Genomic DNA, 110,559 nt, shown 5'->3' with positions numbered 1-110,559 from the left:
TGTTCCAGACGGCGCTCCACCAGACCGGATCGGCCAGCACGCCATCATAGAGCACCCGGCCGCTCGGCATGCGCAGCACCGAGAAGTAATTGGCTAAACCTGCCCACTGGCGGGCGTCGAGATCGGCCAGCGAAGCGTCGGTGAAACTGAAATAGACCGTGCGGGCGAGCGGCCAGCCGGCAGCGGCGGCGAGCACCAGGAGCATCGGCGCCAGGAACAGCCAGGCCGAACGCACGCGCTGTCGCATCAGCCGCGAGCGCGGGCGGTGGGTCGCCACGGCTTCAGGCATCGGCTCCGCTTCTTTCATCCCTCCTGCTGGGCGGGACATGGAGGCGCGTTGTGGCGTCACCAGCCACGCCCCTTCAGCCTTGTCAGCATGGCTTCGAGGTCGGCCAGATTGTCGCCGGCGGTGCCATCGCCCGACAGCGTCTTGTGGACGGCGTTCCAGAACTGGCTCGACGCCTCGTTGTACTTGATCTTGGCCGCGGCCGAGGGACGCGGCACCGCATTGAGGAATATCTGCTTCCAGCGCGGGACGATCGGCTGTTGCCTGGCGATGTCGGCATCGTCATAGAGCGCCTGGATGGTCGGCAGGCTGGAGTTCCTCAGCGCGCGGTATTTCTGCATCGCGGGCGAGGCGATGAATTTGACGAGCCCGATCGCCGCGTCCGGGTGCTTGGAATATTTGGACACGGCAAGATTCCAGCCACCCAGCACCGCCGCCGGACGCGCGCCTTCGCCGGTGCCGGCCGGCAGCGGCGCGACGTCGAACTTGCCCTTGATCGGCGAGCCTTCGGAATTGCCGAGCGCATAGGCGTAGGGCCAGTTGCGCATGAAGACCGCATTGCCGGTCTGCCACACGCCGCGCGATTCCTCTTCCTGATAGGCGAGCACACCGGGTGGCGCGATGGTCCCGATCCAGCTTTTGGCCATGTCGAGCGCGGCGGCCGCTTTTGGATTGTTGATCGAGATGGTGCCGTCCGGCTCGATGATCTGGCCGCCGCCATTCGACATCACCCATTCGAGCGCGTCGCAGGTCAGCCCCTCATAGGCATTGCCCTGGAAGACGAAGCCCCAGATGTCTTTGTTGCCGGCCGCCCGCTCCTTGTCCATGACCAGCCTGGCGGTGTCGGCCAGCTCCTTCCAAGTGGCAGGCACCTGGGCGCCGTATTTGTCGAGCAGGTCCTTGCGGTAATAGAGCGCCGGCGCATCGGTGAAGATCGGCAGCGCCACCAGCCTCCCGTTGACGGTCTGCGACTGGATGATCGAGGGGAAATGGGCGCCGACGACATCCTTGGTCGCCGCAGTCAGGTCGACGAGCTGGCTGGCGAGCTGCGGCGCCCAGATCACATCGGTCTGGTAGACGTCGACATCGCTGTTGCCGACGGCAAGCCATAGCCGGTACTGGCCGAACTGGTCGGTCCCGGATGCCGGCATGACGACGATGCTGACCTTGTTGCCGCTGGCCTTCTCATAGCGGTCGAGGATTTCACGCAGCACCTTGATGCCGATGCCGGTATCGCCCGAGACGATCGACAATTCGACGGCCTGCGCAGGGACGGTCGCAATCATCGCGGCAGCGACCAACGCGGCAAATGCGTGCAAGAGCCTCATGGCGGCGGAGGATCTCCTTTCGGAACAGCGACGCAAGCCTTCCAGGCGTCGGAAGCTCGTCGGACCCCTCCACCACTCATTGAATGCGAAGCGGCGCTCTGGGTTCCCGAGCGATGCCCGCGAGCGGCGGTGGGCCGGGCCGCGGCTTCAGCCTTCCCAGGCGACAGGGCTCATCCCAAGCCGCTGATAGAGCCTGACAGCGGCGGCGTTTTCCACCGTGTTGGTCTTGAGGTCGACATGGTCTGCGCCGCGTTCGCGAAAGACGGCGAAGGCGTGCCACATCAGCGCCTCGCCGATGCCCCTGCCGCGCGCCTGCGGATGCACGGCGAGATCCCTGACGAAGGCGCTCGTCCAGCACAGCGCCGCCGCCACCAGCAGGCCCTTGGTGTCGATGACGAGGAAACAGAGCGCAGGGTCGAATTCGGGGTCGCCTGAGATGCGTGGCCACCATTCGTCGAACGGGCCGTCGGCGCCATCATCGAACACCTCGCTCAGCAGCGCATGCAAGGCCGGCGCATCGCCGTGCTCGAGGGTGCGCATGACAAAGCCATCCGGCCAGTGCGCGGGAACCAGCGTCTCGTCGAGGATCTTGCGCAGCCGGATGTCGTTCGGAGCCGGCGGGCGCGGTTCGGGCATTTCGCTCAGGCGTCGGGCAGCAGGCGGCGCCGCTTGCGGTCGACGCCGAGGCCGGTCGCCTCGAGCAGGCCCTTGCGCTTGGCGTCGAAATAGTAGCCGGTCTGGTAGAGCCAGTCGGCGCGCTTGGCGTTGCCGTCCGACACCAGCCAGGCGCCACGCAGGTATTTGACGGCGTATTTCAGGTTGGTTTCGGCATCGAACAGGCCCCTGGCCGGTCCGTCATAGCCCATGCCGCGCGCCGTCGCGTGCTTGATCTGCATCAGCCCCCAATGGCCGTTGTTGTAGGCTTTGGGATTGAAGGTGCTTTCGCGGTTGACGACATGGCGCACAAGGTCGACCGGCACCTGATAAAACGCGGCGTATTTTACGATCAGCCGGTCGATATCGCCGCGCACGCCGGTCGCATGCTCTTCCTGCACCGGAGCGGCAGGAAACTGGACGAGGGCAGCCGGATTCTGCGGCACAACATAGGCCGCCTGCTGCACGCCGGGCATGGCTTTCTGATCGTTCCTGGCGATCGCCGGCACGATGAGCCCGGCGGTGGCGTAGGTGGCTGCCGCCTTGATTGGTGCGCCGGCGCCAGCCGGCGGCGGCGCCTGCCAGGCATTGGCGGTCATCACCGCCGGCACGGCCGGTGCGGTTGGGGTCGCTCCGGCAAAGGCCGCGGTTGCCGCGGCCGCCTGTGTGGTCGGGCCGGCGGACAACTCAGCGGTTTGAACGGGCGTAATCCCCGACGATTCCGGCAGCACCGAAACCGTCTCCGGCAACGGTATGGTGAAGCCGGCATCGGTGCCGGCGACGGTCGCTGTTTCGGTCAGGGAAGACGCGGATTTCATCTGCGATGTCGACGTGCAACCGCTGACGCAGGCCATGGCCGCGATCACGCCGAGCGCGATAAGGGTTTGTTTTGCTGGCAAGCCGCGTTCGGGTCCGGTTCGTCGGATGTTAAGAAATCCCTTACACCAGCGATTCCTGGCGAGCAATCGGGGCGCTCAGGTGGTTTTCGGGTGGCGAGACTCGGGCCGAAATGCCATATTGTTCCTGATATGTACCGGCATGAATGCCGGTTTCTGGCCATTTTGCGAAAGGAGCACGCCATGCAAACGCCGTCGCAGATCACAGCCGGCCACGCAGTGTTAGAAACAGTGATCGGCTTCATGGGGATTGCCTGGAGCGAAAAGGGCCTGATCCGGCTCTGCCTGCCCGAACGCAGCCGCGAGGCGGTCGAGCGGCGGCTGATGCGCCACGCCGGCGTTTCGGCCGCTACCGTGCAGCCGCCGTGGGTGGTCGAGCTGATCGCCTCGATCAAGGCCTATGCGGCGGGCGAGGATATCGATTTCTCCGGCGTGCCGGTCGATCTCGACGGCATCGACGATTTCCGCCTCGCCATCTATGGCGCGGCGCGAAAGCTAGCCTATGGCGAAACCACCACCTATGGAGAACTGGCCAAGCGCGCCGGCCATGCCGGCCTGCCGCGCGAAACCGGTGCCGCGCTTGGCGCCAATCCGGTGCCGCTGGTCATTCCCTGCCACCGTATCCTCGCGGCCGGCGGCAAGATCGGCGCCTTTTCGGCGCCCGGCGGTTCGACCACCAAGGAAAAGATGCTGGCCATGGAAGGCGTGCGCGTCGGCCCGCCGCCGCCCGCGCAGGTCTCATTCGGATTTTGAAGCGATAGCGGCCGCGCCGAGCGACTACCTAGTCGCTGTGAAAGAAACGCCGGCGGAAACGCCGGTCGTTGTCCGGTCGCTTGCAATTGTAGACCGGGCAGGATTTCGTATCGGCGCTCGGCACATAGGCGCGTGTCCTCACCTCGCCCATGGTGCAGAATTGCTGGCTCTGCACATAGCGGTCGTAGAGTGGCAGTCCCGGTACCCGCCTCGACTGGTAACGCAGGATGACGGCGCCCTGCCGCGCGATCGTCGCCTGCACGCGGCCACACCCCATCCGCGTCGGATCGTAGCGCGAGATCGCCTGCGCCTCGGCGGCAATCAGCGTCAGGCATGCTGCCAGCAGAATGGTCTTCATGGTCCTCTCCCCTGATGCGCGGCCCACGGACAGCGCCATCTGACGCAACGGTTTCACCGGATTGGGGCGGCCGTTGGGCGGTCCCTCGATCACGGCTTTCTCACGCAGTCTTGTATTTCGTGCGAAAGCAGCCTATATCAGCCCCATTGATATTTCGGCCGATCGATCCGGGCCTCGCGATCTTCGCGTTTGCTGACGTCTATCTCCAAAATCTCGATGCACACCGGCTGGACCTCGGTTCGGTCAAACCAAAGCAAATGTGAAGGACTATTTTTATGGCAACTGGAACGGTCAAGTGGTTCAACGCCACCAAGGGCTTCGGCTTCATCCAGCCTGACGCGGGCGGCGCGGACGTTTTCGTCCACATCTCCGCTGTCGAGCGCGCTGGGCTGTCGACCCTGGTCGAAGGCCAGAAGATCAACTTCGAGATCGAGCAGGACCGCCGCACTGGCAAGTCGTCCGCTGGATCTCTGAGCAAGGCAGCCTGATTTTGAAAATGGCGCGCGCCGGGCGACAGCCCGGGGCGCGCGGCAAGTCACGGATGTACTGACGGTCGCGCGAGAAGCGCGCCGGAGCGGAAAGACCCGACAAGCCGGATCAGCAGATAGCTGCCAGCCCGGACCGGACGCTCCCGATCAGGCTACCGAAATGGGAAGGCGGGCATTGTCCCGCCTTTTTATTTGCCTGGATTCCAGGCATGTAAAGCCGAACCTGGAGTCCCACCTGTGGTACCACTAGAGTGGTATTATCCGGCCATGACCAAGCTTGAGCAAATCGAAAAGTCCATCACCGAACTGAGCCCCGAGGAGCTGAAGGCGTTTGCCGCATGGTTCGAGGCGCTCCAGGCGGACCTGTGGGATCGGCAGATCGAGACCGACGTGAGGGCGGGGCGATTGGACAAGCTTGCCGAACAGGCATTGGCTGACCATCGCGCCGGCCGGACTCGCCCTCTGTGAATCACGGCGCCTCTCCATCATTCTGGAAGGCTTATGAAAAACTGTCATCGTCGATCAAAGCAAAGGCGGACAGGGAGTTTTCTCAGACTGCGTTCCGATCCTTTTCATCCCTCCTTACATTTCAAGCAGGTCGGTTGCTATTGGTCGGCGCGGGTCGACGAAACTACCGGCTGTTGCCATACGCAACAATGAAGATGTGATCTGGTTCTGGATCGGCACCCTATGCCGACTACGACCATCTGTTGAAATAGCTCCCGCGCAGCTTCCCGGACGATGGGCGGCCGGGCCTCGCGCCTGTTGACGCGTGCCCCGCCCCCAAAGAGCCGCGAGGCGGCGACGAGGTTGAGGATAAAGCTACCCCACCCACTCCATCGGCACATGCCCCGGATCCGCTTCCACTCGTTTCAGCCACGCAGCCACCGCCGGGTAGGCGTCGAGCTGGAAGCCGCCCTGCTCCGCCGTATGCGTATAAGCGTAGAGCGCGATGTCGGCGACGCTGTAGGCGCTTCCGGCGAAGAACGCGTTGTTCTCCAGGTATTTATTCATGACACCGAGCGCCTTGTTGCCGCGCTCCAGTGTCACCGCCAGCCGCTCCGGCGTCGCGTCCTTGGCCCTTTCGGGAAAGGTCAGCAGCGCCTTGCGCACGGCGATATAGGGCTCGTGGCTGTACTGTTCGAAGAACAGCCATTGATAGGCGAGCCCGCGCTCATACTTGTCCGCGGGCAGGAAGCGCGTGCCCTCCGCGAGGTAGAGCAGGATGGCGTTGGATTCAGCGATCCGCTTTCCGTCGTCGAGTTCCAGCAGCGGCACCATGGCATTCGGATTCTTGGCGACGAAATCCGCTTTTCGCGTATCGCCCGTGTGCGAACTCACCTCGACAGTGGTGAAAGGGAGGCCGAGCTTGGCCATCAGCAGGCGCGGCTTGTAGCAGTTGCCGCTGTCGATCATGCTGTAAAGTATCATCGCTGGTCCCCCGAGCGCTGCCATGTGCAGACGCGATTATCGTAGCCGCGCCGTCCTCACCAATGATTAGTTTTGGCGCGACGATCAGCGCCGCTGATGTGTAGCACACGGCGCTACCCGAACAGCGGCACCACCTTGCTGTCCCTGCCCAGCAGCGCGTCGATGGCGAGCGGTCGCTCGTCGAAGATCACCCCGGCCAGCGCCGGCCGGGCGAGTAGAAAACCTTGCAGCAGGTCGACGCCGCCATCGAGCGCGACGCGCAGATGGGTGGGCTGTTCGATGCCCTCGACCAGGACCTTGGCGCCGCGGTCGTGCAGGCTGGAGACCAGCGGGCGGAAGAACCGCTCGGCGGCGGCGTGGCGGCAGAATTGCGCGAACCAGCCACCGTCGATCTTGACGATATCGGGCTTGAGCAGGCTGACCCGCTCCTCGGTCGAGTGGCCGGTGCCGAAATCGTCGATGGCGATGCGGATGCCGTCGCGGCGCATCTCGCGCACCAGCCTGGCCAGCAGCGTGTCGTCGGCCGCCTGTTCGGTGATTTCGCAGACCAGCATGCCGGGGGCCAGGCCGAGCTCGCCGAGATGCCTGCTCATCAGCCGGATTTCGGCCAAGGCCCGGCCCCGATGGGCGTTGACCAATGGATTGTAGTTGAAGAACAGATCGAGCCCGTCGACGCCGATGTTGCGGAAGTTCCTGAGATGCAGCACGCGGCACATGGTTTCGACGAACAGCCGGTCCTCGGCCGCGACGCCTTCGAAGAACGCCCGTGCGGCGCCCGGCCGGCCGGCGCGATGCGGCTCTATCAGGCCCTCGACCGCGATTGCGTGCAGGAAGCGGCCGCGCGGCGCGAAGATCGGCTGGTAGGCGCTGCGCAGGCGGAAGTCGCCATAAACGCCATATTCGATACCGACCTCGTCCACGAAGATCGCATCGCCGACATCGCGCCGCCGTTCGGGCCTCATCGTGTGCCCCTGCGCCCAAAGGCTTTCGCCGCCCGCGCGGTATGCGGCGCGGCTGCCGGGACGGAAGATGCACTGTCGGCGGCAGGCGATGGCCCGTCCTCGCCGAAGACGCGGAAGCTGGTCGGCGCCAGTTCCGGCCGTGCCAGCACGAAACCCTGGACCATCGAAGCCCCGGATTTCTCGGCCAGCTCCAGCTGCCAGCCTTCCTCGATGCCCTCGAACACGGTGCGGATGCCTTGTGCCTCGAAGCTTTTCACCATGGACGTCAGCAGCGCGAAGCCGGCGCCGGACTCCATCAACTGCGTGATCCAGTGGGCATCGAACTTGACGATGTCGGGTTTCAACTCCTTGATGCGGTTGATGTCGGAATCGTCGGCGCCATAGTCATCGACGGCAATGCGAAAGCCGTTGCCCTTCAACGCCGCGACGAAACCGTGCAGGGTCTCCTGCGAGGCTGGACGCTGCTCGGTCACCTCGCACACGACACGGCCCGGATCGATGCCGGCCTCGTGCAGCACCAGGCGCATTTCGCGCAAGGCATTGTCGGCAACGGCGCGCTCGGTGAACACCGACGGATCGAAATTGACAAAGATCGACGCTTCCTGCGGCAGGCAGGCGCCGGCATTCAGCAGATGCAGCGTCCTGGTCAGCGCCTCGACATGAAGCCGGTCGGCGGCCGGGCAGGTGCTGAAGAAGCTCATTGGCGATTGCGGTTCGCCGTCGCGGAACGGCCGGATCAAGCCCTCGAAGGCGGCAACCGACAGCTTGCCTTCCCTGAAGGCGAAGATCGGCTGGAAGGCGCTTTGCAACGTATAAATGCCCCAGACACCTGACGAGGTGCCGTCATCATGACGGATGATATGGGCAAGCCCGATGCTGCGCGACAAGGTTCCTCGCTCCGCGAACTGGCGCAATTGGGTTACGATCCTGCCACGCAAGCCTCTACCGCCCGTTAATGAACTTTCTGTTGCCGATCACGGCTCGTTGACCTCCTTGCGGCACTGGCCCAGCCGACAATGCTTGCACTCACGGGAATGATGCGACATGAGAAGCGCCGCGGCCGCTCCTGGCCGCGCTGATCCTTTCTGGAGAGAAAAAAGGTCATGGCCTTCCTTGCCGACACCCTTTCCCGCGTGAAGCCTTCCGCCACCATCGCAGTGACGCAGAAAGCCCGCGAGCTGAAAAATGCCGGCCGCGACGTCATTGGCTTGGGTGCCGGCGAACCGGATTTCGATACGCCCGACAACATCAAGAATGCGGCGATCGAGGCCATCCGCCGTGGTGAGACCAAATATCCGCCGGTGTCGGGCATCGCGCCGCTGCGCCAAGCGATCGCGAAGAAATTCAAGCGCGAGAACAATCTCGACTACAAGCCGGAGCAGACCATCGTCGGCACTGGCGGCAAGCAGATCCTGTTCAACGCCTTCATGGCGACGCTGAATCCCGGCGACGAGGTCATCATCCCACGCCCCTATTGGGTCAGCTATCCCGAGATGGTGGCGATCTGCGGCGGCACCTCGGTGTTTGCCGACACTTCGATCGACAACGGCTTCAAGCTGACGGCAGAAGTACTGGAAAAGGCCATCACGCCGCGCACAAAGTGGCTGCTGATGAACTCGCCGTCGAACCCGTCGGGTGCCGCCTACACCGAGGCCGAGCTTCGGTCGCTCGCCGACGTGCTGCTCAGGCATCCGCATGTCTGGACGCTGACCGACGACATGTACGAGCATCTGACCTACGGCGACTTCGTCTTCAAGACCATCGCCGAGGTCGAGCCGAAGCTCTATGAGCGCACGCTGACCATGAACGGCGTGTCGAAAGCCTATGCGATGACCGGCTGGCGCATTGGCTACGCCGCGGGTCCCGTCCAGCTGATCAAGGCGATGGACATGATCCAGGGCCAGCAGACGTCGGGCGCCTGCACCATCGCGCAATGGGCCTCGGTCGAAGCGCTGAACGGCCCGCAGGACTTCATCGCCAAGAACAAGGCGATCTTCCAGGGGCGCCGCGATCTCGTCGTCTCGATGCTCAACCAGGCGCGCGGCATCTCTTGTCCGTCGCCGGAAGGCGCCTTCTACGTCTATCCGTCCTGCGCCCAGCTGATCGGCAAGAAGACCAAGGCCGGCAAGGTGATCGACACTGACGAGGCCTTCTGCTCGGAGCTGCTCGAGGCCGAGGGCGTGGCGGTGGTATTCGGTTCGGCCTTCGGCCTCGGTCCGAACTTCCGCATCTCCTACGCCACGTCGGAGACGCTGCTGGAGGAGGCGTGCACGCGCATCCAGCGCTTTACGGCATCACTGACCTGATCGTGAAAACAAAACCCGGCCAAACGCCGGGTTTTTAGATCGGCTCGACACGGTACTCAGCCGCCATATTGGGCCGGCGTCACCGCTTCCAGCCAGTCGGCATGCACGCCCTCGAGCGCTTCCTGCATGGCTATATGCGTCATGGCCGTTTTCGGCCCGGCGCCATGCCAGTGCTTTTCGCCTGGCGCGAACGAGATGACGTCCCCTGCCCTGATCTCCTGGATGAGACCGCCCCAGGTCTGGGCGAGGCCGGCGCCCGACGTGACGTACAGCGTCTGGCCAAGCGGATGCGTGTGCCAGTGGGTCCGCGCGCCCGGTTCGAAGCTGACCAATGTCGCCCGCAGCCGTGCCGGAGCCTCCTTCTCGATGATCGGCGTCTGCAGCACCCGGCCGGTGAAGTACTTTTCCGGCGCGATGACGGTCGGCGTGCTGCCGCAAGCAATGATCTTCATCGTTCGATCCCTGGAACTGGTGGCGATGCGGGCGGCGGCGACGCCGCTCTTCTTTCGAGACCCTAGTTTCGGCCGATATGGCCGTCGACGCAACCGGTCTGTTCGGCTTGCAAATCAGCGGCAACCGCACCGCGCGCTCGGCCCTTGAGGCTACCTATTTTCCTTGCCCTGCCGGCAAACAAGTGGGACGATACCTTTGGGCCGGTTGAAGACAAGCCCGCCCGCGACGGTCGAACAGGCCGGCCGCCGCTCAGGACCGACTGACCTTGGCCTGAACCATGAATGCCAGTCGGTCTCCAGGGAAACGCCTGAGTGGAGGTCAGTCATGGGTAATCGCGCCGGAGGACGACGCACGGGACCGAAATGCATTGCCATAGTCGGTCCCTTCGCAAGCGGTAAGACGACACTTCTCGAAGCCCTATTGGCCCGCACGGGCGCCATTCCCCGCCAGAACCCGGTTTCCTCGGGAAACACCGTTTCAGATCATTCGCCCGAGGCGCGCGCGCACGCCATGAGCGTCGAGGCGACCTTCGCCACCACAGAATTCATGGGCGAGCAGTTCACCTTCGTCGACTGTCCCGGATCGATCGAATTCTCCTTCGAGGCCGAACCGGTGCTGGCCGCCTGCGACCTCGCGGTGGTCGTCGCCGAGGCCGACGAGAAGAAGATCCCCGCCCTCCAGCTCATCATGCGCAAGCTCGACGATCTCGGCGTGCCGCGCATCCTGTTTCTCAACAAGGTCGACAAGGCGATTGCCGGCGTGCGCGACACGTTGAAGATGCTGCAGCCTGCAAGTGCGGTGCCGTTGCTTCTGCGCCAGATACCGCTGCGCAAGGACGGCGTCGTCATTGGCTCGATCGACCTGGCGCTGGAACGCGCCTACATCTACCGCGAATATGCCGAGAGCGAGGTGGCCCAGATACCTGGCGACGAAAAGGCGCGTGAGCTGGAAGCCCGTTTTTCGATGCTGGAACGGCTGGCCGACCATGACGACCAGTTGATGGAACAGCTGCTCGAGGAGATCGAGCCGCCCAAGGACGCGGTCTTCGACGATCTTGCCGCGGATCTGCGCGACGGCGCCGTCACGCCGGTGCTGATCGGCACCGCAGAGAAAGGCAATGGCGTGCTGCGTCTCCTGAAGGCGATCCGCCATGATGCGCCCGACATCGACGCGACCCGCAAACGGCTCGGCGCCCCCGAAGGCAACGCGACCGTGGTTCAGGTGATGAAGACCATCCATACACCGCATGGAGGCAAATTGTCGGTGTCGCGCATCCTTTCGGGACAGGTCGCCGATGGCTCCGAGCTCTGGCTGCCCGGCGGCGACATGGCAAAGGTGTCCGGCATCTACAGGATGCTTGGCAAGGACCAGTCGAAGCTCACCGCGGCGAAGACCGGCGACACGGTCGCGCTCGGCAAGCTGGACGCGGTCAAGACCGGCCAGACGCTGACCTCGGCCAAGGGCGGCATGAAGCCGCTGCTCCAGTTCGAGCCGCCGCAGCCTGTCTTCGCTTTCGCCTTGCGGCCGAAGGAGCGCAAGGACGAGGTGAAGATGTCAGCCGCCATCCAACGGCTGGCCGAAGAAGATCCCTCGCTCAGCCTGCATCATAACCAGGACTCGGCCGAGACCGTGCTGTCGGGCCATGGAGAAATGCACCTGCGCGTCGTACGCGAACGGCTCGAGGGCAAGAACCAGATTCCGGTCGAAGGCCATCCGCCGGCGGTGCCCTACCGCGAGACTATCCGCAAATCGGCGCAGCAGCGCGGCCGCCACAAGAAGCAGTCCGGCGGCCACGGCCAGTTCGGCGATGTGGTGATCGAGATAAAGCCGCTGCCGCGCGGCGCAGGTTTCCAGTTCACCGATACCATCACCGGCGGCGTGGTGCCCAAGACCTACATCCAGTCGGTCGAAAGCGGCATACGCGATTACCTGAAGTCGGGCCCGCTCGGCTTTCCCGTCGTCGACGTCGCCGTCAACCTGTCGGACGGCTCCTACCACGCGGTCGATTCCTCCGACATGGCCTTTCAGATGGCGGCCAAGCTTGCCATGAAGGAAGGCATGGCGGGCTGTTCGCCCGTGCTCCTGGAGCCAGTGATGAAGGTCGAGATCGTGACGCCCTCCGATGCGACCTCGAAGATCATCGCGCTAATCCCGCAGCGGCGCGGCCAGATCCTCGGCTACGACGCGCGACCCGGCTGGCCAGGATGGGATGTCGTCGAGGCGACCATGCCGCAATCCGAGATCGGGGATCTGATCATCGAGCTGCGCTCGGCCACCTCAGGCGTCGCCAGCTACCGCGCCGTCTTCGACCACATGGCCGAACTCACCGGCCGGCTCGCCGACGAAGCGATGAATGCCAACGGCAAGGCAGCCTGATTCTGATGCATGTCGTCTAAAGTGATCTCCGCTTTGGGACATCGACATCCACAAAGATTTGGGTGAGTGCCCTCTCGAACCTTGTTCGAGGGGGCGCAAACAAAAAACGACGCCCGGGGGGGCCGGACGCCGTTTTGTTTGCGGACCGTTTTCTTGGGAGGAGAAACGGCAGGTCCGCCGCACCTTGAAGTCGCCGCTTCGGCGGAAGAAGGTTCGGACGCGGTAGCCGCCTGAGCCCGGATCGTCCGAGTGATGCCCCCATCTCCCGTCCGACCACACCGCGTCCTATGGTCTGCTTAGCAGGAGCCGAACGCCTTTGACATGTTACCAGAGGTTACATGTCACTGTTACGTGGCTATTTCGGTGGATTTTCCCGCCCTTCCGGCAGCCTCCGGGCAACAAAAAAGCCGGATCAATGAAGATCCGGCTGAGTTTGATTGGAAGTGCCTGTTAAGGCTAACCTCCAGAGGGGAACACTCGAGGGCGCTAATGGGAGGAGAACGCGCCCAGGAGATGAACTATATATGTGCTCATCATGCCCAAGAAACAAGCATCTATTTTGCAACACACGCATGCAAAAAGACGCAGGCTGTGGTCTAAGCCATTTCTGGACCCAATAGGACCAGCAGAATCACCGAAGCGGAACCCGCAATGAGACAATTGTCACGGCGGAATCGCGAATCACGCTCGGTTTTCATCCCGAAATGTCAAAAATGCGCAATGGCGTGGAATGAGGCAGCAGGCGTTTATTTCCGAGGCAACTAATGCATGTCGCGCAAAGTGTGCTCGGTTCAGCAGCGACGTGAACAACAAAGACGTGAGCGCGTCGCGGGAATCGGTTTGGGCGTGACATGCTTCAGGCGGGAGACAAGCAATGCGGACCTTTTCGGCGATCGCCGGCAGTGCTGCGTTCTTCATCGCGGCACCCTGTATCGTCGCCGGCCTCGTGCCGTGGCTGCTGACGGATCGCTGGGACCGGCCATGGTCGAGCCTGCCGGGTCTTGCCCCGCTCGGCTGGATCCTCATCGCGGTCGCCGTGGCGGCGCTGCTGCATGCATTCGCCTGCTTTGCGCTTGAAGGCCTCGGCACGCCTGCTCCGGTCGCTCCGACCGAGAGACTGGTGGTCGGCGGACTCTACCGCCATGTCCGCAATCCGATGTATGTGGCGGTGCTGTCGATCATCATCGGCCAGGCACTGCTGTTTTCAAGCTGGACGCTTGTCGCCTACGCCGCCATGGCAGCCGCGGCCATGGCCACCTTCGTCAAGCTGTACGAGGAGCCGACGCTCGCACGCCGCTATGGCGATGAATACGAAACCTACCGCCGCAACGTGCCCGCCTGGCTGCCCCGCCTGACGCGCTGGCGGGGGTGAGAGTCTGCGCGATCTCCGGGGTCAATACGACCAGCTCCGCGCCTTGGCGATGATGAAGTCGCGAAACACGTGCAGCTTCGCCTGGTTCTTCATCGCGTCGGGGTAGGCGAAATAGGTGTCGAAGGAAGGCACCTCCGTTTCCGGCAGGAGCTGCACCAGGCCGGAATCCTTGGAGATGACATAGTCGGGCAGCATGGCGATGCCGGCGCCGCCCTGCACCGCGCGCTTGATCGACAATATATCGTTGATCTGCAGCGTCGGCACGCGCTGGCCGCCCTCGAAATCGCCGACCGTCTCCAGCCAGTTCAGCTCCGACAGATGCGCCGGCACCGGCACGCCGAAAGTGACGATGCGGTGCGCCTTGAGCTCGGCCACCGAAGCCGGCCTGCCATGCTTGGCGATATAGCCTGGCGACGCATAGAGGTGGAAATGCACCGTGAACAGGCGGCGCTGGATAAGGTCCGGCTGCTGCGGCTGGCGCAGCCGGATGGCGCAATCGGCCTGGCGCATGGTCAGGTCGAGCTCCTCGTTGGCGAGGATCAGTTGCAGGCTGATTTCAGGATAGAGCTCGATGAACTCCTGCACGCGTTCGGTCAGCCAGCCGGCGCCGAGCCCGACCGTGGTCGTGACCCTGAGCACGCCGGAGGGGCGGTCCTTGGTCTCGGTCAGCCGCGATTTGATGGTCTCGAGCTTCATCAGCACGTCATGCGCCGTGCGGAACAGCATCTCGCCCTGTTCGGTCAGCACCAGGCCGCGGGCGTGGCGGTTGAACAGCGGCACGCCGACATCATGCTCGAGCGCGCTGACCTGGCGCGAAATCGCCGATTGCGACAGGTGCAGCGTCTCGGCCGCATGTGTAAACGACCCTGCTTCCGCCGCAGCGTGAAACACGCGTAGCTTGTCCCAGTCCAACGCCATGATTCCCCTCGTTCCTGTTTGGCGTCTGAATGAAAAATCAGGCTTTTACACGGCGTTTCTAAGCCGTTCTTTCAACAGTTTGCGAACCGCTATTCGGCCGCCTCGCGATGCACCTCGATGCCGGCCAGGTACTTCTCCGCCTCGAGCGCCGCCATGCAGCCCAGCCCCGCCGCAGTCACCGCCTGGCGATAGATATCGTCGGTCACGTCGCCGGCGGCGAACACGCCGGGCACGTCGGTGCGGGTCGAATCCGGCGCCGTCCACAGATAGCCGTTCGGCTTCTGCTTCAGCTTGCCGACGAACAGCTCGACCGCCGGCGCATGGCCGATCGCGACGAACACGCCGTCGACCTCGAGCTGCGTCTCGACACCCGTCACCACGTTGCGCAGCTTCAACCCTTCGACCGAAGGCGGCAGTGGCGTCTTGCCCGGACGGCCGGTGATCTCGTCGACAACCGTGTCCCAGATGACGCGGACATTGTCCTTCTTCAAGAGCCGCTCGCGCAGGATGCGTTCGGCGCGGAAGTCCGAGCGCCTGTGGATGACCGTCACGCTCTTGGCGAGGTTCGACAGATAGAGTGCTTCTTCCACCGCCGAATTGCCGCCGCCGACCACCGCGACATCCTTGCCGCGGTAGAAGAAGCCGTCGCATGTGGCGCAAGCCGATACGCCGAAGCCCATGAACGTCTGTTCGGTCGGAATGCCAAGCCATTTGGCCTGCGCGCCGGTGGCGATGATCAGGGCATCGGCCGTGTAGACGGTGCCGGAATCGCCCGTTGCGCGGAACGGCCGCACGTTGAGATCGACCTCGGTGATGATGTCGGCGATGATGTCGGTGCCGACATGTTCTGCCTGCCTGAGCATCTCGCTCATCAACCACGGACCCTGGATGGGTTCGCCGAAACCGGGATAGTTCTCGACGTCGGTGGTGATCATCAGCTGGCCCCCCTGCTGCAGGCCGGCGACCAGCATCGGCTTCAGCATGGCGCGGGCGGCATAGATCGCCGCGGTATAACCGGCCGGGCCGGAACCGATGATGAGGACAGGCGCGTGCTTGGTGGTCATGAAAAGCCTCTGCGGAGGGCTGCCGGCGTTTGCGGCATGGAAAACTCGTCGATGTCGCGCGTAATGTAAGTGTTGCCCACGACGCCAGCAAGGCAAGTTGGCGCTCGTCCCCGGAAAGCTTTGTCGCACCGGGCGAACCGCTCTGGTGCTGCGTGGATTTCCGCGTGGGGGATGGCGTGGACAGCAAAGTCGTTTAATTACAAAATCCCGCAAGATTCTTTCGCCACCCGCAATCATCGAAAGCCCCGAAATGCCGCTCAAGGCCGACCTCGACGCAATCGACTGGAAGATCCTGCGCGAATTGCAGGCAGATGGACGCATGACCAATGTCGAACTGTCGAACCGCGTCGGCATTTCGGCACCACCTTGCCTGCGCCGCGTCAAGCGACTGGAGGAAGCCGGCATCATTCGCGGCTATCGGGCGCTGCTCAACGCGCCGGCGCTCGGTCTCGACGTGGTCGCCTTCTGCCTGGTCGGCCTGCACCATCAGGCCGATGCCGAGCTTCGCATCTTCGCTGAGCGCACGCGCGGCTGGCCGGTCGTACGCGATGCCTGGATGGTGTCGGGCGAATCCGATTTCCTCCTGCACTGCGTGGCAAGCGACCTCGGCGCCTTCCAGACCTTTGTCATCGAGGAACTGACCTCCACGCCGAACGTCGACACGGTGCGCACAGCCCTCACCATCCGCCGGGTCAAGGATGAAGGGTTGGTCTCGTTCGAGCGGCCGTGACGCCGATCGATTGCGGCGCCCGGCCAAAGCGAATTCCGGAATTTCGCCACATCGCCGCCGCGTTGATAACGGACAGGCGCAGGCAGCCGGATCGTCCTGTGCGATTTGGCGCCTGATTGGTTTCCTTGCCCAAGCAGCGTAAGTTCCAAGGACGATCCGCCGTGGAAGGGACCATGACCAGGTTTGCAAGCCCGATTTCGGCGCTCATCATCTGCATGAACGAGGCCGATATGATCGGCCCGTGCCTCGAAAGCATCGATTTTTGCGCCGAGATCGTCATCGTCGATTCAGGCTCCACCGACGCCACGTTGGACATCGTTCGGCAGTTTGTCGCTGAGGGCTATCCGATAAAGCTGCTGCACAATGGCTGGCCGGGTTTTCCGCATCAGCGGCAATTCGCGCTCGACCACGCCACGCAGCCCTGGTGTCTTTCGATCGACCCGGACGAACGCGTCGACGACCGGCTGCGGCAGTCGATCGTGGCGGCAGTCGAGACGGCGAACGCCAGTATCAGCGGATGGTACATCCGCCGCCGCGACTGGCTGAAGGGCTACGGCTATGCCCATCGCTGGGTGCTGCACAACAGGCTGTTGCGGCTTTTCCGCCGGGAAGGCGCAACCATGGACGTGACCGCGCGGGTCCATGAATCCTTCGGCGTTTCCGGCGAGACCAGCACGATCGAAAACGGCGTGCTGCTGCATCGCCGCGAAATATCGGTCGAGGAGGATCTGGCCCGGGCAAATGCCTATTCCAGCCTCAAGGCGGCCACCCTGGTCGAGAAAGGCAAGAAGCCGGGCCTGGTGCGGCTGGTGCTTTCGCCGCTCGGCAACTTCCTGAAATTCTATCTGGCCAAGCGCTACTTCCTGTGCGGCCGGCACGGCTTCGTCTATTCGATGTCGGTGATGATCTATTCCTTCGCCACCGAGGCCAAACTGTATGAGGCCTCGCAAGGCAGCGAACCGGCGTGAGCGGTCAGGTCCGGATCAAGACCGCTTATCCCGGCCATCGAGCCGCCCTATGGCGGCGATGAGACCGTCGAGGTCGCTGCTGTCCCGCAAGGGCCTGATGACGAAGCCGGAGCGAAGCTGCGCCTCGCCGCCGACGAGCCAACCCTGCGGCAGGCCGGCGCCCAGGCCTGCCTCCATGTCGGCCAGCTTGTCGCCGACGATCACCGACCGCCGGAGATCGAGATCGAGGCGTTTCGCCGCCTCGAAGAGCATGCCGGGATTGGGTTTGCGCATCGGGTGATCCGATATGCCCAGCGGCCCCACGCCGGCCTCGTGGTAGGCGCAGGCCAGCACCATGTCCACGACAACGCCCTGATCGCGCAACAGGTCGAGCACGCGGCGGTTCACATCGGCGAAGGCACTCCAGCCGAAATAGCCGCGCGCGATGCCGGACTGGTTGGTCACCACCACGACCGGGATGCCGGCATTGTTGGCGGCGGCGATCGCCGGCAGCATCTGCGGCCGGAGCTCGATCTCGGCCGGATCGCTGGGATAGTCGGTATCGACATTGATGGTGCCGTCGCGATCGAGGAACAGCGCCGGCTGGCCGGCGGGAAAAACCCTGCCGCCGATCCGCTCCACCCACAGGCCCGGCTCGGCCAACGGGTGCGGCGCCTTGTCAGCCATTGCTGAGGCGCGCTTCCACCACCTCGCACAGGTGATGGTAGAGGCACAGATGCCCTTGCTGGATGATCGGCGTCGAGGTCGAGGGCACGTTGAGCAGGATGTCGGTGAGCGGCGCGAGCTTGCCGCCTGTGTCGCCTGTCAGGCCGATCACCGTCATGCCCATGGTCCGCGCCTGTTCGGCGGCCGCCAGGATGCTCGGCGAATTGCCGCTGGTCGAGATCGCCAGAAGCACGCCGCCGGCCGCGCCATGCGCCTCGACCTGGCGCGAAAAAACGGTGTCGAAGCCGTAATCATTACCCCAGGCGGTCAGCACCGCGGCATTGGCCGGCAGCGCGATGACATTGTAGCCCTTGCGCTCCTTGAGAAAGCGGCCGACCAGTTCGCCGGCGATGTGAATGGCGTCGCTGGCCGAACCGCCATTGCCGCAGATCAGCAGCGCCTTGCCCGACGAAAGGGCGGCGACGATCGCGCTCGCCGCACGTTCCATCGCGCCTGTTAGATCGCGCTCGACCAGCGCCGTGATCGCGGCCGCCGAGCGGACCAGGTAATCGTTCAGTTCGGACATGAAACCCTCAATTCTTGTTGCCGGCCGAGCGCAGCCTGCCGATGGTGCCGGTCGTGCTCTTGCCGGCGACGAGATCGACCAGGACCACGCGCCCGCCCGCTTTCTGCACCACGTCCGCGCCGACCACGGTGTCGACCGTGTAGTCGGCGCCCTTGACGAGTATGTCGGGCAGAAGCGCCTCGATCAGCGCCAGCGGCGTGTCCTCGTCGAAGACCACCACCGCGTCGACCGACGCGAGCGCCGCCAGCACGCAGGCGCGGTCGTGCTGGTCGTTGACGGGCCGTTCCGGCCCCTTCAGCCGGCGCACCGAGGCATCGCTGTTGAGGCCGAGCACCAGCCGGTCGCACTGGCTGCGCGCCGCGTGCAGCAGGCTGACATGGCCGGCATGAAGGATGTCGAAACAGCCATTGGTGAAGCCGACGCTGAGGCCTTCCTCCTTCCACGCCGCCACCAGCCGTGCGGCCGATTTGGCGTCGAGGATAGCATCCCTGTGGACGCTCGGACCGTGCGATCGAAACAGCGCGCCGTTGAGTTCCTCGACCGTCAGCCGCGCCGTGCCTCGCTTGCCCACCACAACGCCGCCGGCTGCATTGGCGATCGAGGCGGCCGCGGCCGGATCGGCGCCGGCGGCAAGCGCCAGCGCGAAGGTCGCGATCACCGTATCGCCGGCGCCCGACACATCGAACACTTCGCGCGCCTGCGTGGCGATGTGGCGCGCCTCCGTCGGACCGACGACGCTCATGCCCTTTTCGCTGCGCGTGGCGACGACGAAGTCGAAGCCATGCGCCGCAAGCAGCTCGCGCGCCGCGGCCACGATCTCGTCATCGCTGAACACCGGCCGTTCGACCGCTTCGCCGAGTTCCTTGCGGTTGGGCGTGATGGCGGTCGCGCCGGCATAGCGTGCATAATCCCGGCCCTTCGGATCGACCAGCACCGGCTTTCCCGCCTCGCGGCAGATCGCGATCAATTCGCCGGCGACGCCGTCGAGCAGGATGCCCTTGCCGTAATCCGACAGGATGACGATGTCGGCGTGCGCCAGCGCGGCGCGGAAATGCCGGACCAGCGCCGCGCGCTCCGCCGCGCCGAGCGGCTTGATCTCTTCCTCGTCGAAGCGCAGCACCTGCTGGTTGAGCGCGCTGAAGCGGCTCTTGGACGACGTCATGCGGCCGCGCTCCCGCGCCAGGCCTGTCGTGTCGGCGCCAAGCTCGCCGAGCATGCGCACCAGGCTGTCGCCTGCCGTATCAGAGCCGATCACCGAGACCGGAATGGCGGCGGCGCCGAGCGAGATGATGTTGGCCACGACATTGCCGGCGCCGCCCATCGCCAGGCTCTCGCCGCGCCCATGGAGCACCGGGATCGGCGCTTCAGGCGAAATCCGCTCGATGATGCCGTTGACGAACCGGTCAAGGATGAGATCGCCGACCACCAGCACGGTGGCCTGGCCGAAGTGCGCGATGGCGCGGTGCAAGGGCTCGGGGGAAAGTGGGTCGTGCTTGGTCATGTCACTGGCAACGCGCAAAAACCGGTTTTGAAGATGCATGGAGGACAAATTGGCCGGGATCGGTCGTTCATGGCGATGCCGATATACCGCAATTCGAGCCAGCGCAACGCCGGCTGGCCTCGTCAACTCTTCTGCAAGGCGACATGGACGCCAAGCCCGACCAGCACCGCGCCGCCGGCTCGCTGCATCATGCGCTGGGCGCTGCTGGAGCGGCGCAGCCTGCCGATCACGGCACCAGCCAGGAACACGCAGACGATATCGGCCGAGGAGAACATCAGGTTGACTGTCGTGCCCAGCACGACGAATTGCAGCCAGACCGGGAATGCGGCAGAGGCATCGATGAACTGGGGCAGGAAGGCCATGAAGAAGATCGCGGTCTTCGGATTGAGCACCTCGACGGCGATGCTCTCGAAAAAGGCGCGGCAAGCCGATTTCCGCTCTATCGCCGGCAGTGCCATGTCGCCTTCCGCGCGCTTGCGGAACAGCGCCACACCGAGCCAGATCAGGTAGAGCGCGCCGACGAGCTTGACCGCCATGTAGAGCGGCGGCACGGCGTGGAAAAGCACGGACAGGCCGGCGGCAGCGGCAAAGACGTGAACATAGCCGCCCAGATGAATGCCGAGCGCCGCAGTCAGGCCGGACCAGCGGCCGCGCGCCATCGTCTGCGCGGCGGCATAGAGCATGGCCGGGCCTGGAATATAGGCGAAGATCGCCGTGGTGGCGAAAAACGCGACGAGCAGCTCTGTCGACGGCATTCCTGGTCCCTCATGATCGCGCCCGGCGGCGCGAGCCGACTGAAGCGGCAGCTTTGCGGCGCCACTGTGGCGCGCTGCCCCGCGCAGGGCAATCGCGGACGGGTCCACCCCTCGATTGTTCTTGCGGATCCCAGTGCCGCCCGGCAACGCTGCTTTGTCGACAGCTTCGCAAGCCTCCCTTATAAGGGCCGGAATCGCAAGCAACCAGAGGCGTTCATGATCATCGTCACGGGCGGCGCCGGCATGATCGGCTCCAACATCGTCGCCGCGCTCAATTCGGAGGGCCACGACGACATTTTGGTCGTCGACGACCTGAGCGATGGCCACAAGATCGCCAACCTTGCTGACTTGCGGATCGCCGACTATCTCGACAAGGACGATTTCCTGGCCCGCCTCGAGGACGGCGGGCTCGGCCGCATCGAGGCCGTCTTCCATCAGGGCGCCTGCTCGACCACCACCGAATGGAACGGCAAGTTCATGATGGAGGTGAACTACGCCTATTCGAAGCGGCTGCTGCATGCCTGCTTGGCGCTGCGCGTGCCCTTCCTCTACGCCTCCTCGGCATCGGTCTATGGCGGCGGCTCCGAGTTCCGCGAGGACGCGGAGCTTGAGCGGCCGCTCAACGTCTACGCCTATTCAAAAAAGCTGTTCGATGACTATGTCAGGCGCAATGTCTTCGATACCGATCATTCGCAGGTCGCGGGCCTGCGCTACTTCAACGTCTATGGGCCGCGCGAGGCGCACAAGGACGCCATGGCCTCGGTCGCCTTTCATCTGTTCAACCAGGTCGGGCGTGGCGAGAATCCAAAGCTGTTCGGCGCCCATGACGGCTTTGGCCCCGGCGAGCAGAGCCGCGACTTCATCCATGTCGGCGACGTCGCCGATGTCAATCTGTGGCTGTGGAAGCGCGGCGCGAGCGGCATCTTCAACTGCGGCACCGGCCGGGCGCAACCCTTCCGCGCCATTGCCGAAACCGTCATCGACACGCTGGGCAAGGGCGAGATCGAGTACATCCCCTTTCCCGACCACCTCAAGGGCAGCTACCAGAGCTTCACGCAAGCTGATATGTCGCGTCTGCGCGCCGCCGGTTACAATGGGCAATTCCGCAGCGTCGAAACCGGCGTCAGAGACTATGTCGAATGGCTGAAAGCCCAGCGATCCTCGTGATCGGCCCACGCTGGGTGGGCGATATGGTGATGGCGCAGTGCCTGTTCTCGGCGCTGAAGGGGCTTCATCCAAATGCAGCCATCGACGTGCTGGCGCCGGCCTGGGCGGCCCCTTTGGTCAAGCGCATGCCTGAGGTCCGCCAGCAGATCGATTTCCCGCTGAAACCCGGCGCGCTCGAATTCGCACACCGCCGCCGCTTCGGCCGCCTGCTGCGCGGCCGTTATGACAGCGCCTATATCCTGCCAGGCAGTTGGAAGTCGGCGCTGATCCCGTTCTTTGCCCGCATTCCACGCCGTTTCGGCCATCTCAGGGAAATGCGCTACGGCCTGTTGACCGATATTGTTCCGCTGCCGGAGGCCGTAAAACGGCGCACGGCGCAGGCCTATTTCGGCCTTGCACAGGGTGGCGGTTTCCGGGCGCCTCATCTGACGATGGACGCCAACAACCAGGCCACCCTGCTCGACCGTTTCGGCCTGGGGTCGCAGAAATTCGTGGCGCTGATGCCAGGTGCCGAGTTCGGCCCGGCCAAGCGTTGGCCGAGCGAACACTATGCCGGCCTTGCCCGGGAGTTCATGGCCAGAAGGTTCAAGGTCGCGCTGTTCGGGTCGAAGAACGACCGCGACGTGACCGCGGAGATCGCAGCCCTCGCTCCTGGCGTGGTCGACCTGGCCGGCCAGACGCGGCTGGAGGACGCCATCGACCTGATCGCGGCCGCCGGGCTGGCGGTCTCCAACGACAGCGGGCTGATGCATGTCGCGGCGGCGGTCGGCACGCCGGTTGTCGCGGTCTATGGTTCGACCTCGCCACAGAACACGCCACCGCTGGCCGAACGGCGCGAACTGGTCTGGCTCGGCCTGCCCTGCTCGCCCTGCCACCGCAAGATCTGTCCGCTCGGCCACCTCAATTGCCTGAAGACGCTCGAGGTCGCACGGGTCATGGCGGCGGCGGACCGGCTGCTGGACATCCCGACCGCCGCATGAAGGTGCTGATCGTCAAGACATCGTCGATGGGCGACGTCATCCACACCTTTCCGGCGCTCCAGGATGCGCGCCGCGCACGGCCCGATATTGCTTTCGACTGGTGCGTCGAGGAGGCTTTCGCCGGCATCGTCGCGCTGCACCCCGCAGTCGGAACCATCCACACGGTCGCCATCCGGCGTTGGCGAAAACATCTCTTCGACAAGGCCACCTGGCGCGAGGCGACCGACTTGCGACGCGCCTTGCGTGCGTGCCGCTATGATCTGGTCATCGATGCGCAAGGCCTGTTGAAGTCGGCGCTGGTGGCCAGGCAGGCGAAAGCGCCGATCGCCGGCTTCGACCGCTCAAGCGCGCGCGAGCCTTCGGCAACGCTGCTTTACGACGTCGGCCACGCCGTCCCCCGCAACCTGCACGCCATCGAGCGGACGCGACGGCTTTTCGGGCAGGCGTTGGGTTACCGGCCCGATCTTTCGATACTGGATTCGGGCATTGTGCCGCCGCCCGGCAATCTGACCGGCATAGCCGGCAACACGGCCTTCCTGCTGCACGGCACCAGCCGCGAGGACAAGAAGTGGCCTGTTGAAGACTGGATCGAAACCGGCCGCCTGCTGGTTGAGCGCGGCATGACGCCGGTCACGACCTGGTCGGACGAGCGCGAACAGGCGGTGGCCGAAGCGATCGCCCGGGCAGTTCCATCGACGAGCATCGTGCCAAAATCACCATTGGCCGACATCGCGGCGATCCTGGGCAGCTCGAGGCTGGTAATCGGCGCCGATACGGGGCTCACGCATCTCGCCAGCGCCTTCGGCCTGCCGACGGTCGCGGTGTTTTTGGCCACGGAGCCGGGTTTGACCGGTCCGCGCGGCCCCTATGCATCGACGCTGCAGGCCGCGCCCGGTGAGCGAGTGTCGCCCGCGAGGGTGGTGGCTGAGGCTGAGAGGCTGCTGGAGCACCAGACGCATGGTCAGGCCGGCGCTGGCAAGAACTGATCTGTTCAATCGGAAAGCTGGCGCTGCCCCTCATCGCCCTGCCGGGGAGAAGGACACCTTCACCGATGACTGCGCCAATTTTAAGCGTTTGCAGAATAGACGCCGACTTCGCGTTCAGCCGTCTTCTCCCCGTCACTATACGGGGAGAAGGTGCCGGCAGGCGGATGAGGGGCGGCGCCAACCTTGGCTAAAAACGCGCAGATCAGCGCCCCTCGAACCCCTTAGATAAACTGCACCTGGACGATCTCGTATCCCCTTGCACCACCCGGCGCGTTGACCTCGATGGCGTCGCCGACTTCCTTGCCGATGAGCGCCCGCGCGATCGGCGAGGAGATCGAGATGCGGCCGGACTTCACGTCCGCCTCCTGATCGCCGACGATCTGGTAGGTCTTCTTCTCCTCGGTGTCCTCGTCGACCAGCACCACGGTGGCGCCGAACTTGACCTTGTCGCCGCTGAGCTTGGTGACATCGATGACTTCGGCCCGGGCGATGAGATCCTCGAGCTCGTTGACACGGCCCTCATTGAGGCTCTGCGCCTCTTTGGCGGCATGGTATTCGGCATTTTCGGATAGGTCGCCGTGCGAGCGCGCTTCGGAGATCGCCTCGATGATGCGCGGCCGCTCCTCCTGCTGGCGCCAGCGCAGTTCTTCCTTCAATGACGCGAACCCCTCGCCTGTCATCGGGACCTTGTTCATGATACCTGACCTTTCCTGCCGCCACCCCCGCATTTCGGGGAAAGCCTTATCGATGGTGCAAAAAGAAAACGGTCCGGCAGCCTCGGGCTAACGGAACCGTTCACCGCAATTTCCCTGAATATAGCAATCTTTGCGGGCTTTTCACGCCCAAAAATCGGTTTCTGAAGAAATCATCACCGTTTTCGCGCGCGCCGTCGCAGGAGCCGGCATGGCAACAAAAAACCGGCCGTGATTGCTCGCGGCCGGTTCGAAAAGGCATCGAGGGGGGTCAGCTCCTCATGAAATGGTCGATCTGTTCGGCCAGCATGCCGTATTCGCGTGAACCCTTGCCGGTTCGCTTTTCGATCTCCATCAGCTGTTGCTGGGCGCCGGCCAGGTCGCCGATCTGGAGATGGGCTTCGCCGAGATATTCGCGCACCAGCGTGTAGTTGGGATCGATGCGCAGCGCTTCCTCGTAATAGCCGAGGCCAACGGCGACGCGGCCGGAATGGCGGTGCGAATAGCCGAGATAGTTGAGGATGCGCGGGTCCTGCTTGTTGGCGGCGAGGCTGAGCACGGCGATCGCCTCGTCATAGCGGCCGGCCATCGCCAGGTCATGCCCGGCATCATAGATGCTGTCGTCGTCCAGCATGCCTTCCTGGGGTGCGACGCACTTGTTCTTCTTCTTGTCCCAGACCATGCCTTTCTTGCATTTGGTGGTCGTACTGGTGTCGTCACCGCTGCCTGCGGCAAACACCGGAACGGCAAGGAACTGCAGAGCGAGAAGCGCGCTCGCCGCCTGGATCAGCACTCTTTTATGCATCGGAGCCTCCTGGAGGGGTGAGAATGCAACACTAACGCAGCGTGTCGGCGGTTTCATCCCGGAAAAAAGCAAGGGGCTAACATGAGGTGACGGATGCTCGAAATCCGCTATCATCGGCGGCGATGAAAGCTGAGCCAGCGGAGACCGCCAGTGCAGCGACGGCTTGAAAAGAACTGGGATTTGACGATCGGGCCCGACACCGTGCGGCTGTTCATCCTCAAATGCAAGGCGTTGAGCGCCGCGATCAATGAAGACTATGCCGACGGCGCCGAACACGAAATCGAGTTCGATGGAAACACCCGTGACAATCATCATCATGACGGACTCGCCGAGGAAAGCTCGGAAAACCTGACCGAAGAGGAACTGCGCGAGCTGATCAACGACCTCAATGTCGACGAGGCGGCCGAGCTCGTCGCGCTCGCTTGGGTCGGCCGTGGCGACTACGATGCTTCGGAATGGGCCGACGCCGTCGCCGCCGCGCGCGAGCGCGCCAACAAGCACACGGCCAAATACCTGCTCGGCTTGCCGTTGCTCGCCGATTGGCTGGAGGAAGGGCTGGAAGCGATCGGTGCGTAACGCGCCGGTAATCGATTGTGATCGGGCCTAAGCGCCTTCCAGGCAACTTCGAGCATCCCGGCACCGTTTCGAGGCGATGGCAACACTGAGCTTTTCCCGAAAATACAGGATTGCATTGGTCATGGTCGTGACAGCACTGCTGGTGACGCCGGCCGATGCCAGGCATCGTCACAGGCATCACGAGCCGCTTTCACCACGGGTGGAACAGCCACTGACGCCGCGGGTTGACCGGCCGCTGAAGCCGCGCGGCGAAAGGCATCGCAAGCCGAAGCCGGCACGGCAGAGGACGCAAAATCCGAAGCCGGTACGTGCGGATGTCCCAGTGCCTGAACCGCGCCCCGCTGACGCGCCAGAGGCGACAGAACCGAACACGCAAAATCCAGCCGCAACATCCGACCGGTTTCAGGAGGAAGGATCCCCTCGGAAGCAACAAGCCCGGCCCGAGCCGCCAGCCGATGCGAAAGGCGAACCGGAGCCGCCAGCCGTGGCGCCGACGCCGACACAAAGGCCTGAGACTGCGGAACCGGAGGTTGAGCCGCCGGCCCTCGCCCCGCCACCGCCGCCAAAGCCGGCGGACGCGGACAAAAAGGAGATGCTTCCCGATCCGCGTTCGGCTGACCTGCCAGACGCGAAAATGCCTGCCGAGGAAGTCGCCTGCCGCGAGCGGCTGAGGGGTCTCGGTGTCGAATTCGAGGAGCACAAGGCTGAAAGCGATCGCGATATCGGCTGTTCGATCCCCTATCCCCTGGTGCTGAAGAGCCTTGGCAAGTCGATCGCCATTGCCCCGGGCGCCGAGCTCAATTGCGCAATGGCCGAGGCGGCGGCACGCTTTGCCGGCAACGTCATCCAGCCGGCGGCGAAAGCCGAATTCGGCACCGACCTGAAATCGATCGGCCAGGCATCGGCCTTTGTGTGCCGGCCACGCAACGGCACGCGCAAACTGTCCGAACATGCCTTCGGCAATGCGCTCGATATTGCCAGCTTCACACTTGCGGACGGCAGGACGATCGAGGTCGGCCCGGCGCCACCGGACAAGGACGCCAAATTCCTCGACGCGGTGCGCAAGGCCGCCTGCGGGCCGTTCAAGACCGTGCTGGGCCCGGGCAGCGATGCCGATCATTCGCTGCATTTGCACCTCGACCTCGAGCCGCGCCGCCACGGCGGTACCTTCTGCCAGTAGGGCCGGCTCAGAAGCGATGCCGCAATTCGGCCGCAGGCATGAACGCCGGCGCTGATTTTTCCTTTACCGTTGATCGTTAAAATCCCGCCTATCGGGAAAGGGACTGCCGATGGACGGGATATTTCGTGCCGCGCTGGCGCTTGCGCGGCAATCGAAACGCGCGCGCGCCGCGGCCGGCGGGCTGGCCGCCCTGCTTGCGCTGGCCGCGGTGTCGGCCTGCAACACCGGCAACGTGCTGGCACTGGAGCCAGCCGTCGATGTCGGCGCGCAGACCGCGGCCGTGCCGCAATATTCAGGCATGCAGCGGCTGGTTCCTTCCAATCCCTACATGACGCAGGCCGCCTATCCACGCATGGACGAGCCGATGTCGCCGGTCGAGCAGATGCCGGCCAGCGAGACCGACTGCCGTCAGCAGCTGAGGCGCCTCGGCGTCACCTTCACCGACCTGGCGCCGATCCATGAAGGCCAGTGCGGCATTGACTATCCGGTCAAGGTCACTGCCATCGGCAGCGTCGAGATGAAGCCCGCAGCGACGCTGACCTGCGACATGGCCGCCAGCTTCGCCGCGTGGACGAAGAACGAGCTCGTTCCTTCCGCCCGCTGGCGCTACTTTTCCGGCGTCAGGACCATCCACCAGGGTTCCAGCTATTCCTGCCGCAATATCGCCGGCGAAGGCGTGCTGTCGGAACACGGCAAGGGCAACGCGCTCGACGTGATGAGCATCGAACTCAACAATGGCGACGACATCGACGTGCGCAAGCCCGGCCTGTTCGCCTTCCGCACCCGCGGCTTCCTCAACAATGTGCGCGCCGACGGCTGCCAGTATTTCACCACCGTGCTCGGCCCCGGCTACAACTACGACCACCGCAACCATTTCCACTTCGACATCAAGAACCGCAAGAGCGGCTATCGCGCCTGCCGCTGATCCCTTTGCCTGGCGGCGGCTTCGCCGCGTACAGTGACGTCGTAGAACTCGAGCGGCATCGATGAGCCAACGAAGCTTCCGACGACGCGCTGCGACCTGGCTGGTGTTGCTCATGGCGACCTATCTGGGGCTCGCCTATGTCGCCGCGCCGGAATTCTGGACGTTTCGCGATCGCGGCTTTCGCAGCCAAAGCTTCGAGATGGTGACGCACACCCCGCAAGGCATTCCGGGCGACCCGATCAATGTCGGCCTGATCGGCACGCAAAAGGAGGTTGTCCATGCCTTCGCCGTCGCTGGCTGGGACACGGCCGACGCCGTGACGCTGAGAACCGCGATCGATATTGGCGAAAGCGTCTTGTTTTCGCGCCCCTATCCGGACGCGCCGGTGAGCCGGCTGCTGTTCGAAGGCCGCGCTCAGGATCTTGCCTTCGAGAAGCCGGTAGGTGGCAGCGCCGACCGCCGTCACCATGTGCGCTTCTGGCAGACTGATGCCACCGGCGACGACGGCCGTCCGCTATGGCTGGGCTCGGCCAGTTTCGACCGTGGCGTGGGCCTGAGCCACGACACCGGCGCCATCACCCATCATATCGGCCCCGACATCGACGCCGAACGCGACTTTCTTATCCAGGATTTGACCGCCGCCGGAATGCTGATCTCAACCAGCGACCTGGAAGGCATCGGCGCCACCACGCACGGGCGCAATGGCGGCGGCGACCCCTATTTCACCGACGGCAAGGCCGTGCTCGGCGTGCTGAAGCAACTGCCGTGATGCCTGAAGTCAGCTCGTGGCGACCACGACCTTGCCGAACGGTCCCTTCTCCAGATGCTGGAAGGCCTGCTCCACCTCCTCGAAGCCGAAGACCTTGTCGACCACCGGCCGGATGCCGAGCACCTCGATCGCCTGGTTCATCCGCTCGAAGGCGCGGCGATGACCGATCGATATCCCTTGCACGACGATGCGATTGCGCAGGAACGGCACGACCGGAAAGCTGAGTTCCATCGAGCCCAGCAGGCCGATGACCGACAGGCGGCCGTCGGCGGCCAGGGCATCGAGCGATCGCCGCGCATTGTCGCCGCCGACCATCTCCAGGATATGGTTGACGCCGGTTCCACCCGTCAGGTCACGCGCGGCTTCGTCCCATGCCGGCTGGGTGCGGTAGTTGATCACTTGCCAGGCGCCGAGTTTCCTGGCCCGTTCGAGCTTGTCGTCGCTGCTCGAGGTGACGATGGCGCGCAGGCCGAAAGCAGCCGCGAATTGCAGTGCAAACAGCGACACGCCGCCGGTGCCCTGGATGAGAACGGTCTGGCCGGGCACCGGCTTCGTCGCCTCCGCCAACGCAAACCACGCCGTCAGCGCCGCGATCGGCAGCGTCGAGGCCTCGGCGTCGCTGAGCGAAGGCGGCGCCAGCACGACGGCATCCTCGTGAAGCAGCACGTAGTCGGACAAGGTGCCGGGCAGTGACAATCCCAGCGTGTGCTGGTGAAGCACCGGCGGCGCATCGCCGTCAGGCCAGTCGGCGATCACTTGGCCCAGCACGCGTTGCCCGGCCTGGAAGCGGCTGACGCCGCCGCCGACCGCCACGACCTCGCCCACCGCATCCGATGTCGGCACGAAGGGAAAGACGAGGTCCGGGATCAGCACCCCGTCTAGGATCATTCGATCCTTGTAATTCAGCGATATGGCCTTGATCCGCACCAGCAGCTCATGAGGCCCGGGTGCGGGTATCTTTCCCTGCGCCGCTTGCAGCTTGGACAGGCCAAAACCGGTCATTTGCCAGGATCTGTTGATGTCTCTGTTCATCTCGTCTGCTCCGGATTGAGTTGCTGGCGAGATCTTTACGTCATTCCACTATGGAAAAAAGTGCTTCTATGTGGCATAATTGGAAACGAATTGAAGATCATTATTCTACAATAGGGGCACAGCCATGGAATCCGCCGATCTGCAGGGCATTGTCGCCTTCGTTCAAACGATCGAAGCCGGCAGCTTCACCAGTGCGGGAGAACGGCTGCGCGTGACGAAATCGGCGGTCGGCAAATCGATCGCACAGCTGGAGCATCGGCTTGGCGTGCGTCTGCTCAATCGCACCACCCGCAGCCTGAGCCCGACAAGCGAAGGCCTCAGCTATTACGAAGCCTGCGTCAGGGCGCTGTCCGAAATCGAAGCCGCCCAGTCGCTGCTTGCCTCGCACCGGCAAGTGCCCTCGGGCCGGCTTCGGGTCGATTTGCCGTCGGCCTTCGGCCAGCGCTGCGTTGCCCCAGTTTTGTTCGACATTTCCAAGCGCTTCCCCGATCTGGCGATGGAGATCTCCTTCAACGACCGTCGCGTCGATCTCATCGAAGAAGGCATCGACCTGGCAGTTCGCATGGGCGAGCTCGACGACAGCCTGTCGCTCGCGGCGCGGCGGCTCTATGTCCAACGCTCGTGCGTATTGGCCGCCCCCGCCTACCTCGAGGAGCACGGCAGGCCGCGAACGATCGAGGAGCTCGCCGCTCATAAGCTGATCGGCTACACCCGTAACGGCGTCGCCCATCCCTGGACCATAAGGCACGCCGACGGCCAAATCGGAAAGTTCACACCGCGGGCAAGGCTGGTCCTCGACAATGGCGAGCCGATGCTCGACGCCGCCCTTGCCGGCTGCGGCATCACCTTCCTGCCGACATGGTTGGCGGCGGACAGCCTCAGGAGCGGTGCGCTCGAAATGGTGCTGTCGGACCGCCTCGTCGAAAACATTGCCGTCCACGCCGTTTGGCCGGTGACGCGAGCAGTGACGCCGAAGGTCCGCGTCGTAGTCGATGCGCTGGTCGAGCATTTTTCGGCGCCGCCCTGGGATGCCGCCTGACGGGGCCGCATGCGCTGTCATCTTCCTGAAAACGGCTGCTGACTATTTTCCAATCCAGCACGGCAATGCTATTGACCCCTGATGCTATATGTTGAAATCGCCACCGTGGTCGTCCTCATCTGCGTGAACGGCCTTCTGGCAATGTCCGAGCTTGCCATCGTCTCGTCGCGGCCGGCCCGCCTCAAGGCAATGATCGATCGCGAGGTTAAGGGCGCCGGCCGGGCGCTTGCGCTTGGCTCCAACCCCGGCAAGTTCCTGTCCTCGGTACAGATCGGCATCACCCTGGTCGGCGTGCTGTCCGGCGCCTTTTCCGGCGCCACGCTCGGCGAAAGGCTGGCGCAGTTCCTGGCCTCGAACGGCATCCGCGAAAACATCGCCGATCCGCTCGGCGTCGGCATCGTCGTGGCCATCATCACCTATGCCTCGCTGATCATCGGTGAGCTCGTGCCCAAGCAGATCGCGCTGCGCGACCCCGAGCGGGTCGCCGTGCGCGCCGCCCCGGCCATGACCGTCCTCGCCACCGTCTCGGCGCCGCTGGTCTTCCTGCTCGATATTTCGGGCCGCGCCGTGCTTTGGCTGCTCGGCCAGCGCGGCGAGAGCGAGGAGAAGGTTACCGACGAGGAGATCAAGATGCTGGTCGCCGAGGCCGAGCATCACGGCACCATCGAATCCGACGAGCGCCGCATGATCGCCGGCGTCATGCGGCTTGGCGACCGCGCCGTGCGCGCCGTCATGACGCCGCGCACCGAGGTCGACTGGATCAACCTCCAGTCCGACGATGCGACCATCCGCAAGCTCCTGATGGACACGCAGCATTCGCGCCTGCCCGCCGGCGACGGCGGCGTCGACGCCATGATCGGCGTCGTCCAGACGCGCGACGTGCTCGCGGCATTGCTGGGCGGCCGCGCGCTCGACCCGCGTCGGCACGTGCGCACCGCGCCCATCGTGCACGATCAGGCCGACGCGCTCGACGTGCTGCAGACGCTGAAGGAATCCGACGTGCCGATGGCGCTGGTGCATGACGAATACGGCCATTTCGAAGGCATCGTCACACCCGCCGACATTCTGGAGGCCATCACCGGCGTCTTCCGTTCGGACCTCGAAGCCGGCGAGGAAGAGAATGCCGTCAAGCGTGACGACGGCTCATGGCTGCTTGCCGGCTATATGCAGGCCGACGAGATGGCCGAGGTGCTGGGCATCGACTTGCCGGAAAACCGCGACTACGAGACCGTCGCCGGCTATGTGCTGTCGCACATGCACCATCTGCCGGCGACCGGCGAATGCGTCGACGCGCAAGGCTGGCGCTTCGAGGTGGTCGATCTCGACGGCCGCCGCATCGACAAGCTGATCGCCACGCGCCTGCCCAGCGGCCACCGCGAAGTGGTGCGCTGACTGTTCCAACGTTGCCTCGGGCCAAGAGCCATGGGCGTCGGCCGATCGATCTACCGGTCCGCGCCTACTGCTCCGTGAAGGCGCGGGCGAACGAATCGAGCATCGGCCGCGCGAGATATTCCAGGAAAGTCCGGTCGCCGGTGCTGATGAACGCCTCGACCGGCGTCCCGGGATAGAGCTGCTCGGGCTTCACGCGGGATGGCAGGGCGTCGATCTTCAGCTTCGCCCGGAAATAGGGTTCACGCGTAGCCTCGTCGATCAGCCGATCCGCGGAAACCTGTGTCACGGTGGCTGGAACCTCGGGCGTGAGCCGCGCGTTCAAGGCGGACAATCGCAGTTTCGCCGGCTGGCCGACGCGTACCTGATCGATGTCCTTCGGCCGCAGCTTCGTGTCCACGACCAACCCCGATGCCGTCGGCAGGATTTCCATGATCTTTTCGCCCGGGGCAATTACGCTGCCCTTGGAATTGTAGGTCGACGACACCACGATGCCCGCTGCCGGCGCCTTGATTGTCGTGCGCCGCAGCACCGCCGCGGCCGCCCTGATCTGTTCCTCGACGTCGGCCAGGTTGGAGCGAACCTCGTCCAGCTTCGTCAGCGCCTCCTCCACCCGTTGCGTGGTCAAGCGCTCGGTCTGCTCCTGCGCCTCGACGATCTGGGTGCTGGCCGATGCAAGACTGGCCTCCAGCGCTCCCGCCTGGCCGACGAGGTCGGCTTCGCTGCGCAGAAGCTGGGAGTATTCGGTGCGGTTGGTCAGGCCTTTGTCCAAAAGGCTGGTCTTGATGCCGAGCTCCTTCTTCACCACCTCGACCTGCTGCTGGATGGCTTGTTTCTGGGCGTCCAATCCCACGACGGACTGCCGATGCATGACGACCCGCTGCTGGAGGATCGATCGTTCCGACCGGAACCGGGCGAGCCTGGCGTCGAACTCCTTCTGCTGTTCGCGAACCAGCATTTCGAAATCGTGCTGAAGCGGCGCCGGCGCCGCTGTTGTGATCGGCGCCAGCCTGTCCAGCCCGTCCCGCTCCGCCTCTAGCCGCGCCGCACTTGCCCTGAGCGCGATCGACTGCCTCGTCAGCCGGTTGAGCTCGGCCTGCGCGGCGGTTGGATCCAGCACGATCAGATCCTGCGCCTGCCGCACGCGATCGCCTTCGTGGACCAGCAACTCTTGGACGATGCCGCCCTCGGGGTGCTGGATGAGGATGTTCCCGCCCATCGCCGAGATCGTGCCTTGCGTGATCACCGCACCGGACAAGGGGGCATAGGCCGCCCAATAACCGAAGCAACCTGCAAATATCGCTATCGCCGCATAGCCGGCCAATGCCACGCGCCCTGTGTCGGTGCGCGGGCTGCGTTCCCCGGCGAGGCTGTGCACTGCCATCATCTACGATCCAAAGCGGGTTTTTTGCGGGGCACTGCGGATCGTCGTGGCGAACGACCCCGTCACCACCGTATTCTGCTGGGGAGAATTGCCGGCGAGCGGCTGTCGCAGCAAATCGCCGCTCGGGCCGAAGGCTTCGATCACGCCGTCGCGCAGCAGCATCACGCGGTCGCAGGCCGCTGCGATCGAAGGGCGGTGCGTGATCACGATCAAGGTAGTCCCTGCCGCGCGCGCAGCCGAGAGCACCGCTTCGAGCGCCGCCTCGCCGGCGCCGTCGAGATGAGCGTTGGGCTCGTCCAGGACGAGAATTCTGGGGTTGCCGTACAGGGCGCGCGCCAGCCCGATCCTTTGGCGCTCGCCGCCCGACAGCGCCCTGTCAGAGAGACCGATCATCGTCTGGTAGCCGTCGCGCTGCGTCAAAATCAGTTCATGGGCCTGGGCACGCTTTGCCGCCTCGACGATCGAGGCGTCATCCGCGTCGGGGTCGAAGCGGCCGACGTTCTCCGCGATCGATCCCGGGAACAGTTCCACCTCCTGCGCGAGATAGCCGATATGCCTTCCAAGCTGCTTTTCGTCCCAGGTCCTGAGATCGGCACCGTCGATCCTGACCGAGCCGCTGACCGGTTGGAGCGCACCGACAAGCAATCTGGCGAGCGTCGATTTGCCGGCTCCGCTCGGGCCGACGATCGCCACCGCCTCGCAGGCCCCGATGTGGAAATTCAGCCTCTTGACGATGGGCGGACCGCCGGGCGTATTCGGCGCGACGTAGATCAGATCCTGCGCCAAAATCGCGCCTGACGGATCAGGCAAGGCCAGTTTTTGCACCGCGGACGGACGTGCCGAAAGGGTTGCCTCCAGCCGTTTCCACGATCGTCTGGCGTCGACGATCTGCCGCCACGAGCCGATCAGTTGGTCGAGCGGCTGCAGCGCGCGCGACGATACCAGGGAAGACGCGAATATCATCCCGGCCGTCATCTTGCCTTGCAGGACCAGCCACGCACCCACGCCCAGTATCGCCAGCTGCAGCATCATCCGCACCGCCCGCGACGTTCCGCTGAAGATCGCATTAGCCGTCGACGCGCGGCCGTGAACGATCAGCGCTTCGGCGACGTGCTTTCCCCACGCCCGCGCGGCGTTCTGGACCATGCCCATGGCGCGCAGCGTCTCGGCGTCGCGGGCAAAGGCCTGCTCCGACTGGCTGGCGACCGCCGAACGTCGTGAAAACAAGGCGTCGTTCCTGCCGATGGCAAGCTGGGTTGCCATGACCAGTGCAAGCAGCATCGCCACGCCAGCCAAGGTGAGCCAGAACAGGACGGGATGGATCAGGTAGAGCAGTCCGAGGAAGAACGGAGCAAACGGCAGGTCGAACAGGACCGCCACGCCGCGCGACCTGATGAAGGCGCATACCGAGGCGAGATCGCGCAATGGCGACAGGCCTGCGGAGGCATGGTTGGCCGCGAGCGAAGCGGCGAACGTCTCCGTCCCGAGCTTGCTGTCGATGCTGGCCGCGACGCGCTGCGTGTAAATGGAGCGCACCGCGTCCAGAAAGCCCAGAAAGACCAGCGCGAGAACCGCGATGACCGACAGGTAGACAAGCGTCTCGACGTTGGAGGAAGGCAGGACCCGATCATAAACCTGCAACAGATAGAGCGGGATCACCAGCAGCAGGACGTTGATCAGCAACGAGAAAACGCCGACATCGGCGATGGCGCGCCACAACACCGCCCGCAGACCTGACTGTCCCATCATTCCCGCGCTCCCTTGGCGGTTCATGTCCCGAGACATCGGCGCTCAGACCGAGTGGTCGCCCGCGACGTCCAGGGGGTGGTGCTGCAGGTCATCCAGCGTATAGGCGCGGATATAGTCGATCTTCATCTCCGCCGGCGTGGCGAGATGGTCGGGAGGCGCGCCGGCAAAACCGCCGACGGCTAGATCGGCCAGCATGTACATGGGCGTGTGCATGTCGGACGGCGTCGCGGCTTCGGCGACCTTTACGCCGTCATAGGTCCAGACGAGCGTATCCGGTGTCCACAGCAGGCCATAGGTATGGAAGCCGTCGGTGTCCGAAACATTCACCGAGGAAGAGACCTTGGTGTGCTGTCCCGTCTCGTTCGTGTGCGCCGTCATGATGAGCGTGTTCGGATCCTGCCCGCGCGCTTCCAGGACGTCCAGTTCCGGCGGCCACGAGCCGTCTTCCGGCAGCAGCCAGAAGGCCGGCCAGGCTCCGGCCGTTTCGGGCAGGTCCGCCCGCATTTCGAAATAGCCGTAGGTCTGCGAGAAGCTTTCGTGGGTCGTCAGGATGCCCGAGGTGTATTCGTAATTGTTGATCAGTGGCTTGATGTCTTCGGGCGCTTGCGCCGCAGTGATGGTGAGCACCCCGTTTTCCACGCTGAACGGGTGGACTGAGCTGGTCGGGCCGTAATTGGCGTCGATGTACCATTGCAGCTCCCCATTGCTGCTCAACGTGCTTCCGTTCGGCGCTCCCCACCAGAAGTTGGAATTCCAGGTGCCATCATGGCCGTTCCAAAGGCTGAGCGTGTTGAAGTCGTCGGAAAAGGACAGCGTCATTCCGGACTTGTCGATCGGCAGTTCGAACTGGCTGGGCGCCAGCTTGTCCACCGTCGTGTTGTTGAAGACCAGCACCTCGTCGGATCCGAGGTTCAGCAGAAGGTTCGATCCTGCCTGGGTCATATGTGCCTTGACGTCGTCGAAAGACATGAAGTCGTAGCCATTGAGGCGGACCGTGTCGTCCGCGCCGAAATCGGTGATCAGGTCGCTTCCATTGCCCTTGGTGATGATGAAAGTGTCGGCGCCGCTGCCGCCGATCAGCACGTCGTTGCCCTGACCGCCATCCAGCGTCTGATGGCCCGAGCCACCCTTGATGATGTTGTCCAACGCATTTCCGAACGCATAGCGATTGTTGCCGGTGACGACGAGATTCTCGAAATTGTCGGGGAGCTTGTAGCTCATCCATGTGTCGATCGTGTCGATGCCAGTCCCGGGATCCTCAACCACCTTGTTGTTGGTGGAATAGAGGTGATAGTAGTCGTCGCCCGCGCCGCCATAGATGGTGACGTTGACGCTGGCGTCCCCCCAGAAGGAGTCGTTGCCGGAGGTGCCGTGCAATTCCGGCCCGGATCCGGTCGCCGAGAACCAATGGGTGGACGTGCCCGTGTAGGGGAGAGGGATGCCTTTGGCGTTCACGACGGTGCTCATCAGGAAATCCTTTCCTCGCGCCTGTTCAGGTCATTCGAAACGGCAACCGCTTACGGAGCAACGTTGCCATGCACGATGTCGTTCCAGGAGCTTGCCACACAGTTCAGCATTACATCGACTGTTGGGTGACATTTTTCGAAACGAAAGCACTAGAGGCCAAGAAATGGTCTATAAATCGTAATGAAGTCAGTAAAACTTTTAATAAAATTTTCGCTTATACCGAGAAAACGGCGATATACTTGCTGCCACGCCTGGCGTAGGTCACAAAAAAGCGATTCCGGCTTTCTGGCGGGCCGTAACATTGCCGCTCTGGAGCGATGGGCGAATTCGAGGGCTGGCGCATCGAGCGAGGGAACAGGCCTCGGGCCGGCGGCGCAGTGCCTGCTATTTGTCGCAGGGGAACACCGTCAAACCGCGGCTTCGATCGGTTCGGAAAGCTTCGGGTTCGAGCGCGAGGCGATCAGGCAACTGGCCACGATGAGGCCCGCTCCCGCCAGCGTGGTCCAGGTCACCGCCTCGTCGAAGAAGAACCACCCAAGCGCAATCGCCCAGATGAAGGCGGAGTATTCGGTCGGGATCAGATATTGCGCTTCGGCGCGCGCGTAGGCCCAGCTCATCAGGAATTGGCCGGCGAGCGAAAGCGCCGTCACCCCGGCGAGAGGAAGCCAGAGCTCGCTTGGCAGCGCAATGGCAAGCCAGGGTGCCGCGAGACCGAGGATGACGGCAACGCAAAGGTTCTGGAACAGCATGATTTCGATCGGCTTGGCCAGCAGCGCCTGTTGCCGCGCGAGGATCAGATTGTAGGCGTAGAACACCGTCGATACCAGCACGGCGGCCGTGCCGAGCAGGGCATCCTCGGCATAGGTCGCATGCCCGAACTGTCCGGCTATTATGATTGCGACGCCGGCAATGCCGGCCAGCGATGCCCAGATCGCCTGTCGCTGTATCCGTTCGCCCAGCAACAGTGCGGCCAGCAGGAGCGCAAACAGCGGCGCCACGAAACTGAGGCCGATCGCCTCCGCCAGCGGCAGCCTGGCAAGCCCCCAGAAGAACGACAGCAAGACAATGCCGACAACAACGGCACGCAGCGCATGCAGCCTCAACACGGAAAGGGCGGGAAATGAACGCGACCCTGCCGACCAGCCGGCGCCCGCGACCACGGTTGCCAGCATGCTGCGCCATAGCACCGTGTTGTAGACGCCCACGGCAATGACCAGAACCTTCATCGCCGCATCCATCCCCGACAGAAGGAAGATGCCGAGCGCGCACACCAGCACCGGGATCATGGGGGAAACGACGCCTGCCAGGCTGGATGACTTCACGGGGCTTTGCTCATGTGATGGATCGCGGCCGGATATATCAGGGCAGAACGGCCGAGCCAGATGGCAGCTCCGCCCATATGGAGGGCCAACCCGTATCGGTCCGGCATCGCGCGAAAGCAACCTTCACAGCTCCACGCCTCAGCCCGGATACGATGCTGAATCCGCTGTCTTGCTCATTTCCGCTGCCCCGAACGCCGATGAAAACAGATGAACTCCCAAGCTTGGCCGGCGTTCCCCGCGCATGATGCGGAAACTCTTCGTGTTTGGTACCTTGAAGAAAGGCTTTCCCCTTCACGGCGAGGGTTTGTCCGAAGCCGCATTTCTGGGCGCCTACAGGACGCGAGAGCGCTTCCCGATGCTGATCGCTGGACCTCGCTTCGCTCCGATGATGTTCAATGAACCAGGCGTCGGCTTCCAGGTCGGCGGCGAACTCTACGTCGTGGACGATCGCGCCTTGGCAAACCTCGACAGGATCGAATCCGTTAGCAAGCCCGGAAATTTGCGCGTGCTGATCGAAGCAGAGCCTGTCGATGGCGGGCCGCCTGTCTCGGCATATGTCTACATGAAATGCCGGCATCTCGCCGCGCCGATCCACTCCCGATATCTCAAAGACTACAATGATCGGCGCTTCGCGCTTTCATGGGGTGGCTAGAACAACTCCAGGAAACGTGCATGGCGTTTCCCGCCTGGTTCGGCTTTTCTGCGACGCCAAGTGGTTTCACCTCGCCACTGATGCTCCGGCACGTTTTAGCGCCAAGGGATTTTGAGCTAAGGTGACGCATCACCGATGCGGCATAGAGCATTCTCATGACTGAACGTACCGGCGCCGGAGGCAGCAACACGGCAGTCGCAAGCGATCCTGCCGACGACGATCCTCGCCTGGCATTTATCTATCAGGAGGCGGTGCGAGGCCTCAATCATCAGCAGAATCTCGTCGAGAACATGAACACGCGCGCGGGCAGCCTCATCTTCGCCACCGCGTTTGTAAACTCGTTGCTTGGCGCAAGGGCGCTTTCCGACGGGCTCGGGCTCTGGGATTGGATCGCAGTGGCCCTGCTGTTCGGCATCGGCGGACTGATCGTCTTCCTGCTTTGGCCCTATCACAAATACACGTTCCGCTTCGATCCGGAAGAGCTGCTCCATCAATATGTCGATGGCGACAGGCCGCTGAAGATATCGGCCATGCAGCGCGCGCTTGCCCTTCGCATCAAGGCCGACATGGCCAGCAACTGGCGCATCATCCAGCGGCTTCGGGTAGCATTGCAGATCGCGCTGGTTCTTTTGTTGTTCGATATCCTCGCCTGGCTGTTCGCGATCGCGGGCGTTTGACACGCACGATTTTGGGCCGAAGGCTATTTCCATCCCCAGCGGATTGCCCGGCAGCCCGACACTAAGGCATCAGCACGACCTTGCCGATCGAGCGGTGCTCTTCGAGCAGGCGATGCGCCTCGCCGGCTTGGTCGAGCGGAAAGCGCCCGCCAGTCGTGACGACAATGTCGCCGCTGGCAGCCAGATCGAAAAGCTCCGAAAGGCTCGCTCTCAGCACCCCAGGGGACAACAGCGGGAGCAGCGCGAAGCCCTTCAACGACTGATTCCTGCCGATCATCGCCTCAAGCCGGGCAACGCCAAGCGCATAGCGGCCAAGTGCTGCAAACACGAGCTCGCCACCGGGCGCCAGGATATCGAGGAAGTCCCCGGTCATCGCTCCGCCGACGGTGTCATAGATCGTATCGAGACCACCCTGCGCGGCGTCTCTGGTTTCGGCCTCCCAGTCTCCGGAATGACGATCGATGGCGATGTCGGCACCGTGCGACATGGCGACGTCGAGCTTGGCCTTGCCGCCGGCGAGCCCAATGACCCGGCGCGCGCCTTGGCGCTTCGCCAACTGGACGAGCAGCGAACCGACCCCGCCCGCGGCGGCGGGAACCAAAACCGTCCTGTTCGCCGGCGGACTTTGCCGCAACAGATGAAAGGCGGTCAGCCCCTGCACCATCAACGCCGTCGCCTCCTCGGACGAAAGCGGAGCCGGTAGGGGAAGGCCCAAGCCTGCGTCGATCGTCACATACTCGGCATAGCCGCCAAAGGGGCGTGTCGAGGCAAACAAGGGCGCCGCGATCCGGGTCCCGATCAGCGCACCGTCCACCCCTTGCCCGACGGCCTCGACGACGCCCGCCGCCTCGACGCCGGGAACCATCGGCAATTGCGGCGTCACCGCATAACCATCCGCGCGCATCAGCACCTCGAAAAAGTTGATGCCGGCGGCATGAACGCGGATCAGCACCTCGCCGGCCTGCGGCTCCGGCGTCCGCAGGTCGACAGTCTCCAGCACCTCGGGGCCGCCGAAACGGCTGAATTGTGCGGCTTTCATGGCAAACTCCGATCGCTATGGCATCGGCCGCGGTTTGCCACTATCTGCGAGACCTCGACTACACACTCATTTGTCCCCTGCTGACCAGGTGGTGACCATGGCGGGAATAACCAAGAGACTGCCGATGCTGCCGGCGGAGCGCGCCCTGAAAGTGATCGCAGGGCGCTGGAAGGCGGTCATCCTCTACCATCTCTTCGACGGCCCAAGGCGGCTGACCGCACTCAAGGCGCTGATGCCGGGCATCACCCAGAAAGTGCTGATCCAGCAGCTCCGCGAAATGGAGGAGCACGGTCTCGTCAGCCGCGAAATCTTCGCCGAAGTTCCGTCGCGCGTCGAATATTCCGCCACGCCGCTCGGCCTCAGCCTCGAGCCCATCCTGCTGGCGCTGTGCCAATGGGGCCAGCACCACGCCGACGAACTGAACGAAAAGCATCGCCTTGCCGACTGCGTCATCCGGCCACGACCAGGGCGGGACGAGCAAGCAGCCTTTCGCAATTGAAAAGGGCGGCGCAAGCGCCGCCCCACATCCTTGGGAGGATGATTTCGAGGCGGTCAGGCCGCCTTGATTTCCTCGTCTATGGCGTCGGCCTGGCGCGCGGTCTTGAGCGCCTTGGCCCACCAGGCGACGTCGTTGACGAGCGCGGTCGCGGCCTGGTTCAGGTGCTCGATCTCCTCGAGCTTCTTCTCGCCCTGGCGCACCGCGAGGAAATCGCCCCAGGCGATATGGACGGCCGACTTGACCGGCGCCATCTGCAATTCGACCGCGTGGAGGCGCAGCTGCTCGACAGCGCGGGCACCGCCGACGCTGCCATAGCCGACGAAGCCGGCCGGCTTCTTGTTCCATTCATTGGCGGCGTAGTCGATGGCGTTCTTCAGCACGGCCGTCGGGCCGTGATTGTACTCGGCGGCGGTGAAGATGAAGCCGTCATATTCGGCGACCTTCTTCTGCCAGCGCTGCGCCACCTCGTTGGTCGATGGCACCCAGGCGGAGGATGCGACCTCGTCGAAGAAGGGCATCGGGAAATCGCGCAGGTCAACGACATCGACCTCGATATCGGCATGCGATTTGGCGATCTTGGCGATCCATTGGGTGGGCACGTCGGCGAAGCGCGCGGCGCGTGTCGAACCGACGATGATGGCGATCTTGGGTTTGGACATAGGGGCTCTCCTGGTAAGCAATTCCTGGGCAGGTAAGACTGGTATCGTTTGGATACCGGGGCTATATGAGTTCCTGTCAACTTCATGCGCAAGGAGGCACCTTTTTGTTACTGAGGAACCCGCACAACACCGAAGACTGCCGTGCCGTTTCGGAAATCCTGCAGCGCGTCGGCGACAAGTGGACCGTGCTCGTCGTCGGCAAGCTCGGCGACGGACCGCTGCGCTTCAATGAGCTGCGCGCGGCTGTCGGCGGCATCTCGCAGAAGATGCTGACCACCACCTTGCGAGGGCTGGAACGCGACGGTTTCGTCACCCGCACCGTGTTCCCGACCATTCCGCCGCGCGTCGACTACGAGCTGACCGAACTCGGCCATGAACTGCTGGTCCCCGTCAGCGCGCTCGGCGAATGGGCGCGCAGGAACACCACGCGCGTGCGGGCCGCGCGTGCGAAATTCGATGGCCTGCATGGCTGAAATTCTACAGTCGTTCAGCAATCATTGACTGATTGTCTTCGTGCCTGCACCGCCGCCGCAGGGCTGAAAGACAGTTTCACAGCGGTCCCAGGCTTTAGTTTTCGGCTGGAACGGCCTTCGGCTTGCCCTCGCCGTCCAGCGCCACCATGACGAAATCGGCGTGCGTGACCTTTTCCATCAGGTCGGAGAGATAGCGCTGCGCCCAGGCCTCGACCTTGAGCGTGATCGAGGTGCGTCCGACGCGCTCGACATGGGTGTAGATGCACAGCGTGTCGCCGATCTTCATCGGCTTGGCGAAGGACATCTCCTTGACCGCCGCCGTCACCACGCGGCCCTTGGCGCGCTCGGCGGCGCGGATGCCGCAGGCCAGGTCCATCTGCGCCATCACCCAGCCGCCGAAAATGTCGCCGGCGGCATTGGCGTCCGAAGGCATGGCCAGCGTGCGCAGCGTCAGATCGCCGATCGGCCGCCCGTCCGCGTAATGCACCATGCGAGTTATCCCCAGAGATTGACTGCCCTGATCCCGTATCGTCAAGGCGCCAACGCGTCAACGCGAGACGATCGCGATCCACGGCTCGGACCTTCATTTCGAGTCCCCCCGCAAGGGCTCGCGGCCTTCTATAAATAGCGCTCGAGGTTCGCTCGAATGCGATCGAGAACAGTATGCCCGGAAACGTCGGGGACGAACGTCTTGCCGGTGATGGCCTCGTAAGCCTGCGCATAGACTTTGGAGGCCTGTTCGACGATCTCATCCGGGATTTCCGGAATAGGCTCCCTGTAGGGATCGCAGCGCGCCGTCACCCACGACCGGATGAAATCCTTGTCGAAACTCTCCGGCCGAGTGCCGTTCGCCAGGGCCTGTTCGTAACTCCCGGCGATCCAGTACCGGCTGCTGTCGGGCGTGTGGATTTCGTCGGCCAGGATGATCGTCCTGTTTTGGTCGATGCCGAATTCGTATTTCGTGTCGGCGAGGATCAGGCCGCGTTCGGCGGCACGCGCCTGGCCGCGGGCGAACAGGTTCAAGGCGTAATCCGAGACGGTGTCCCACTGCGCCTGGGTGAGCAGGCCCTGTTCGATGATCTCGGTCCTGGACAGCGGCTCGTCATGGCCGCCATGCGCGGCCTTGCTGGTCGGCGTGATGATCGGTTCGGCCAGCTTCTCATTGTCGCGCAGGCCGTCCGGCAGCCGCATGCCATACATGTCCCGTTCGCCGCGACGATAGCGGGTCAGGATCGAGGTGCTGGTGGTGCCCGCCAGATAGCCGCGCACGACGATCTCGACCGGCAGGATGTCGAGCCTGGTGCCGACGACGACATTCGGGTCGGGATATTCGAGAACATGGTTCGGGCAGATATCGGCGGTTTCCTCGAACCAGTACCGCGCCGTCTGCGTCAGGACCTCGCCCTTGAACGGGATCGAGGTCAGGATGGTGTCGAAGGCGCTGAGGCGGTCCGTGGCGATGATGATGCGCCTCCCGTCCGGGAGGTCGTAATTCTCGCGGACCTTGCCCTTGTAGTGACCCGGCAGTTCGGGAATGAAAGCATCCGACAGGACGCGCATGGGATCTCCTGCCTTGCGCAGATTGGCCGATGTCCTCGCATAAGCTGTCGACCCCATGCGTATCAAGCGGGATTGTTAAGGGTTCCCCGCAACTGGATCCGGCATCGCGGTCGCTTTTTTCACAACGCATGCCGGAAGGCCCAGCGACGCGGCAAGCCCGCCCCGTCTAGGCTGCGGCCAGATTTCCGGAGCCGGCCATACCCATCATGCAGACCTACGACTTCATCATCGTCGGCTCCGGCTCGGCCGGTTCGGTGCTCGCCGATAAATTGTCGGCCTCGGGCCGCTTTTCGGTGCTTGTGCTCGAAGCCGGCGGCAGCGACCGCCGCTTCTACGTGCAGATGCCGCTCGGCTACGGCAAGACCTTCTTCGATCCCACGGTCAACTGGAACTACAAGACCGAGCCGGATCCCGGTCTTGGCGGCAATGTCGACCACTGGCCGCGCGGCAAGTTGCTTGGCGGGTCCAGCTCGATCAACGCCATGGTGTGGATCCGCGGCGCGCGCGAGGATTTCGACGACTGGCGCGACGCGGGCAATCCCGGCTGGGGCTATGACGACCTGCTGCCGGCCTTCAAGGCGCTGGAGGACAATGAAGCCGGGGCCGACAGATGGCGTGGCAGAGGTGGCCCGCTGCACATCAGCGATACGTCTGATGCCGTCCACCCGCTGACGAGGCGCTACCTCGCCGCCGGCCAGCAGGCCGGCCTGCCGTTCAATCCCGATTTCAACGGCGCTGCACAGGAAGGCGTCGGCGTCTACCAGATCTCGACCCGCAACGGCCGCCGCATGTCGGCCGCGCGCGCCTTCCTGCGCCCGGCGATGAAGCGCGCAAACGTCCGTGTCGAGACCAACGCGCTGGCAAGCCGCATCCTTTTCGAAGGCAAGCGTGCGGTCGGCATCGAATATCTGCAGAAGGGCCAGACGAAGACGGCCCGCGCCGGCCGCGAAATTATCCTGTCCGCCGGCTCGATCAACTCGCCGCAGCTTTTGCAGCTCTCCGGCATTGGCCCGGCGGCGCTGCTCAACGGGTTTGGCATCCCGGTCATTCACGCCAACGAGAATGTCGGCGCCAATCTGCAGGACCATGTCGGCATCAACTACACCTTCAAGGGCAGGCTGCCGACGCTGAACCAGATCCTGCGTCCCTGGTGGGGCAAGCTCATGGTCGGCATGCAATACATCCTGACGCGTTCTGGCCCGCTGTCGCTGTCGATGAACCACGGCGGTGGCTTCTTCCGCACCGACCCGGCCTTTTCGCGCCCCAACATGCAGCTCTATTTCCAGGCGTTTTCGACCGTCATCCCGAAGAGTGGCGAGCGCCCGATCCTGACGCCGGACCCTTGGCCTGGCTTCTCCATCGGCTTGTCCAACTGCCGCCCGTCGAGCCGCGGCGAGATCATGATCCGCTCCAGCAATCCGTTGGACCATCCCAAGATCGTCGCCAACGCCTATTCAACCAATGCCGATGTCGAGGAGATGCTGGCGGCGGTGAAATTCGTGCGCAAGATCGCCTCGATGCCGGCTATGGCCGAGATCATCGCGGAGGAGGTTTTGCCAGGCCCATCAATCACTTCGGACGCCGACCTGATCACGGATTTCAGGAAACGCTCCGGCACCGTCTATCATCCGGTTTCGACCTGCCGCATGGGACCCGATCCCGCGCGCGCCGTGGTCGATCCGCGGCTCAAGGTACATGGGCTAGAAGGCTTGCGCGTGATCGACGCCTCGATCTTTCCCGACAACATCACCGGCAACACCAACGCCGCCTCGATCCTGACCGGATGGAAAGGCGCCGAACTGGTTCTGGAGGACCAAGAATGAAGATCACCGACGTCAAGACCTGGGTTGTCGGCAATCCGCCGCCCGGCATCGGCGGCAAGTATTTCATCTTCGTCAAGCTTACCACCGATGGCGGTGTGGTGGGTTACGGCGAGGCCTACAACGCCACCTTCTCCGCCCATGTCACGGCCAGGATGGTCGAGGACATGGCCGAGCGCTATCTCGTCGGCCGCGATCCGCACGACATCGAGAATTTCTTTCGCCGCGCCTATTCCTCCGGCTTCACGCAGCGGCCAGACGTGTCCGGCATGGGCTGCTTCTCGGCGCTGGAAATGGCCTGCTGGGACATTATTGGCAAGGAAGCGGACAAACCCGTCTACAAGCTGCTCGGCGGCCAGGTGCACGAGACGCTGCGCTCCTACACTTACCTCTATCCGCATACCGGCAGCGTCCATTCCGAGGACGCCCCGGACGGCAGGAATGTCTACAACGACCCCGAAATGGCGGCGGCCTGCGCGCTCGAATATGTCGAGCAGGGTTTCAATGCCGTCAAGCTCGACCCGGCCGGTCCCTACACCGCCTTTGACGGCCACCAGCCGCGCCTGCTCGACATCGACGTCTCGACCCGCATGATCAAGGCGATCCGCGAGGCGGTCGGCACGCGTGCCGACATATTGTTCGGCACGCACGGTCAGTTCACCGCCTCCGGCGCCCTGCGCCTGGCGCGCGCCATCGAGCCCTATGACCCCTTGTGGTTCGAGGAGCCGGTGCCGCCCGACATGCCCGAAGTGATGGCACAAGTTGCCCGCGCGACCTCGATCCCGATCGCCACCGGCGAGCGCCTGACGACCAAGTTCGAATTCGCCCGCGTCATCGAGAACCGTGCCGCGACCATATTGCAGCCGGATCTTGGCCGCTCCGGCGGGATTCTGGAAACCAAGAAGATCGCCGCCATGGCCGAGGCCTACCACATCCAGATCGCGCCGCATTGCTATTGCGGACCGATCGTCGGCGCCGCCAACATCCAGCTGGCGGTGATGCTGCCCAACTTCCTGATCCTGGAATCGCTGAAGCAGTGGGACGGTTTCCACGCCACGTTGCTCAAGAAGAAGATCGAGTGGCAGGACGGCAACGTCATCCCGTCGAAGGAACCTGGCCTCGGCGTCGAACTCAACGAAGACGTCTGCGACGCCCATCCGTACACCGGCAAGGACCTGCATTTGCAGATGATGCAAACGCCGTTGATGCCGTGAGCGAAGGCTACGCCTTCATCGGCCTTGGTCATCTCGGCGGCAAGCTAGCCGCCAGCCTGGTCCGAAATGGTTTTGCTGTCACCGTGTTCGACCGCGACCCGGCCGCTATCGAGCGCCTCGTGGCGCTCGGCGCTATCGCTGCCGGCAGCCCCGCCGAGGCGGCTGAGCGGGCGGGCAATGCCATCACCTGCCTGCCATCGCCGAGGGTCAGTGAGGCGGTACTCGCCGGTCCTGATGGACTGCTCAACGGCCTCCCCGCCGGCGGCACCTGGATTGAGATGTCGACCAATGGCCGCGACGAGATCGTGCGCCTCGCGGGCCTTGCCTCGGCCAGGGGAATCGAGACCTTGGAATGCCCGGTCACCGGTGGCGTGCATCTGGCGGCGGCCGGGAAAATCACCGCGCTGGTCGGTGGCGATGCCGCCCTCTACGAGCGTCATCGCCCTGCCATCGATGCGATGTGCGCGAAGTCGTTCCTGATGGGCCCGATCGGCTCGGCGGCGGTGATCAAGGTCATCACCAACATGCTGGCCTTCATCCATCTCGTCGCCGCCGGTGAGGCGCTGATGCTGGCTAGGCAAGGCGGGCTCGACCTCGCCCAAGCCTATCACGCCATCGTTGCCTCCTCCGGCAACAGCTTCGTCCACGAAACCGAAAGCCAACTCATCCTGAACGGCTCCTACGACATCGGCTTCACCATGGACCTGGCGCTGAAGGACCTCGGCTTCGCGCTGGGCATGGGTCGGGATTTCGGTGTGCCGGTGGAACTGGCATCGCGCGTCAATGCGATTTTCGAGCAGGGCAAGGCGGCTTACGGCGGCGGCGCCTGGTCGACCCAGATCGTCAAATTGCTCGAGGACGCTGTCGGCGCCGACCTGCGCGCGCCCGGTTTTCCGTCCGAACTGGAAATCTGAATCCGGGAAACTTCAAGCGGTTTCAAAAGGTTGAGCGTCCCTCCGGAATCACGGCCGCAGCGACCTGAATCAATCCCTCAAAGTCTTGAATCAATATCTGAGCGTCAGTGCGCCGGGCAGGATCTCGAAGGTCGCAGGTATGCGCCCGGGCGACTCGCCATCTATGTCGACCAGTGCGCCGTTCTTTTCCACGTCACCAAGCGGTTCGACAACCACTTTCTTGCCGCGCAATATGGTGATGGCCGGATGGTTGCGATGCCGGCCGCCATAGAGCAGGCGGATGTCCCAGATCAGCTTCAGCTTGCTGGCCGCGCGCAGGATGACGATGTCGAATTGGCCGTCGGTCAGTTCGGCGTCCGGCGCGATCATCATGCCGCCGCCGAAGAATTTGCCATTGGCCACCGCGACCAGCGCCATGCGCGCCTCGACCGGCGCGCCGTCATCGACTGAAATCGTTACATCCTGGAACCGGTAGCGGGCGAATTCGACCACGGTGCGACACAGGAACAACGTCTTGGCCGCAACCTTGCCCTTGCGCTTGTCGGCGTTGACGGCGCGATCGGTAGCGCCCGAGAGCCCCAGGCTCGCAATGTTGACGAAGTGCCGGCTGGCCAGCGCGCCATGGTCGTCGATATAGCAGATGCGCCCTGCATCGACCGCCCTGCCCTTGGCCCCGGCGATCCGCTTCAGCGTCGCGTCCACCTCCTTCGGCAGGCCGAGCCCGCGCGCGAAATCGATACCCGTGCCGCACGGCAGCAGGCCGAGTTCGGGCGCGCGGCCGTTTTCCTTGCATGCCTGCAACAGGCCGTCGGCCACTTCGCTGGCAGTGCCGTCGCCACCGGCCGCGATCACCAGGTCGAATCCGTTTGCCGCGAGGTCGAGCGCCAGCCTTTCGGCATCGCCTTCGGCTTGCGTTTCGCGCAGCTCGAAATCACCGAAGTGATTTTTCAGCGAAGCGGCGACCTCGGACCAGTGCCGTTTCAGCCAGCCGCCGCCGGCAATCGGATTGAGCACCACCCCGACCTTCAATGCGCATCCCTCCCCGCAAGGCGCCAGGCACGCACTGCCCGATCCTTTGCCGGCATTGAAGCCCGGGCCCGTCGGCTGAGCAATAGGCGCTCTCGGTTCGCGTGCCGAAAAAGCAGGGCAGGCTGTCTAAGGCCTTGGAGGGCGAAATTCCGAGACTTCTGGCAATGGTCCCCGATAATCCCGCTATCCACAGGCCCGCGGGCATTCCCCAACACCCTTGGCCGGCGTAAGTTTAACCCATCTCAGGCGGCTACCAATCGCCCAGCCGAAAGGCGAAAGTGAAAGGCGGATTTCCTGAGGCCCGTACGGCCCGAAGCGAGAGCAGGCTCGCCTGCTTCGAGGGACGGAAGCCGAGACCTACGGGGCCGCGGAAAGCGTGCCAACGCCGACGGCGGACCGATGCTGCCATGAAGGACGGCAAAAACCTTCGATGGCCGCAGGGCAAAGCCCGCAAGGGTGGAGACCGGCGTGGTCTGGAACGGGCGCGGCCTTCGGGCGGCGACTGGCAGGACCGTCAAAATCAAGGCCGGCTTGGTGCGACGACTTTAGGGGAGTTGCTGCCGTGACCGTGTCCTGGTCTGACAGGGAGGCGCTGGGAGAAATCCCGGCGCCGACTGTCTTTTTCCCTGCCGCTCAAGCGCCTTCCCGGCGAAGTTGCGGGCGCCGCTTCACCGCGCGCCAAAATCGGTTAGTATTGCCCTGTCAGAGTCCGTTTGCGTTTGCAGGCGGGTTCGCTGAAGGGGGATACTTCATGACATGATCCAGAAGCTTGCCGCCGCCACGGCCTGACCGGCCATGGTCCTGTTCCGCTTGCTGAAACGTATCATCAGGACGATTCTCTGGCTGATCGTCATCATTGTCCTGATCCCGATCGCCGGGCTGGCCTACGGTTTCCTGACGACGCCGTCGCTGGACAAGACACCGTTGCCGGGTATCGCCGAAGGTGCACCGCCGCCGCTCGCCGCCAGGGTGCGCGCCGAAATCCCCGGCTACCAGCGACCTGAGGAATCGACCTTCCTCACCTACCCGGAATGGGCCATCGTCTATGCCGCGCGCGAATATGCCGGCTTCGTCGCCAAGGACCAGCCGAGCGGCTTTCCCTATTTCGCCTATGTCGGGCGCTTCTGGCAGGACTACGCCATGGTGATCCGCGCCAGCTCCGCCTACAAGTTCAACTACGCCAACCACCAGATGCCGGTTGTCATCGGCACCAGCCACACGATCGAGCATGCCCTGCAATGGGCTTATGAAAACACGATCGGCCGCATCACCGAGGCGATTGCGGGCAGGCGCACGGCGACTGACATCTACCAGGGCAAGGTGGCGGCCGAATACGCCGCCTTCCTCGACCAGGGGCCGTGGTACCAGTTTCCGTATGCCGAGAAGCGCGCCGGGCTTTTCACCGTGCAGCCGGCGCCGGGCGACAGCGCCGTGCGCTCCAGCGAACGAAAGCTTGCCTTCGGCCTCGCCGACACGATCAAGCAGTTCTATGCCAGCCTGATCAGGCAGGCACTCGCGGCAACGTCCGATCCGGCCTTGCTCGACATCCACGTCTGGGCCAAGGGACCGGTCGGCGAAGCGACGCGCAACGAAGCCGACACCTTGCTCGAACGCGACTACGGCCCCGTCGGCACCGTTTTCGTCACCAAGCGCTACCAGATGTTCACCGACATGATTCCGCGCCTGATCGACAAGGGCGTCTCATTCGTCGAGATCGGCGGCAATGACGAGATCATGATCACCGTGCTCTCCACGGATTCGATCGCCATCCCCGAAGGCATGCGCATCCTGTTCAGCTATCCGCTGCCGGCCGATCCATCGACACGCCGCACCGGCATGGTCGTAGCCGTACCCAGGCTGCATCTGGTGTTGCCGGCGCTGATCAAGTCAGGCGCCAGGCTGGAGCACGTCTACGACTACTGAGGCCTTTCCGCCACGCTCCGCCGAGAACCGCAGTCTGGAGCGCCACGCCACGCTCATTTCACAATCGCGGCCAAATCCCGCCTTGTTCGCGCGCGATGGACTGTCGCATGTCGCCCAAAGCGTGCCCGCGGGCTCCGCTCAGGGACCGGTTTGGACAGCGACATGCACCTGAATGGGCTGCCGAGGGGCACATCGAGGGGACGAGACCGTGATCAAGACCGCCCTTGTCGCCATGACCATCGTCGGCTGCGACTGCGACGCCAAGCTTTGCGAATATATCGGCGAGACGCCGGCCAAGTGGTCGACCATCGCCGAGTGCGAAGCGGCGATGAAGAGCCAGATGCTGCACGAGCGCAATTTCAACTATCCGCTCGTCTCTGGCATCTGCCGCGCGAAAGGTTCCGCGTCCTCCTCGCAACTGGCCGCGACCGCTTCGCGCCCGGAGCTGAGGCCCGCCAGCCGCGCCGTTGAACCGACGCTGCCGCCCGAGCTGAGCCACAGGCCGACGGTCCCGGTCGGCTCGCCGACGACGGCGATGGAAGCGGCGGCCGCGCGGCCGGTCGCCTATGAACAGGTGGTCGATGGCGGCACCGGCGTGCTCTATCGTACGAAAAACGGCTATGCCGTCGTCAAGACCGATCTTGGCCGCGCTGTATCGGCGACCGCCGACATGGCCAAGCGGTCAGCCAACTGGCTGGCTGGCCTGGTGCCGAGCAAGCTGTAGGGACGAAACTTTCTTCACCGGCGTCACCATCCCGGTCTGTCATCAACGGTCGCCGCCACCTTGGACCTGAAGAGACAAGACTCGCGCAAAGGTTGCAAACCGGATGGGGATGCAGCATTGTGTCGACCGCAACGATGAAGGGGGGCCTTCCATGAAACCAGCGGTTCGAACTGCGGCAGCCTTGATGCTGGCGCTTGCTCCGGGATCGGTCGGCGCGCAAGGCGTGGATCCGGGTGACGACAAGGGGATCATCTTCGCTCCGGGCGATCCCGACATGGCGGCGGCGACCGCGCAGGCGCTCGCCGGCCTCGATGAATTCCTGGCACTGTCCGAAATGCCTCCCTCCGGCACAGGTAGGTTCAAGTTGAAGGTCAAGGTGCGGGATGGGCATGTCACCGAGCACTTCTGGGTCATACCGTTCCGCCGTGCCGGGACAGGGTTTGTCGGCATATTGGCCAATGAGCCGGAGGCAGTGCACAACGTCGTGCTCGGCCAAAACATAGAATTCACCAGGGACGACATTTCCGACTGGGGATATACGCGGGACGGCCATCAGGTCGGCAGCTTCACGATCTGCGTGATGTTCAAGCGAATGTCGAAAGAAGAGGCGGACAACATGCGCGAAAAGTACGGCTTCGATTGCTGACGGGAACGCCGGCTGATCAAGCCGCTTCGTCCCTGGCGCCGATCTTGCGCACCAGCGCTGCCGTCGCCAGCATCGCGCCCATATCCGATATCATCGGCGCGACATGGGTCTGGTAGTCCAGTGGCACCGAAATGGCGGGCAATTCGAAGAAATTCTTCGCCTGCGGCAGGAGCAGAAAACCGTCGCTGCCGTTGAGGGCCACGCGCGCCGGTTCCTCCGGCCAGGTTTCGCCCAGCCATTTCAGCGCTTGCGCCAACCGGCCGCTCACCAATGGCTGCGCCGCCTCGGCATTGTCGGTGCGGAACTCATAGGCGGCATCGAGTTCCGGCACGCCGGATGACAGTTCCTGCATCTTGCTGGCGAACATGCCACGGAAGAAGCCGACGACGGCATTGGTCCGCCGCGTCGCCACCAGGATTCCCGGCAACGGTTCGATGGCTTCGAAGGCGACGATCACGCCTTTGAAAGCCGTCGATGAGCCCTTGCCTGTCCCTTCCCGCAGTTCCGCTTCGTAGAGCTCGAACGAAAACTCTTCGTAGCGGCCGGAAACGACATCGTCGAACGACTGCCGGTTGAACGGCCCGACCGCCTCGCGCGGCAGCCGGTCGAAGGAATTTGGCCGCCCGCCATGCGCGTAGCGCACGTCGCGGATGAAGCCGAAGATGATGGGCAGCAGTGTTTTGCGAAATGATTGCTGCAGCCGCGTCGCCGGCTTCATCGCCTGGAAATAAAGCAGGATCGAAGCTGCGAAACCGACGACATAGAGGAACACATGCGGCGTCGAGAACCATTGCTCGTTGGGATCGGCGACCTTGTTGAACAGCCAGGCGATCAGCACCACTGTCGCCAGCACCAAACCGACGAACAGCGGCACCCGCCAGCGTACCTGCCGCACCACGGAGGCCCGCGCCGCTTCATAAGCCTCGATGTTTTTCCGGATGCCGGCAACCACGGCGTCGCCAGGCATGAAATCCGCTGTTTCCACCGCCACCCCCGCTTGCCTGGACCGGTTCATGATAGCCGGTTTTGTCTGAAGTATCGACTGTCACGCCTCTTCAACAGATGCTTGCGCCGCCCCTCATTTCGCCAATCATCAGCGCTTGGAAAAGCGCCGACATGGCGATCTTGGCCGATGTCCACCACCTGTGGTTACGGAAAGACCGCGCTCAACCGCCTCTCCACCTTGTCACGCATGCGGCCCTCCAATCCCTCCACCGGCGCCAGCCGCTCATGATCCCCGGCGCGCAGCCGCACAAACGGATGCATTCGGTAGGAAACGACAGACCCCCGCGTTTCCGCATCGGCGCTGATATCGGCGACAAGGATCCCGCCAATGCGTCCCGGCCAAGGCTGGCGGACAAGGGCGGTGCCGAGGAAATCGCCAAGTCCATAGGCGACGATCGTATTGCCGATCCGCTCCACCGGCTGCACGACATGGGCGTGGTGGCCGACGATCAGCCCGACGCCCTGCCCTGCCAGGCGCCTCGCCAGTCTCCGCGTTTCGGCGCGCGGAAAGTGGCGGAACTCCCAATCCCAATGCGGCACGGCGCAGAGGAGATCGAACCCGTCACCTCGTCGGCGGGCAATATCGCTTTCCATCGAAACGCGGCCGGCGAACAGGTCCTCGCCCGCATTGCGCCACAACGTGAAGGCGGCGAACCCGACAGTCAGCGGTCCGACTTCGACAGGCTGTACCGGGCCGTTGCCGGCGAGGCCAATAGTGCCGATACCGAGCCGCTTCAGCGCCGCCACGGTCTCATCGAAACCGGCGACGCCCTGGTCGAGCACATGGTTGTTGGCCAGCGACAGCACCAGTCTTTCACGCGAGATGCCGACTGCCGCCAACGCGTCGCCGAGAAAGCGCTCGCTCATCGCGTGATGGGTGCCGAGCCTGGTGCCGAGCACGGCGCTTGGCTTGTCCACGATCGGGCTTTCGCAATTGCCGATCACCAGGTCGGCCGCGCCAAGCAGCGTTTTGATCACCGGATCACAGTCGGGCGCGCTGCGGTTGGCCACCGCCGAAATGTCGCCGACGAAGGCGAGCCGCACCGTCCGTTTCGGCGCCCGATCCACCATCGTTCCGGCCACGGGCGCGAAGCCTTGCACACCACCGGACAGCGACGGTTTCAGGAATCGCGGCAGCCACGACAGTTTGTAGGAGAGCGGATAGTTCGACACGCGATGTCCAATCGTTTGCCCTGTGTAGACCGTCTGCCGGGCGCGTTGAAGCCAGCCAATGGCAATCATGCATCAGCGCCCGGCAGACGCGGCATTGCAAATGCGTGTATGATTGCCGGCACGACGCGCATGGGAGGGGGAAAATGACACTACTGGCAAGTCTGCTGGCATTGGCACTTGCTCTGGTTCTGCCGATGTCTTCGGCGCAGGCCGCCATGCCCGAAACCGCGGCCGCTCTGTTCGAGGCCCAAACCGTGGTCGCGCGCGACACGGCGCTCTCGACGCTGGAGGCAGCGGCATCCACCGACCCGGCATCCGCCTATGCCGCCGGCGCCGGCGAATTCTTCACCGCGCTGGAATTGCTGGCCAGCGGCCTGCACCGCCATGGCTTCGAGAGCCCGCGATCCTTCATGCTGCCGCTGATGCGGCTGCCTGTGCCGGAAAATCCGAACCCCGAACCGCTGACCTACGAACAGTTCCGCGCCATATTGGTCGCCTTCCGCAACCGGTTGGAAAAATCCGCCGCGACGCTGGGGTCGGTGCCGGCCGATGCCGGTATCGGCATTGTCATCGACCTCACCCAGGTCGGCATCGACCTCGACGAGGACGGCACGATCGCGCCGGATGAGAGCATGGCCGCCATCATGGCCTCGCTGTCGCGTGGCGGCGTGGCGCCCGACGATGCCGCGCCTGCGCTCACCTTCCGCTTCGACCGCGCCGACGGCTACTGGCTGCAGGGCTATGCCGAGTTCCTGATGGCGCAGGCCGATTTCTGGCTGGCACATGATTTCAGGAGCACGTTCGACGGTTCTTTCCATATGCTCTTCCCGCGCGCAAAACTGCCGTTGCAGGACATCCTCGTTCCGCCGGCTGGCGACATGGGCAGCAGCATCTTCTCCTCGGAATGGCGCATCGCCGATTTCATCTCGCTGGTGCATCTTGTCAACTGGCCGGTGGTCGAGCCCGAGCGGCGGCAGGCGGCGCGCCGTCACCTGCTGGAGATGATCCGGCTGTCGCGCGAGGACTGGAAGGCGATCCGCGCCGAGACCGACAATGACCGCGAATGGCTGCCGGGACCGCAACAGAAGGGCGAAAACCCGCTCACCGGCCTCGAAGTCGGAGAGCAGCAGGTCGCGGCCTGGCTCGCCACCTTGACCATGGCCGAGGACCTGCTCGAAGGCCGCGTGCTGCTGCCGCATTTCCGCATCACCGGCAAGGGCATCAACATGAAGCGCTTCTTCGACGAGCCGAAACCCTTCGACCTGGTGCTGTCGATCACCGGCCCGGCCATCGCGCCCTATCTCGAAAGCGGCAGGATCCTGACCAGCGACGATTTCGACCAGATCCAGAGCGAGTTCGGCGGCGGTGGCTTCCTGACGTTTGCGCTGTGGTTCAACTGAGGGCCCAAGAGGGCTGCGTTCCTGGGCGGTCAGCGCCAGCCCCCCACCCGGACCTGCGGTCCAACCTCCCCACAAGGGGGAGGTAGAAGCTCCATTGCAAACCCTAGAAAATCGCGCCTTGGTACAGCACCGCTTCCGCCTCCTCCGGCGCGAACCGCCGCGCCAACACGGTGGCCGATCAATGGTCGCCGCGAAACCGCGGTACGGGCCGGTTATCTGCGGCGGGCGGGTAGCAGTTTTGGGGCGACGCGCTGGGCCTTCTCGGGAGTACGGAATGACACGCGCCACCGTCGCGGCCCCGCTGAAACGGCCATTCGCTTCAATTAGCGAGAGCTGTTTTGCTTGACTCGGCCGTTAAAAGCAGGCAGCAAAATACTCTTGGAAGGGCTGCAATACCGCGTTCATGGTCGTGGACGAGCCTTTTTTGGCACAAAGTCCACGTCTCTCGGTTGGTTTTGAGAGGGATTGGTTAACCAACTTTGTCCATATTTTGAAGCAATCGGCAACCAAAGACAGGCGCGGCAAACGCGTCGGGGACCACCTGGGATCACTCACAGAATGGTCGTCGCGGCTATCACAGCCGCGGACGTGGGAGCCGATTGGAGCAAGATTGGTTGAATGGCGTTCTTGAGTAAGAAAATTGTCGGGGACAGGCGTTGGGACGGCGAAGCTGCCGACAACGCGTCACGTGCCTCATCCTTCAACTCTAAGCGGATCGTCCGCTGGGTCGCCGTGCCCGGCGTCAGCGCTGCCGTTGGCCTGTGGCTGGTCGGGACAATGGCTGGTCTGAGCTCAGTCGGCGCTTCGCTGTGGTCGACGTCGAGTGTCCTGCCGCAGAGGCTGGCCATGCCGGGCTCGCTCGCTCTTGCCGATCCGCTGAAACAGCATTTCCTGATGCCCGCTGCGCCATTCGCACTGGCCAACGCCGATGGCGGCACGCAGGCGCTGCAGAACCACGCCGTGCAATGCGGCTCCGGATGCTTCAGGCTGGCCGCGCTCGCTCCTCGGGCGGAAAAGTCGGCGCGCCTCGTGGCCGCGTCCACGGCACACCCTGTCCCGGTCGCCAAGACGACCTCGCAGGAGCGCTTCGAGCGCATGGAAGCATCTCTCTCGCCAAGCAAGCTCGCCGCCGCCTTCGCCAACGCGGCCAAGCCCGTGGCCACGGCCGGCGCACCCGCCCGTCCTATCATCTCGACCTCCGCTCCACAGGTCGCCGAGGCATCGCTGGTGCCGGGCGCCAAGCTCGTCGCCAGCCTGTCTGAAGACTTGCCGGCACCCGCGGCGGAGCGCTTCGCCCGGATCGACACCGGCTCGGTGGTTGTCCAGACAGCGCCGCAGCCGATGCATTTTGCCCAGCCGGATGCCGGCACGCCGGACAATTCGCAACTGGCCCTCGCGCTTGCCCGCTCGCTGCCTGTCGAGGACGAGGCATTCGCCTCGCCATTGCCGATGACGGACTCTTCGGCCGATGTCGCGGTTTCGCCTGTCGAAACCCAGCAGGAACAGCCGGGCGATGCCGCGGCCTTGCCCGACGCGCTCACCGATGACGTGCCGCTGCCGACCCGTCGGCCGCAATTCGACGCGCCGGAGCCGTTGAAGTCCGTGGAGCAGGAAAAGCCGACTCAACAGCCCAAGGTCGTGCAGCAGAAGCCGGCACCTCAGACAAAGCCGGTCCAGCAAGCCCAGCCGGCAAAGCCGATCCAGCAAGCCCAGCCGGCAAAGCCGGCCCGGCAGGGCCGGCCGGCGGATGGCGGCGACGCGTTGGCCTATGCAAAGCCAGACACGCCTTCGGGCGGCCTCGGCCAGGCGTTCAGGAACCTGTTCAACGCGCCGGGCGGCTCCAGGAGCGGAGCCGGCAGCGGTGTCGCCATCTATGACATCAGCGCCAAGACCGTCTACATGCCCGACGGTTCGAGGCTCGAAGCGCATTCGGGCATCGGCGCCATGGCGGACCAGCCGCGCTATGCCGATCAGAAGAACCGCGGACCGACACCGCCCAACACCTACAATCTGTCCTTGCGCGAGTCGCGCTTTCATGGTGTCGAGGCTTTGCGTCTGACACCCGTCGATGGCCGCAATAAATACAACCGCGACGGGCTGCTGGCCCACACCTACCTGCTTCGGGGCCGCTACGCACAGTCCAGTGGATGCGTCGCCTTCAAGGACTATGCGCGCTTCCTCGCCGCCTTCAAGAAGGGCAAAATCAAGCGCCTCGTCGTGGTGCCGCGCCTGAACGGATCGCCGACACGCGTGGCGGACAACGCACGCGGCGCCTGACCGCAATAGGCAGGCATCACCGGCACTTGCCTCCTCCTGACAGCCTTCTGTCAGGAGCTGCATCTGGAGATGCGCCTCGGCTGATCGCGCTCTTTCCATTTTCGCCAAGACCTCCCATATTCCGGCCATGGTCAAATCCACCGAAAAGAGAACGCCGTCGACGGCGAATGACGACCGCGCCGCGCCCAAGCGGCGCAGCCCGCTGACCGATTTCCTCGACGCCTCGGAGCCGCTGCACGAAGGCGGCTTCGCCGAGATGCCCCAGCCCGAACTGTCCGGCACGCCGCTCACCGGTTCGGTCGCGGACTGGGCCGAGCAGATCGAGCAGGAAGCCGAACGCGAAGGGCGCCAGGCCGGCAAGGACGGCGGCAAGTCGCCGAAGCCATCGAAGAAGATCCCCGAGCGCTCCGCGGCGCCCGGGCGCACGGCGCGTGGCACCTCGATGGGCGGCGCGGCGACAGCCCGCGAGCGCGCTGCGGCCGGCCTCAATCCCGTCGCCGGCCTCGACGTCTCGCTCGAGGAAGCCGAGACGATGACGTCGAGCGGCGTCACCGCGACGGTGGCGGCTCTCTCGGCATTGATTGAATCCGGCAATCCGCTGCACAAGGACGGCGTGCTGTGGACGCCGCACCGGCCTGCCCGGCCGGAAAAGTCCGAGGGCGGGATCATCATCAAGATGGTGTCGGATTTCGAGCCGGCCGGCGACCAGCCGACCGCCATCAAGGACTTGGTCGAGGGCGTCCAAAACAACGACCGCACGCAGGTGCTGCTCGGCGTCACCGGCTCGGGCAAGACCTTCACCATGGCCAAGGTGATCGAGGAGACGCAGCGTCCCGCCTTGATCCTGGCGCCGAACAAGACGCTGGCGGCGCAGCTTTATTCCGAGTTCAAGAAATTCTTCCCCGACAATGCGGTGGAGTATTTCGTCTCCTACTACGACTATTACCAGCCGGAAGCCTACGTTCCGCGCACCGACACCTTCATCGAGAAGGAATCCTCCATCAACGAGCAGATCGACCGCATGCGCCACTCGGCGACGCGCTCGCTGCTCGAACGCGACGACGTCATCATCGTCGCTTCGGTCTCCTGCATCTACGGTATCGGCTCGGTCGAGACCTATACGGCCATGACCTTCCAGATGCAGATCGGTGACCGGCTCGACCAGCGCGCTCTGCTCGCCGACCTCGTCGCCCAGCAATACAAGCGCCAGGACATCAATTTCGTGCGCGGCTCGTTCCGCGTGCGCGGCGACACGATCGAGATCTTCCCGGCCCACCTTGAGGATCGCGCCTGGCGCATCTCCATGTTCGGCGACGAAATCGAGGCGATCACCGAATTCGACCCGCTGACCGGCCAGAAGACGGGCGAGCTGAAAAGCGTCAAGATCTACGCCAATTCGCACTATGTGACGCCGCGCCCGACGCTGAACCAGGCCATCAAGTCGATCAAGGAAGAGCTCAAGCACCGTCTGGTCGAGCTCGAGCGCGCCGGCCGTCTGCTGGAGGCGCAGCGGCTGGAGCAGCGCACCCGCTTCGACCTGGAAATGCTGGAAGCCACCGGCTCCTGCGCCGGCATCGAGAACTATTCGCGCTATCTCACCGGACGTCAGCCGGGCGATCCGCCGCCGACACTGTTCGAATATATCCCCGACAACGCACTGGTCTTCATCGACGAAAGCCACGTCACCGTGCCGCAGATCGGCGGCATGTATCGCGGCGACTTCAGGCGCAAGGCGACGCTTGCCGAATACGGCTTCCGCCTGCCTTCCTGCATGGACAACCGGCCGCTGCGCTTCGAGGAATGGGACGCCATGCGCCCGCTCTCGGTCGCTGTCTCGGCAACGCCCGGCGGCTGGGAGATGGAGCAGTCCGGCGGCGTATTCGCCGAGCAGGTCATCCGACCGACCGGCCTCATCGACCCGCCGGTCGAGGTGCGCCCGGCCAAGACCCAGGTCGACGACGTCGTCGGGGAGATCCGCGAGACGACCAAGGCCGGCTACCGCACGCTGGTCACCGTGCTGACCAAGCGCATGGCCGAGGACCTGACCGAATATCTGCACGAGCAAGGCGTGCGTGTGCGCTACATGCACTCCGATATCGACACGCTGGAGCGTATCGAAATCCTGCGCGATTTGCGCCTCGGCGCCTTCGACGTGCTGGTCGGCATCAACCTTTTGCGCGAAGGCCTCGACATTCCCGAATGTGGCTTTGTCGCCATACTCGACGCCGACAAGGAAGGTTTTTTGCGCTCGGAGACGTCGCTGATCCAGACCATCGGCCGCGCCGCCCGCAATGTCGACGGCAAGGTCATTCTCTATGCCGACCAGGTCACCGGCTCGATGGAGCGGGCGATGGCCGAGACCAACCGCCGCCGCGAAAAGCAGATGGAATGGAATGCCGCCAACGGCATCACGCCGGAATCGGTCAAGTCGCGCATCTCGGACATTCTGGATTCGGTCTACGAGAAGGACCATGTCCGCGCCGATATCTCGCAGTTCACCGACAGCGCCGGCGCCATGATGGGCAACAACCTCAAGGCCCATCTGGACGCGCTGGAGAAGCAGATGCGCGACGCCGCCGCCAACCTCGATTTCGAGAAGGCGGCCCGCATTCGCGACGAGATCAAGCGGCTGCGTGAGATGGAGATGTCGATCTCCGACGATCCGCTGGCCAAATACGCCGATATGGAAAGCCCGGTCTCGGGCCGCGAAAAAGGCAAGCACAACAAGGGCGTGGCCAGGCATCGTACATCGGAGGAACAGGAGCGGTTCCGCAAGCTCGACGAAGCACGCGCCGCCGAAGAGGCAGCCAAGGCTGCCCGGCCCAATCTCTTCCGCAAGCCTGATCTCGACGAGATGGGCGCCGATGGCGCGGTGCCGGTGAAGAAGCCCCTGTTCGCCAAACCGTCGATCGACGACATGGGCCCAGGCACCGACATGCCGACGCCGGCCGGTGCCGTGTCGCGCTCGCTGTTCAAGAAACAGTCGGCGTCCGAAGCACACGGCTCGGATTTCGGCATCCCCGGCGAGCCGACCAAACCACTGTTCAAGAAAAACTCTCTCGACGAGATGACCGTGCGTCGCACCGAGAAACCGGTCGAGGGAAAAGTGCCGGCGAAGCCACAGCCGATCTCCCCCGTTGTTGGGGCCGGCAGGACAGAGGGGGGCGCGAAGGAACGCGACGACAAACCAATCGTGCGCCAACGCGCCGGCATTGGTTCTTACGAAGCCCCCGGCGACGCCCGCCGCGAAAAGCGCCGGCCCGCAAAGACAGGAAGGCCCGGAAAGTAGTTCGTTCGAAATGCCGGCTGGACAGCGCCCCCTCTGTCCTGCCCGTCCTCCACAGCAGCTGCGCTGCAGCTGCGGAGGGTGGACCGGACATTTCCCCACGAGTGGGGAGATTGGCAGCTTCAGCGCCTCGCTCGACGCTACCCTCCTCTTGCCCAGCGCATGACCTTTGGTGTACTCAGTCCCCACACCCAAACGTCTTGAAAGGAGGGCTGCGTGTTTATCGATCACCATCGTCAGCGTGGCCCGATTTCCGCCCTGCGAGCTTGCTTGCAGGGCTGACCAGGGACGGTCCGGGTTTTTCCCGCTTCGATTTTTTGGTCTGCCCTTCGTGGTGCGCATTGCCGAGCCTGATGGCCGCTTGCGCACTGACAAAGTGCATTGAGCCGGACTTTCCGGATAGACCAGAGAAATCGACATGGCCCTGATCAGCCTCAAATCCCTCGGCGTCACGATGAGTGCGCCGCTCTTTTCCAATCTCGACCTCACCATCGGCAGCGGCGATCGGCTCGGCATCGTTGCCGCCAACGGTCGCGGCAAGTCGACCTTGCTCAAATGCCTGGCCGGCGAGATGGAGCCGACCTCCGGCGACATTAGCCGCACGCGCGGCTTGCGCGTCGGCCATGTCGAGCAGTCCGTTTCCCCTGCCCTGCTTGGCCGCAGCTTTCATCAGGTGGTGGCTGACGCTTTGCCGCCCGAGCAAGCCGAAAGCGAACTATGGCGTGTCAATGTGGTGCTGGATTCGCTCGACGTTCCTGAGGCGATGCGCGAGCGAGAGATGCAGGCGCTGAGCGGCGGCTGGCAGAGGCTGGCACTGATCGCGCGTGTCTGGGTCACCGATCCCGACATGCTGCTGCTCGACGAACCGACTAACCATCTCGACCTTGCCCGCATCAGCCAGCTCGAAACTTGGCTGAACGCGCTACCGCGAGAGGTGCCGGTGGTGATCGCCAGCCACGACCGCGCCTTTCTCGACACCGCCACCAACCGCACGTTGTTCCTGCGCCCGGACCAGTCGTCGGTGTTTTCCCTTCCCTACTCCCGCGCCCGGCAGGCCCTCGATGAGGTCGATGCCTCGACCGAGCGAAAATTCCAGCGCGACATGAAGGTGGCGCAGCAATTGCGACGCCAGGCCGCCAAGCTCAACAATATCGGCATCAATTCGGGCAGCGACCTTCTCACGGTCAAGACCAAGCAGCTCAAGCAGCGCGCGGAGCGACTTGAGGACGCGGCGGCCCCGGCGCATCACGAGAAATCGGCGGGGGCGATCCGGCTGGCCAATCGCGGCACGCACGCCAAGGTGCTGATCACGCTCGACGACGCGGCGGTGGAAACGCCCGACGGCACGCTCTTGTTCAGGACCGGCAAGCGCCACATCTGCCAGGGCGACCGCATCGTGCTGCTTGGCCGCAACGGCGTTGGCAAGTCGCGCTTCGTCACGCTGATCCGCAACGCCATTATCGAACCCGACACGGTTCAGAACGTGAAGGTGACGCCGTCGACGGTGCTCGGCTACAGCGACCAGGCCCTGTCCGGCATCGGCGGCGACGATACGCCACTGGCGATGGTGTCGCGCCGTTACGATGTCGGCGAACAGCGCGCCCGCTCTCTGCTTGCCGGCGCCGGCGTCGGCATCGAGATGCAGGAGCGCAGGATCAGTGTGCTGTCCGGCGGCCAGAAGGCGCGGCTGATGATGCTTGCGCTGAGGCTCGCCAATCCGAATTTTTATCTGCTCGACGAGCCGACCAACCATCTCGACATCGACGGCCAGGAAGCGCTGGAGGAGGAATTGCTCAAGCACCAGGCAAGCTGCGTGCTCGCCTCGCACGATCGCTCCTTCATCCGTGCCATCGGCAACCGCTTCTGGCTGATCGAGAGGCGGCGGCTGACCGAAGTCGACGATCCCGAGGAGTTCTTCCGCTCAGTGGCTGAAGGGGCGGGATAGATCGGATTGTAAATTATCCGCTTACAGGTCCTTGAATCTTGTAAGCGATCTGTTTACATACCTCATGATCAAGTCTTTCAGGAACAAGGCCCTGTCAGAGCTCTTTCAAACCGGGAAAACCGGCAAGATCGACGCCAAGATGCACAAGCGCGTTCTTGTCCGGCTTGACCGCCTGGAAGCTTCAGAAAAGCCGGAGGAGATGAACCTTCCTGGCTTTGCCTTCCATGCGCTGAGAGGCTTCGATCCCATCCGTTACACGGTCCACGTCAACGTCCCGTGGTGCATCACGTTTGAATTCGACGGCAAAGACGCCGCCCGCGTCGATTTCGAGCAATACCACTGAGGCGGCCAGATTGGAGAAGTTCGACCTATGAGCGTGCACGAGCCGACGCGTCCTATCGAGCGCTGTCCCTCCCACCCGGGAGCGCTGCTTGAGGACATTATCCCGGCAACTGGAAAGACCAAGGTGGAAATTGCAAACCTGCTCGGCATCTCCCGGCAGCAGCTCTATGACATCATCCGCGAAAAGAAGCCGGTTTCACCGGCTGTAGCCGCCCGCCTTGGGAAGCTGTTCGGCGACGGGGCCGCGATCTGGCTTCGCATGCAGGCAGCTTTCGATGCCTGGCATGCCGAACGTGAGGTGGATGTTTCGGCTATTCCGACGCTCAAGGTCGCGTAGGCGGTGGCGCTCGAATGAGAAATTAAACGCTGCGAGAAAAATCGACGACCTGTCGGATCGCCTGAACCTGCCTCGTCCTTGGGATGCCGACACGATGATGCCGGCGCCAACCCAGGGAGAATGCATCATGTCCGTCCTTTCCTCCATCGGCCGCATCGCAACCCGATATGCGGCGGCGCGTGCCCGCCATCGCAGCGAGCGCATCCTGCTTTCGCTGCCCGTCGAACTGCGCAAGGACATCGGCTTTCCGGAACTCTTCGACGCGCAGAACAGCCGCCGCTCAGCCGCCGTCCCGGCCAGGGTCATATGAACGGCCGAGCCATGCGTCTATTGCTGGAGTTCGCCGGTCGCCCGGCCAGTCCGGGCCCGGCCCACGAGAAAAATTTCAAGCCCATGTAGGACCGCCGTCACCTCACGCGTCCTATGTCCGCAAGGCCAAATCAAACGTGAAGAGGAACACGCAATGACCGACCAGACCCCTGTTCAGCCCAAGGCGAAAGTGCTCGGCGGATTGACCCCCTATCTGCAGGTGGACGGCGCCTTCAAGGCTGCCGAATTCTACCAGAAGGCGTTCGGCGCCGAACAGGTCTTTGCCTACCCCGCGGACGAAAAAGGCCGCACGATGCATGTCCACCTCCACATCAACGGCTCGACGCTGATGTTGGGCGACGCCTATCCCGAGCACGGCCACCCGCACCAGGCGCCGCAGGGCTATACGCTCCAGCTTCATCTCGGCAGCGACGAGATCGACGGCTGGTGGCAGCGCGCGGTCGACGCCGGCTGCGAGATCGTGACGCCGCTGCAGGTGATGTTCTGGGGTGACCGCTGGGGCCAGGTGAAGGACCCTTTCGGAGTCGCATGGGCGATGAACGCTCCAGTGGAGCAATAACCGTCGCAATTCGATAGCGGGCGTCAGCACTCTCGGCGAGAAGTGCGCGCCCACCTGCCCCGGGTCGCATCCCTGCCGGCCCGGCGCCGGATGCAGCAAACAAGGAGATTGCCATGTCCTATGTCGACGGTTTCGTGCTTGCCGTGCCAAAGGCAAAACTCGACGATTACAAGAAGCTGGCCAACACCGCCGGCGCCGTCTGGAAGGAACACGGCGCGCTCGCCTATGTCGAGTGCGTCGGCGACGATGTGCCTTATGGCGAGGTCACGTCGTTTCCACGCGCCGTGCAGGCCAAGGACGACGAAGTCGTCATCTTTTCCTGGATCGTCTACAAATCCAGGCAGGACCGCGACGCGGTCATGGCCAAGGTGATGGCCGATCCACGATTGCAGCCGGATATGTCGACAATGCCGTTCGACGGCAAGCGCATGATCTTCGGCGGATTCCAGACGTTCATGGAATTGTAGGCAACGCACTTGGGCGGAGCGGGAGCGCTCCGCCGGAAATGCCGAGCCGCATTAAGCCAGTCTGTCCAGCAGGGGCTTCAGCCTGTCGCCGTAGCGCTTCCACAGGTCGACCGAGCCTTGATACATCGGCTGGCGCACCTGCGCGGCGGAAGCCGTGCGCACCGGCCGGTCGGTCTGGTGGAACGACAGCACGGCATCGTCCCATGGCAGCCCGAGATAGTCGATCAGCGCCCGGCTCTGGCCTTCCTGGTCGGCGACGAAATCCTCGTAGCGCACATCGTGCACGACGCCAGGCAGCACCTTGTGCCAATGCGCCATGATGTCCGTGTAGAGATTGTGGAAATCGGCGAGTTCGCCCAGATCATAGCCGTAGCGGTGGCTGTCGCCGCGGAAATGCACCTTGTAGATCGAAAGGCAGGTTGCCGCCGCATCGCGGGCGCAATGGATGATCCTGGCCTTTGGCATCATCATGTGGATGAAGCCGACAAGCAGGAAGTTGCCCGGCATCTTGTCGGTGACGTGGCGCATGTGCGGATAGCGGGCATGCAGCATGTCGAGATAGGCGCGTCCCGCCTCGGCAAAATCCGTATCGGGCGCATCCGAAACGCCCCAGGGGAAGCCGCCGGGCATGGTCGCCGGGAACTGCCTGCCGACCGCCGTCTTCAGGATGCCGAGTTCGCCGGCGCCGTAGACCTGCGGATGGCTGGCGATGATCTGCTCGACCAGGGTCGTGCCCGAACGAGGCATGCCGACGACGAAGATCGGCGTATCGTCGGAGATCGCGCTGGGCCTGTGCTTCTGGAAGAAATCCCTGTCGAACACCGTTTTCATAGCCTCGAATTCGGCGCGTGTCCTTTCCGCGTCGTAGTCGATGCCCTTGCGGCGGATGGCATTGCCTTCGGCGAAATAGTCGAAGGCTCTGTTATAATCCTTCAGATCGTCATTGACCTTGCCGAGGCCGAAGGCAAGCTGCATGCGCGCCAGGCTGTCCGGCAGCGCCTTGGCGTGCTGGGCCTCCATCCCGGTCAATTCGGCATCGCGCTCCTTCTGACGCTTGACCTGCGTCAGCATCAGCCAGGCGCGCGCCATGCCGGGATCGGCCGCCAGCGCCTGCCGGAACAGGTCGGCCGCCTCGTCGAGCTCGCCTTTTTCCATCAACCCGACGCCCAGCCCGTGCAGCAGTTCGGCGTCCTTCGGACGGATCGACAGCGCCCCGCGAAAGACGGCCAGCGCCTCGTCCAGGCGCCCCGCTTCCTGCAAGGTTTCGGCAAGCCCGATGCGGGCGCGGAAATGGAAGGGATTGCGCGCGACCGTGCCGCGATAGATCTCCTCGGCGCCCTCGAACTGCCCAAGCTGTTTCAGTGACGAGCCGAGATTGTCGCGCGCCGCGAGCTGGTCCGGCCGCAGCGCCACCGCGCCGCGGAAGAAGTCGGCGGCCGCCGCGACACGGCCGAGATCGCGCATCACCGTGCCGAGGTTGTTGAGGAAATCCGGATTCTTCGGCTGCAAGCGCACCGATTGCTCGAGGAGACCGAGCCCCTCGGCGCTGCGCCCGGTCTGGTGCAGCAAAAGACCGAGAAAATGCGCAGCCGCCGCATGGTTGACCTTGTGCGTCAGCACTTGCCGATAGAGCGCCTCGGCCTCTTGCCGCCGCCCCGCCTGATGCAGTTGCAGCGCCCTCTGCACATGCTGGTCGAGACTCGACGGCGGCTGTCCGCCCGAGCCGGAGTTGGCGCCAGCACCCGCCGCTCGTCTCTGATCTCTGTTAATGGGAAACCTGCCGTGTTTGTCCGCCTGCCGCGATCTAGGCCATTGGCGCGGCGGGTTCAAGGCTTTGCTTGGTTTCTTGCGCTTGCCATCGGCGCGGACAAGATCAAATCAGCCGGTTGGTCTCAGCCGTCTGCCTGGCGCGCCGAACCGTTCCGTCAGTATCGGCGATCGTCCGCCTTTCCGCCTCGTCGCTCCTGACGGTCAGCCGCGCCGACTTGACGATCATAGGTTTGCCGGTACGCCCGATGGCGACGGCATATGCAGTGGCCGGCCTGATGGGCGGGTTGATCGCTGTGGTATTGCCTCGTGAGCTTCTCGCAGAAACCATGGTTTTTGTCCTTTTTTTGGAGAAATAAAACGCAAATTTCGGGAGCGGACCCCAAAATGATTTTTTGAGAATTTTTGGAAAATATCATCAAACCATAGCAGAGTTTTTCAAATTAACGCAGCAATCTTTTTCCTTTGGCTTACTTATTTTTCCAAATCTTCTTGAAAACTATGCAAAGTCGAGCTACATATATATGAGCGTTTGGGCCAGAATTGGCATTTCGCGGCGTCAGAGGTTCTCGACCCGCCAATCTCATTCCAAATCATCGATATCGGCAACGCGGCGCATTTGCTCCGCGACCGTTCTCATTCTTCGAAAGACACCCATGAACACCGGAACCGTGAAATTCTACAATGGCCAGAAGGGTTTTGGCTTCATTCAACCAACCGACGGCGGTAAGGACGTTTTCGTCCATGTCAGCGCATTGGAACGCGCGGGCTTTCCTGGCCTCGCCGAAGGCCAGAAGCTGCAATTCGAGTTGGAGCGTGATGCCAAGGGCCGCGAGTCGGCCGCCAATTTGCAACTGATCTGATCCGGCCGAATTCGATGACCGCTGACCACGGATGTACTGGCAGCTCTCGAAAATGGCTTATTTCCAGCGATTGCCGGAAATAGGAAAGCGGGGCTCGTCCCCGCTTTTTTGCTTTGAGGCTCTCCGCCTCGCATGTCGCCACAGGGCTTAAAACATCAAGGCAGGACAATGCCGGACCGCACGACCCATTCCGTCGCACATTTCATGGCTCCTTTCGTACTCGGCGGGCTGGAAGGGCAACTGCCGGCGGGCGACTACGACATCGATCACGACGAAGAGCTGATCGAGGGCATGTCGCGGCTTGCCTGGCGCCGCGTCGCCACCTTCATCCATTTGCCGGCAAGAGCGGTGAAAAACCCGACCACCAGTCAACTCGTCGCCATCGATTACCTGGACCTCGAAACAGCGCTGAAGCGCGACAGGGAGAATGCAGCATGATCCGTTTCCAGCAGAATGCGCGTCCGCGCACCGACACGCCCTCGCATCTCTTCGCGGTCGGCCAGACCGTGCGCATGAAGAGCCGCACAGGGCTCCTCAACAAGACTGCGGAGCTGTTCGAGATCAAGAGCAGGCTGCCGGTCAAGGACGGCTCCCCGCAGTACCGCATCCGCAGCGAGCAGGAGACCCACGAGCGGGTCACCACGGAAGACAATCTCGAACCAGCCGACAATCCGATTGGTACCGACAATCCGATCGTTGGCAACGATCCGGCGGTCTGAGACCCCGGCGACGCCAGACCACCAGCACGAGGAGCAGACAAGATGGCCAAGGGTCAACAGCGCAGCAACCGCGAAACACGCAAGCCCAAGAAGGATAAGGTGGTGGCCAAGCCCGCCTCCCCGTTCGGCTCGTCGGTCAAGCAGGCCGAGAGCGGCCTGAAGCCGAAATCGAAGAGCTGATCGCGGACGACTTCTTCCGCGCCCATCCCTGCCGCAGAATCTCCTGCCGGAGAATCTCCCTGGCGGAACAACGCACCATGGAGGCGTCCTTGAATTTCGTCATCGAGTTTTACCGATCGCGCGAAGCCGAGGAAGCGACGCTCGACAAGGTGTCGCTGGAAGCCCCTACCCTGCGCGCAGCCTGGCAGGGCGCCACCGCGCTCTTCCATACGCTCGCAATGCCGCAAATCCCCGACCGCGTGCGCATCTGCGATGAGCACGGCAGCGAGCTTTACGCCGGGCCGGCCGACGGCGCCTATCCATCCGCGTTGTGACCGTCACACGTCCCCGAAATTTGTTTTAGACGGCATCCGCGTTTCCCAAAGTGCGGAAAAGACGAACACCCGGCCTTTCAGCAGCGGCCCCCGCCAACGATGCGGTAGTCGGCGGCGCGTGCCTCGCAGGCGTTGGGGAAGGTTCGCAACTCTCCGCCGCGCCGGGCGCAGACCGGCGCGTATTCGCGGGTGCAGAAAGTCTGCTCGCCGCCACCCTCGCCGCCGTCACGGCAGGGACCGTCGCGCACGATGCGATAACCCGCCCGGTCGGCAAGACAGGCATTGGCGAAGGTCTGGCGGTCGTCACCGCGCCTGGCGCAGACGGGCTCGTACTGCTTGGTGCAGAATTGCGGTCCCGGCCGCGGCGGCCGTGGCCGCGGTCCCGGGCCGTCGTCGACGACCACTGTACAGGCGGCAAGAACAGCCGACAGGAACAGGACGACAAAACCCTGTCGCGAGAAGATTGCCGCAAGAAACCTCATGATCGTCTCTCCCTCGATCCTCGCCTCGCTGCGTGCCGCTCCAAATACGCAGCTGTTCGGGACAATGATATTCACGAAGCAAAGGCTCAAACCAGTCGCGCTGTTGCGATCCTCCGCATTCCATCGCCGATTGCAACCCTCGTTTGCAGCCGGCTGCTAAAAAGAACGTCGCCTGGATTATCCCGGCGCCTCGCACCGCCAGCCGTCGCCGCCGCTGGCCCATGCGTGACGGGGCTGTGGCCGATGACCCCTCAGGCAACGAGGCCTATTTGCGGCGCGTCGATGCTCGGATTGGTCGATTCATGCGTCGGGACGCGCCCATCGGGGGCGGCCCGCGGCGCTATCTTGCAACCTTCACTTTTCCGTGCGATAAATTCCGTGTTCGGGCATTTGCGACCCGGAGAGCGGAACGTTTTGGACGACCTTTCCCCGATACTGTGAATCTCTGACGGCCCCGTTTTTCGGCGGGGGGTTTGACCATGCGCCAATGCATGACTGCCGAAAGCTACCACCGGGAACTGCCCTCGACGCGAGGTGGCGGGCAGGACCATCAAGACTGAACGGGTGAAGGAGTTTCCCCAATGGCCCAGACCGGCACCGTTAAATTCTTCAACGCGACCAAAGGCTTCGGTTTCATCACGCCCGACGGCGGCGCCAAGGACGTATTCGTCCACATTTCCGCGATCGAGGCCTCGGGCCTGCGCACGCTCGTCGACGGCCAGAAAGTCACCTTCGACGTCGAGCCGGATCGCATGGGCAAAGGCCCCAAGGCCGTCAACCTCCGCGCCGCCTGAGCCATCGGCCAAGCCGCACGCCCTTCCTGGCCGTGCGACTGAGGCTCCGAAGCTTGAATGACTTCGGAAGAGGCAAACGAATTTTGAAGGCGCGGCGATTTTCGTCGCGCCTTTTTCATGTCGCAGCGCAGCAAAAATGCTGTCGCCCCAAAGTGGATCCGGTGTCGGGTCAACGACATGCATCATAATGAAAACTTAAAGCGCGACGCGCTTTAAGTGCCCGCAAAACTTTCTCTTGCCGATGACGCTAAAATAAAGGACAAATTTCCATTCGGGCATTTGCCGGCCCGAGACTGGAGTTTATGGGATCAAAGGAGCTTCCCATGCCGCAGACCGGCACCGTCAAATTCTTCAACCATGCCAAAGGGTTCGGCTTCATCACACCGGATGATGGCGCGAAGGATGTCTTCGTTCATATTTCGGCCGTGCAGGCGTCGGGTCTTCCCGGTCTTGAGGATGGGCAGAAAGTGACATTCGACACCGAGCCTGACAAGCGCGGCAAGGGTCCCAAGGCCGTCAACCTGTCGATCGGCTGAGCCCGCTCCGGAACGGCGGCTGTTCTGGCAGGACAGCTTCGCTCCCTGGAGCGTTCGATAGTTGATGCCCGTGCCCTCCGGTCAGGCAAAAATTCGTTCAGCCCCCGTTCAGCCACGGTCTCATATTAATCTTTCGTAAAGCCGGACCGCATCCCCGGAATTCTTACGGGCCGGCACGAAGGAGATCGACATGAACCGAATTTTCAAGACAGCCGTGCTGTCCGCCGCAGTGGTTGCCACCACGTTCGCGGCCTTGCCCGCGGCCAATGCGGGCGATTGGCGTCACCGCCACCATCATGACCATGGCGATGCCATTGCCGCCGGCGTCCTCGGCCTCGCGGCCGGCGCGCTGATCGGCGGTGCGTTGGCCAACCAGCAGCCGCCGCCCCGCGACTACTACGATGATGGCTATTACGATCGCGATGTGCGGATTCGCCCGGCGCCGGTCCGCCGCTACTATGCCGAACCGCAAGTGGTCTACGCCGACCGCTATGCCGAACCGTGGACGCGCGGCTGGTACGACTATTGCTCCGACCGGTACCGCACCTTCAACGCCCGCACCGGCACCTTCACCGGCAATGACGGCGAGCAGCATTTCTGCACCGCTAACTGATCAAGGGCTTCCCTGCCTCAACAAAAGCGCTGACCGCAAGGCCGGCGCTTTTTTGTCAAGCCGGCACCGGCTTCGGCGCGACGCGCTTCACGTCAAAAACGGATTGCTCCGCCGCTCCTCGCCGAAACGCCCGCCCGGACCGTGGCCGCAGATGAAGCCGATGTCGTCGCCGAGCGGCAAAAGCTTGTCCTTGATCGAGGCGATGAGTGCCGCATGATCGCCGCCCGGCAGGTCGGTGCGCCCGATCGAGCCGCGAAACAGCACGTCCCCGACATGGGCGAATTTGGCCGCGCGGTTGTAATAGACGACATGGCCGGGCGCGTGGCCGGGGCAATGCAGCACCTCGAAGAGATGCGAGCCGAACGAGACCGTCTCGCCTTCGGTGAGAAACCGGTCGGGCACGCAGTTGCGCACGCCGGCAATGCCATAGCGCTCGCCCTGGTTCTCAAGATTGTCGAGCAACATCCTGTCGGCCTCGTGCGGGCCGATGATCTCGACACCGAGCGCTTCCTTCAACTCCATCGCGCCGCCGGCATGGTCGATATGACCATGCGTGATCCAGATCGCGCCGGCCGATATCGCATTGTCCTTCAGCGCCGCCAGCACCTTGTCGATATCGCCGCCCGGATCGACGACGACACCGTGCTTGTCGTCCATGTCGAACAGGATCGTGCAATTCTGCTGGAAAGGCGTGACCGGCACGATGCCGGCATTGAGCTGACCCATGATCGTCCTTTCGATGTTCACGCCGTGATGTAGAGGCGCGAGCGAAGGGCGTCCACCCTTGGGATCGGTCGTTCCAAAGCGCGTCGCGTCGAAACGCATTCATGCGGCGCGCTCTGGAAACAGAAATGGGCGGCCGAAGCCGCCCATTTGGCCAGCCCGAGATCGCAGGCTTACTTCTTCATGGCGCCCATGACCGCGCCGATAATGCCGGTCAGGATCGCGCCGCCGCCGGCGCCGCCGACGATGTTCTGCAGGTTGAGCGCGCTGCCCAGACCACTCGTCGCTGCCGCAGCCGCTGCCGGATCGACTGTGCCGCCGAGCAGGCTGCCGAGGATCGCCGCGCCGCCGACGCCGCCAATGGCGCCGCCCAGGATCTTGGGAAGCTGCCCCAGCGCCGCCGTCTTGATCGCCGCGCCGACCGCCTGACCACCGATGATGCCTGTAATGATCTGAACGATGATCGGAAGAAGCGTATTCATGTCCATCTTACCAGTCCCTCCATAGCTGCCAGCCTCCCGGGCCGACACCATCATGGAGACGCTGAATTCGGCGAAAGTCAAATGCAGAAACGCTGAAATAAAAGGGGCGGCCCGAAAACCGCCCCTGCTTGCGCGAAAAGCTGTGACTTTCGTTATTCTGCGGCGATCGCGTGCTTCGGCTGAACGGCCGCAGAATAGTCATTCATCAGAGTCTTGGCGATCTCGCCGACCTCGAATCGGTACGGCCCGATCTCCGAAACCGGGGTCACTTCCGCTGCCGTTCCAGTCAGGAAGCACTGCTCGAAGCCCTCGAGTTCTTCCGGCATGATGGCGCGCTCCACCACCTCCAGGCCGCGGTCCTTGGCGAGGCCGATGACCGTGCGGCGGGTGATGCCGTCGAGGAAGCAGTCCGGCTTTGGCGTGTGGATCCTGCCGTCCTTGACGAAGAAGATGTTGGCGCCGGTGGCTTCCGCGACCTGGCCGCGCCAGTCGAGCATCATGGCGTCGGCATAGCCCTTGGCCTCGGCGGCATGCTTGGACATGGTGCAGATCATATAGAGGCCTGCAGCCTTCGATTTGGACGGCGCCGTGCGCGGGTCGGGCCGGCGCCACTCAGCCATATCGAGACGTATGCCTTTCAGCTTCTGCGCCGGATCGAAGTAGCTAGGCCACTGCCAGATGGCGATGGCGCAATTGATGCGGTTGTTCTGCGCCGAAACGCCCATCTGCTCGCTGCCGCGCCAGGCGATCGGCCTGACATAGGCATCCTTGAAGCCCTGCTTCTTCAGCAGGGTGCTGGAGGCGTCGTTGAGCTCGGCCACCGAATAGGGGATCTTGAAGCCGAGCAGCCGCGCCGATTCATGCAGGCGCTCGGTATGCTCGTTGAGCTTGAAGATCTCGCCGCCATAGGCCCGCTCGCCCTCGAACACCGCGCTGGCATAGTGCAGGCCGTGGGTCAGCACATGGATCTTGGCCTCGCCCCATTGCACGAACTCGCCATTCATCCAGATGAAGCCGTCCAGTTGATCAAAGGGAACGGATGCCATGGTAACCTCCCGCGGGCGGCAGCCCGCATATCGTTGTTCGTTGCGTGCTCTTGTCGGCCGCGCCAACTGGTTGGGGCGCCTGCCGCTGTCTGGAAAGGTAGGCGGATAATCGTGCTCTGGCAAACTCAGGAAGTTCCGGAAAACCCGGCCTGTCTTGCCTTTTCGTTCGCAATCCGCCCAAAACCTTGTCAAAAATTACCATTGCAGGGAAATTACGTCAATAGTACTGACATAATCTTCCCTACTCATGGAGAAAAGATGACGGATCGAAGCCGAGCAGCCGGGACGCCGATCAGGACCGCGATGTCAATCGAGGATGGCATTGATTTCGCCCTCATCGAGCTGTTTTTCTTCGCCTATCGCGATTTCACCTCGGATCCCGATCAGATCCTGGCCGACTATGGCTTCGGCCGCGCCCACCACAGGGTGCTGCATTTCGTCAACCGCAGGCCGGGCCTGACGGTCGCCGAACTGCTCGATGTCTTGAAGATCACCAAGCAGAGCCTGGCGCGCGTGCTGAAGCAGCTGATCGACACCGACCATGTCGTGCAGTTGCAAGGGCCGCGCGATCGTCGCCAGCGCGAACTGTATCCGACCGCCAAGGGCCGCGCGCTGGCGCTGGCGCTGGCACGGCCACAGTCGCGCCGCATCCATGCTGCATTGGAAGATTCCGGAGCCGCCGAACGGACCCAGGTGGAACGCTTCCTCGAAGCAATGGTCAATCCGGAACTGAGAGCCCAGATCGACGTTGGGTCCGCAAAAATGTCAGGGAAAAGCCATGGAGAGCACTGAACGCGCTGATCACGCGGCCGCACCGGACGACGATGCGCCGCATCTGCTTGTGGTCGATGACGACACCCGCATCCGCAACCTGCTCAAGCAATATCTGACCGAAAACGGTTTTCGCGTCACCGTCGCCGGCAATTCGGGCGAGGCCCGGCGCAAGCTCGCCGGCCTCGACTTCGATCTTCTTGTGCTGGATGTGATGATGCCCGGCGAAAACGGCGTCGACCTGACCAAGGCGCTGCGGGCCGAGAAGAACGTGCCGATCCTGATGCTGACGGCGCTATCGGAAACCGACAGCCGCATCACCGGCCTGGAGGCCGGCGCCGACGATTACCTGCCAAAGCCCTTCGATCCGCGCGAATTGATCCTGCGCATAAACAACATCCTGCGCCGCGGCGGCCCTGCGACCACGCCCAAGGTGGAGCAGCTCGTCTTCGGCCCCTACACGTTCCAGATCGCCAGGCGCGAATTGAAGCGTGGCGGCGAGGCGCTGAAGCTGACCGATCGCGAGCAGGAGATACTGGCGATATTCGCCGCGCGCGCCGGCGAAACCATCCCGCGCCACGAACTGGTCGGCGACGAATCGGATGTCGGCGAGCGCACCATCGACGTCCAGATCAATCGGCTGCGCCGCAAGATCGAGCGCGATCCCTCCAATCCGGTCTGGCTGCAGACGGTCCGCGGTATTGGGTATCGGCTCAGCGTCGAATAGACTACCGCCTTCGGCCTGCCTGACGGCCACGGAGCGAGCGAAAGGTGAATGGCGACCACGGAACTGGAACAGCCGGAATCTGACGGCTTGAGCACGCGCTCCACCCGGCTGCTCAAGAGGGTTCCGCGCGTCTGGAACCGGTTCTGGCGCCTCGTTTCGCTCTACATGCCCAAGCGCCTCTACGCGCGCTCGCTGATCATCGTCATCGCGCCGATGATCCTGCTGCAATCGGTGGTCGCCTTCGTCTTCATGGAGCGGCATTGGGCGACCGTTACGCAGCGCCTGTCGCAGGCGACCGTGCGCGACATCGCCGCCATCATCGACCTGATCGAGACCTATCCGCACGACGCCGACTACGCCAACATCATCCGCATCGCCCAGGACCGCATGCAGTTGAAGGTCGACCTCCTGCCGCCCGACCCGCTGCCGCCGCCCGGGCCAAAGCCGTTCTTCTCCATCCTCGACGACGTTCTCTCCGCCGAGATCACCCGCCAGATCAACCGGCCGTTCTGGATCGATACGGTCGGCAACTCCAACATCATCGAGGTCCGCGTCCAGCTCGAAGGCAAGGTGTTGCGCGTCTTCGTGCGCCGCAGCCAGGCCTATGCTTCGAACACGCACATCTTCCTGATCTGGATGGTCGGTACCTCGCTGGTGCTGCTGATGATCGCCATCCCCTTCCTGCGCAACCAGATCCGGCCGATCCTGACGCTGGCCGAAGCCGCCGAAAGCTTCGGCAAGGGCCGGCCGATGCCGCGTGATTTCCGCCCGCGCGGCGCGGAGGAGGTCCGCCGCGCCGGTTTTGCCTTCATCCAGATGCGCGAGCGCATCGAGCGCCAGATCGAACAGCGCACCGCCATGCTCACCGGCGTCAGCCATGACCTCAGGACCATCCTCACCCGCTTCAAGCTGCAGCTGGCGCTGGCGGGCGGCAAGGCCGAGACCAAGGCCGCGCTCAACCAGGACATCGACGACATGCAGTCGATGCTCGAAGGCTATCTTGCCTTCGCCCGCGGCGAGGCCTCGGAAGACACCGGGCGCTTCGATCTCGAAGCCTATTTCCAGAAGCTGAGCGAGGAAGCTCGGTTGCGCAAATGCAAATTGTCGACGACGCTTTCCGGCGATCCGACCGTGCATGTGCGGCCGAACGCCTTCGCCAGGCTGATGTCGAATGTCATCGGCAACGCCTTCCGCTACGCCAAGACGGTGGAAGTGGCCGCCAATCATGGCCGCGGCTCGCTCGTCGTCACCATCGACGATGACGGTCCAGGCATTCCGGCCGAAAAGCGCGAAGAGGTGTTCAAACCCTTCATGCGGCTCGACGAGGCCCGCAATCTCGATGCCAGCGGCACTGGCCTCGGCCTGTCGATCGCCCGCGACATCGCCCGCAGCCATGGCGGCGACATCACGCTCGACGTCAGCCCGCTCGGCGGCTTGCGCGCCGTGATCAAGGTTCCGGCCTGACAGGGATTTTTATCGCGGGAAGCGGAAACCGTTTCCGGACGAGGTCATGTTCGGCCGATTTCATTGGCCCGTCATGAAACCATGCTGAAGAGCGCGCATGAAGCGCGCGACCTCACTTGATTCGAGCCCCCCGTCTCACTTCGATCCCGTGCCCGCCCGGGTGCGCTGGAGCGAAGCGAGGGCCGCAGGCTGGTCGCCGTCCCGGCATCATACCGAGGCAACCGCCGACCTTTCGAGCAAAGGCCCGCCATGCGCATATTGATGGTCACCGACGCCTGGCGCCCGCAGGTCAATGGCGTCGTCCACACGCTGGAGCGGCTCACCGAGACGCTGAAATCGTTCGACGTCGCGGTGGATTTCCTGACGCCCAACATCTTTCGCACTTTGCCCTTGCCGACCTATCCCGATATCCGCCTGGCGTTGACCACGCCAGGTCATGTCGCGCGCCTGATCGAGGCCTACAAGGCAGACCACATCCACATCGTCACCGAAGGTCCGCTCGGCATCATGGCGCGGCGCTACTGCCGCAATGCCGGCCGGCCGTTTACCACCAGCTACCACACACGCTTTCCTGAATATCTCAGCGCCCGGCTGCCGGTGCCGGAAAGCTGGGCCTATCGCTGGCTGCGCGATTTCCACAATTCCGGCCAAGGCACGCTGGTCGCGACGCAGTCGCTGGCGGATGATCTTGCAGCGCGCGGCTTCAACAAGCTGAGGCCATGGACGCGCGGCGTCGACACCGATCATTTCCGGCCCGACAAGAGGAAGGATCTCGGCTTCCCCGGCCCGTTGTTCCTCTGTGTCGGCCGCGTCGCCATCGAGAAGAACCTCTCCGCCTTCCTCGATCTCGACCTGCCCGGCAGCAAGGTGATTGTCGGCGAGGGCCCGGAACTGGCGAAGCTCAAGGCGCGCTACCCCGCCGCGCATTTCCTTGGCCACCGCCCCAACGACGAACTGGCCGAAATCTACGCCTCGGCCGACGTCTTCGTCTTTCCGAGCCGCACCGACACTTTCGGCAACGTCATCATCGAAGCGCTGGCCAGCGGTACGCCGGTCGCCGCCTTTCCGGTCACGGGACCGATCGACATCGTCGGCGACGGCTTCGGCGGCGCGGTCTCCAGCGACCTGCGCGAAGCCTCGCTCGCCGCCCTCGATGTCGACCGCGCCCAGGCGCGCGAACGCGCCATGCGCTACAGCTGGAAAGCCTGCGCGGAAATGTTTCTCGATACGGTCCAGGAGGCGCTGGGCACGACGCGGAAACTGGCGGCCTGACGCTACCTCTCGGCTAAAACAGCCGCCCGCCGTCCGGCACCTTGCGCTCGATGGCGCCGAGCACCACGGCGCCCTCTTCGTCGGGAAAGCCGAGCGTCAGCACTTCCGACATGAACGGCCCGATCTGGCGCGGCGGAAAATTGACCACCGCGAACACCTGCCGGCCGATCAGCGTCTCGGGCGTATAATATTTGGTGATCTGCGCCGACGATTTCTTCACCCCGATCTCGGGCCCGAAATCGATCTTGAGCTTGAACGCCGGCTTGCGTGCCTGCGGAAACGGTTCGGCCTCGAGGATCGTGCCGGCGCGGATGTCGACACGATCGAAATCGGCGAAACTGATCTCGGGCTTGCGCTCGCTGCTTGAACTCATGTCGAAAACATCTTGGTCAGGCGTTGCCGAAAGTCTCGAACAGCACCCCCGCCAGCGCGTCCTTGGCCGATGTGCCGGACCAGACGACGAACTGGAACGCCTGGAAGTAGCATTCGCAGGCCTCCAGCGCCGACGACAGCAGCACCTCGACCTGCTGGCTCGATGGCTCGACCCCGCCCGCCAGAAGCAGCGACTGGCGGAACATGATAGCGCCTTCCTGCTCCCACAGGTCGAAATGGCCGAACAGCATCTGTTCGTTGATCAGCGACAACAGCCGCATCACTTCCAGCGCGCGGGCCTCCGGCACCTTGATGTCGAAGGCGCAGGCCAGATGCAGCGCCTCGAAATCCTCCATCCAGGAGAAGGAGACGTGATAATCGGTCCAGCTTCCGGCGACCGAGATCGAGATTTCGTCGTCGCCGGCCCGTTCGAAGGACCAATCATTGTTGTGGGCCACCTGCTCAATGACATCCACCGGATGGATTTCGCGGGAGAATTCGAGTTCGAGAAGTTCCATGGAATGCTTCCTGTGTTCAGGGGAGCGCCACACGCTCCGCGGGGCACACACGACGAACAATCTGATCTAGAACTCGGACGGCCAGGACTTCTCGACGCAAAGACCCCAGACCGGACCCCACCGCCCGGCGCATGACCCTGCTCCGAATCATGCAACAAATTCAGTCTATTGATCGGGAGTCGCGTGAACAGCCCAATTTTTCGCGCTGCGTCATTCGCATGTGGAAAGGCGCTGTCACACAGAGTCACGCAATGCCGGTAAGCGATTCACGGCAAAGCGCTTTTCAGGCTGGTGCTTTGTGGAAAAGTTTAACGAATTATTTTTTCGGCCTGGGCTTTGCGGAAGCCGCAGGTGTGGCCTGCCCGGTCAGTTCGGCAAGCTTGGCCTCAAGCGCCTCGATGCGGTCGGCAAGGCGAGCATTCTCTTCCCTGGCCTTGGCGGCCATCTCGCGCGCGGCCTCGAACTCCTCGCGCTGCACCACGTCCATCGAATTCAGGATGCGTTCGGCCTGTCCCTTGAAGGCGGTCTCCACCTCGCGCCGCACGCCCTGCGCGGCGCCCGCGGCATCGGTCATCAGCTTGGCGAATTCGTCGAGAATGCGGTTCGGTCCGGTCGACATGGCAAATCCTCGGTTGCTGAAATTGAGTTAGTAGTGCCGCGCGCCGAATGCAAGAACGTTGAGGGTTGCCGTTCCATCTGCGTTGCTGTGGCGCATGGCGGTGCCATTCCTGTAAGAAGCTCCCGGACGACGCCAGAGCTGTACTTGAGGGCGCAAGCTCGCCTATTGTGTTCTCGTCTCGTATTGCCTCAAGCACACTTCAGTCAGGTCACCAATGGCAACCCCTCCGCGCCGACCGACCAATCCGATGGCAGCCGCCGAAGCTGCCTTCAAACCGGTGAAGAAGCCGGCACCGCCAATTCGCGAAGCTTCGGCCGCGCCGAACGTCCGCGAGCTTGTTTCGATCCGGATCGACCGGGCCGTGCTCGATCATTTCCAGGAAGATGGCCCCGGCTGGCAGGACAGGATCAACGACGCGTTGCGGCAGTTGGTGGCCGCCAAGCCAAGGGACTGAGCTCACCGCCCGCACGGCGCGATGGGCCTGCAAGCGGTGATCCGATCCGATCTTTGAGGCCGACCACCTTGCCTTGACCCCGCCAAAACCCTGCCGCATGGTCCGCGCCAAACGCAACCGAGAGCTCCCGTTGAACGAATATTTCCTGCTGCCGCTGGCCTCGTTGCCCTTTCCCAACATCGACCCGGTGCTGATTCAGATCGGGCCGCTGGCGGTGCACTGGTACGGCGTCGGCTACATCGTCGGCATCCTGTTCGCCTGGTGGTACGCCAAGCGGCTCGCCGCCAATCCGAAACTCTGGCCCGACGGCATCCTGCCGATGAAGCCGGAGGACCTCGATGATTTCATCATCTGGGCGGCCATCGGCGTCGTGCTGGGCGGGCGCACCGGCTACGTGCTGTTCTATGACCTGCCGCGCTATATCGCGCATCCGCTCGACATCTTCGCCGTCTGGCAGGGCGGCATGTCGTTCCATGGCGGCCTGCTCGGCGTCATCCTCGCCATGACGCTGTTTTCGATCAAGCGCGGCATCCGCACCTGGTCGCTGTTCGACGTCGTGGCCGCTGGCGTGCCGGTCGGTCTTGGCCTCGTGCGCGTCGCCAACTTCATCAACTCCGAGCTCTGGGGCCGGCCAACCGACGTGCCATGGGCGATCGAGTTTCCCAATGGCGGGCCGTTTACCCGCCATCCGAGCCAGCTTTACGAGGCCCTGCTTGAAGGCCTGGTGCTCTTTCTCGTGCTGCGCTTCCTCACCCATTCTCGCCTCAAGCTGAAAACGCCGCGCTTCGTCGGCGGCGCCTTCATCTGCGGCTATGGCCTGTCGCGCATAGCAGTCGAATTCTTCCGCGAGCCCGACCAGCAGCTCGGCTATCTCCTTGGCACCAACTGGCTGACCATGGGCATGATCCTGTCCTCGCCGATGGTGCTGGCCGGCATTTGGGCGATGACGACAGCCAAGCCGGTGCCGCAGTCACGGCCGCAGGCGACATGACGCGGCTGAAGGCACGCATCGTCGATCTGATCGAGGCGACAGGGCCGATCCCCGTCAACGAATACATGGCATTGTGCCTGTTCGATCCCGAGGCGGGCTACTACACCACGCGCGAACCGTTCGGCGCCGCCGGGGATTTCGTCACCGCGCCGGAGATCAGCCAGATGTTCGGCGAGCTCGTCGCCGTTTGGCTCTACCAGGCCTGGCTGGCGGTCGGCCGGCCGACGCCGGTCACCATCGGCGAGATCGGCCCTGGCCGCGGCACGCTGATGAAGGACATGCTTCGCACCCTGTCGCGGCTCGAACCGGCACTGGCCAACGACGCCGCTTTCGCCATGATCGAGACCAGCCCGCGCCTGACCGAGGTGCAGAAACAGACGCTCGGCGCCACACCGTTCTCGATTCGCTGGCACGAGACCATCGATACGCTGCTGCCACAGCCGCTCTTCATCGTCGGCAACGAATTGTTCGACGCCATCCCCATCCGCCAGTTCGTCCGCGTCGGCACTGGCTGGCGCGAGCGCGTGGTCGGCCTCGACGGCGCTGACAATCTTACCTTCTTCGCCGGCGCCGGCTCGCTCGACCCGACGCTGCTGCCCGCCGATGCCGGCGAGGCACCGCAAGGCGCGATCGTCGAAGTGGCGCCGGCGCGCAGCGCCCTGATGGCGACCATCGCCGAGCGCATAGCCGCTCATGGCGGCTCCGGCTTGTTTGTCGACTATGGCCATCTGCGGCCGGGTGTCGGCGACACGTTGCAGGCCCTGCGCCGTCATGATCACGAAGATGTGCTGGCCAATCCCGGCGAAGCCGACCTCACCTCCCATGTCGATTTCGCCGCCCTTGCCGGGGTGGTGCGCGCGCATGGTCTGGACGCCCATCTATCGACGCAGGGCGATTTCCTGCTCGGCCTGGGCATTCTGGAGCGCGCCGGCCGGCTTGGCGCCGACGCCAGCCAGGCGGCACGCGACAAGATCGCTGGCGATGTCGAACGCCTCGCCGGGCCGCAGGCCATGGGCGACCTGTTCAAGGTGCTTGCCATAGTGCCGCGCGGCGTTGCCGTTCGCCCCTTTGCCCAGGCTCCGAGCTCGGATTGACAAGGCGTGACGACGGCCAGTCCGGTTGTGTCGGTAGCTTTTCATGGCCGGCAACTTCTCATGATAGGAATTTTTTCTTGACAGGGTGAAGGCAACTATGGTAGATATTTGGTTATGGTGCTGAGTTGCGCCAGGGACCCGCCGCACAGGCGGGTTTTTCCGTTCAATGCTCCCTCACCGCGCAGCGGCGAAGGAACCGTTACCCCGGATTCGTTGCGTTGCCCCTTCGCCACGCCGGATTGACTTTTCATCGTCACCCCTCCCAATCTCCCGTCCGGTAAAAGAGCGGCTGAACGCCGGCCGTCTCGCTTCGGACTTTTTCTTGACGAAACCGCCCACACGGACAACAACGCCCACATGCTGAATCAGACCAAACTGGATCCCGTGCGGTCGCCGCTGCTGGACCTGGCGCAGGCACAAGGCATCCGCCACGGTTATTTCACCCGCGTCGGCGGCGTCTCGACCGGCATCTATCAGGGCCTCAACATCGGCACCGGCTCGGATGACGACCAGGCGCTGGTCGCCGAGAACCGCCGCCGTGTCGCCGCCTGGATGGGCGTGCCGGCGGACCATCTCCTGACCGCCTGGCAAATCCATTCGCCTGATGTCGTCGTCGCCAGGGGACCCTTTGCAGGCGAGCGTCCCAAGGCCGACGCCATCGTCACCGACCGGCCGGGCATCGCCATCGGCGCCTCGACCGCCGATTGCGGCCCTGTGCTGTTCGCGGATGCCGCGGCGCGTATCATCGGCGCGGCGCATGCCGGCTGGAAAGGCGCCTTCACGGGGGTGCTCGAGAACACCATTGCCGCCATGGAAAGTCTCGGCGCCAGGCGTGAAAACATCGTCGCCGTGCTCGGCCCCTCGATCGGCCCGGAAAACTACGAGGTCGGGCCTGAATTCGTCGCCCGCTTCGTCGAGGCTGATGGCGAAAATGACAGATATTTCGCGCCTTCGGCGAATCCCGGTCATTCGATGTTCGACCTCAACCGCTACACGGTGGACCGGCTCGACAGGGCGGGTGTGACCGCGCAAGGTCTCGGCCGCTGCACCTATGCCGAGGAAGATCTGTTTTACTCCTACCGGCGCACGACGCACCGCAAGGAACCCGATTACGGCCGGCAGATATCGGCAATCGTTTTGGAGAGTGAATAATGGCGCTGCATTTTGAACGATCCGAATTCGACGCGCGCCGCGACCGGCTGGTGATCGAGATGGCCGAGAAGAAGCTCGACGCCATCCTGCTCTTCGCGCAGGAAAGCATGTATTGGCTGACCGGCTACGACACGTTCGGTTTCTGCTTCTTCCAGTGCCTGGTGGTGAAAGCCGACGGGTCCATGGTGTTGCTGACCCGCTCGGCCGACCTGCGTCAGGCGCGCCACACCTCGATCATCGACAACATCGTGCTGTGGACCGATCGCGATGACGCCAATCCGGCCGTCGACCTGCGCAATCTGCTGAACGAGCTCGACCTGCTCGGCGCCCGCATCGGGGTCGAATACGACACTCATGGGCTGACCGCCTATAATGGCCGCCGCCTCGACGAGCAGCTGCAGACCTTCGGCCAGATCGCCGATGCATCCGGCATCGTCGGTCGGCTGCGCCTGTTCAAGAGCCCGGCCGAGATCGCCAAGGCCGAGAAGGCGGCGAACCTGGCCGACGACGCGCTGGATGCGGCCTTGCCGCTGATCAAGCAGGGCGGTGACGAGGCGCTGATCCTTGCCGCCATGCAAGGCGCGATCTTTGCCGGTGGCGGCGACTATCCGGCCAACGAATTCATCATCGGCTCCGGCGTCGACGCGCTGCTGTGCCGCTACAAGGCCGGTCGCCGCAAGCTCACCAAGAACGACCAGTTGACGCTCGAATGGGCGGGAGTCTTTCATCACTATCATGCGCCGATGATGCGCACGGTGCTGACCGGCAAGGCCTCGAAGCGTCACCAGGACTTGTTCGACGCGGCCCGTGCCGCGCTGCTGGCGGTCGAGAAGGCGATGACGCCGGGCAACAGTTTCGGCGATGTGTTCGACGCGCATGCCCGTGTCATGGAGGCACGTGGACTGACCAAGCATCGGCTGAATGCCTGCGGCTACTCGGTCGGCGCCCGCTTCACCCCGTCCTGGATGGACATGCCGATGTTCTACCAGGGCAATCCCGAGCCGATCGCGCCGAACATGACGTTGTTCGCCCACATGATCATCATGGATTCCGAAACCGAGACGGCGATGACGCTTGGCCGCACCTATCTCACGACCGAATCACAGCCGAAGCCGCTTTCCCGCCATGATCTCGACTTGATCGTACAGTGAATCCACGATGGGAGGCGTTCTTCGCCAAGGAGTTAGAAGGCAAATGAGACGATCGCAGCTGACGACCGTGTCATTGCTCGTGGTCCTGGCGCTCGCCGCCTGCACCAACGCAAAAGACGTCCTCGAACCCTCCGCCATCACCCCGCCCACGGCCGCGGCGCCGGCCACGCCGGCAGCCCAGGGCAGCGCCGCCACCCCGGCGCCCGCTGGCCCTGCCACGACCACGGCGGGCGCTCCAGCAACGACCACGACGTCAGCCACGCCCGCACAGACCGCCGCAATCCTTGCCAGGACGCGCCTGCAGATCGCGCCGATCGTCGGCGCTTCGGTGGAAGCGGCGACGCCGCTGACGGCGGAGTTGCAGACGCGCGCTAGGCAGCGCGGCATCACGCTGGCCGGCAGCGCCGACCAGACCGCGACCCATGTGCTCAAAGGCTATTTCTCGGTGATCTCCGAAGGCAAGGACACCACCGTCATCTATGTGTGGGACGTCTACGATCCCTCGGGCAACCGCCTGCATCGCATCAACGGCCAACAGAAGGCGGCTTCGGCCAGTTCCGGCGCCAGCGGGGGCGGCGACAGCTGGAAAGCGGTGGCGCCAGCCACCATGCAGGCGATCGCCGACCAGACCATCGACCAGTTCGCGGCATGGCTCGGCGGCAAGGCGGGCTAGACCATCGGACCCGAATGGAAACGGCCGCGGGGAAATCCCATGCTCGAACAAGGGGAAGGAGCAGCGGCGGCGGGTCAGCTGCCCAGTGTTGCCCATACGCGATGGCGCGAACATTTCCCAGGATTAGCCGGCGGATTTCCAATCACGGTGCTTGCAATAGCCGCGCGGGCCGCTAAAAGCCCGGTTAAAGGGCGTAGGCGAGTCTGTTGGGGCTCTCCATCCTCCACCAGGAACGGTGCATGAAACTCTTCGCGGGCAATTCCAACAGGGTGCTGGCCGAGGCGGTCGCCCGCTATCTCAACATCCCGCTGGGCAAGGCCAGCGTCAGGCGCTTCGCCGACCAGGAAATCTTCGTCGAGATCCAGGAAAACGTGCGCGGCGAGGATGTCTTCATCCTGCAGTCGACTTCCTTTCCGACCAACGATCACCTGATGGAACTGCTCATCATGATCGACGCCTTCATGCGCTCGTCGGCCAAGCGCATCACGGCGGTGATCCCCTATTTCGGCTATGCCAGGCAGGACCGCCGCGCCTCCGGCCGCACGCCGATCTCGGCCAAGCTGGTCGCCAACATGATCACCCGCGCCGGGGTCGACCGCGTGCTCACGCTCGACCTCCACGCCGGCCAGATCCAGGGCTTCTTCGATATTCCGACCGACAATCTGTTCTCGGTGCCGGTCATGGCCCGCGATGTGAAGGCGAAATACAAGCAGCTCGGCAACGTCGTCGTGGTGTCGCCCGACATTGGTGGCGTGGTGCGTGCACGCGCGCTGGCCAAGCGCTTCGACGCACAGCTCGCCATCGTCGACAAACGCCGCGAGCGTCCCGGCGAATCGGAGGTCATGAACATCATCGGCGCGGTCGCCGGCAAGGACTGCCTGCTGATCGACGACATCGTCGATTCCGGCGGCACGCTGTGCAACGCCGCCGATGCGCTGCTGGCCAACGGCGCCACCAGCGTCACCGCCTATATCACTCATGGTGTGCTGTCGGGCGGCGCGGTCACCCGCATCAGTGGCTCCAAGCTGCAGGAACTGGTGATCACCGATTCCATCCAGCCGACCCAGGGCGTGCTCGACGCCCCCAATATCCGCGTCATCTCGATCGCCGACCTGATGGGCGAAGCCATCTCGCGCACGGCAACCGAGGAATCGGTGTCGAGCCTGTTCGACTAATTGTCGATCCCGGCGGGCGCGTAGCGCAGCAAAACCGATTACAACGTGCAATCAGTGCTCCTGCAAATGGACCTTAGACCGAAGGTTGGCGCATCAGCTTGATGCCATCGGCATGCCTCAAGCGGCGATCGGACCGCCTATGCGCCGCGGGTTTTCGCCGGCATCTCGCGCACCGCGCATATAGCCGCGCGGCGAGGCGCCCAGCATGCGCTTGAACATGGTGATGAAGGCCGGCACGCTGTCATAGCCGAGATCGAGCGCCACCCGGGTGATCGGCTCCCCATCGGCGAGCCTCGGCAGCGCCGCGAACAGGCATGCTTGCTGGCGCCATGTCGACAGCGACAGTCCGGTCTGGCGATGAAAGGCGCGCGTGAAGGAGCGTCGGCTCATGCCGGCGGCGTCCGCCCACTCGTCGATCGTCGCGCGCGGCGACGGTGCCGCCACGAAACGCCGGCACAGCGCCGCCAGCCTGGGATCGGAGGGGAACGGCAGGCCAAGCGGCCGCTCCGGCAAAGTCGGAATTTCGTGCAGCAGGAGATTCATGATCAGCCCGCCACGCCCTTCCAGCACGCCGCCTTGCGGCAGTTTTTCCGATTCAACGATCAGGCTGTGCATCAGGTCGGTGACGCCGACGACGCGCAAGCCTTCCGGCAGTCCGGGGATCGCTCCCGGCATGACATAGACCGAGCGCATCGAGACATCGCCCAGCATCTCGACGGAATGCTCGGTGCCCGCGGGGATCCACATGGCGTGATCGGGCGGCACCATCCAGCGCCCGTGCCGCGTCGTCACCAGCACGACGCCGACCAGCGCATGCAGCAACTGGCTGCGGCTGTGGCGGTGCCGCGGCACATGGTAGCCGTCGGGATATTCGGTCGGCAACGCCACCGCCGGCCCGGCCACTTGCTCCAGCCATAGCCAGCGACGCTCGTGCAACTGCTCGAGGTCGGCATTGCCAGCGTGAAAAATTTCCCTGCCATGCGGCATAAGCTATGGCCCACTTGCGAAACTATTGGACCAAACCACGAAAGAAGTCGTCCCGCAAGCGGCCTATAAGCCATCCGTTCCCAAGGCGGCCGCAGGAGCGTCCGCCAGCTTGCCCGCGGGTATGCCCGCCAAAAAGACTACGGAGCCTGCCTTGACCGATACGACAGCCGTCGCCCCTCCCGCGACCGCCAGCCATGCTTCAGCCCAGGCGACGGCCTTCACCGTCATCCTGGCGGTGAGTTTTTGCCATTGCATCAACGACATCATGCAGTCGCTGCTATCGGCCATCTATCCCCTGTTGAAGGAGAATTACGGCCTCGATTTCTGGCAGATCGGCCTTCTGACCTTCACCTTCCAGGTGACTGCGTCGTTGCTGCAGCCGGTGATCGGCATGATCACCGACAAGCGGCCAATGCCCTATTCCCTGCCCTACGGCATGGCCTCTTCGCTGATCGGCCTGATCGTGCTTGCCTATGCCGGCCACTACACGCTGCTCCTGATCGGCGCTTCGCTGATCGGCATCGGCTCGGCGATCTTCCATCCGGAATCCTCGCGCATCGCCCGCTTCGCCTCAGGCGGCCGCTTCGGCCTGGCGCAGTCGCTGTTCCAGGTCGGTGGCAATTTCGGCCAGTCCATGGGACCGCTGCTGGCGGCATTTATCGTCGTGCCTTTCGGCCAGACCAGCATTTCATGGTTCGCCGTCGGCTCGCTTATCGGCATCGTCGTGTTGTGGCAGGTCGGCGGCTGGTACAGCCGCTTGCGCGCCACACAGGCGAACCGCAAGACGTCCAGTTTCGTCTCGCCCTTCCCGCGCCGCAAGGTGATGGGGGCCCTGGCCGTGCTGACGCTGCTGGTGCTGACCAAGAACGCCTACATCGCCAGCCTATCCAGCTACTACACCTTCTACGCCATCCATAAGTTCGGCGTTTCGGTGCAGATGTCGCAGGTCATGCTGTTCCTCTTCCTCGGCGCCTCGGCGCTGGGCATCCTGCTCGGCGGCCCGTTCGGCGACCGCTACGGACAGAAGGCGATGATCTGGTTTTCCATCGTCGGCGTGCTGCCCTTCACGCTGGCGCTGCCTTACGCCAACATGGAATGGACGATGGTGCTGACGGTGCTGATCGGCCTGATCCTGTCGTCGGCCTTCTCCAACATCGTCGTCTTTGCGCAGGAACTGGTGCCGGGCCGCGTCGGCATGATCGCCGGCATCTTCTTCGGCTTCGCCTTCGGCGTCGGCGGTATCGCCGCCGCCGTGCTCGGTATCGTCGCTGACATGAAGGGCATCGACTTCGTCTTCCAGATCTGTTCGTATTTGCCGTTCCTGGGCCTGTTGACGGTGTTCCTGCCCAATATGAAGGAAGCACGGAAGGCCTAACCTGGGAAAGCGCCTCGACACGTGCGAGCGCGTCGAGGCCTCAGTGCAGGCCGAATTCGCGCAGCAACTCCTCACGGTGGCGCACGAAGCGGCTTTCGCTGCGATCACGGGGGCGCGGCAGGTCGACGGTGATCAGACGCGCCGCGCCGCCTTTCTCCTTGGGCAGGATCAGCACTCTGTCGGCGAGATAGATCGCCTCCTCCAGATCGTGGGTGACCATGACCATGGTGACGTTTTCCTCGCTCCAGATGCGCGCCAGTTCCTCCTGCATGGAGATCTTGGTCATGGCGTCGAGGGCGCCGAGCGGCTCATCGAGCAGCAGAATTTCGGGCTGCACCGTCAGCGCCCGGGCGATGCCGACGCGTTGCGCCATGCCGCCCGAAAGCTGCCGCGGGTAGGCATCGCTGAACTCGGCAAGACCGACCAGCGCTATGTAGAAGCGCGCCCTCCGCTCGGCCTGCACCTTGGGCACGCCGCGAACTTCGAGGCCGAAGGCGACGTTGCCAAGCACGCTCAGCCAGGGCAGCAAGCGCGGTTCCTGGAAGATCACCGCCCGCTCCGCGCCGACGCCTTTTATTTGCTTGCCATCGATCGCAACGGCGCCTTCGTCGGCGGTTTCCAACCCGGCAAGGATGCGCAGCAATGTCGTCTTGCCCGATCCGCTGGCGCCGACAATGACCAGACACTCGCCGGAGCGGATGTCGAGATTGAGCGAACGCAGCACGGCGAGCGAGCGCCCGCCGAGTGCAAAGGACTTCGACAGGTCGCGGATCGTGACCTCGCCGCGTGCTGTGGCCATGCTGGGTGCCTCCTTGCTCAATTGGTCTTGCTTTCGCCTGGCCGGTAGAGGATGTCGGCAGCCTTGAGTTTGCCTCTCGGCAGGCGGCCGTCGCGCTCGAGCACAGCCACCCAGAAGTCGATGTCGCGGTCGGTCGCCACCGCCTTTTCGCGCAGACCGAAACCCGTCCAGTAGCGCGCCAGTTCGCCGTTCTCGCCGCGTTTGTCGAGGATTTCGGCCAGCACCTTGCGGGCCTCGTCGGGATTCTGCCGCGACCAGTCGGCCGCACGCGCGGACTGTTCGACGAAGTTCTTGGCGGCGTCGCGATTGGCGGCGATGAAATCCCGCCGCAGCACGATGAAGCCGCCCGCGATCTCGCCCAGCACGTCGGCGTCGTTGAACACGCCGCGCACACCGCCATTGGCCACCAGGGCACCGGCGAAAGTCGCCTGCCAGTAGCCGAGCCCGGCGACATCGACCTGATGCGAGCGCAACGTCTGCTCGAGTTGCGGCCCGGGCACCACGACGAGCTTGGCGGCGTCCGGCGGCAGGCCGACGCTGTGCAGCGCTTCACGCACCGCGTAGTCGAGATGGGCGCCGAGCGTGTTGACCGAGATCGTCTTGCCGGCGACGTCCGCGATCGACCTGATCGGGCTGTCCTCCAGCACATAGAAAACACTTTTGACCTGGCTGTTGATGCCGTCGCTCGGATAGGCGGCGACGAAGTCGTTGCCGCCGGCGATCGAGTTGATCACGGCCGGCGTGGCGGCCGAACCCAGGTCGACGCTGCCGGAGGCGAGCGCAAACAGCGATTCCGGGCCGCCGCCGGCATAGCCGACATTCTCGAGCTCGATGCCGAGGCCCTTGAAGTAGCCGAGTTGGTCGGCAAGCTCATGCGGCGAGATGCTGCCGCGGCTGGCGAGATAGCGTATCTTGACGGAAGCGGCCTGCGAGCGCGCGATCGATGGTAGCCCGACGGCGATGATGCCGGCGGCAAGAGGGGCGCGCAGAAGCAGCGAGCGGCGTGTGATGGTCATGATCCGGCCTTTCACTTTTCAAAAATGACGATGATGGGGGCGGCTGTTCAGCCGGCGGAACTGCTCCAGCGGCAAAGCCGCCGCTGCAGGCTGACCAGCACCTGGTTCGCGATCAGGCCGAGCGCGGCCAGGATGACGATCGACGCGAACATCAGCGGGATCTGGAAATTGTACTGCGCGTTCATCACCTGGAAGCCGATGCCTTTGTTGGCGCCGATCATTTCCGAGGCAATCAGCAGCAGCAGCGCGGTGGTCGCGCCGAGCCTCAACCCGACGAAGATCGAAGGCACGGCGCCCGGCAGCACGACGCGCCGGAATATGGTCAGCCGCCGGGCGCCGTAGACGCGCGCCATTTCGAGCAGCTTCGGATCGACCTCCTTGACGCCGCTGATCGTGTTGAGCAGCAGCGGAAACAGCGTCGCCCAGAAGATGACGAACACTTTGGAGGCCTCACCCAGACCCAGGAGCAGGATGAAGACGGGATAGAGCGCCAGTGCCGAGGTCTGCCGGAACAGTTGCAGGATCGGATCGAGCGCCGTCTCGACGCTGCGGGTCTGACCCATGACGAGGCCGAGCGGGATGGCGACCGTAGCCGCCGCGGCGAAGGCGAGGCCGGCGCGCTGCAGGCTGATGGCGATGTCGCCGAGCAGGCTGCCCCCGGCGAGGCCCTTCCAGAGCGCTACGACGATCATGTCGATCGGCGGCAATACCGCGGCATTGACCCAGCCGCCACTCGCCGCCGCCTGCCAGAGCGCCAGGAACCCCAAAAGCACGCCATAGCGCGACAGCAGACGCGTGAGGGTTCGGCCAGCCAGGCTCAGAATATCGGCGCCGAGCCCGTTGCCGTTTTCATGCGCGCCGATGCCGGTCGGCCGTTCAATGTGCTGCAAAGTCATCGTCATGCCTTTCGCTTCAACGCATCATTCGGCGGCGAGCACGGTCGAACGGGCAACCGTCCAGGGGTTCTGCGGCCGCTTGAGGCCAAGATTCTCGCGCAGCGTCCTGCCCTCGTAAGCAGTACGAAACAGGCCGCGCCGCTGTAATTCGGGGACCACCAGGTCGACGAAATCGTCCAGCGCGCCGGGCAGCCATGGCGGCAGGATGTTGAACCCGTCGGCGGCTTCGTTGCTGAACCATTCCTCCAGTTGGTCCGCGACCTGGGTGGCGCTGCCGATCACGGTGTAGTGGCCTCGTGCGGTCGCGACCCATTGATAGAGCTGGCGGATGGAGAAGTTGTGCTCGTCGGCGATCTGGCGGATCAGCGCCTGGCGGCTCTTCATGCCTTCGGTTTCGCGGCTCGGCGGCAGCGGTCCGTCGAGCGGATAGCCCCTGAGATCGAGCGTTTGTCCGGCAAGCCCGTTGAGCAGTGCGACGCCGTCCTCGGGCAGGATCAGGTCGTTCAATTGCTGATACTTGGTTCGCGCCTCTTCTTCGGTGCGGCCGACAAAGGGCGCCACGCCGGGCATGATCAGCACCTGTTCGGGATCTCGGCCGGCCGCCGCCACGCGGGCCTTGATGTCGCGATAGAATTCCTGCGCGGAGGCAAGGTTCTGATGCGCGGTGAAGATGACCTCGGCCGAGGCCGCCGCGAGCTTGCGCCCATCCTCGGACTGGCCCGCCTGCACGACCACGGGGTGGCCCTGCACCGGGCGGGGCACATTGAGCGGCCCTTTGACACTGAAATGCTCACCCTTGTGGTCGATGTCGTGAAGCTTGTCCTTGTCGTAGAAGCGGCCCGTTTTCTTGTCGCGGATAAAGGCGTCGTCCTCCCAGCTGTCCCACAGCGCCTTGACCGTCTCGACATGCTCATGCGCTCGTGCGTAGCGCTCGGCATGGTTGGGCTGGATGTCGCGGTTGAAGTTGCGCGCCGTGTCGTCGCCCGCCGAGGTGACGACGTTCCAGCCGGCCCGGCCATTCGACAAGAGGTCGAGCGAGGCGAATTTTCGGGCAAGCGTGTAGGGCTCCTCATAGGTGGTCGATGCCGTGGCGATGAATCCGAGATGCGTCGTCAGCGGCGCCAGCGCCGCAAACAACGTCACCGGTTCGAAGCCCGCGATCTTGGCGTTGCCGCCTTCGCGGGCGCCAAGCCCGACCGTCAGGTTGTCGGCGAGGAAATAGGCATCGAACAGGCCGCGTTCGGCAGTCAGCGCGAGCTGCTTGTGAAACTCGAAATTGGTCGCGCCGTCGGCCGGAGCGTCGGGATGGCGCCAGGCGGCGACATGCTGGCCGCCACCGGGTAGAAAGGCGCCGAGCTTGATCTGTCTTGATTTGATGGTCATGGCTGGGTCCCTTTGTTCGAAAACCATTTGGAGTTCAGGCGGCGAGGCCGACGCTGCGTGCCGTCCCGACGACGCGGGAAACCTCGGCAACCGCCTGCCGGGCGCGGGCATGGATGGCCTCCGACACCAGGACGCCGTCGGCGAAATCCCTGTCCGATGCGTAGATCGCGGTCGGCACGGTCAGCGCCTCGAAAAAACCGAACAGCGGCCGCAGCTGATGTTCGACGATCAGCGAGTGGCGTTCGCCGCCCCCCGTCGCGGCAAGGATGACCGGTTTTCCGCGCAGCGACGACGGATCGAGCAGATCGAACAAATGCTTGAAGAGCCCGGTATAGCTGCCTTTGAAGGTCGGCGACCCCGCGACCAGCACGTCGGCGCCGACCAGTTGTTCGATGATGGCGCGGGCCGCAGGATCGAGATCGCCGAGGCGCCTTGCCGCCGGCAGCGACGGACCGAGATTTTCAATGTCGTATATAGCCGAGGTCGCCCCGATGCGGTTCGCCGCCTCGCCGGCGATATGGCTGATAAAGGCCTTGGTCTTCGATGGGCGGGTCAGGTTGCCGGATATTCCCACCACCAGCTTGTTCGTCATCGGGCTCTCCTCGCGGTCCTTATTCATTAAGACTACCGATTTTGTAGAATTAAATGAGCGAGAAGATTTCAAAACTGGCGGAATAGAGAGATTGAGTTTGCGCCGCGGCGCCCTTCAGTGGTTCGGCAGATGCGCGGTTTCGGCCAAGGGCGTCGCCATTCTCGGACGCCAGGCCGACGAGCGACAGATCCAGGTCGACCCGACCGCCGCCGCAAGCTGCCCGTCCACTGCAACGCCCGAATGAGACCCCGACCGAACGCTCGGGCATGACGCTGGCCGAACTCGATGCCTGAACCGAGAGATCCAGGCGCTGTGCGCGGCGTTGACGAGCGATCGTTGGCCACACCCGCGCCTGGCAGCCGTTCCGACGGTGAATTGTGCGGGGCGAGGATCAAATCGACGACCCGCCGTGCGGGTCGGCGGGACCTGAGCCAAGACTGATCAGGCGGATTTCAGCACGGTGAATGGGCGCTTGACGGTCCGTTTAACCTGGAAACTCCCGGCCGGAGCGGGACGGCCGACATGAAAACCCTGGACCTTGTCGATGCCGAATTCGCGCATGAGAGCCATCTGCTCGTCCGTTTCCACCCCTTCGACCAGGATTTTGTGGCCGCGGTTTCGGACCAGGGCGACAATGTCCTGGAGCATTGCCTTGCCGTTCGGGGTGGCGCAGTCGTGAAGGAAGGAGCGGTCGATCTTCACCGTATCGAAATCGATCAGGCGAAGCCACGAGAGGCCAGCGAAGCCGGTGCCGAAATCATCAAGCCAGATCTTGATCCCCAGCAGCTTCAGGTCGCTGATGCAGCGAAGAATGTCCGAATGCATCTCCATCTCCAGCCCCTCGGTGATCTCGAAGGCCAGCCTGTTGCCGGTGACGCCGGTCTCGCCCAGGATGGTCGCGACCGACGCCGCGAAGCCGGGCGTCTTGAGCTGGATCGGAGAGACGTTGACGCTGACCACGCGCACATGATCGTGCGCCAGGAGCTCGGCGCAAACAGTCCTGATGGCCCAGCGCCCGAGTTCCAGGATGGCGCCGGTTCGCTCCGCTACGGGAATGAACAGGCTCGGCGGAACCGATGTGCCGTCCAGCATTTTGAGGCGCATCAGGGCCTCCACCGCTTCAACCCGGTCCGTCGCGACATCCTGGATAGGTTGATAAACGAGTGAAACGAGATCCTGGCCGATCGCGATCTTCAGCAAAGCCGCAATATTCTCGCTCTCGTCGCTGCTCTGGGGATCGGTTGGGTCGAACAGCCGGGCACAGTTTCGACCGCCTGCCTTTGCCAGATAGAGTGCGCGATCGGCCTCGTGGATGATCTTCTCCAGCTTGGCACCGGTCTGCGTCCTGGTGAATGCAGCGCCAACGCTTACCGTCACAACCGAGATACCGTCGCGCCGCAATTCGTGGGTAAGCGCCAGGTTCTCGACGGTGCGGCAAATGGCTTCCGCGATATCTATGATCTGATCCTTGTTCTCCATGCGGGCCAGGACGATGAATTCTTCACCGCCGTAGCGGCCGATCGAGCCATTGTATTCCCTGATCATATCCCGGAGGGCATTGGCGACATGGATAAGGCAACGGTCGCCTTCCTGGTGGCCGTAGCAGTCATTGAACTTCTTGAAGAAGTCCACGTCGATGAGCATCGCCACGAAACTGGTACCGACCCTTTGCCACTCCCCCCAGTAGTCCCTGAGCTTTTCATCGATCGCCCGTCGATTCTCCAGACCCGTAAGCGGATCGGTCCGCGACAGCCGCAGCAGGGCCTTGCCGCGTTCGGTGGCTTCCCTGTGCTGGATTTTGGCTTCCAGCGCGTTCAGGAAGACGTTGTAACGCTCCTCGTTCAGCTTCCAGTTCACATAGGACGTGAATGTGAAACACGAAACGTAGAAGGCGCCAAATACCATCTTGTATGTTACCGTGGCAGGCACAAAGTAATTCACGGCATACAAGACACACATGATGATGGTTGATGTCACGATCGATAGATTGAAACTGAATGTAAAGAATAGATTTGCACTCATCATGAAAATGGTGCCGAATACCATATAGTAGGCGACGCTTTCCTTGTCCGCGCTCATAAAGGCCGGGAACAACCAGCCGATGTAGCCGAAAATGATGGCCCCGGCGCAAGTCACGTCGAGCCATTCCGTGGCCACTCCCCGGCGAAGTTGCGCCTCCAGGATCGACAGCGCGGTCACGCCGACGGCGAAGCGCGCCATGATCGTATAGGCCGCCGCGTCCGGGATCAGCAGCAGATCCGTTGCCGAAAACAGGAGATAGATGGCCACGGCGATCCAAAGCCCAGGCCGGGCTTCCAGTCTTCGCTTCGCCTGGGCTTCCCTCCGGTAAAGGACGCGGAGCTCGTCGGACCCCGGCTCGTAGCGGGCTTCGTACGGCTCTACATGCGCCATGTCGGCCAGTCTGGATGACACGCGTTCGCTCTCGACAAATCCTGGTTGAAGGGGATTTTGCGTTCCAAGTTCTTTTTTGGCTTCTGCCCCCACGCGGGCCAACTCCCTGGACGCGACGGCGACTGCGCACCTCACACGACAATGCAACGGCGCGAAACAAATTTCGGTTAATTCGGGCCGGGAATCCAATGCGGCGGGTTTTAACGCGCGAACATGGTTGGCGGGAAATTAAGCATACCGTTAAAATGCGTTCGGGACGACATTGGCAAATCGAGCATTGTACGCAATAAGTTAACTGACTGTTAACTATGGAGTGCTCGAGTGCAAAGTGTCTTTGATGGCAAAAGCCTGATTACTGCCGAGATGATTGCCGGCAGTTTTCCTCGAAGAAAGCCCGAGCATCACGGCGAGGCGTTCGAAACCGCCCGCGCGGAACTCGCGCTCATTCTCCACGCGACACACCAGCAGGTCGAGGAAGAGAAAGACCCTGCCGAGATCGTTCGTCGCCTGCTGTCCTATCTCAACGCCCTGCGGGCCAAGGTTCACCCCGACGTTTGGCAGTCGTTGATACCGGTGGCGCAAAACCATCCGATCCTTGACTACTTTCTCCAGGACCCGCTCACCCGGTGGTCATTCACCAAGCCCAGGGGCTATTCCGGCGACGCGCAGTTGCTTGACTACATCTATTGTGATCCGCACGTGGCCGAAAGCGTGGCCGGTGCCTCGGACACAGGGAAGGCACTTTACAGCCATACCAAGGACGTACCGTCCTGCGTGGCGGCGCGGGAACGGCGCGATCTCTTGACCCGGTATGTCGACGAGACGGCGGACAAGAGCGGACCGCAAGCCGAGGTCCTGGCGATCGCCGCCGGTCATCTGCGCGAGGCCAATCGTTCGACCGCCTTGGCTGAGGGCCGCCTCAAGCGTTGGGTTGCGCTCGATCAGGATCCCCAGAGCGTTGGATTGATCGCGCGAGACTTCCAGGGCACCGCGGTCGAGGCCGTCGACGGCTCGGTGCGGACCGTGCTCACCAGGGGCCACAAGCTGGGCAAGTTCGACCTCATCTACGCCTCCGGCCTTTACGACTACCTCCAGCACAACGTCGCCGTGAAACTCACGAAGACTTGCCTGCAGATGCTCAAGCCGAACGGCAGGTTCCTTTTTGCCAACTACGCCGAGGGCAATCCCGACGCCGGCTATCGGGAAACGTTCATGGACTGGGTGCTGCTGCTGCGCTCCGAGGCCGACATGTGGAACATCATCAATGCCAGCGTCGACCGCAACACCGTCGAGGCGCAGGTGTTCTTTGGCGAAAACCGCAACGTGCTGTATGGCGTCATCGAAAAGCGCGGATAGGGCAATTCCAGGAAAAATGTGCAGCGGTTTTCCCGGAGAAAGTGCGTAGCGCCTTCCCGGGCAATTGCCTAAGACAAAGAACTGGAGCGGGTCGGCGATCCTATCGACGCTGAACCGCTCCAGTGACAACCTTGGACCGGCGCCGGCGTGAAGCCTCGAGCGCTTTCGGCCGGGCGAGGCGTCCCGTCCTGGACCGTTGCCTTTGGATGACTGCCTTTGGCTTGCACCTCCGGCCGCCTTCCGCTATAGAGCCGCCACCCGCGTAGACACCCTTGGAGGCAACGCGGCGGAAGGCCGCCTCACCCGGCGGCTTTCGACGTTTACGGTCCAGGCCCATTGCCAACCGCAAACGCTCCAGAACAACGCGAAAGGAAGTGCCATGAGCCACGATACTTACGAGCTCAAGGCCGAAGCGCGCGAACAGGTCGGTAAGGGGTCCGCCCGTGCAGTTCGCCGCAACGGTAAAGTGCCTGCAGTAATTTACGGTGACAAGCAGCCTCCCCTGGCGATCGCTCTCACCTACAAGGACATCTACTACAAGATCCACGGCGGCGGGTTCCTGACCACGATCGCCACGATCGATGTCGACGGCAAGAAGATCCAGGTCCTGCCGAAGGACTTCCAACTCGACCCCGTCAAGGATTTCCCTGTCCATGTCGACTTCTTGCGCATCGGCAAGGACACCGAGGTCAATGTCGACGTGCCTGTCCACTTCATCAACGAGGACAAGTCGCCCGGCATCAAGCGCGGCGGCGTGCTCAACATCGTGCGTCACGAGGTCGAGTTCCACTGCCCGGCCAATGCGATCCCGGAATTCATTACCGTCGATCTCACCGGCGCCGACATAGGCGATTCGATCCATATCTCGTCGGTCAAGCTGCCGGCCGGCGTCAAGCCCGTCATCTCCGACCGCGACTTCACCATCGCGACCGTCGCCGGTTCGTCGGCGATGAAGCCGGAGACGGAAGAGACGGTCGAGGCTGCACCTGAGGCGGCTCCCGCCGCCGAAGAGAAGTAACTTTTTCACGCCCGGAGCTGACGATGCCGCTTGTCTTTGCAGGCCTCGGCAATCCGGGCGCGAAATATGCCGCCAACCGGCACAATGTCGGCTTCATGGCGGTGGACGCGATCGCCCGCCGCCACTCCTTTTCGCCCTGGTCTAAGAAATTCCAGGGATTGATCGCCGAGGGCACGCTCGGCGGTGAAAAGATCATCCTGATCAAGCCGCAGACCTTCATGAACCTGTCCGGCCAGTCGGTCGGCGAAGCGCTGCGCTTCTACAAGCTCGGCCCCGGGGCGCTGACCGTCTTCTACGACGAGATCGACCTTGCCGAAGGTAAGCTGCGCATCAAGACCGGCGGCGGCGCCGGCGGCCACAACGGCATCCGCTCGATCGACGGCCATGTCGGCAACGCGTATCGGCGTGTGCGCATCGGTGTCGGCCATCCCGGCGTCAAGGAGATGGTGCAGCATCATGTACTCGGCGATTTCGGCAAGACCGACCGCGACTGGCTGGACCCGCTGCTCGACGCGGTCGCCGACAACGCGGCGATGATCGTCAAGGGCGACGAATCCGGCTTCATGAACAAGGCCGCCCTCGCCCTTCAGGGCAAGGCCGGCGTGGAACCGGAAAAGCCGGCGCCCAAGCAGCAAAGCCACATCCGCCAGGCACGGCCGCAACAGGCGCCCGCCAAGCTGCCGGAGAGCGGCCCGATGGCCGCCATGCTGAAGAAGCTGTTCGGCAACAAGGACTGAGCTCGGGTCCATACGGCGTTACAGGGCTTGACGTTCATCACCCCTATCGCCCATAGCCCTCACCAAATCTCAAATTCCCGATAGGACCGGACAAAATGGGTTTCAAATGCGGCATCGTTGGCTTGCCCAATGTCGGCAAGTCGACGCTTTTCAACGCGCTGACGAGGACGGCCGCCGCGCAGGCCGCCAACTACCCGTTCTGCACCATCGAACCGAACACCGGCGAGGTGGCGGTGCCCGATCCGCGCCTGCAGAAGATCGCCGCGATCGGCAAGTCGAAGGAGATCATCCCGACCCGCATCTCCTTTGTCGACATCGCCGGCCTGGTGCGCGGCGCCTCGAAGGGCGAAGGCCTGGGCAACCAGTTCCTCGCCAACATCCGCGAGGTCGATGCCATCGTGCATGTGCTGCGCTGCTTCGAGGATGACGACATCACCCATGTCGAGGGCCGCATCGACCCGGTCGCCGACGCCGAGACGGTCGAGACCGAGCTGATGCTCGCCGACCTCGAGAGCCTCGAACGCCGCATCGCGCAATTCCGCAAGCGCGCGTCCGGCAAGGACAAGGAAGCCTTGACCGTGCTGCCGATGATGGAGGCAGCGCTTGAGCTTCTGCAGGCAGGCAAGCCGACCCGCATCCTGCTCAACGGCATCTCGGCGGAAGACCTGCGCATTCTGCAAGGCTTGAACCTTCTGACCTCGCATCCCGTGCTCTACGTCTGCAACGTCGCCGAGGCTGACGCGGCCACCGGCAACGAGCACACCAGGGCCGTGGAGCAGATGGCCGCCGCGCAGGGCGCACGCACCGTCGTTATTTCGGCCGCGATCGAAGCCGAGGTTGCGCAGCTCTCCGACGAGGAAGAGATGGAATTCCTGTCCTCGCTCGGCCTCGACGAGCCCGGCCTGAACAAGGTGATCCGCGCCGGCTACGAATTGTTGCAGCTCATCACCTATTTCACCGTCGGGCCGAAGGAGACGCGCGCCTGGACTGTGCACAAGGGCGCCAAGGCGCCGCAGGCCGCCGGCGTCATCCACACCGATTTCGAGCGCGGCTTCATCCGCGCCCAGACCATCGCCTACAATGATTTCGTCACGCTGGGCGGCGAAGTAGCGGCCAAGGAAGCCGGCAAGGCGCGCGACGAAGGCAAGGAGTATGTCGTCCAGGACGGCGACATCATGCTGTTCAAGTTTAATACGTGATCCTTCGGTCATCTCCGCAGGGACCACAGACCGGAGCGTGAACAGACCAGGCCGGGTCGCATTCCCGACAGGGTAAGGCCGTGCACGGGCTGCCCTCGCTAGGCCTTTCCGCTATTGGCTCAGTGAACGCGGAAGGGGACCATATGAAAAGGACCATCCCGACCCTGATCGGTTTCTCGGCCATTCTGACCTGGTCGTTCCTCGCGCTGCTTTCGACCGCCGCGGGGCCGATCCCGCCCTTTCAATTGGCGGCAATGACGTTTCTGCTGGGAGGCTCAGTCGGGGCGGCCAGCTGGATTGTCCGCCCGTCGGCGCTCAAGTCGCTGCGGCAGCCATGGCAGGTCTGGGCAATCGGCACGGCAGGGCTGTGCATCTATCACTGCGCGTACTTTTTCGCCATCCAGTCCGCCCCGCCGGTCGAGGTGAGCCTGATTGCTTATCTCTGGCCATTGCTGATCGTCGTCTTCGCCGCTTTCCTGCCGGGAGAGCGGCTGAGGTCTCACCACATAGCCGGTGTGATGCTCGGCCTGGCGGGTGCCATCGTCGTCATCACCAAAGGCGGCAGCGTGGGCCTTGCCGACGGCGTGAAGCCGGGCCACGTCATTGCCCTGTTCTGCGCCTTCGTCTGGTCCGGTTATTCCGTCCTGTCGCGCCGTTTCGGCCAGGTGCCGACCGATGTGGTGGCGGTGTACTGCCTGATCACCGCGGCCGTCGCCTTCACTCTCCATCTCGCGCTCGAGATCACGGTCTGGCCGCAGACGATGACGCAATGGAGCGCTGTCGTCATTCTAGGCGTGATACCGCTCGGCGCCGGCTTCTACGCATGGGACTATGGCTGCAAGTATGGAGACATCATGATCCTGGGCGCGCTTTCCTATGCCGCGCCGCTGTTCTCGGTGATCGTGCTGCTGCTGGCCGGATTCGGCGTCTTCCACTGGTCTGTTGCGCTCGCTTGCGTCCTGATCACGGTCGGCGCGGTGATCGCCGCCAAGGACATGTTGCTGAAGGCGCAAAAACAACCTCTTGCCGAGGAACCATCGCGCGCATAGCCCGATCTGCGACTGCTACGTGGCTACTGCCCGGCCACCGTCCTTCCGCTCACCCACACCGTGGCGATGTTGGCGCGTGCCGCGTTGAGCACGATCTTCTGGAAGACATCGTCGAGCGTGTCGTCCGCCATGCTGACATGAATGTTCGAGGCCTTCGCCGTCGTGTCGATCAGCAGCGCGTCGAATTCATGGCCGACGCGAAAGCTGCCCGTCGGCAGGTCGAGCGCTTCGGCACCGCCGGCGGTGGCCAGCCAGAACGCCTCCTGATGCGTGATCGGCGCGCCGGGCGCGCCGCGCTGCGCTGCGTCCAGGCCGGCATGGACACCGCTCTGCAGCGTCCTCGAGGCTGACAGCGCATGCCGGCAGCCGTCGAAGAGCGACGGGCTGTAGCCGCCGGAAATGTCCGTCCCGAGCCCGACATGCATGTGCCGGTCAAGCGCGTCGCGCAGCGGAAACACCGCATTGGCGAAATAGAAATTGGACAGCGGGCAATGCGCGACGCCAGCCCCCTTCCCCTTGATGAGGTCCATATCCTGCCCGTCGATGAAGTTTGAATGCGCCAGAATGGTGTGGCGCGTCAGCAGGCCGAAACCGTCGAAGCTTGCCGCGTCGGTGCGGCCGAAGCGCGTCTCGACGAATTCTTTCGCCCAATCGCTCTCCGAGCAATGCGTCTGCACGTGGCAGCCGAACTCGGAAGCGAGTTCGCCCAGGCCTTGCAGCGCCGCATCCGTGCAGCTTGGGATGAAGCGCGGCGTGATCACCGGCCGGACCAGCGGTCTTTCGCCGGTATCCAACGATCTGACCGCCTCGATGAAGCGTCTGGTGTTGGAAATGGCGCTTGCCGCGTCGGCATCGCGATAGAAAGACGGGCACTGCTCGGGATCGTCCATCGCCACCTTGCCGACCAAAGCGCGCTGGCCCTTTTCGAGGCATATCTCGGCAAGCGCCAAGCTGGCCTCGACATGGACGGTGGCAAAATAGAGCGCCGTGGTGGTGCCGTTGGCGAGAAGATTGTTGACCAGGTCGGCATAGACCTCGCGGGCGTAGCCGGTGTCGGCATAGCGCGCCTCGAGCGGAAACGTATATTTTTGCAGCCAGACCTCGAGCGGCACGTCCAGTGCCTTGCCCATTTGCGGCCATTGCGGCGCGTGGATGTGCAGGTCGATCAGGCCGGGCACCAGGAACTGGCCTTCGCCGAGCTCCACTAGGCTGCCCGCCTGGCGGGCATCGCTCTTCCTCGCCGCGTATTCGGGATGGCCGGGTGCGAGAATCTCCGCGATCCGTCCCTGTGCATCGATGCTGAACAGATGGTCCTTCAGCACCTCCAGCCGGCCGCGCCCCGGCGTGTGGAAGGCGGTGCCAAGCAGCGTGAAGGCCTCTCTTGTCATGGATCGCTCCGGTTGCGCTGGCGCGTGTGGCCGTTATTGCATGGCGCGCAAGAAAACAGTTGGCAAACCTTTGCGCCGCTGTCCTTTGGCGCCGACTGATCCCATGATCGGCCGGGAAATTCCAGAGGGGCATCATGGAACGCACTGCACCGGAAATCACTTTGATTGCTCAGCCGGACGATCCGCTGCCACTGGGCAAGGCCGCCCTGCTCGGCCTCCAGCACGTGCTGGCGATGGATGTTTACATCGTGCCGTTCATCATCGCATCGGTCCTGGCCTTCAGCGCGGGCGATGCCGGCGCCTTCATCCAGTCGGCCTTCGTCGCGGCGGGCATCGCCACCCTGATCCAGTCGCAGCTTCTGATGCGCCTGCCGGTGGTGCAGGGGCCGTCTTTTGTGCCGATCGGCGCGGTGCTGGCTATCGCCTTCGGCGCCGGCGGCGGCATTGCCGGTCTTTCCGCGGTGATCGGAGCGCTCATTCCCGGCGCCATACTGGTCATGCTGCTCGGTTCGCCCACGGGAATCTTCCATCGCTTGGTGGACCGCTTTGTTCCGCCCATCGTCGGCGGCGCCATCATCATCGTCGTCGGCATCGCGCTGATGCCGGTCGCACTCCGCGAAAGCGTGTTCGCGGTCCACGGCACGGCCACCGTCGGCGGCAATATCATCCTTGCCTTTGTTGCGGCGGCGGTGCTCGTCGGCTGCATGCTGACCGGCATGGCACTCGGCGCAAAGGGCGCCTGGCTGCGCCTGCTCTCCGTAATCATCGCACTTGTGGCCGGCTGCGTGGCCGCCGCCTCCATGAGCCAACTCAACATGGGAGCGGTCTCCGAGGCGACCTGGTTTTCGATGCCGCGCATCGCCTTCCTCAATCTTGACGTGACGTTCTCGCTCTCGGCGACGCTCACGATGCTCATCGTCTATATCGTGGTCCTCGCCGAAACCACCGGCACCTGGTTCGCGGTCGGCGCCGTCATCGACAAGCCCCTGTCGAACGAACAGCTCGACAGGGGCGCCACCGGCGAAGGCCTCGGCTGCCTGGTCAGCGCACTGCTTTGCAGCACCCCGGTCACCGGCTATTCGTCGAATGCCGGCATCATCGCCATCACCGGCATCGCCAGCCGCGCCGCCTTCGCCGCGGCAGGCATCTTCCTGGTCCTGTTCGGACTGGTCGGCAAACTGTCGGCGGTCATCGCCTCGATCCCGGGCCCGGTCATCGGCGGCGTGTTCGGCGTGCTCTGCGTCGTCATCGCCATGAACGGGTTCCGCGTCGTGCGCGGCACGCCGCTGACGGAAAGGAACATGCTGGTCGTCGGCCTGCCGATCCTGATGGCCCTGTTTGCTACGCTTGCGCCGCCGGATTTCGTCAAGACGCTTCCCGATATCGTGCAGTACATTCTGGGCTCGTCCATCGCCTTTGGCGCCGTCTGGGCCATCGTGCTGCACCAGATCCTGCCGAGCGCCCGATAGGGGCATTCGCAGGCCGGCCCCCGCGGGTCCGGCCTGCTCTCCTCGATAAGCCCGAAGCGCGGTCGATGACCCGACCCGTCGAAGCTTTCATGCTGCCGGCTGCTCGACGAATTTTTCTGAGCGCCCCTGGTGTCGGCCCCAAGTCCGGCTTGTCTTGATTTTGTCATGCCGCAAGTCTAAGCGGCGGGCACAGGCTCGGCGCACGAAGGCTAGTGCGATCCGATACGACGCAGCAATCCGAACGCGCTTTCCGGCAAGGAGATCTGGCGATGATCAAGGCTTTCGTCGTGGACAATGATCGCCTGCGTCTCACGGACGATCTCCTGGCCAATGGCGACAAGGTCGTCTGGGCCGATCTCTTCAATCCGACCAAGGACGAAGAGGCTACAATCGAGAATTGGCTCGGCATCGCCATTCCGACCCGCGAGGAGATGGAGGAGATCGAGATTTCCAGCCGCCTCTATATCGAGGACGGCGCCTACTTCATGACCGCCACCTTGCCCGCCCAGACCGACGTCGACGATCCCCTGATCTCGCCGGTCACCTTCGCGCTCGCCGGCAATAGGCTGGTCACCGTGCGCTATCACGAACCGAAAGCGTTCAAGACCTTCCCTTTGCGCGCCGAGAAGGTGGCGACCGGCTGCACCAGCGGCGACACCATCCTGATCGGCCTGCTGGAAGCGATCGTCGACCGGCTCGCCGACATCCTCGAGCGCGCCGGCCGCGACGTCGAAGCGATCTCGCGCGACATTTTCGAGGCGCGATCGACCAAGGTGTCGAAGCGCAACCGTGATTTCCAGGAACTCTTGAAGGGCATCGGCCGCAAGGAGGACATCGCTTCCTCCGTGCGCGACAGCCTGATCTCCTTGCAGCGGCTGGCCGGCTTCCTCGCCCATGTCGCGACCCAGGCCAAGATGAGCAAGGACGTCCGCGCCCGCATCAAGACCTTGTCGCGCGACGTGCTTTCTCTTGCCGACCACGCCACCTTCCTGTCGCAGAAGATCTCCTTCCTGCTCGACGCCACGCTCGGCATGATCTCGATCGAGCAGAACGCCATCATCAAGATCTTCTCGGTCGCCGCCGTCATCTTCCTGCCGCCAACGCTGGTCGCCTCGATCTACGGCATGAATTTCGACGTTATCCCCGAGCTCAAATGGGAGCTCGGCTATCCGTTCGCGATCGCCATGATGGTTCTGTCGGCGATCCTGCCCTTCTGGTATTTCCGCCGCCGCGGCTGGTTATGACGCAACGGCCGGCCGGGCGCCCGCGGCTGGCTCACCAGAAAGGGCTTGACCAAACGCCGTCCGGCCTGCATCCGGGTTGCCGATCCATGTGGATCGCGCGTTCGGCAACCGGATTCCACGCCATGACTGGAAAGACATGGGCCTATGAGGACTTCGTCGAAGGAGCCTCGTTCGACCTCGGCACCAAACAGGTGAGCGCGGCCGAGATCATCGAGTTCGCCAGCGAATTCGATGCCCAGCCGATGCATCTCGACGAGGAGGCCGGCAAGGCAAGCATCCTGGGCGGCCTCTCGGCCTCGGGCTGGCATACCTGCGCCATGTTCATGCGCATGCTATGCGATGCCTTCCTGCTGGACTCGACCTGCCAGGGCGCGCCCGGCGTCGATCAGGTCAAATGGAAGAAGCCGGTGCTGGCCGGCGACACGCTCAAGGGCAGCCTCGTCGTCCTGGCCAAGCGTCCTTCGAAATCGAAGCCGCAGCTCGGCTTCGTGACCATGCGCAGCGAGCTGGTCAACCAACGCGGCGAAAGCGTCTTCGAGCTCGAGAATTCCGTCATGTTCCTCACGCGCAATGCCGCGGGGAGCCTTGCATGATGCTGGACGAATTCTTCCGCGTCGGCACCACCGTCACGCTGGGCTCTCATACGTTCGAAGCCGAGGCGATCAAGGCCTTCGCCCGCAAATACGACCCCCAGGTCTTCCACGTCGATGAGGATGCCGCGAAGAAGAGCGTGCTGGGCGGGCTGTGTGCGTCCGGCTGGCATACCGCCGCCACCTGGATGAAACTCAACCTCGAAACCCGCATGGACGCCGAGTGGAGCGGCCCTGGCCCGACGCCCGAATTTGGCCCCTCGCCCGGCTTCAAGAACCTGAAATGGCTGAAGCCGGTCTATGCCGGGCAGACCGTGACCTTCACCCGCACCGCCCTTTCCCACCGCCCGATCGCCTCACGTCCGGGCTGGCGGGTGCTGACCTTGCGCTCGGAAGCCTTCGATTCGACCGGCGACAAGGTACTGGAGTTCGAAAGCGCCGTGCTGGTCAAGGTGGAGTAATGGCGCCTCTTCCTTCTCCCAGGGAGAGAAGGAGGAACTGCTCTCTCAATGCCCCTCGAACCCGATCAGCGTCCGCACTGGCACGCCGAGCGCTTCCAGCTTGGCGCGGCCGCCGAGATCCGGCAGGTCGATGACGAAGCAGGCGGCAAGGATATCGGCGCCGATCTGGCGCAGGAGATTCACCGCCGCCTCCGCCGTGCCGCCGGTGGCGATCAGATCGTCGACCAGGATCACTTTCTCGCCCGGCGACACGCCGTCCTTGTGCATCTCCATCTCGTCCAGCCCGTATTCCAGGCTGTAGGCGACGCGCACTGTCTCATAAGGCAGCTTGCCTTTCTTGCGGATCGGCACGAAACCGGCGGAGAGCTGATGGGCGACGGCGCCGCCGAGGATGAAGCCGCGCGCTTCGATACCGGCGATCTTGTCGATCTTCTCGCCGGCATAGGGATGCACCAGCTCATCGATTGCGCGGCGGAAAGCGCGCGCATTGCCAAGCAGCGTGGTGATGTCGCGGAACAATATGCCGGGCTTGGGATAGTCCGGAATGGTGCGGATGGCCGCCAGCAGCGTGTCTTCGAGCGAAGGTTTCATGAGGCGGCTCCGGGTGGTCCAGTTTCGGCGGAAAGGCGTGAAATGGCGCAGCGCCAAATCCTAACCCGGCGCGACCTACAACGGCTAGCGCGATGTGGCGGCCGAGACAAGCGCATCCGGCGAAAGGAGCATATAGGTCCAAGGGCTTGCCTCTGCCTGCGCTGCGATCTTTCGCATCGAAGCAATGGCCATCTACCGAAAACGCAAATTCCGGCGGGTCAACTGTTCGATCGAGCTGCACCCCATCAGCTTCATGCCGCGTTCGATCTCGATGCGCATCTGTTCGAGTGCGCGTTCGACGCCAGGCTGGCCCGCCGCCGCTAGCGGAAACAGATAGTAGCGTCCGACGCCGACGGCCTTGGCGCCGAGCGACAGCGCCTTGAGCACATGCGTGCCGCGCTGCACGCCGCCATCCATGATGACGTCGATCTGGTCGCCGACCGCATCGACGATCTCGGCGAGCTGGTCGAAAGCCGCGCGCGAACCGTCCAGCTGCCGGCCGCCATGGTTCGACAGCACGATGCCCTTGCAGCCGATCTCGACGGCGCGCCTGGCATCCTCCACCGACATGACGCCCTTGAGGCAGAACGGTCCCGGCCAAAGCCTCACCATCTCGGCGACGTCGTCCCACGTCATCGACGGATCGAGCATTTCGGTAAAGTAGCGGCTGATCGACATCGTGCCGCCGCCCATGTCGACATGCTCGTCCAGCTGCGGCAGCTTGAACGCCTCATGCGTGAAATAGTTGATCGCCCAGGCAGGCTTCATCGCGAACTGCGCCATTCCCGCCATGTTGAGCTTGAAGGGAATCGCAAAACCGGTGCGCTTGTCACGCTCGCGGTTCCCCCCGGTGATGCTGTCGACGGTCAGCATCATCACTTCGACGCCGATCTCCCGTGCCCGCTGCATCATCGCCCGGTTGAGGCCGCGATCGCGATGGAAGTAGAACTGATAGACCTGCGGGCCGCTGCTGATTTTTCGGACTTCCTCGAGGCTGACCGTGCCGAGCGAGGAAACGCCGAACATGGTGCCGTATTTTGCAGCGGCCCTGGCGACCGCCCGTTCGCCCTGATGGTGGAACAGCCGCTGGAGGGCGGTCGGCGAACAGTAGAACGGCATTGCCAGCTTCTGGCCCATGACGGTCACCGACATGTCGACCTCGCTCACCCCGCGCAGCACGTTGGGAACGAGATCGCAGGTCTCGAAGCTCTCGGTGTTGCGTCGGTAGGTGACCTCGTCGTCCGCCGCGCCGTCGATGTAGTTGAAGATCGGGCCCGGCAGTCGCCGCTGCGCCATGCGGCGGAAATCGGAGAAGTTGTGGCAGTCGCTGAGCCGCATCATGGAACCCCAAACGCCCTATAGGCGGCAAAGCTTTCGCCGCCGTCGGGGCGTCGAATAGCAATCGCCTGCCGCGCTGCCAACCGGCTTGTTCGACAACAAAGCGATCACCTCACGCGCCAGCCTCTTCGGCAAGCAAAAAGGGCGCTTCGCGGGCGCCCTTTTCTTAATCTCCGGCCGCGCGGCTTAGTGCGCGACGGCTTCCCAAACCTTGCGCTTGGTCATGTAGACCAGTGCGCCGAACAGGAGCAGGAACACCAGCACCCGGAAGCCGGTTTTCTTACGGGCTTCCATATGCGGCTCAGCCGCCCACGCCAGGAAAGCGGCGACGTCGCGGGAGTACTGGTCGACGGTCTGCGGCGCGCCGTCGTCATAAGTCACCTGGCCGTCGGAAAGCGGCTTGGGCATCTTCAGCGACACGCCGGACATGAAGTACGGATTGTAGTGCGTGCCTTCCGGGATGACCATTCCAGCCGGAGGCGTCTGGTCGTAGCCGGTCAGCAGCGAGTGGATGTAGTCGGGGCCGCCGGCATCATACTGGGTGAAGATGTCGAAGACGAACTGCGGAAAGCCGCGCTCCACGCCGCGCGCCTTGGCCAGCAGCGACATGTCGGGCGGGGCTGCGCCGCCATTCGAGGCTGCCGCGGCTTCCTCATTGGCGAACGGCGCCGGGAAATGGTCGGACGGCTTGCCGGGACGGTCGAACATGTCACCGGCGTCGTTGGGGCCGTCATGGATGGTGTACTCGGCCGCCAGCGTCTTGATCTGTGCGTCGGAATAGCCGAGGTCCGAAAGCGTACGGAATGCCACCAGGTTCATCGAATGGCAGGCCGAGCAGACTTCCTTGTAGACCTTGAGGCCGCGCTGCAGCTGCGCCTTGTCATAGGTGCCGAACGGGCCGGTGAAGCTCCAGTCCATTTCCTTCGGTTCGTTGATCGGGAAATGCGTCGGCGCCGCCGCGTTGTGCGCCTCTTCGGCCGCGGTCGCCCAGGTGCCCGTAGCCCCAAGGCCGGCGGCCACAAGGCCGATCAGCGCAAGCGAGGTGAGAATCTTTTTCATGCCAAATCCCCTTAGATTCTCTACCGCTCAGCCCTTGGTCTCAGGTGCGGCCGTGGCGCCCGCCGGATGCCCACTGCCGCCCTTGTTCTTCTCGAGCACCGCCTCGGTGATCGAGTTCGGCAGCCTGCGTGGCGTCTCGATCAGGCCGAGCACCGGCATGATGATCAGGAAGAAGGCGAAGTAGAACAGCGTCGCCATCTGCGCCATGAACACGTAGCTGCCTTCCGCCGGCTGCGAGCCCAGCCAGCCAAGCAGGATGGCATCGGCCACGAACAGCCAGAAGAACAGCTTGTACCAGGGCCGGTAGACCGCCGAGCGCACCTTGGAGGTGTCTAGCCACGGCACCAGGAACAGCATGGCGATGGCGCCGAACATGCACAGCACGCCGCCGAGCTTGGAGTTGATCGGCCCGATGTTGAAGGTAATGGCGCGCAGGATCGCGTAGAACGGCAGGAAGTACCATTCCGGAACGATGTGGGCCGGCGTCTTCAGCGGGTTGGCGACCGTGTAGTTGTCGGGGTGGCCGAGATAGTTCGGCAGGTAGAAGACGAAATAGGCGAAGAAGAACAGGAACACGATCATGCCGAACGCGTCCTTGATGGTCGCGTAAGGGGTGAAGGCGACGGTGTCGGTCTTCGACTTCACCTCGATGCCGGTCGGGTTCGACTGGCCCACCACGTGCAGCGCCCAGATGTGCAGCACGACCACGCCGGCGATCATGAACGGCAGCAGGTAATGCAGCGCGAAGAAGCGATTGAGGGTCGGATTGTCGACCGCGAAACCGCCGAGCAGAAGCTGCTGGATCCAGTCGCCGACCAGTGGAATGGCGCTGAAGAAGCCGGTGATGACGGTGGCGCCCCAGAAACTCATCTGGCCCCACGGCAGCACGTAGCCCATGAAGCCGGTCGCCATCATCAGGAGGTAGATGATGCAGCCGAGGATCCACAGCAGCTCGCGCGGCGCCTTGTAGGAGCCGTAATAGAGGCCGCGGAAGATATGGATGTAGACCGCGACGAAGAAGAACGACGCGCCGTTGGCATGCATGTAGCGCAGCAGCCAGCCGGAATTCACGTCGCGCATGATCTTTTCGACCGAATCGAAAGCGAGATTGGTGTCGGACGTGTAGTGCATGGCCAGCACGATCCCGGTCAGGATCTGCGCCACCAGCATGATCGACAGGATGCCGCCGAAGGTCCAGGCATAGTTGAGGTTGCGCGGCACCGGATAGGCGACGAAGCTGTCATAGATCAGCCGCGGCAGAGGCATGCGCGCATCGAACCAGCGCTCGATACCGGTCTTGGGCGTGTAGGTCGAGTGTCCCTCGCTCATCGAAATATCCCCTGCCTCAACCGATAAGGATCTTGGTATCGGAAATGAACTTGAATACCGGCACAGCCATGTTCTCG

At 63.6% G+C, this 110,559-nt stretch carries 117 protein-coding genes (2 of these 117 running past the window's edge); 66 read left to right on the top strand and 51 right to left on the bottom strand.

The window, feature by feature from the left end; translation table 11 throughout:
- From FJ946_RS26615 to FJ946_RS26600, 4 genes are all read right to left on the bottom strand, one after another.
- Nucleotides 1-289: the 5' portion of a sugar ABC transporter permease gene (locus FJ946_RS26615; RefSeq protein ID WP_140566980.1), read on the bottom strand. Its footprint begins 668 nt before the window's first position; 289 of the gene's 957 nt are visible here — the first part of the coding sequence; its start codon is at nt 287-289; its stop codon lies beyond the left edge, outside the window.
- Between the two features lie 56 nt (nt 290-345).
- The gene (locus FJ946_RS26610; RefSeq protein WP_140566983.1) at nt 346-1,614 is read right to left on the bottom strand and encodes an ABC transporter substrate-binding protein; all 1,269 of its coding nucleotides are present in this window, start codon (nt 1,612-1,614) and stop codon (nt 346-348) included.
- A 147-nt stretch (nt 1,615-1,761) separates the two neighbouring features.
- Nucleotides 1,762-2,250 (bottom strand): GNAT family N-acetyltransferase, encoded by a 489-nt coding sequence (locus FJ946_RS26605; protein ID WP_140566986.1) that lies wholly within the window; start codon nt 2,248-2,250, stop codon nt 1,762-1,764.
- Nucleotides 2,251-2,255: 5 nt separating this feature from the next.
- A complete protein-coding gene (locus tag FJ946_RS26600; RefSeq protein ID WP_140495943.1) occupies nt 2,256-3,167 on the bottom strand; it encodes a lytic transglycosylase domain-containing protein in 912 nt (303 codons plus the stop codon).
- Nucleotides 3,168-3,347: 180 nt separating this feature from the next.
- On the opposite strand from FJ946_RS26600, the gene FJ946_RS26595 reads away from it, so the two are divergent.
- Nucleotides 3,348-3,917: a methylated-DNA--[protein]-cysteine S-methyltransferase gene (locus FJ946_RS26595; protein ID WP_140566988.1), complete on the top strand. Its 570-nt coding sequence runs from the start codon at nt 3,348-3,350 to the stop codon at nt 3,915-3,917.
- Nucleotides 3,918-3,945: 28 nt separating this feature from the next.
- Here the strand turns inward: FJ946_RS26595 and FJ946_RS26590 are convergent, their stop codons facing one another.
- A complete protein-coding gene (locus tag FJ946_RS26590) occupies nt 3,946-4,275 on the bottom strand; it encodes a hypothetical protein (RefSeq protein ID WP_140566991.1) in 330 nt (109 codons plus the stop codon).
- A 275-nt stretch (nt 4,276-4,550) separates the two neighbouring features.
- Between FJ946_RS26590 and FJ946_RS26585 the strand changes: the two genes are divergently transcribed.
- Both FJ946_RS26585 and FJ946_RS26580 read left to right on the top strand, forming a co-directional pair.
- Nucleotides 4,551-4,763: a cold-shock protein gene (locus FJ946_RS26585; RefSeq protein ID WP_010910991.1), complete on the top strand. Its 213-nt coding sequence runs from the start codon at nt 4,551-4,553 to the stop codon at nt 4,761-4,763.
- 267 nt (nt 4,764-5,030) lie between these two features.
- Nucleotides 5,031-5,231 carry an iron-containing alcohol dehydrogenase gene (locus tag FJ946_RS26580; protein WP_140556015.1) on the top strand — a complete coding sequence of 67 codons (201 nt, stop codon included), beginning with the start codon at nt 5,031-5,033 and terminating at the stop codon, nt 5,229-5,231.
- 354 nt (nt 5,232-5,585) lie between these two features.
- Here the strand turns inward: FJ946_RS26580 and FJ946_RS26570 are convergent, their stop codons facing one another.
- From FJ946_RS26570 to FJ946_RS26560, 3 genes are all read right to left on the bottom strand, one after another.
- The gene (locus FJ946_RS26570) at nt 5,586-6,194 is read right to left on the bottom strand and encodes a glutathione S-transferase family protein (protein ID WP_140524868.1); all 609 of its coding nucleotides are present in this window, start codon (nt 6,192-6,194) and stop codon (nt 5,586-5,588) included.
- A 113-nt stretch (nt 6,195-6,307) separates the two neighbouring features.
- Nucleotides 6,308-7,156 carry an EAL domain-containing protein gene (locus FJ946_RS26565; RefSeq protein ID WP_140566993.1) on the bottom strand — a complete coding sequence of 283 codons (849 nt, stop codon included), beginning with the start codon at nt 7,154-7,156 and terminating at the stop codon, nt 6,308-6,310.
- Nucleotides 7,153-8,043 carry an EAL domain-containing protein gene (locus FJ946_RS26560; protein ID WP_140556021.1) on the bottom strand — a complete coding sequence of 297 codons (891 nt, stop codon included), beginning with the start codon at nt 8,041-8,043 and terminating at the stop codon, nt 7,153-7,155. The genes FJ946_RS26565 and FJ946_RS26560 overlap by 4 nt, the downstream gene beginning before the upstream one ends.
- Before the next feature lie 216 nt (nt 8,044-8,259).
- On the opposite strand from FJ946_RS26560, the gene FJ946_RS26555 reads away from it, so the two are divergent.
- Entirely contained in the window at nt 8,260-9,462 is a 1,203-nt protein-coding gene (locus FJ946_RS26555; RefSeq protein ID WP_140566996.1) for a pyridoxal phosphate-dependent aminotransferase, read from the top strand.
- A 56-nt stretch (nt 9,463-9,518) separates the two neighbouring features.
- On the opposite strand, the gene FJ946_RS26550 is transcribed toward FJ946_RS26555, so the two are convergent.
- On the bottom strand, nt 9,519-9,914 hold the full coding sequence (locus tag FJ946_RS26550) for a cupin domain-containing protein (protein ID WP_140495951.1): 396 nt from the start codon (nt 9,912-9,914) through the stop codon (nt 9,519-9,521).
- A 325-nt stretch (nt 9,915-10,239) separates the two neighbouring features.
- Here FJ946_RS26550 and FJ946_RS26545 point away from each other — a divergent pair, with 325 nt between their 5' ends.
- Together FJ946_RS26545 and FJ946_RS26540 are read left to right on the top strand one after the other, a co-directional pair.
- Entirely contained in the window at nt 10,240-12,291 is a 2,052-nt protein-coding gene (locus FJ946_RS26545; protein WP_140560644.1) for an elongation factor G, read from the top strand.
- 874 nt (nt 12,292-13,165) lie between these two features.
- Nucleotides 13,166-13,663 (top strand): isoprenylcysteine carboxylmethyltransferase family protein, encoded by a 498-nt coding sequence (locus FJ946_RS26540; protein ID WP_140560643.1) that lies wholly within the window; start codon nt 13,166-13,168, stop codon nt 13,661-13,663.
- A gap of 21 nt (nt 13,664-13,684) precedes the next feature.
- On the opposite strand, the gene FJ946_RS26535 is transcribed toward FJ946_RS26540, so the two are convergent.
- Both FJ946_RS26535 and trxB read right to left on the bottom strand, forming a co-directional pair.
- Nucleotides 13,685-14,581, bottom strand: a complete 897-nt coding sequence (locus FJ946_RS26535; protein WP_140495954.1) for a LysR family transcriptional regulator — start codon at nt 14,579-14,581, stop codon at nt 13,685-13,687.
- Between the two features lie 89 nt (nt 14,582-14,670).
- On the bottom strand, nt 14,671-15,645 hold the full coding sequence (gene trxB / locus FJ946_RS26530) for a thioredoxin-disulfide reductase (protein ID WP_140495955.1): 975 nt from the start codon (nt 15,643-15,645) through the stop codon (nt 14,671-14,673).
- 250 nt (nt 15,646-15,895) lie between these two features.
- On the opposite strand from trxB, the gene FJ946_RS26525 reads away from it, so the two are divergent.
- Both FJ946_RS26525 and FJ946_RS26520 read left to right on the top strand, forming a co-directional pair.
- Entirely contained in the window at nt 15,896-16,375 is a 480-nt protein-coding gene (locus FJ946_RS26525; RefSeq protein WP_140495956.1) for an Lrp/AsnC family transcriptional regulator, read from the top strand.
- A 173-nt stretch (nt 16,376-16,548) separates the two neighbouring features.
- Nucleotides 16,549-17,343, top strand: a complete 795-nt coding sequence (locus tag FJ946_RS26520) for a glycosyltransferase family 2 protein (protein ID WP_140566999.1) — start codon at nt 16,549-16,551, stop codon at nt 17,341-17,343.
- Between the two features lie 15 nt (nt 17,344-17,358).
- Here the strand turns inward: FJ946_RS26520 and gmhB are convergent, their stop codons facing one another.
- The 4 genes from gmhB to FJ946_RS26500 all read right to left on the bottom strand — a co-directional run bounded on the left by gmhB (nt 17,359) and on the right by FJ946_RS26500 (nt 20,830).
- Nucleotides 17,359-18,009: a D-glycero-beta-D-manno-heptose 1,7-bisphosphate 7-phosphatase gene (gmhB, locus tag FJ946_RS26515; protein WP_140567002.1), complete on the bottom strand. Its 651-nt coding sequence runs from the start codon at nt 18,007-18,009 to the stop codon at nt 17,359-17,361.
- The gene (locus tag FJ946_RS26510) at nt 18,002-18,574 is read right to left on the bottom strand and encodes an SIS domain-containing protein (RefSeq protein WP_140524875.1); all 573 of its coding nucleotides are present in this window, start codon (nt 18,572-18,574) and stop codon (nt 18,002-18,004) included. Before FJ946_RS26510 ends, gmhB begins: the two co-directional genes overlap by 8 nt.
- Before the next feature lie 7 nt (nt 18,575-18,581).
- On the bottom strand, nt 18,582-20,075 hold the full coding sequence (gene rfaE1 / locus FJ946_RS26505) for a D-glycero-beta-D-manno-heptose-7-phosphate kinase (RefSeq protein ID WP_140495960.1): 1,494 nt from the start codon (nt 20,073-20,075) through the stop codon (nt 18,582-18,584).
- A 122-nt stretch (nt 20,076-20,197) separates the two neighbouring features.
- Nucleotides 20,198-20,830 carry a LysE family translocator gene (locus FJ946_RS26500; RefSeq protein ID WP_140524876.1) on the bottom strand — a complete coding sequence of 211 codons (633 nt, stop codon included), beginning with the start codon at nt 20,828-20,830 and terminating at the stop codon, nt 20,198-20,200.
- 216 nt (nt 20,831-21,046) lie between these two features.
- Here FJ946_RS26500 and rfaD point away from each other — a divergent pair, with 216 nt between their 5' ends.
- Genes rfaD through waaC form a run of 3 tightly spaced genes read left to right on the top strand, consistent with a single transcriptional unit; the run spans nt 21,047 to nt 23,963 of the window.
- A complete protein-coding gene (gene rfaD, locus FJ946_RS26495; protein WP_140495962.1) occupies nt 21,047-21,997 on the top strand; it encodes an ADP-glyceromanno-heptose 6-epimerase in 951 nt (316 codons plus the stop codon).
- Nucleotides 21,970-22,977: a lipopolysaccharide heptosyltransferase II gene (gene waaF / locus FJ946_RS26490; protein ID WP_140567005.1), complete on the top strand. Its 1,008-nt coding sequence runs from the start codon at nt 21,970-21,972 to the stop codon at nt 22,975-22,977. The genes rfaD and waaF overlap by 28 nt, the downstream gene beginning before the upstream one ends.
- Nucleotides 22,974-23,963 carry a lipopolysaccharide heptosyltransferase I gene (gene waaC, locus FJ946_RS26485; protein WP_140567008.1) on the top strand — a complete coding sequence of 330 codons (990 nt, stop codon included), beginning with the start codon at nt 22,974-22,976 and terminating at the stop codon, nt 23,961-23,963. The genes waaF and waaC overlap by 4 nt, the downstream gene beginning before the upstream one ends.
- A gap of 221 nt (nt 23,964-24,184) precedes the next feature.
- On the opposite strand, the gene greA is transcribed toward waaC, so the two are convergent.
- Nucleotides 24,185-24,658: a transcription elongation factor GreA gene (gene greA / locus FJ946_RS26480; RefSeq protein WP_008877613.1), complete on the bottom strand. Its 474-nt coding sequence runs from the start codon at nt 24,656-24,658 to the stop codon at nt 24,185-24,187.
- Between the two features lie 268 nt (nt 24,659-24,926).
- The gene (locus FJ946_RS26475) at nt 24,927-25,460 is read right to left on the bottom strand and encodes a tetratricopeptide repeat protein (protein ID WP_140495965.1); all 534 of its coding nucleotides are present in this window, start codon (nt 25,458-25,460) and stop codon (nt 24,927-24,929) included.
- A gap of 150 nt (nt 25,461-25,610) precedes the next feature.
- Here FJ946_RS26475 and FJ946_RS26470 point away from each other — a divergent pair, with 150 nt between their 5' ends.
- From FJ946_RS26470 to FJ946_RS26455, 4 genes are all read left to right on the top strand, one after another.
- A complete protein-coding gene (locus FJ946_RS26470; protein WP_140524880.1) occupies nt 25,611-26,036 on the top strand; it encodes a DUF3775 domain-containing protein in 426 nt (141 codons plus the stop codon).
- 199 nt (nt 26,037-26,235) lie between these two features.
- Nucleotides 26,236-27,216, top strand: coding sequence for an extensin family protein (locus FJ946_RS26465; protein ID WP_224646967.1), 981 nt, complete (start codon nt 26,236-26,238; stop codon nt 27,214-27,216).
- Nucleotides 27,217-27,325: 109 nt separating this feature from the next.
- A complete protein-coding gene (locus FJ946_RS26460; RefSeq protein ID WP_140567011.1) occupies nt 27,326-28,141 on the top strand; it encodes an extensin family protein in 816 nt (271 codons plus the stop codon).
- 61 nt (nt 28,142-28,202) lie between these two features.
- A complete protein-coding gene (locus FJ946_RS26455) occupies nt 28,203-28,910 on the top strand; it encodes an LssY C-terminal domain-containing protein (protein ID WP_140567014.1) in 708 nt (235 codons plus the stop codon).
- A 9-nt stretch (nt 28,911-28,919) separates the two neighbouring features.
- Here the strand turns inward: FJ946_RS26455 and FJ946_RS26450 are convergent, their stop codons facing one another.
- Complete coding sequence (locus tag FJ946_RS26450; RefSeq protein WP_140560638.1) at nt 28,920-29,942, bottom strand: NAD(P)-dependent alcohol dehydrogenase; 1,023 nt, start codon at nt 29,940-29,942, stop codon at nt 28,920-28,922.
- Between the two features lie 124 nt (nt 29,943-30,066).
- Here FJ946_RS26450 and FJ946_RS26445 point away from each other — a divergent pair, with 124 nt between their 5' ends.
- A complete protein-coding gene (locus tag FJ946_RS26445; protein WP_140556038.1) occupies nt 30,067-30,981 on the top strand; it encodes a LysR family transcriptional regulator in 915 nt (304 codons plus the stop codon).
- An 81-nt stretch (nt 30,982-31,062) separates the two neighbouring features.
- Nucleotides 31,063-32,373: a hemolysin family protein gene (locus tag FJ946_RS26440; protein WP_140516828.1), complete on the top strand. Its 1,311-nt coding sequence runs from the start codon at nt 31,063-31,065 to the stop codon at nt 32,371-32,373.
- Nucleotides 32,374-32,437: 64 nt separating this feature from the next.
- On the opposite strand, the gene FJ946_RS26435 is transcribed toward FJ946_RS26440, so the two are convergent.
- From FJ946_RS26435 to FJ946_RS26420, 4 genes are all read right to left on the bottom strand, one after another.
- Nucleotides 32,438-33,754 carry an HlyD family type I secretion periplasmic adaptor subunit gene (locus FJ946_RS26435; protein ID WP_140567016.1) on the bottom strand — a complete coding sequence of 439 codons (1,317 nt, stop codon included), beginning with the start codon at nt 33,752-33,754 and terminating at the stop codon, nt 32,438-32,440.
- Nucleotides 33,755-33,757: 3 nt separating this feature from the next.
- Nucleotides 33,758-35,503: a type I secretion system permease/ATPase gene (locus tag FJ946_RS26430; RefSeq protein WP_140732287.1), complete on the bottom strand. Its 1,746-nt coding sequence runs from the start codon at nt 35,501-35,503 to the stop codon at nt 33,758-33,760.
- A gap of 42 nt (nt 35,504-35,545) precedes the next feature.
- Entirely contained in the window at nt 35,546-36,970 is a 1,425-nt protein-coding gene (locus FJ946_RS26425; RefSeq protein WP_140560635.1) for a family 16 glycosylhydrolase, read from the bottom strand.
- Between the two features lie 407 nt (nt 36,971-37,377).
- Nucleotides 37,378-38,256 carry a DMT family transporter gene (locus FJ946_RS26420; protein WP_140516990.1) on the bottom strand — a complete coding sequence of 293 codons (879 nt, stop codon included), beginning with the start codon at nt 38,254-38,256 and terminating at the stop codon, nt 37,378-37,380.
- Nucleotides 38,257-38,551: 295 nt separating this feature from the next.
- Between FJ946_RS26420 and FJ946_RS26415 the strand changes: the two genes are divergently transcribed.
- Nucleotides 38,552-38,944, top strand: coding sequence for a gamma-glutamylcyclotransferase family protein (locus FJ946_RS26415; protein ID WP_246671078.1), 393 nt, complete (start codon nt 38,552-38,554; stop codon nt 38,942-38,944).
- Nucleotides 38,945-39,099: 155 nt separating this feature from the next.
- Entirely contained in the window at nt 39,100-39,621 is a 522-nt protein-coding gene (locus FJ946_RS26410; protein ID WP_181167700.1) for a hypothetical protein, read from the top strand.
- Between the two features lie 61 nt (nt 39,622-39,682).
- On the opposite strand, the gene FJ946_RS26405 is transcribed toward FJ946_RS26410, so the two are convergent.
- Entirely contained in the window at nt 39,683-40,660 is a 978-nt protein-coding gene (locus FJ946_RS26405; protein WP_140567021.1) for a zinc-binding dehydrogenase, read from the bottom strand.
- Nucleotides 40,661-40,757: 97 nt separating this feature from the next.
- Here FJ946_RS26405 and FJ946_RS26400 point away from each other — a divergent pair, with 97 nt between their 5' ends.
- On the top strand, nt 40,758-41,159 hold the full coding sequence (locus FJ946_RS26400; RefSeq protein WP_140495976.1) for a helix-turn-helix domain-containing protein: 402 nt from the start codon (nt 40,758-40,760) through the stop codon (nt 41,157-41,159).
- A 53-nt stretch (nt 41,160-41,212) separates the two neighbouring features.
- Here FJ946_RS26400 and FJ946_RS26395 read toward each other — a convergent pair whose 3' ends face one another.
- Nucleotides 41,213-41,818 carry an NADPH-dependent FMN reductase gene (locus tag FJ946_RS26395; RefSeq protein ID WP_140495977.1) on the bottom strand — a complete coding sequence of 202 codons (606 nt, stop codon included), beginning with the start codon at nt 41,816-41,818 and terminating at the stop codon, nt 41,213-41,215.
- A gap of 104 nt (nt 41,819-41,922) precedes the next feature.
- On the opposite strand from FJ946_RS26395, the gene FJ946_RS26390 reads away from it, so the two are divergent.
- A complete protein-coding gene (locus FJ946_RS26390) occupies nt 41,923-42,291 on the top strand; it encodes a helix-turn-helix domain-containing protein (protein WP_181165214.1) in 369 nt (122 codons plus the stop codon).
- A gap of 94 nt (nt 42,292-42,385) precedes the next feature.
- On the opposite strand, the gene FJ946_RS26385 is transcribed toward FJ946_RS26390, so the two are convergent.
- Nucleotides 42,386-42,781, bottom strand: a complete 396-nt coding sequence (locus FJ946_RS26385) for an acyl-CoA thioesterase (RefSeq protein ID WP_140560632.1) — start codon at nt 42,779-42,781, stop codon at nt 42,386-42,388.
- Between the two features lie 128 nt (nt 42,782-42,909).
- Nucleotides 42,910-43,851: a phosphoribosylaminoimidazolesuccinocarboxamide synthase gene (locus FJ946_RS26380; protein WP_140560631.1), complete on the bottom strand. Its 942-nt coding sequence runs from the start codon at nt 43,849-43,851 to the stop codon at nt 42,910-42,912.
- Between the two features lie 206 nt (nt 43,852-44,057).
- On the opposite strand from FJ946_RS26380, the gene FJ946_RS26375 reads away from it, so the two are divergent.
- The 3 genes from FJ946_RS26375 to FJ946_RS26365 are packed head-to-tail and all read left to right on the top strand — an operon-like array spanning nt 44,058 to nt 47,799.
- Nucleotides 44,058-45,674 carry a GMC family oxidoreductase N-terminal domain-containing protein gene (locus FJ946_RS26375; protein WP_140567023.1) on the top strand — a complete coding sequence of 539 codons (1,617 nt, stop codon included), beginning with the start codon at nt 44,058-44,060 and terminating at the stop codon, nt 45,672-45,674.
- Nucleotides 45,671-46,885, top strand: a complete 1,215-nt coding sequence (locus FJ946_RS26370) for a mandelate racemase/muconate lactonizing enzyme family protein (RefSeq protein ID WP_140567026.1) — start codon at nt 45,671-45,673, stop codon at nt 46,883-46,885. Before FJ946_RS26375 ends, FJ946_RS26370 begins: the two co-directional genes overlap by 4 nt.
- A complete protein-coding gene (locus FJ946_RS26365; protein ID WP_140567028.1) occupies nt 46,882-47,799 on the top strand; it encodes an NAD(P)-dependent oxidoreductase in 918 nt (305 codons plus the stop codon). The genes FJ946_RS26370 and FJ946_RS26365 overlap by 4 nt, the downstream gene beginning before the upstream one ends.
- Nucleotides 47,800-47,889: 90 nt before the next feature.
- Here the strand turns inward: FJ946_RS26365 and FJ946_RS26360 are convergent, their stop codons facing one another.
- A complete protein-coding gene (locus FJ946_RS26360) occupies nt 47,890-48,828 on the bottom strand; it encodes a diacylglycerol kinase family protein (protein ID WP_140567031.1) in 939 nt (312 codons plus the stop codon).
- 810 nt (nt 48,829-49,638) lie between these two features.
- Between FJ946_RS26360 and FJ946_RS26355 the strand changes: the two genes are divergently transcribed.
- The 3 genes from FJ946_RS26355 to FJ946_RS26345 all read left to right on the top strand — a co-directional run bounded on the left by FJ946_RS26355 (nt 49,639) and on the right by FJ946_RS26345 (nt 52,121).
- The gene (locus FJ946_RS26355) at nt 49,639-50,751 is read left to right on the top strand and encodes a hypothetical protein (protein WP_246675805.1); all 1,113 of its coding nucleotides are present in this window, start codon (nt 49,639-49,641) and stop codon (nt 50,749-50,751) included.
- Between the two features lie 208 nt (nt 50,752-50,959).
- A complete protein-coding gene (locus FJ946_RS26350) occupies nt 50,960-51,475 on the top strand; it encodes a hypothetical protein (protein ID WP_140495985.1) in 516 nt (171 codons plus the stop codon).
- A gap of 151 nt (nt 51,476-51,626) precedes the next feature.
- Entirely contained in the window at nt 51,627-52,121 is a 495-nt protein-coding gene (locus tag FJ946_RS26345; protein WP_140495986.1) for a DUF2314 domain-containing protein, read from the top strand.
- Between the two features lie 16 nt (nt 52,122-52,137).
- Here the strand turns inward: FJ946_RS26345 and FJ946_RS26340 are convergent, their stop codons facing one another.
- Nucleotides 52,138-53,088, bottom strand: a complete 951-nt coding sequence (locus tag FJ946_RS26340; protein ID WP_181167701.1) for a DUF3137 domain-containing protein — start codon at nt 53,086-53,088, stop codon at nt 52,138-52,140.
- A gap of 182 nt (nt 53,089-53,270) precedes the next feature.
- Entirely contained in the window at nt 53,271-54,299 is a 1,029-nt protein-coding gene (locus FJ946_RS26335; protein WP_140516850.1) for a CapA family protein, read from the bottom strand.
- A gap of 143 nt (nt 54,300-54,442) precedes the next feature.
- Here FJ946_RS26335 and FJ946_RS26330 point away from each other — a divergent pair, with 143 nt between their 5' ends.
- The 9 genes from FJ946_RS26330 (at nt 54,443) to FJ946_RS26290 (ending at nt 65,242) form a co-directional block, all read left to right on the top strand.
- On the top strand, nt 54,443-55,699 hold the full coding sequence (locus FJ946_RS26330; RefSeq protein WP_140567036.1) for a hypothetical protein: 1,257 nt from the start codon (nt 54,443-54,445) through the stop codon (nt 55,697-55,699).
- Between the two features lie 618 nt (nt 55,700-56,317).
- Nucleotides 56,318-57,976: a DUF2778 domain-containing protein gene (locus FJ946_RS26325; RefSeq protein ID WP_140567039.1), complete on the top strand. Its 1,659-nt coding sequence runs from the start codon at nt 56,318-56,320 to the stop codon at nt 57,974-57,976.
- Nucleotides 57,977-58,103: 127 nt separating this feature from the next.
- Complete coding sequence (gene uvrB / locus FJ946_RS26320) at nt 58,104-61,265, top strand: excinuclease ABC subunit UvrB (RefSeq protein ID WP_140567041.1); 3,162 nt, start codon at nt 58,104-58,106, stop codon at nt 61,263-61,265.
- A gap of 415 nt (nt 61,266-61,680) precedes the next feature.
- Nucleotides 61,681-63,207, top strand: coding sequence for an ABC-F family ATP-binding cassette domain-containing protein (locus tag FJ946_RS26315; RefSeq protein ID WP_140567044.1), 1,527 nt, complete (start codon nt 61,681-61,683; stop codon nt 63,205-63,207).
- 64 nt (nt 63,208-63,271) lie between these two features.
- Nucleotides 63,272-63,550, top strand: a complete 279-nt coding sequence (locus tag FJ946_RS26310; RefSeq protein WP_140567047.1) for a type II toxin-antitoxin system RelE/ParE family toxin — start codon at nt 63,272-63,274, stop codon at nt 63,548-63,550.
- Nucleotides 63,551-63,577: 27 nt separating this feature from the next.
- The gene (locus FJ946_RS26305) at nt 63,578-63,886 is read left to right on the top strand and encodes a HigA family addiction module antitoxin (protein ID WP_140567050.1); all 309 of its coding nucleotides are present in this window, start codon (nt 63,578-63,580) and stop codon (nt 63,884-63,886) included.
- 127 nt (nt 63,887-64,013) lie between these two features.
- Nucleotides 64,014-64,196, top strand: a complete 183-nt coding sequence (locus FJ946_RS26300; RefSeq protein ID WP_140495993.1) for a hypothetical protein — start codon at nt 64,014-64,016, stop codon at nt 64,194-64,196.
- A gap of 153 nt (nt 64,197-64,349) precedes the next feature.
- Nucleotides 64,350-64,775, top strand: a complete 426-nt coding sequence (locus FJ946_RS26295) for a glyoxalase/bleomycin resistance/extradiol dioxygenase family protein (RefSeq protein WP_140495994.1) — start codon at nt 64,350-64,352, stop codon at nt 64,773-64,775.
- A gap of 113 nt (nt 64,776-64,888) precedes the next feature.
- Nucleotides 64,889-65,242 (top strand): DUF1428 domain-containing protein, encoded by a 354-nt coding sequence (locus FJ946_RS26290; RefSeq protein ID WP_140495995.1) that lies wholly within the window; start codon nt 64,889-64,891, stop codon nt 65,240-65,242.
- 51 nt (nt 65,243-65,293) lie between these two features.
- On the opposite strand, the gene FJ946_RS26285 is transcribed toward FJ946_RS26290, so the two are convergent.
- Nucleotides 65,294-66,928 carry a tetratricopeptide repeat-containing sulfotransferase family protein gene (locus FJ946_RS26285; protein WP_140495996.1) on the bottom strand — a complete coding sequence of 545 codons (1,635 nt, stop codon included), beginning with the start codon at nt 66,926-66,928 and terminating at the stop codon, nt 65,294-65,296.
- A gap of 187 nt (nt 66,929-67,115) precedes the next feature.
- On the bottom strand, nt 67,116-67,340 hold the full coding sequence (locus FJ946_RS26280; RefSeq protein WP_140516868.1) for a hypothetical protein: 225 nt from the start codon (nt 67,338-67,340) through the stop codon (nt 67,116-67,118).
- Nucleotides 67,341-67,665: 325 nt separating this feature from the next.
- On the opposite strand from FJ946_RS26280, the gene FJ946_RS26275 reads away from it, so the two are divergent.
- The 5 genes from FJ946_RS26275 (at nt 67,666) to FJ946_RS26260 (ending at nt 69,085) form a co-directional block, all read left to right on the top strand.
- Nucleotides 67,666-67,872 carry a cold-shock protein gene (locus tag FJ946_RS26275; protein ID WP_140495998.1) on the top strand — a complete coding sequence of 69 codons (207 nt, stop codon included), beginning with the start codon at nt 67,666-67,668 and terminating at the stop codon, nt 67,870-67,872.
- A gap of 168 nt (nt 67,873-68,040) precedes the next feature.
- Nucleotides 68,041-68,310 (top strand): hypothetical protein, encoded by a 270-nt coding sequence (locus tag FJ946_RS26270; protein WP_140516870.1) that lies wholly within the window; start codon nt 68,041-68,043, stop codon nt 68,308-68,310.
- Nucleotides 68,307-68,591, top strand: a complete 285-nt coding sequence (locus tag FJ946_RS26265; protein ID WP_140560619.1) for a hypothetical protein — start codon at nt 68,307-68,309, stop codon at nt 68,589-68,591. The genes FJ946_RS26270 and FJ946_RS26265 overlap by 4 nt, the downstream gene beginning before the upstream one ends.
- Before the next feature lie 42 nt (nt 68,592-68,633).
- Complete coding sequence (locus FJ946_RS30880) at nt 68,634-68,771, top strand: hypothetical protein (protein ID WP_181165218.1); 138 nt, start codon at nt 68,634-68,636, stop codon at nt 68,769-68,771.
- An 89-nt stretch (nt 68,772-68,860) separates the two neighbouring features.
- Nucleotides 68,861-69,085, top strand: coding sequence for a hypothetical protein (locus FJ946_RS26260; protein ID WP_140567053.1), 225 nt, complete (start codon nt 68,861-68,863; stop codon nt 69,083-69,085).
- A gap of 77 nt (nt 69,086-69,162) precedes the next feature.
- Here the strand turns inward: FJ946_RS26260 and FJ946_RS26255 are convergent, their stop codons facing one another.
- Nucleotides 69,163-69,567: a Kazal-type serine protease inhibitor gene (locus tag FJ946_RS26255; protein WP_140567056.1), complete on the bottom strand. Its 405-nt coding sequence runs from the start codon at nt 69,565-69,567 to the stop codon at nt 69,163-69,165.
- Between the two features lie 581 nt (nt 69,568-70,148).
- Here FJ946_RS26255 and FJ946_RS26250 point away from each other — a divergent pair.
- The 3 genes from FJ946_RS26250 to FJ946_RS26240 all read left to right on the top strand — a co-directional run bounded on the left by FJ946_RS26250 (nt 70,149) and on the right by FJ946_RS26240 (nt 71,510).
- The gene (locus FJ946_RS26250) at nt 70,149-70,361 is read left to right on the top strand and encodes a cold-shock protein (protein ID WP_006202520.1); all 213 of its coding nucleotides are present in this window, start codon (nt 70,149-70,151) and stop codon (nt 70,359-70,361) included.
- Between the two features lie 323 nt (nt 70,362-70,684).
- Complete coding sequence (locus FJ946_RS26245; protein WP_006202521.1) at nt 70,685-70,897, top strand: cold-shock protein; 213 nt, start codon at nt 70,685-70,687, stop codon at nt 70,895-70,897.
- A 190-nt stretch (nt 70,898-71,087) separates the two neighbouring features.
- Nucleotides 71,088-71,510 carry a BA14K family protein gene (locus FJ946_RS26240; RefSeq protein WP_140516874.1) on the top strand — a complete coding sequence of 141 codons (423 nt, stop codon included), beginning with the start codon at nt 71,088-71,090 and terminating at the stop codon, nt 71,508-71,510.
- A gap of 87 nt (nt 71,511-71,597) precedes the next feature.
- Here FJ946_RS26240 and FJ946_RS26235 read toward each other — a convergent pair whose 3' ends face one another.
- The 3 genes from FJ946_RS26235 to FJ946_RS26225 form a co-directional block, all read right to left on the bottom strand.
- Nucleotides 71,598-72,236, bottom strand: a complete 639-nt coding sequence (locus FJ946_RS26235) for an MBL fold metallo-hydrolase (protein WP_140496004.1) — start codon at nt 72,234-72,236, stop codon at nt 71,598-71,600.
- Nucleotides 72,237-72,406: 170 nt separating this feature from the next.
- Nucleotides 72,407-72,721, bottom strand: coding sequence for a hypothetical protein (locus FJ946_RS26230; protein ID WP_140496005.1), 315 nt, complete (start codon nt 72,719-72,721; stop codon nt 72,407-72,409).
- Nucleotides 72,722-72,867: 146 nt separating this feature from the next.
- Nucleotides 72,868-73,761, bottom strand: a complete 894-nt coding sequence (locus FJ946_RS26225; protein ID WP_140496006.1) for a branched-chain amino acid aminotransferase — start codon at nt 73,759-73,761, stop codon at nt 72,868-72,870.
- A 258-nt stretch (nt 73,762-74,019) separates the two neighbouring features.
- Between FJ946_RS26225 and FJ946_RS26220 the strand changes: the two genes are divergently transcribed.
- From FJ946_RS26220 to FJ946_RS26205, 4 genes are all read left to right on the top strand, one after another.
- Nucleotides 74,020-74,553 carry a MarR family transcriptional regulator gene (locus FJ946_RS26220; RefSeq protein WP_181165219.1) on the top strand — a complete coding sequence of 178 codons (534 nt, stop codon included), beginning with the start codon at nt 74,020-74,022 and terminating at the stop codon, nt 74,551-74,553.
- Nucleotides 74,540-75,259, top strand: a complete 720-nt coding sequence (locus FJ946_RS26215) for a response regulator transcription factor (protein WP_140496007.1) — start codon at nt 74,540-74,542, stop codon at nt 75,257-75,259. Before FJ946_RS26220 ends, FJ946_RS26215 begins: the two co-directional genes overlap by 14 nt.
- A gap of 48 nt (nt 75,260-75,307) precedes the next feature.
- Entirely contained in the window at nt 75,308-76,723 is a 1,416-nt protein-coding gene (locus FJ946_RS26210) for an ATP-binding protein (RefSeq protein WP_140567059.1), read from the top strand.
- Between the two features lie 249 nt (nt 76,724-76,972).
- Entirely contained in the window at nt 76,973-77,995 is a 1,023-nt protein-coding gene (locus FJ946_RS26205) for a glycosyltransferase family 1 protein (RefSeq protein ID WP_140516878.1), read from the top strand.
- Between the two features lie 13 nt (nt 77,996-78,008).
- Here the strand turns inward: FJ946_RS26205 and FJ946_RS26200 are convergent, their stop codons facing one another.
- The 3 genes from FJ946_RS26200 to FJ946_RS26190 all read right to left on the bottom strand — a co-directional run bounded on the left by FJ946_RS26200 (nt 78,009) and on the right by FJ946_RS26190 (nt 79,504).
- Nucleotides 78,009-78,368 (bottom strand): tRNA-binding protein, encoded by a 360-nt coding sequence (locus FJ946_RS26200; protein ID WP_140567062.1) that lies wholly within the window; start codon nt 78,366-78,368, stop codon nt 78,009-78,011.
- A 16-nt stretch (nt 78,369-78,384) separates the two neighbouring features.
- On the bottom strand, nt 78,385-78,885 hold the full coding sequence (locus FJ946_RS26195; RefSeq protein WP_127855850.1) for a YbjN domain-containing protein: 501 nt from the start codon (nt 78,883-78,885) through the stop codon (nt 78,385-78,387).
- 316 nt (nt 78,886-79,201) lie between these two features.
- On the bottom strand, nt 79,202-79,504 hold the full coding sequence (locus tag FJ946_RS26190) for an accessory factor UbiK family protein (RefSeq protein WP_140524903.1): 303 nt from the start codon (nt 79,502-79,504) through the stop codon (nt 79,202-79,204).
- 214 nt (nt 79,505-79,718) lie between these two features.
- Between FJ946_RS26190 and FJ946_RS26185 the strand changes: the two genes are divergently transcribed.
- From FJ946_RS26185 to FJ946_RS26155, 7 genes are all read left to right on the top strand, one after another.
- Complete coding sequence (locus FJ946_RS26185; RefSeq protein WP_031250360.1) at nt 79,719-79,958, top strand: BrnA antitoxin family protein; 240 nt, start codon at nt 79,719-79,721, stop codon at nt 79,956-79,958.
- Nucleotides 79,959-80,088: 130 nt separating this feature from the next.
- Nucleotides 80,089-80,949, top strand: a complete 861-nt coding sequence (lgt, locus tag FJ946_RS26180) for a prolipoprotein diacylglyceryl transferase (protein WP_140496012.1) — start codon at nt 80,089-80,091, stop codon at nt 80,947-80,949.
- Complete coding sequence (locus FJ946_RS26175) at nt 80,946-82,043, top strand: class I SAM-dependent methyltransferase (RefSeq protein WP_140516882.1); 1,098 nt, start codon at nt 80,946-80,948, stop codon at nt 82,041-82,043. Before lgt ends, FJ946_RS26175 begins: the two co-directional genes overlap by 4 nt.
- A gap of 357 nt (nt 82,044-82,400) precedes the next feature.
- Entirely contained in the window at nt 82,401-83,195 is a 795-nt protein-coding gene (pgeF, locus tag FJ946_RS26170; RefSeq protein ID WP_140496014.1) for a peptidoglycan editing factor PgeF, read from the top strand.
- Nucleotides 83,195-84,346, top strand: coding sequence for a Xaa-Pro peptidase family protein (locus FJ946_RS26165; protein ID WP_140567065.1), 1,152 nt, complete (start codon nt 83,195-83,197; stop codon nt 84,344-84,346). The genes pgeF and FJ946_RS26165 overlap by 1 nt, the downstream gene beginning before the upstream one ends.
- A 43-nt stretch (nt 84,347-84,389) precedes the next feature.
- On the top strand, nt 84,390-85,019 hold the full coding sequence (locus FJ946_RS26160) for a hypothetical protein (protein WP_140496016.1): 630 nt from the start codon (nt 84,390-84,392) through the stop codon (nt 85,017-85,019).
- Between the two features lie 239 nt (nt 85,020-85,258).
- Nucleotides 85,259-86,194, top strand: a complete 936-nt coding sequence (locus FJ946_RS26155) for a ribose-phosphate pyrophosphokinase (RefSeq protein WP_140496017.1) — start codon at nt 85,259-85,261, stop codon at nt 86,192-86,194.
- A 117-nt stretch (nt 86,195-86,311) separates the two neighbouring features.
- Here the strand turns inward: FJ946_RS26155 and FJ946_RS26150 are convergent, their stop codons facing one another.
- Nucleotides 86,312-87,181, bottom strand: coding sequence for a helix-turn-helix transcriptional regulator (locus FJ946_RS26150; RefSeq protein ID WP_140496018.1), 870 nt, complete (start codon nt 87,179-87,181; stop codon nt 86,312-86,314).
- A gap of 151 nt (nt 87,182-87,332) precedes the next feature.
- On the opposite strand from FJ946_RS26150, the gene FJ946_RS26145 reads away from it, so the two are divergent.
- Entirely contained in the window at nt 87,333-88,556 is a 1,224-nt protein-coding gene (locus tag FJ946_RS26145; protein ID WP_140666080.1) for an MFS transporter, read from the top strand.
- A 40-nt stretch (nt 88,557-88,596) separates the two neighbouring features.
- Here FJ946_RS26145 and FJ946_RS26140 read toward each other — a convergent pair whose 3' ends face one another.
- From FJ946_RS26140 to msuE, 5 genes are read right to left on the bottom strand one after another with little or no spacing between them, the layout of a single operon-like run.
- The gene (locus tag FJ946_RS26140; protein WP_140496020.1) at nt 88,597-89,355 is read right to left on the bottom strand and encodes an ABC transporter ATP-binding protein; all 759 of its coding nucleotides are present in this window, start codon (nt 89,353-89,355) and stop codon (nt 88,597-88,599) included.
- Nucleotides 89,356-89,372: 17 nt separating this feature from the next.
- Complete coding sequence (locus FJ946_RS26135) at nt 89,373-90,371, bottom strand: ABC transporter substrate-binding protein (RefSeq protein ID WP_140567068.1); 999 nt, start codon at nt 90,369-90,371, stop codon at nt 89,373-89,375.
- Nucleotides 90,372-90,418: 47 nt separating this feature from the next.
- Nucleotides 90,419-91,267, bottom strand: coding sequence for an ABC transporter permease (locus FJ946_RS26130; RefSeq protein ID WP_140496422.1), 849 nt, complete (start codon nt 91,265-91,267; stop codon nt 90,419-90,421).
- A gap of 24 nt (nt 91,268-91,291) precedes the next feature.
- Nucleotides 91,292-92,650 carry an LLM class flavin-dependent oxidoreductase gene (locus FJ946_RS26125; RefSeq protein WP_140496022.1) on the bottom strand — a complete coding sequence of 453 codons (1,359 nt, stop codon included), beginning with the start codon at nt 92,648-92,650 and terminating at the stop codon, nt 91,292-91,294.
- 34 nt (nt 92,651-92,684) lie between these two features.
- Nucleotides 92,685-93,242, bottom strand: coding sequence for an FMN reductase (gene msuE, locus FJ946_RS26120; protein ID WP_140524906.1), 558 nt, complete (start codon nt 93,240-93,242; stop codon nt 92,685-92,687).
- Nucleotides 93,243-93,333: 91 nt separating this feature from the next.
- On the opposite strand from msuE, the gene FJ946_RS30875 reads away from it, so the two are divergent.
- Complete coding sequence (locus FJ946_RS30875) at nt 93,334-93,486, top strand: hypothetical protein (protein WP_181167704.1); 153 nt, start codon at nt 93,334-93,336, stop codon at nt 93,484-93,486.
- A gap of 197 nt (nt 93,487-93,683) precedes the next feature.
- On the opposite strand, the gene FJ946_RS26115 is transcribed toward FJ946_RS30875, so the two are convergent.
- Complete coding sequence (locus FJ946_RS26115) at nt 93,684-95,654, bottom strand: EAL domain-containing protein (protein WP_140567170.1); 1,971 nt, start codon at nt 95,652-95,654, stop codon at nt 93,684-93,686.
- A 321-nt stretch (nt 95,655-95,975) separates the two neighbouring features.
- On the opposite strand from FJ946_RS26115, the gene FJ946_RS26110 reads away from it, so the two are divergent.
- The 5 genes from FJ946_RS26110 (at nt 95,976) to FJ946_RS26090 (ending at nt 101,013) form a co-directional block, all read left to right on the top strand.
- Nucleotides 95,976-97,010, top strand: a complete 1,035-nt coding sequence (locus tag FJ946_RS26110; protein ID WP_140567070.1) for a class I SAM-dependent methyltransferase — start codon at nt 95,976-95,978, stop codon at nt 97,008-97,010.
- Nucleotides 97,011-97,389: 379 nt separating this feature from the next.
- Nucleotides 97,390-98,028, top strand: coding sequence for a 50S ribosomal protein L25/general stress protein Ctc (locus FJ946_RS26105; protein WP_140496025.1), 639 nt, complete (start codon nt 97,390-97,392; stop codon nt 98,026-98,028).
- A gap of 23 nt (nt 98,029-98,051) precedes the next feature.
- On the top strand, nt 98,052-98,765 hold the full coding sequence (gene pth, locus FJ946_RS26100; RefSeq protein ID WP_140496026.1) for an aminoacyl-tRNA hydrolase: 714 nt from the start codon (nt 98,052-98,054) through the stop codon (nt 98,763-98,765).
- 95 nt (nt 98,766-98,860) lie between these two features.
- Nucleotides 98,861-99,964 (top strand): redox-regulated ATPase YchF, encoded by a 1,104-nt coding sequence (ychF, locus tag FJ946_RS26095; protein ID WP_140496027.1) that lies wholly within the window; start codon nt 98,861-98,863, stop codon nt 99,962-99,964.
- A gap of 143 nt (nt 99,965-100,107) precedes the next feature.
- The gene (locus FJ946_RS26090; protein WP_140567073.1) at nt 100,108-101,013 is read left to right on the top strand and encodes an EamA family transporter; all 906 of its coding nucleotides are present in this window, start codon (nt 100,108-100,110) and stop codon (nt 101,011-101,013) included.
- A 23-nt stretch (nt 101,014-101,036) separates the two neighbouring features.
- Here FJ946_RS26090 and guaD read toward each other — a convergent pair whose 3' ends face one another.
- The gene (guaD, locus tag FJ946_RS26085) at nt 101,037-102,401 is read right to left on the bottom strand and encodes a guanine deaminase (RefSeq protein WP_140567075.1); all 1,365 of its coding nucleotides are present in this window, start codon (nt 102,399-102,401) and stop codon (nt 101,037-101,039) included.
- Between the two features lie 134 nt (nt 102,402-102,535).
- Here guaD and FJ946_RS26080 point away from each other — a divergent pair, with 134 nt between their 5' ends.
- The 4 genes from FJ946_RS26080 to FJ946_RS26065 all read left to right on the top strand — a co-directional run bounded on the left by FJ946_RS26080 (nt 102,536) and on the right by FJ946_RS26065 (nt 106,165).
- Nucleotides 102,536-103,870, top strand: coding sequence for a solute carrier family 23 protein (locus FJ946_RS26080; RefSeq protein WP_140567078.1), 1,335 nt, complete (start codon nt 102,536-102,538; stop codon nt 103,868-103,870).
- Between the two features lie 269 nt (nt 103,871-104,139).
- On the top strand, nt 104,140-105,114 hold the full coding sequence (corA, locus tag FJ946_RS26075; RefSeq protein ID WP_140516906.1) for a magnesium/cobalt transporter CorA: 975 nt from the start codon (nt 104,140-104,142) through the stop codon (nt 105,112-105,114).
- A 122-nt stretch (nt 105,115-105,236) separates the two neighbouring features.
- Entirely contained in the window at nt 105,237-105,707 is a 471-nt protein-coding gene (locus tag FJ946_RS26070; RefSeq protein WP_140496031.1) for a MaoC family dehydratase, read from the top strand.
- Nucleotides 105,704-106,165: a MaoC family dehydratase gene (locus FJ946_RS26065; protein ID WP_140567081.1), complete on the top strand. Its 462-nt coding sequence runs from the start codon at nt 105,704-105,706 to the stop codon at nt 106,163-106,165. Before FJ946_RS26070 ends, FJ946_RS26065 begins: the two co-directional genes overlap by 4 nt.
- Nucleotides 106,166-106,210: 45 nt before the next feature.
- Here the strand turns inward: FJ946_RS26065 and FJ946_RS26060 are convergent, their stop codons facing one another.
- The 5 genes from FJ946_RS26060 to petA all read right to left on the bottom strand — a co-directional run.
- Entirely contained in the window at nt 106,211-106,756 is a 546-nt protein-coding gene (locus tag FJ946_RS26060) for an adenine phosphoribosyltransferase (RefSeq protein ID WP_140496033.1), read from the bottom strand.
- Nucleotides 106,757-106,948: 192 nt separating this feature from the next.
- Nucleotides 106,949-108,094, bottom strand: a complete 1,146-nt coding sequence (locus FJ946_RS26055; protein ID WP_140567173.1) for an alpha-hydroxy acid oxidase — start codon at nt 108,092-108,094, stop codon at nt 106,949-106,951.
- Nucleotides 108,095-108,280: 186 nt separating this feature from the next.
- Nucleotides 108,281-109,153, bottom strand: a complete 873-nt coding sequence (locus tag FJ946_RS26050) for a cytochrome c1 (RefSeq protein ID WP_140524913.1) — start codon at nt 109,151-109,153, stop codon at nt 108,281-108,283.
- 27 nt (nt 109,154-109,180) lie between these two features.
- Entirely contained in the window at nt 109,181-110,482 is a 1,302-nt protein-coding gene (locus tag FJ946_RS26045) for a cytochrome b N-terminal domain-containing protein (protein WP_140496035.1), read from the bottom strand.
- 16 nt (nt 110,483-110,498) lie between these two features.
- On the bottom strand, nt 110,499-110,559 hold the end of the coding sequence (gene petA / locus FJ946_RS26040; protein ID WP_140496036.1) for a ubiquinol-cytochrome c reductase iron-sulfur subunit. The gene runs 500 nt beyond the window's last position; the window shows 61 of its 561 coding nt (coding positions 501-561); its start codon lies off the right edge, out of view; the stop codon is at nt 110,499-110,501.

The sequence above is a fragment of the Mesorhizobium sp. B2-4-7 genome (assembly GCF_006442685.1).
Classification (GTDB): Bacteria; Pseudomonadota; Alphaproteobacteria; order Rhizobiales; family Rhizobiaceae; genus Mesorhizobium.
Note: the sequence above shows the minus strand (reverse complement) of the source record. Positions and strands in the feature narration are given on the sequence as shown.

Excerpts from the sequence above, each read along its gene's own strand:
- FJ946_RS26610 (WP_140566983.1), bottom strand. The coding sequence starts at position 1,614 with ATGAGGCTCTTGCACGCATTTGCCGCGTTGGTCGCTGCCGCGATGATT.
- FJ946_RS26605 (WP_140566986.1), bottom strand. The coding sequence starts at position 2,250 with ATGCCCGAACCGCGCCCGCCGGCTCCGAACGACATCCGGCTGCGCAAG.
- FJ946_RS26595 (WP_140566988.1), top strand. The coding sequence starts at position 3,348 with ATGCAAACGCCGTCGCAGATCACAGCCGGCCACGCAGTGTTAGAAACA.
- FJ946_RS26590 (WP_140566991.1), bottom strand. The coding sequence starts at position 4,275 with ATGAAGACCATTCTGCTGGCAGCATGCCTGACGCTGATTGCCGCCGAG.
- FJ946_RS26585 (WP_010910991.1), top strand. The coding sequence starts at position 4,551 with ATGGCAACTGGAACGGTCAAGTGGTTCAACGCCACCAAGGGCTTCGGC.
- FJ946_RS26580 (WP_140556015.1), top strand. The coding sequence starts at position 5,031 with ATGACCAAGCTTGAGCAAATCGAAAAGTCCATCACCGAACTGAGCCCC.
- FJ946_RS26570 (WP_140524868.1), bottom strand. The coding sequence starts at position 6,194 with ATGATACTTTACAGCATGATCGACAGCGGCAACTGCTACAAGCCGCGC.
- FJ946_RS26565 (WP_140566993.1), bottom strand. The coding sequence starts at position 7,156 with ATGAGGCCCGAACGGCGGCGCGATGTCGGCGATGCGATCTTCGTGGAC.
- FJ946_RS26555 (WP_140566996.1), top strand. The coding sequence starts at position 8,260 with ATGGCCTTCCTTGCCGACACCCTTTCCCGCGTGAAGCCTTCCGCCACC.
- FJ946_RS26550 (WP_140495951.1), bottom strand. The coding sequence starts at position 9,914 with ATGAAGATCATTGCTTGCGGCAGCACGCCGACCGTCATCGCGCCGGAA.
- FJ946_RS26545 (WP_140560644.1), top strand. The coding sequence starts at position 10,240 with ATGGGTAATCGCGCCGGAGGACGACGCACGGGACCGAAATGCATTGCC.
- FJ946_RS26540 (WP_140560643.1), top strand. The coding sequence starts at position 13,166 with ATGCGGACCTTTTCGGCGATCGCCGGCAGTGCTGCGTTCTTCATCGCG.
- FJ946_RS26535 (WP_140495954.1), bottom strand. The coding sequence starts at position 14,581 with ATGGCGTTGGACTGGGACAAGCTACGCGTGTTTCACGCTGCGGCGGAA.
- trxB (WP_140495955.1), bottom strand. The coding sequence starts at position 15,645 with ATGACCACCAAGCACGCGCCTGTCCTCATCATCGGTTCCGGCCCGGCC.
- FJ946_RS26525 (WP_140495956.1), top strand. The coding sequence starts at position 15,896 with ATGCCGCTCAAGGCCGACCTCGACGCAATCGACTGGAAGATCCTGCGC.
- FJ946_RS26520 (WP_140566999.1), top strand. The coding sequence starts at position 16,549 with ATGACCAGGTTTGCAAGCCCGATTTCGGCGCTCATCATCTGCATGAAC.
- gmhB (WP_140567002.1), bottom strand. The coding sequence starts at position 18,009 with ATGGCTGACAAGGCGCCGCACCCGTTGGCCGAGCCGGGCCTGTGGGTG.
- FJ946_RS26510 (WP_140524875.1), bottom strand. The coding sequence starts at position 18,574 with ATGTCCGAACTGAACGATTACCTGGTCCGCTCGGCGGCCGCGATCACG.
- rfaE1 (WP_140495960.1), bottom strand. The coding sequence starts at position 20,075 with ATGACCAAGCACGACCCACTTTCCCCCGAGCCCTTGCACCGCGCCATC.
- FJ946_RS26500 (WP_140524876.1), bottom strand. The coding sequence starts at position 20,830 with ATGCCGTCGACAGAGCTGCTCGTCGCGTTTTTCGCCACCACGGCGATC.
- rfaD (WP_140495962.1), top strand. The coding sequence starts at position 21,047 with ATGATCATCGTCACGGGCGGCGCCGGCATGATCGGCTCCAACATCGTC.
- waaF (WP_140567005.1), top strand. The coding sequence starts at position 21,970 with ATGGCTGAAAGCCCAGCGATCCTCGTGATCGGCCCACGCTGGGTGGGC.
- waaC (WP_140567008.1), top strand. The coding sequence starts at position 22,974 with ATGAAGGTGCTGATCGTCAAGACATCGTCGATGGGCGACGTCATCCAC.
- greA (WP_008877613.1), bottom strand. The coding sequence starts at position 24,658 with ATGAACAAGGTCCCGATGACAGGCGAGGGGTTCGCGTCATTGAAGGAA.
- FJ946_RS26475 (WP_140495965.1), bottom strand. The coding sequence starts at position 25,460 with ATGCATAAAAGAGTGCTGATCCAGGCGGCGAGCGCGCTTCTCGCTCTG.
- FJ946_RS26460 (WP_140567011.1), top strand. The coding sequence starts at position 27,326 with ATGGACGGGATATTTCGTGCCGCGCTGGCGCTTGCGCGGCAATCGAAA.
- FJ946_RS26455 (WP_140567014.1), top strand. The coding sequence starts at position 28,203 with ATGAGCCAACGAAGCTTCCGACGACGCGCTGCGACCTGGCTGGTGTTG.
- FJ946_RS26450 (WP_140560638.1), bottom strand. The coding sequence starts at position 29,942 with ATGAACAGAGACATCAACAGATCCTGGCAAATGACCGGTTTTGGCCTG.
- FJ946_RS26445 (WP_140556038.1), top strand. The coding sequence starts at position 30,067 with ATGGAATCCGCCGATCTGCAGGGCATTGTCGCCTTCGTTCAAACGATC.
- FJ946_RS26440 (WP_140516828.1), top strand. The coding sequence starts at position 31,063 with ATGCTATATGTTGAAATCGCCACCGTGGTCGTCCTCATCTGCGTGAAC.
- FJ946_RS26435 (WP_140567016.1), bottom strand. The coding sequence starts at position 33,754 with ATGGCAGTGCACAGCCTCGCCGGGGAACGCAGCCCGCGCACCGACACA.
- FJ946_RS26430 (WP_140732287.1), bottom strand. The coding sequence starts at position 35,503 with ATGATGGGACAGTCAGGTCTGCGGGCGGTGTTGTGGCGCGCCATCGCC.
- FJ946_RS26425 (WP_140560635.1), bottom strand. The coding sequence starts at position 36,970 with ATGAGCACCGTCGTGAACGCCAAAGGCATCCCTCTCCCCTACACGGGC.
- FJ946_RS26420 (WP_140516990.1), bottom strand. The coding sequence starts at position 38,256 with ATGATCCCGGTGCTGGTGTGCGCGCTCGGCATCTTCCTTCTGTCGGGG.
- FJ946_RS26410 (WP_181167700.1), top strand. The coding sequence starts at position 39,100 with ATGACTGAACGTACCGGCGCCGGAGGCAGCAACACGGCAGTCGCAAGC.
- FJ946_RS26405 (WP_140567021.1), bottom strand. The coding sequence starts at position 40,660 with ATGAAAGCCGCACAATTCAGCCGTTTCGGCGGCCCCGAGGTGCTGGAG.
- FJ946_RS26400 (WP_140495976.1), top strand. The coding sequence starts at position 40,758 with ATGGCGGGAATAACCAAGAGACTGCCGATGCTGCCGGCGGAGCGCGCC.
- FJ946_RS26395 (WP_140495977.1), bottom strand. The coding sequence starts at position 41,818 with ATGTCCAAACCCAAGATCGCCATCATCGTCGGTTCGACACGCGCCGCG.
- FJ946_RS26385 (WP_140560632.1), bottom strand. The coding sequence starts at position 42,781 with ATGGTGCATTACGCGGACGGGCGGCCGATCGGCGATCTGACGCTGCGC.
- FJ946_RS26380 (WP_140560631.1), bottom strand. The coding sequence starts at position 43,851 with ATGCGCGTCCTGTCGGATGCTTTCATTCCCGAACTGCCGGGTCACTAC.
- FJ946_RS26375 (WP_140567023.1), top strand. The coding sequence starts at position 44,058 with ATGCAGACCTACGACTTCATCATCGTCGGCTCCGGCTCGGCCGGTTCG.
- FJ946_RS26370 (WP_140567026.1), top strand. The coding sequence starts at position 45,671 with ATGAAGATCACCGACGTCAAGACCTGGGTTGTCGGCAATCCGCCGCCC.
- FJ946_RS26345 (WP_140495986.1), top strand. The coding sequence starts at position 51,627 with ATGAAACCAGCGGTTCGAACTGCGGCAGCCTTGATGCTGGCGCTTGCT.
- FJ946_RS26340 (WP_181167701.1), bottom strand. The coding sequence starts at position 53,088 with ATGCCTGGCGACGCCGTGGTTGCCGGCATCCGGAAAAACATCGAGGCT.
- FJ946_RS26330 (WP_140567036.1), top strand. The coding sequence starts at position 54,443 with ATGACACTACTGGCAAGTCTGCTGGCATTGGCACTTGCTCTGGTTCTG.
- FJ946_RS26325 (WP_140567039.1), top strand. The coding sequence starts at position 56,318 with ATGGCGTTCTTGAGTAAGAAAATTGTCGGGGACAGGCGTTGGGACGGC.
- uvrB (WP_140567041.1), top strand. The coding sequence starts at position 58,104 with ATGGTCAAATCCACCGAAAAGAGAACGCCGTCGACGGCGAATGACGAC.
- FJ946_RS26315 (WP_140567044.1), top strand. The coding sequence starts at position 61,681 with ATGGCCCTGATCAGCCTCAAATCCCTCGGCGTCACGATGAGTGCGCCG.
- FJ946_RS26310 (WP_140567047.1), top strand. The coding sequence starts at position 63,272 with ATGATCAAGTCTTTCAGGAACAAGGCCCTGTCAGAGCTCTTTCAAACC.
- FJ946_RS26305 (WP_140567050.1), top strand. The coding sequence starts at position 63,578 with ATGAGCGTGCACGAGCCGACGCGTCCTATCGAGCGCTGTCCCTCCCAC.
- FJ946_RS26300 (WP_140495993.1), top strand. The coding sequence starts at position 64,014 with ATGTCCGTCCTTTCCTCCATCGGCCGCATCGCAACCCGATATGCGGCG.
- FJ946_RS26295 (WP_140495994.1), top strand. The coding sequence starts at position 64,350 with ATGACCGACCAGACCCCTGTTCAGCCCAAGGCGAAAGTGCTCGGCGGA.
- FJ946_RS26290 (WP_140495995.1), top strand. The coding sequence starts at position 64,889 with ATGTCCTATGTCGACGGTTTCGTGCTTGCCGTGCCAAAGGCAAAACTC.
- FJ946_RS26280 (WP_140516868.1), bottom strand. The coding sequence starts at position 67,340 with ATGGTTTCTGCGAGAAGCTCACGAGGCAATACCACAGCGATCAACCCG.
- FJ946_RS26275 (WP_140495998.1), top strand. The coding sequence starts at position 67,666 with ATGAACACCGGAACCGTGAAATTCTACAATGGCCAGAAGGGTTTTGGC.
- FJ946_RS26270 (WP_140516870.1), top strand. The coding sequence starts at position 68,041 with ATGCCGGACCGCACGACCCATTCCGTCGCACATTTCATGGCTCCTTTC.
- FJ946_RS26265 (WP_140560619.1), top strand. The coding sequence starts at position 68,307 with ATGATCCGTTTCCAGCAGAATGCGCGTCCGCGCACCGACACGCCCTCG.
- FJ946_RS30880 (WP_181165218.1), top strand. The coding sequence starts at position 68,634 with ATGGCCAAGGGTCAACAGCGCAGCAACCGCGAAACACGCAAGCCCAAG.
- FJ946_RS26255 (WP_140567056.1), bottom strand. The coding sequence starts at position 69,567 with ATGAGGTTTCTTGCGGCAATCTTCTCGCGACAGGGTTTTGTCGTCCTG.
- FJ946_RS26250 (WP_006202520.1), top strand. The coding sequence starts at position 70,149 with ATGGCCCAGACCGGCACCGTTAAATTCTTCAACGCGACCAAAGGCTTC.
- FJ946_RS26245 (WP_006202521.1), top strand. The coding sequence starts at position 70,685 with ATGCCGCAGACCGGCACCGTCAAATTCTTCAACCATGCCAAAGGGTTC.
- FJ946_RS26240 (WP_140516874.1), top strand. The coding sequence starts at position 71,088 with ATGAACCGAATTTTCAAGACAGCCGTGCTGTCCGCCGCAGTGGTTGCC.
- FJ946_RS26235 (WP_140496004.1), bottom strand. The coding sequence starts at position 72,236 with ATGGGTCAGCTCAATGCCGGCATCGTGCCGGTCACGCCTTTCCAGCAG.
- FJ946_RS26230 (WP_140496005.1), bottom strand. The coding sequence starts at position 72,721 with ATGGACATGAATACGCTTCTTCCGATCATCGTTCAGATCATTACAGGC.
- FJ946_RS26225 (WP_140496006.1), bottom strand. The coding sequence starts at position 73,761 with ATGGCATCCGTTCCCTTTGATCAACTGGACGGCTTCATCTGGATGAAT.
- FJ946_RS26220 (WP_181165219.1), top strand. The coding sequence starts at position 74,020 with ATGACGGATCGAAGCCGAGCAGCCGGGACGCCGATCAGGACCGCGATG.
- FJ946_RS26215 (WP_140496007.1), top strand. The coding sequence starts at position 74,540 with ATGGAGAGCACTGAACGCGCTGATCACGCGGCCGCACCGGACGACGAT.
- FJ946_RS26210 (WP_140567059.1), top strand. The coding sequence starts at position 75,308 with ATGGCGACCACGGAACTGGAACAGCCGGAATCTGACGGCTTGAGCACG.
- FJ946_RS26205 (WP_140516878.1), top strand. The coding sequence starts at position 76,973 with ATGCGCATATTGATGGTCACCGACGCCTGGCGCCCGCAGGTCAATGGC.
- FJ946_RS26200 (WP_140567062.1), bottom strand. The coding sequence starts at position 78,368 with ATGAGTTCAAGCAGCGAGCGCAAGCCCGAGATCAGTTTCGCCGATTTC.
- FJ946_RS26195 (WP_127855850.1), bottom strand. The coding sequence starts at position 78,885 with ATGGAACTTCTCGAACTCGAATTCTCCCGCGAAATCCATCCGGTGGAT.
- FJ946_RS26190 (WP_140524903.1), bottom strand. The coding sequence starts at position 79,504 with ATGTCGACCGGACCGAACCGCATTCTCGACGAATTCGCCAAGCTGATG.
- FJ946_RS26185 (WP_031250360.1), top strand. The coding sequence starts at position 79,719 with ATGGCAACCCCTCCGCGCCGACCGACCAATCCGATGGCAGCCGCCGAA.
- FJ946_RS26175 (WP_140516882.1), top strand. The coding sequence starts at position 80,946 with ATGACGCGGCTGAAGGCACGCATCGTCGATCTGATCGAGGCGACAGGG.
- pgeF (WP_140496014.1), top strand. The coding sequence starts at position 82,401 with ATGCTGAATCAGACCAAACTGGATCCCGTGCGGTCGCCGCTGCTGGAC.
- FJ946_RS26165 (WP_140567065.1), top strand. The coding sequence starts at position 83,195 with ATGGCGCTGCATTTTGAACGATCCGAATTCGACGCGCGCCGCGACCGG.
- FJ946_RS26160 (WP_140496016.1), top strand. The coding sequence starts at position 84,390 with ATGAGACGATCGCAGCTGACGACCGTGTCATTGCTCGTGGTCCTGGCG.
- FJ946_RS26155 (WP_140496017.1), top strand. The coding sequence starts at position 85,259 with ATGAAACTCTTCGCGGGCAATTCCAACAGGGTGCTGGCCGAGGCGGTC.
- FJ946_RS26150 (WP_140496018.1), bottom strand. The coding sequence starts at position 87,181 with ATGCCGCATGGCAGGGAAATTTTTCACGCTGGCAATGCCGACCTCGAG.
- FJ946_RS26140 (WP_140496020.1), bottom strand. The coding sequence starts at position 89,355 with ATGGCCACAGCACGCGGCGAGGTCACGATCCGCGACCTGTCGAAGTCC.
- FJ946_RS26135 (WP_140567068.1), bottom strand. The coding sequence starts at position 90,371 with ATGACCATCACACGCCGCTCGCTGCTTCTGCGCGCCCCTCTTGCCGCC.
- FJ946_RS26130 (WP_140496422.1), bottom strand. The coding sequence starts at position 91,267 with ATGACTTTGCAGCACATTGAACGGCCGACCGGCATCGGCGCGCATGAA.
- FJ946_RS26125 (WP_140496022.1), bottom strand. The coding sequence starts at position 92,650 with ATGACCATCAAATCAAGACAGATCAAGCTCGGCGCCTTTCTACCCGGT.
- msuE (WP_140524906.1), bottom strand. The coding sequence starts at position 93,242 with ATGACGAACAAGCTGGTGGTGGGAATATCCGGCAACCTGACCCGCCCA.
- FJ946_RS26115 (WP_140567170.1), bottom strand. The coding sequence starts at position 95,654 with ATGGCGCATGTAGAGCCGTACGAAGCCCGCTACGAGCCGGGGTCCGAC.
- FJ946_RS26105 (WP_140496025.1), top strand. The coding sequence starts at position 97,390 with ATGAGCCACGATACTTACGAGCTCAAGGCCGAAGCGCGCGAACAGGTC.
- pth (WP_140496026.1), top strand. The coding sequence starts at position 98,052 with ATGCCGCTTGTCTTTGCAGGCCTCGGCAATCCGGGCGCGAAATATGCC.
- ychF (WP_140496027.1), top strand. The coding sequence starts at position 98,861 with ATGGGTTTCAAATGCGGCATCGTTGGCTTGCCCAATGTCGGCAAGTCG.
- FJ946_RS26090 (WP_140567073.1), top strand. The coding sequence starts at position 100,108 with ATGAAAAGGACCATCCCGACCCTGATCGGTTTCTCGGCCATTCTGACC.
- guaD (WP_140567075.1), bottom strand. The coding sequence starts at position 102,401 with ATGACAAGAGAGGCCTTCACGCTGCTTGGCACCGCCTTCCACACGCCG.
- FJ946_RS26080 (WP_140567078.1), top strand. The coding sequence starts at position 102,536 with ATGGAACGCACTGCACCGGAAATCACTTTGATTGCTCAGCCGGACGAT.
- corA (WP_140516906.1), top strand. The coding sequence starts at position 104,140 with ATGATCAAGGCTTTCGTCGTGGACAATGATCGCCTGCGTCTCACGGAC.
- FJ946_RS26070 (WP_140496031.1), top strand. The coding sequence starts at position 105,237 with ATGACTGGAAAGACATGGGCCTATGAGGACTTCGTCGAAGGAGCCTCG.
- FJ946_RS26065 (WP_140567081.1), top strand. The coding sequence starts at position 105,704 with ATGATGCTGGACGAATTCTTCCGCGTCGGCACCACCGTCACGCTGGGC.
- FJ946_RS26060 (WP_140496033.1), bottom strand. The coding sequence starts at position 106,756 with ATGAAACCTTCGCTCGAAGACACGCTGCTGGCGGCCATCCGCACCATT.
- FJ946_RS26055 (WP_140567173.1), bottom strand. The coding sequence starts at position 108,094 with ATGCGGCTCAGCGACTGCCACAACTTCTCCGATTTCCGCCGCATGGCG.
- FJ946_RS26050 (WP_140524913.1), bottom strand. The coding sequence starts at position 109,153 with ATGAAAAAGATTCTCACCTCGCTTGCGCTGATCGGCCTTGTGGCCGCC.
- FJ946_RS26045 (WP_140496035.1), bottom strand. The coding sequence starts at position 110,482 with ATGAGCGAGGGACACTCGACCTACACGCCCAAGACCGGTATCGAGCGC.